Annotated in this window: 75 protein-coding genes and 4 pseudogenes (1 of these 79 running past the window's edge); 40 read left to right on the plus strand and 39 right to left on the minus strand. The window is 71.3% G+C overall.

The features are described 5' to 3' along the window. From uvrB to ACZ6BB_RS17770, 5 genes are all read left to right on the plus strand, one after another. Window positions 1-1,144, plus strand: the 3' portion of a protein-coding gene (gene uvrB / locus ACZ6BB_RS17750; protein ID WP_471616086.1) for an excinuclease ABC subunit UvrB. 986 nt of this gene lie to the left of the window's left edge; only the last 1,144 of its 2,130 coding nucleotides appear in the window; its start codon lies beyond the left edge, outside the window; it ends in the stop codon at window positions 1,142-1,144. Window positions 1,145-1,316: 172 nt separating this feature from the next. Beyond that, on the plus strand, window positions 1,317-1,895 hold the full coding sequence (locus ACZ6BB_RS17755) for a TerD family protein (protein ID WP_471616087.1): 579 nt from the start codon (window positions 1,317-1,319) through the stop codon (window positions 1,893-1,895). A gap of 47 nt (window positions 1,896-1,942) precedes the next feature. Next, window positions 1,943-4,006 (plus strand): TerD family protein, encoded by a 2,064-nt coding sequence (locus tag ACZ6BB_RS17760; protein ID WP_471616088.1) that lies wholly within the window; start codon window positions 1,943-1,945, stop codon window positions 4,004-4,006. Between the two features lie 279 nt (window positions 4,007-4,285). Then, complete coding sequence (locus tag ACZ6BB_RS17765) at window positions 4,286-5,287, plus strand: TerC family protein (RefSeq protein ID WP_471616089.1); 1,002 nt, start codon at window positions 4,286-4,288, stop codon at window positions 5,285-5,287. A 110-nt stretch (window positions 5,288-5,397) separates the two neighbouring features. Next, the gene (locus tag ACZ6BB_RS17770; protein WP_471616090.1) at window positions 5,398-6,498 is read left to right on the plus strand and encodes a calcium:cation antiporter; all 1,101 of its coding nucleotides are present in this window, start codon (window positions 5,398-5,400) and stop codon (window positions 6,496-6,498) included. A 43-nt stretch (window positions 6,499-6,541) separates the two neighbouring features. On the opposite strand, the gene ACZ6BB_RS17775 is transcribed toward ACZ6BB_RS17770, so the two are convergent. Then, window positions 6,542-7,819, minus strand: coding sequence for an MFS transporter (locus ACZ6BB_RS17775; protein ID WP_471616091.1), 1,278 nt, complete (start codon window positions 7,817-7,819; stop codon window positions 6,542-6,544). Between the two features lie 123 nt (window positions 7,820-7,942). Continuing rightward, window positions 7,943-8,989, minus strand: coding sequence for a S66 family peptidase (locus tag ACZ6BB_RS17780; protein WP_471616092.1), 1,047 nt, complete (start codon window positions 8,987-8,989; stop codon window positions 7,943-7,945). Window positions 8,990-9,093: 104 nt separating this feature from the next. Here ACZ6BB_RS17780 and aroQ point away from each other — a divergent pair, with 104 nt between their 5' ends. Continuing rightward, a complete protein-coding gene (gene aroQ, locus ACZ6BB_RS17785; protein WP_471616093.1) occupies window positions 9,094-9,567 on the plus strand; it encodes a type II 3-dehydroquinate dehydratase in 474 nt (157 codons plus the stop codon). An 88-nt stretch (window positions 9,568-9,655) separates the two neighbouring features. Here aroQ and ACZ6BB_RS17790 read toward each other — a convergent pair whose 3' ends face one another. The 5 genes and pseudogenes from ACZ6BB_RS17790 to ACZ6BB_RS17810 all read right to left on the minus strand — a co-directional run bounded on the left by ACZ6BB_RS17790 (window position 9,656) and on the right by ACZ6BB_RS17810 (window position 13,506). Next, the gene (locus ACZ6BB_RS17790) at window positions 9,656-10,438 is read right to left on the minus strand and encodes an amino acid ABC transporter ATP-binding protein (protein WP_471616094.1); all 783 of its coding nucleotides are present in this window, start codon (window positions 10,436-10,438) and stop codon (window positions 9,656-9,658) included. Then, the gene (locus tag ACZ6BB_RS17795; protein ID WP_471616095.1) at window positions 10,435-11,352 is read right to left on the minus strand and encodes an amino acid ABC transporter permease; all 918 of its coding nucleotides are present in this window, start codon (window positions 11,350-11,352) and stop codon (window positions 10,435-10,437) included. The genes ACZ6BB_RS17790 and ACZ6BB_RS17795 overlap by 4 nt, the downstream gene beginning before the upstream one ends. After that, entirely contained in the window at window positions 11,349-12,248 is a 900-nt protein-coding gene (locus ACZ6BB_RS17800; protein WP_471616096.1) for an ABC transporter substrate-binding protein, read from the minus strand. Before ACZ6BB_RS17800 ends, ACZ6BB_RS17795 begins: the two co-directional genes overlap by 4 nt. A 328-nt stretch (window positions 12,249-12,576) precedes the next feature. Continuing rightward, window positions 12,577-12,765, minus strand: a pseudogene (locus ACZ6BB_RS17805) (MBL fold metallo-hydrolase); the annotation flags it as partial. A 117-nt stretch (window positions 12,766-12,882) separates the two neighbouring features. Further along, window positions 12,883-13,506: a TetR/AcrR family transcriptional regulator gene (locus ACZ6BB_RS17810; RefSeq protein ID WP_471616097.1), complete on the minus strand. Its 624-nt coding sequence runs from the start codon at window positions 13,504-13,506 to the stop codon at window positions 12,883-12,885. A gap of 419 nt (window positions 13,507-13,925) precedes the next feature. On the opposite strand from ACZ6BB_RS17810, the gene ACZ6BB_RS17815 reads away from it, so the two are divergent. Both ACZ6BB_RS17815 and ACZ6BB_RS17820 read left to right on the plus strand, forming a co-directional pair. Next, window positions 13,926-14,948: an NAD(P)/FAD-dependent oxidoreductase gene (locus ACZ6BB_RS17815; protein ID WP_471116320.1), complete on the plus strand. Its 1,023-nt coding sequence runs from the start codon at window positions 13,926-13,928 to the stop codon at window positions 14,946-14,948. Between the two features lie 94 nt (window positions 14,949-15,042). Continuing rightward, window positions 15,043-16,674, plus strand: coding sequence for an MFS transporter (locus ACZ6BB_RS17820; RefSeq protein WP_471616098.1), 1,632 nt, complete (start codon window positions 15,043-15,045; stop codon window positions 16,672-16,674). Window positions 16,675-17,007: 333 nt separating this feature from the next. On the opposite strand, the pseudogene ACZ6BB_RS17825 reads toward ACZ6BB_RS17820, so the two are convergent. Together ACZ6BB_RS17825 and ACZ6BB_RS17830 are read right to left on the minus strand one after the other, a co-directional pair. Beyond that, window positions 17,008-17,202 (minus strand): annotated as a pseudogene (locus ACZ6BB_RS17825) (MBL fold metallo-hydrolase); the annotation flags it as partial. A 490-nt stretch (window positions 17,203-17,692) separates the two neighbouring features. Continuing rightward, a complete protein-coding gene (locus ACZ6BB_RS17830) occupies window positions 17,693-18,118 on the minus strand; it encodes a nuclear transport factor 2 family protein (protein ID WP_467348748.1) in 426 nt (141 codons plus the stop codon). Between the two features lie 111 nt (window positions 18,119-18,229). Here ACZ6BB_RS17830 and ACZ6BB_RS17835 point away from each other — a divergent pair, with 111 nt between their 5' ends. Continuing rightward, a complete protein-coding gene (locus ACZ6BB_RS17835; protein WP_471616099.1) occupies window positions 18,230-18,838 on the plus strand; it encodes a TetR/AcrR family transcriptional regulator in 609 nt (202 codons plus the stop codon). Window positions 18,839-19,057: 219 nt separating this feature from the next. Continuing rightward, a pseudogene (locus ACZ6BB_RS17840) lies at window positions 19,058-19,306 on the plus strand (DUF2267 domain-containing protein); the annotation flags it as partial. Window positions 19,307-19,961: 655 nt separating this feature from the next. Here ACZ6BB_RS17840 and ACZ6BB_RS17845 read toward each other — a convergent pair. After that, entirely contained in the window at window positions 19,962-20,738 is a 777-nt protein-coding gene (locus ACZ6BB_RS17845) for a hypothetical protein (protein WP_471616100.1), read from the minus strand. A gap of 25 nt (window positions 20,739-20,763) precedes the next feature. Between ACZ6BB_RS17845 and ACZ6BB_RS17850 the strand changes: the two are divergent. Continuing rightward, window positions 20,764-20,844: pseudogene (locus tag ACZ6BB_RS17850) on the plus strand (NUDIX domain-containing protein); the annotation flags it as partial. Between the two features lie 45 nt (window positions 20,845-20,889). Here the strand turns inward: ACZ6BB_RS17850 and ACZ6BB_RS17855 are convergent. Together ACZ6BB_RS17855 and ACZ6BB_RS17860 are read right to left on the minus strand one after the other, a co-directional pair. Next, the gene (locus ACZ6BB_RS17855) at window positions 20,890-21,540 is read right to left on the minus strand and encodes an MBL fold metallo-hydrolase (RefSeq protein ID WP_471616101.1); all 651 of its coding nucleotides are present in this window, start codon (window positions 21,538-21,540) and stop codon (window positions 20,890-20,892) included. Between the two features lie 9 nt (window positions 21,541-21,549). Beyond that, on the minus strand, window positions 21,550-22,236 hold the full coding sequence (locus ACZ6BB_RS17860; RefSeq protein WP_471616102.1) for a maleylpyruvate isomerase family mycothiol-dependent enzyme: 687 nt from the start codon (window positions 22,234-22,236) through the stop codon (window positions 21,550-21,552). Between the two features lie 225 nt (window positions 22,237-22,461). Between ACZ6BB_RS17860 and uvrA the strand changes: the two genes are divergently transcribed. Next, window positions 22,462-25,521, plus strand: a complete 3,060-nt coding sequence (gene uvrA / locus ACZ6BB_RS17865; protein ID WP_471616103.1) for an excinuclease ABC subunit UvrA — start codon at window positions 22,462-22,464, stop codon at window positions 25,519-25,521. Window positions 25,522-25,718: 197 nt separating this feature from the next. Continuing rightward, a complete protein-coding gene (locus ACZ6BB_RS17870; protein WP_471616104.1) occupies window positions 25,719-26,582 on the plus strand; it encodes a helix-turn-helix domain-containing protein in 864 nt (287 codons plus the stop codon). Window positions 26,583-26,676: 94 nt separating this feature from the next. Here ACZ6BB_RS17870 and ACZ6BB_RS17875 read toward each other — a convergent pair whose 3' ends face one another. The 3 genes from ACZ6BB_RS17875 to ACZ6BB_RS17885 form a co-directional block, all read right to left on the minus strand. Further along, window positions 26,677-27,588, minus strand: a complete 912-nt coding sequence (locus ACZ6BB_RS17875; protein WP_471616105.1) for a carbohydrate kinase family protein — start codon at window positions 27,586-27,588, stop codon at window positions 26,677-26,679. Window positions 27,589-27,690: 102 nt separating this feature from the next. Next, the gene (locus ACZ6BB_RS17880; RefSeq protein WP_471616106.1) at window positions 27,691-28,656 is read right to left on the minus strand and encodes a hypothetical protein; all 966 of its coding nucleotides are present in this window, start codon (window positions 28,654-28,656) and stop codon (window positions 27,691-27,693) included. A gap of 226 nt (window positions 28,657-28,882) precedes the next feature. Further along, a complete protein-coding gene (locus tag ACZ6BB_RS17885) occupies window positions 28,883-29,257 on the minus strand; it encodes a response regulator (RefSeq protein WP_471616107.1) in 375 nt (124 codons plus the stop codon). A gap of 202 nt (window positions 29,258-29,459) precedes the next feature. Here ACZ6BB_RS17885 and ACZ6BB_RS17890 point away from each other — a divergent pair, with 202 nt between their 5' ends. The 15 genes from ACZ6BB_RS17890 (at window position 29,460) to pgi (ending at window position 50,695) form a co-directional block, all read left to right on the plus strand. Continuing rightward, the gene (locus ACZ6BB_RS17890; protein WP_471616108.1) at window positions 29,460-30,854 is read left to right on the plus strand and encodes an ABC transporter substrate-binding protein; all 1,395 of its coding nucleotides are present in this window, start codon (window positions 29,460-29,462) and stop codon (window positions 30,852-30,854) included. Further along, complete coding sequence (locus ACZ6BB_RS17895) at window positions 30,851-32,251, plus strand: ABC transporter substrate-binding protein (protein WP_471616109.1); 1,401 nt, start codon at window positions 30,851-30,853, stop codon at window positions 32,249-32,251. Before ACZ6BB_RS17890 ends, ACZ6BB_RS17895 begins: the two co-directional genes overlap by 4 nt. Before the next feature lie 129 nt (window positions 32,252-32,380). Beyond that, window positions 32,381-35,068, plus strand: coding sequence for a PAS domain S-box protein (locus ACZ6BB_RS17900; protein WP_471616165.1), 2,688 nt, complete (start codon window positions 32,381-32,383; stop codon window positions 35,066-35,068). A 307-nt stretch (window positions 35,069-35,375) separates the two neighbouring features. Then, window positions 35,376-36,047 (plus strand): response regulator transcription factor, encoded by a 672-nt coding sequence (locus tag ACZ6BB_RS17905; protein WP_059079303.1) that lies wholly within the window; start codon window positions 35,376-35,378, stop codon window positions 36,045-36,047. 84 nt (window positions 36,048-36,131) lie between these two features. Beyond that, the gene (gene uvrC, locus ACZ6BB_RS17910; RefSeq protein WP_471616110.1) at window positions 36,132-38,216 is read left to right on the plus strand and encodes an excinuclease ABC subunit UvrC; all 2,085 of its coding nucleotides are present in this window, start codon (window positions 36,132-36,134) and stop codon (window positions 38,214-38,216) included. After that, a complete protein-coding gene (rapZ, locus tag ACZ6BB_RS17915) occupies window positions 38,213-39,283 on the plus strand; it encodes an RNase adapter RapZ (protein WP_471616111.1) in 1,071 nt (356 codons plus the stop codon). Before uvrC ends, rapZ begins: the two co-directional genes overlap by 4 nt. Further along, window positions 39,280-40,359 carry a gluconeogenesis factor YvcK family protein gene (locus ACZ6BB_RS17920; RefSeq protein WP_471616112.1) on the plus strand — a complete coding sequence of 360 codons (1,080 nt, stop codon included), beginning with the start codon at window positions 39,280-39,282 and terminating at the stop codon, window positions 40,357-40,359. The genes rapZ and ACZ6BB_RS17920 overlap by 4 nt, the downstream gene beginning before the upstream one ends. Next, on the plus strand, window positions 40,350-41,339 hold the full coding sequence (whiA, locus tag ACZ6BB_RS17925; protein ID WP_013004513.1) for a DNA-binding protein WhiA: 990 nt from the start codon (window positions 40,350-40,352) through the stop codon (window positions 41,337-41,339). The genes ACZ6BB_RS17920 and whiA overlap by 10 nt, the downstream gene beginning before the upstream one ends. Before the next feature lie 178 nt (window positions 41,340-41,517). Beyond that, the gene (locus ACZ6BB_RS17930) at window positions 41,518-44,472 is read left to right on the plus strand and encodes a M14 family metallopeptidase (RefSeq protein ID WP_471616113.1); all 2,955 of its coding nucleotides are present in this window, start codon (window positions 41,518-41,520) and stop codon (window positions 44,470-44,472) included. 269 nt (window positions 44,473-44,741) lie between these two features. Beyond that, on the plus strand, window positions 44,742-45,752 hold the full coding sequence (gap, locus tag ACZ6BB_RS17935; RefSeq protein ID WP_059079307.1) for a type I glyceraldehyde-3-phosphate dehydrogenase: 1,011 nt from the start codon (window positions 44,742-44,744) through the stop codon (window positions 45,750-45,752). 135 nt (window positions 45,753-45,887) lie between these two features. Then, the gene (locus ACZ6BB_RS17940; RefSeq protein ID WP_471616114.1) at window positions 45,888-47,099 is read left to right on the plus strand and encodes a phosphoglycerate kinase; all 1,212 of its coding nucleotides are present in this window, start codon (window positions 45,888-45,890) and stop codon (window positions 47,097-47,099) included. A 6-nt stretch (window positions 47,100-47,105) separates the two neighbouring features. Next, a complete protein-coding gene (gene tpiA, locus ACZ6BB_RS17945) occupies window positions 47,106-47,882 on the plus strand; it encodes a triose-phosphate isomerase (protein WP_471616115.1) in 777 nt (258 codons plus the stop codon). Window positions 47,883-47,982: 100 nt separating this feature from the next. Then, window positions 47,983-48,213, plus strand: coding sequence for a preprotein translocase subunit SecG (secG, locus tag ACZ6BB_RS17950; protein WP_029181151.1), 231 nt, complete (start codon window positions 47,983-47,985; stop codon window positions 48,211-48,213). A 229-nt stretch (window positions 48,214-48,442) separates the two neighbouring features. Then, on the plus strand, window positions 48,443-48,778 hold the full coding sequence (locus ACZ6BB_RS17955) for an RNA polymerase-binding protein RbpA (RefSeq protein ID WP_010352468.1): 336 nt from the start codon (window positions 48,443-48,445) through the stop codon (window positions 48,776-48,778). Window positions 48,779-49,042: 264 nt separating this feature from the next. Next, entirely contained in the window at window positions 49,043-50,695 is a 1,653-nt protein-coding gene (gene pgi / locus ACZ6BB_RS17960) for a glucose-6-phosphate isomerase (protein ID WP_471616116.1), read from the plus strand. 58 nt (window positions 50,696-50,753) lie between these two features. Here the strand turns inward: pgi and fabG are convergent, their stop codons facing one another. The 14 genes from fabG to ACZ6BB_RS18030 form a co-directional block, all read right to left on the minus strand. Beyond that, window positions 50,754-51,470, minus strand: a complete 717-nt coding sequence (fabG, locus tag ACZ6BB_RS17965) for a 3-oxoacyl-ACP reductase FabG (RefSeq protein ID WP_471616117.1) — start codon at window positions 51,468-51,470, stop codon at window positions 50,754-50,756. After that, on the minus strand, window positions 51,467-53,056 hold the full coding sequence (locus tag ACZ6BB_RS17970) for an MFS transporter (RefSeq protein WP_471616118.1): 1,590 nt from the start codon (window positions 53,054-53,056) through the stop codon (window positions 51,467-51,469). The genes fabG and ACZ6BB_RS17970 overlap by 4 nt, the downstream gene beginning before the upstream one ends. Next, window positions 53,053-54,570 carry a nitrosuccinate lyase gene (locus tag ACZ6BB_RS17975; RefSeq protein WP_471616119.1) on the minus strand — a complete coding sequence of 506 codons (1,518 nt, stop codon included), beginning with the start codon at window positions 54,568-54,570 and terminating at the stop codon, window positions 53,053-53,055. The genes ACZ6BB_RS17970 and ACZ6BB_RS17975 overlap by 4 nt, the downstream gene beginning before the upstream one ends. Beyond that, on the minus strand, window positions 54,567-56,675 hold the full coding sequence (locus tag ACZ6BB_RS17980; RefSeq protein ID WP_471616120.1) for an FAD/NAD(P)-binding protein: 2,109 nt from the start codon (window positions 56,673-56,675) through the stop codon (window positions 54,567-54,569). The genes ACZ6BB_RS17975 and ACZ6BB_RS17980 overlap by 4 nt, the downstream gene beginning before the upstream one ends. Continuing rightward, window positions 56,672-57,592, minus strand: coding sequence for an NAD-dependent epimerase/dehydratase family protein (locus ACZ6BB_RS17985; RefSeq protein WP_471616121.1), 921 nt, complete (start codon window positions 57,590-57,592; stop codon window positions 56,672-56,674). The genes ACZ6BB_RS17980 and ACZ6BB_RS17985 overlap by 4 nt, the downstream gene beginning before the upstream one ends. Before the next feature lie 3 nt (window positions 57,593-57,595). Then, window positions 57,596-58,150 carry a hypothetical protein gene (locus tag ACZ6BB_RS17990; protein WP_471616122.1) on the minus strand — a complete coding sequence of 185 codons (555 nt, stop codon included), beginning with the start codon at window positions 58,148-58,150 and terminating at the stop codon, window positions 57,596-57,598. Then, entirely contained in the window at window positions 58,147-59,868 is a 1,722-nt protein-coding gene (locus ACZ6BB_RS17995) for a class I adenylate-forming enzyme family protein (RefSeq protein WP_471616123.1), read from the minus strand. Before ACZ6BB_RS17995 ends, ACZ6BB_RS17990 begins: the two co-directional genes overlap by 4 nt. Next, window positions 59,855-60,775, minus strand: a complete 921-nt coding sequence (locus ACZ6BB_RS18000) for a hypothetical protein (RefSeq protein ID WP_471616124.1) — start codon at window positions 60,773-60,775, stop codon at window positions 59,855-59,857. Before ACZ6BB_RS18000 ends, ACZ6BB_RS17995 begins: the two co-directional genes overlap by 14 nt. Then, complete coding sequence (locus ACZ6BB_RS18005; protein ID WP_471616125.1) at window positions 60,772-62,025, minus strand: beta-ketoacyl-[acyl-carrier-protein] synthase family protein; 1,254 nt, start codon at window positions 62,023-62,025, stop codon at window positions 60,772-60,774. The genes ACZ6BB_RS18000 and ACZ6BB_RS18005 overlap by 4 nt, the downstream gene beginning before the upstream one ends. Beyond that, a complete protein-coding gene (locus ACZ6BB_RS18010; protein WP_471616126.1) occupies window positions 62,015-62,332 on the minus strand; it encodes an acyl carrier protein in 318 nt (105 codons plus the stop codon). The genes ACZ6BB_RS18005 and ACZ6BB_RS18010 overlap by 11 nt, the downstream gene beginning before the upstream one ends. After that, window positions 62,329-62,613 (minus strand): acyl carrier protein, encoded by a 285-nt coding sequence (locus ACZ6BB_RS18015; protein ID WP_225967402.1) that lies wholly within the window; start codon window positions 62,611-62,613, stop codon window positions 62,329-62,331. The genes ACZ6BB_RS18010 and ACZ6BB_RS18015 overlap by 4 nt, the downstream gene beginning before the upstream one ends. Window positions 62,614-62,691: 78 nt before the next feature. Further along, entirely contained in the window at window positions 62,692-64,107 is a 1,416-nt protein-coding gene (locus ACZ6BB_RS18020) for a class I adenylate-forming enzyme family protein (RefSeq protein WP_471616127.1), read from the minus strand. A 6-nt stretch (window positions 64,108-64,113) separates the two neighbouring features. Beyond that, window positions 64,114-65,352 (minus strand): 3-dehydroquinate synthase II family protein, encoded by a 1,239-nt coding sequence (locus tag ACZ6BB_RS18025; protein WP_471616128.1) that lies wholly within the window; start codon window positions 65,350-65,352, stop codon window positions 64,114-64,116. After that, the gene (locus ACZ6BB_RS18030) at window positions 65,349-66,188 is read right to left on the minus strand and encodes a class I fructose-bisphosphate aldolase family protein (protein WP_471616129.1); all 840 of its coding nucleotides are present in this window, start codon (window positions 66,186-66,188) and stop codon (window positions 65,349-65,351) included. Before ACZ6BB_RS18030 ends, ACZ6BB_RS18025 begins: the two co-directional genes overlap by 4 nt. Window positions 66,189-66,731: 543 nt before the next feature. On the opposite strand from ACZ6BB_RS18030, the gene ACZ6BB_RS18035 reads away from it, so the two are divergent. After that, window positions 66,732-68,144 (plus strand): MFS transporter, encoded by a 1,413-nt coding sequence (locus ACZ6BB_RS18035; protein WP_471616130.1) that lies wholly within the window; start codon window positions 66,732-66,734, stop codon window positions 68,142-68,144. Window positions 68,145-68,264: 120 nt separating this feature from the next. Here ACZ6BB_RS18035 and pgl read toward each other — a convergent pair whose 3' ends face one another. From pgl to tkt, 5 genes are read right to left on the minus strand one after another with little or no spacing between them, the layout of a single operon-like run. Next, window positions 68,265-69,047 carry a 6-phosphogluconolactonase gene (pgl, locus tag ACZ6BB_RS18040; protein WP_471616131.1) on the minus strand — a complete coding sequence of 261 codons (783 nt, stop codon included), beginning with the start codon at window positions 69,045-69,047 and terminating at the stop codon, window positions 68,265-68,267. Then, the gene (gene opcA, locus ACZ6BB_RS18045) at window positions 69,044-70,300 is read right to left on the minus strand and encodes a glucose-6-phosphate dehydrogenase assembly protein OpcA (protein WP_471616132.1); all 1,257 of its coding nucleotides are present in this window, start codon (window positions 70,298-70,300) and stop codon (window positions 69,044-69,046) included. Before opcA ends, pgl begins: the two co-directional genes overlap by 4 nt. Next, window positions 70,297-71,829: a glucose-6-phosphate dehydrogenase gene (gene zwf / locus ACZ6BB_RS18050; RefSeq protein ID WP_471616166.1), complete on the minus strand. Its 1,533-nt coding sequence runs from the start codon at window positions 71,827-71,829 to the stop codon at window positions 70,297-70,299. The genes opcA and zwf overlap by 4 nt, the downstream gene beginning before the upstream one ends. Further along, on the minus strand, window positions 71,826-72,944 hold the full coding sequence (gene tal, locus ACZ6BB_RS18055) for a transaldolase (RefSeq protein WP_471616133.1): 1,119 nt from the start codon (window positions 72,942-72,944) through the stop codon (window positions 71,826-71,828). Before tal ends, zwf begins: the two co-directional genes overlap by 4 nt. A gap of 34 nt (window positions 72,945-72,978) precedes the next feature. Then, window positions 72,979-75,066: a transketolase gene (gene tkt, locus ACZ6BB_RS18060; protein ID WP_471616134.1), complete on the minus strand. Its 2,088-nt coding sequence runs from the start codon at window positions 75,064-75,066 to the stop codon at window positions 72,979-72,981. A 374-nt stretch (window positions 75,067-75,440) separates the two neighbouring features. Here tkt and ACZ6BB_RS18065 point away from each other — a divergent pair, with 374 nt between their 5' ends. From ACZ6BB_RS18065 to ACZ6BB_RS18075, 3 genes are all read left to right on the plus strand, one after another. Further along, complete coding sequence (locus tag ACZ6BB_RS18065) at window positions 75,441-76,397, plus strand: heme o synthase (protein WP_471616135.1); 957 nt, start codon at window positions 75,441-75,443, stop codon at window positions 76,395-76,397. 107 nt (window positions 76,398-76,504) lie between these two features. After that, a complete protein-coding gene (locus tag ACZ6BB_RS18070) occupies window positions 76,505-76,867 on the plus strand; it encodes a hypothetical protein (protein ID WP_471616136.1) in 363 nt (120 codons plus the stop codon). Between the two features lie 55 nt (window positions 76,868-76,922). Then, entirely contained in the window at window positions 76,923-78,029 is a 1,107-nt protein-coding gene (locus tag ACZ6BB_RS18075; protein WP_471616137.1) for an amidohydrolase family protein, read from the plus strand. A 35-nt stretch (window positions 78,030-78,064) separates the two neighbouring features. Here ACZ6BB_RS18075 and ACZ6BB_RS18080 read toward each other — a convergent pair whose 3' ends face one another. The 5 genes from ACZ6BB_RS18080 to ACZ6BB_RS18100 all read right to left on the minus strand — a co-directional run bounded on the left by ACZ6BB_RS18080 (window position 78,065) and on the right by ACZ6BB_RS18100 (window position 82,832). Continuing rightward, entirely contained in the window at window positions 78,065-78,931 is an 867-nt protein-coding gene (locus tag ACZ6BB_RS18080; RefSeq protein ID WP_471616138.1) for an SMP-30/gluconolactonase/LRE family protein, read from the minus strand. A 284-nt stretch (window positions 78,932-79,215) separates the two neighbouring features. Then, window positions 79,216-80,223 (minus strand): COX15/CtaA family protein, encoded by a 1,008-nt coding sequence (locus ACZ6BB_RS18085; protein ID WP_471616139.1) that lies wholly within the window; start codon window positions 80,221-80,223, stop codon window positions 79,216-79,218. A 59-nt stretch (window positions 80,224-80,282) separates the two neighbouring features. Next, window positions 80,283-81,068, minus strand: a complete 786-nt coding sequence (locus tag ACZ6BB_RS18090) for an ABC transporter permease (RefSeq protein ID WP_471616140.1) — start codon at window positions 81,066-81,068, stop codon at window positions 80,283-80,285. Further along, window positions 81,065-81,988 carry an ABC transporter ATP-binding protein gene (locus ACZ6BB_RS18095; protein WP_471616141.1) on the minus strand — a complete coding sequence of 308 codons (924 nt, stop codon included), beginning with the start codon at window positions 81,986-81,988 and terminating at the stop codon, window positions 81,065-81,067. The genes ACZ6BB_RS18090 and ACZ6BB_RS18095 overlap by 4 nt, the downstream gene beginning before the upstream one ends. Window positions 81,989-81,998: 10 nt before the next feature. Continuing rightward, complete coding sequence (locus tag ACZ6BB_RS18100; RefSeq protein ID WP_471616142.1) at window positions 81,999-82,832, minus strand: AAC(3) family N-acetyltransferase; 834 nt, start codon at window positions 82,830-82,832, stop codon at window positions 81,999-82,001. Window positions 82,833-82,992: 160 nt separating this feature from the next. On the opposite strand from ACZ6BB_RS18100, the gene ACZ6BB_RS18105 reads away from it, so the two are divergent. From ACZ6BB_RS18105 to ACZ6BB_RS18140, 8 genes are all read left to right on the plus strand, one after another. Beyond that, the gene (locus ACZ6BB_RS18105) at window positions 82,993-83,727 is read left to right on the plus strand and encodes a helix-turn-helix transcriptional regulator (RefSeq protein WP_471616143.1); all 735 of its coding nucleotides are present in this window, start codon (window positions 82,993-82,995) and stop codon (window positions 83,725-83,727) included. After that, window positions 83,724-85,148: a Fe-S cluster assembly protein SufB gene (gene sufB / locus ACZ6BB_RS18110; RefSeq protein ID WP_275459283.1), complete on the plus strand. Its 1,425-nt coding sequence runs from the start codon at window positions 83,724-83,726 to the stop codon at window positions 85,146-85,148. The genes ACZ6BB_RS18105 and sufB overlap by 4 nt, the downstream gene beginning before the upstream one ends. An 84-nt stretch (window positions 85,149-85,232) precedes the next feature. Further along, window positions 85,233-86,423 carry a Fe-S cluster assembly protein SufD gene (gene sufD / locus ACZ6BB_RS18115; RefSeq protein WP_471616144.1) on the plus strand — a complete coding sequence of 397 codons (1,191 nt, stop codon included), beginning with the start codon at window positions 85,233-85,235 and terminating at the stop codon, window positions 86,421-86,423. Then, window positions 86,420-86,740, plus strand: a complete 321-nt coding sequence (locus ACZ6BB_RS18120) for a non-heme iron oxygenase ferredoxin subunit (protein ID WP_045560919.1) — start codon at window positions 86,420-86,422, stop codon at window positions 86,738-86,740. The genes sufD and ACZ6BB_RS18120 overlap by 4 nt, the downstream gene beginning before the upstream one ends. Window positions 86,741-86,747: 7 nt before the next feature. Further along, on the plus strand, window positions 86,748-87,512 hold the full coding sequence (gene sufC / locus ACZ6BB_RS18125; RefSeq protein WP_471616145.1) for a Fe-S cluster assembly ATPase SufC: 765 nt from the start codon (window positions 86,748-86,750) through the stop codon (window positions 87,510-87,512). Then, window positions 87,509-88,765: a cysteine desulfurase gene (locus ACZ6BB_RS18130; RefSeq protein WP_471616146.1), complete on the plus strand. Its 1,257-nt coding sequence runs from the start codon at window positions 87,509-87,511 to the stop codon at window positions 88,763-88,765. The genes sufC and ACZ6BB_RS18130 overlap by 4 nt, the downstream gene beginning before the upstream one ends. Before the next feature lie 16 nt (window positions 88,766-88,781). Further along, a complete protein-coding gene (gene sufU, locus ACZ6BB_RS18135; protein WP_037728144.1) occupies window positions 88,782-89,252 on the plus strand; it encodes a Fe-S cluster assembly sulfur transfer protein SufU in 471 nt (156 codons plus the stop codon). Further along, window positions 89,249-89,581, plus strand: a complete 333-nt coding sequence (locus ACZ6BB_RS18140; RefSeq protein WP_005477879.1) for a metal-sulfur cluster assembly factor — start codon at window positions 89,249-89,251, stop codon at window positions 89,579-89,581. The genes sufU and ACZ6BB_RS18140 overlap by 4 nt, the downstream gene beginning before the upstream one ends. The last annotated feature ends 118 nt before the right edge of the window (window positions 89,582-89,699 follow it).

The following is an 89,699-nucleotide window of genomic DNA, read 5'->3' on the forward strand; positions in this document are numbered from 1 at the left end:
GCCGAACACCCTGCTGGACTACTTCCCGGACGACTTCCTCCTCGTCATCGACGAGTCCCATGTGACCGTGCCCCAGATCGGCGCGATGTACGAGGGTGACGCCTCCCGCAAGCGCACCCTCGTCGACCACGGCTTCCGGCTGCCCTCCGCCCTCGACAACCGCCCCCTGAAGTGGGAGGAGTTCCAGGAGCGCGTCGGCCAGACGGTCTACCTCTCGGCGACCCCCGGTCAGTACGAGCTGTCCCGCTCCGACGGCCACGTCGAGCAGATCATCCGCCCCACCGGCCTGGTCGACCCCGAGGTCGTCGTCAAGCCCACCGAGGGTCAGATCGACGACCTGGTGCACGAGATCCGGCTGCGCACCGAGAAGGACGAGCGGGTCCTGGTCACCACCCTCACCAAGAAGATGGCCGAGGACCTCACCGACTACTTCCTGGAACTGGGCATCCAGGTCCGCTATCTCCACAGCGATGTCGACACCCTGCGCCGTGTCGAACTGCTGCGCGAGCTGCGGGCCGGTGAGTACGACGTCCTGGTGGGCATCAACCTCCTGCGGGAGGGCCTCGACCTCCCCGAGGTCTCCCTGGTGGCGATCCTCGACGCCGACAAGGAGGGCTTCCTGCGCTCCGGGACCTCACTGATCCAGACCATCGGCCGCGCGGCGCGCAACGTGTCGGGGCAGGTCCACATGTACGCCGACAAGATCACCCCGGCGATGGCCAAGGCCATCGACGAGACCAACCGACGCCGGGAGAAGCAGGTCGCCTACAACAAGGCGAACGGCATCGACCCCCAGCCGCTGCGCAAGAAGATCAACGACATCGTCGCGCGGATCGCCCGCGAGGACGTCGACACCGAGCAGCTCCTCGGCACGGGCTACCGCCAGGGGAAGGACGGCAAGGCCGCCAAGGCCCCCGTCCCCGCCCTCAAGGGCAGGGCGGCCGGGGCGGCCAGGGGCGGAGCGAAGGAGGCCCCTCCGACTGACCGCCCCGCCGCCGAGCTGGCCCAGCAGATCGAGGAGATGACGCAGCGCATGCGTGCGGCCGCCGCCGACCTGCAGTTCGAGATCGCCGCCCGGCTGCGTGACGAGGTGTCCGAGATGAAGAAGGAACTGCGGCAGATGAGGGAGGCGGGGCAGGCCTGACGGCCGGGGCGGACGCCGGGGGAGAGGGCGCACCCCCGGCGCGGACGCGATGTGTTGCAAGACCGACACAAAGTGCCACACAGGCTGCGGCAACGCCCGTGCCGCTGCGTAAGGTGCTGCACATCCGTGGACTCCGCGGAAACAGGGGACAGTTCGAGAGGGGAAACAGCGCGTGACCGTCAACATGACCAAGGGTCAGGCCATCAGTCTGCAGAAGAACGACGGAGGCAGCCTGACCGCGGTACGCATGGGTCTCGGCTGGCAGGCTGCCCCCAGGCGCGGCCTGTTCGGATCCCGCACCCGTGAGATCGACCTCGACGCCTCCGCCGTGCTGTTCGCGGACAAGCAGCCCGTCGACGTCGTCTTCTTCCGCCACCTGGTGAGCGACGACGGCTCCGTCCGTCACACCGGCGACAACCTCGTCGGCGGCGCTGGACAGGGCGGCGACGACGAGGCGATCCTCGTCGACCTGGCCAGGGTGCCGGTCCACATCGACCAGATCGTCTTCACCGTGAACTCGTTCACGGGCCAGACCTTCCACGAGGTGCAGAACGCGTTCTGCCGTCTGGTCGACGAGACCAACGGCCAGGAGCTCGCGCGCTACACCCTCGCGGGCGGCGGCCAGTACACGGCCCAGATCATGGCCAAGGTGCACCGCGCGGGCGCCGGATGGCAGATGACCGCCATCGGCACACCCGCCAACGGGCGCACCTTCCAGGACCTGATGCCGGCGATCCTGCCGGTTCTCTAGGCGAGCACGACGCGGCACGCGGTGAGCGACACAGGGGGACGAAGTCGATGACGGCCGAGCTGGTCCGGGGGCAGAACCATCCGCTGCCCGAGGCCCGACTGGAGATCCGCGTCTCGGCCGGTACGCCGATCGTGGCCGGGGTCACCCTCGGCGACGAGGGCGGCCGGGTGCAGGGCGTGGAGTGGGTCGCCCATCCCGGCGCGCCCACCCTGCCGGGCGTCGAGGTGCCCAGACAGGCGGCGGCCGACCACCGCCTCGCCGTGGATCTCGACGCCCTGACGCCGTCCGTGCACCGGGCGACCGTGCTGCTCGCCCTGCCGTCCGGCAGCGGCGGACCGGCGCGGTTCGGTGCCGTCGCCGCCCCCTTCGTCGCGGTCACCGGCCTCGACGGCACGGAGGTCGTCAGCTACACCATCACCGACCTGGAGTCGGAGTCGGCGGTCATCGCCCTGGAGCTGTACCGCAGACAGGGTGCGTGGAAGGTCCGCGCGGTCGGCCAGGGGTACGCGGGCGGTCTCGCGGAGCTGCTCGCCGACCAGGGTCTGCCGCAGGCCCAGCAGCTCGCCGGCGGCATCCACGAGGCCGTGCTCCAGGGCCTCGCCCGTTCCGTGGCCGCGCCGCCGCCCCGCATCGGGGAGCCGGACCGCCCCCGCCGGACGGCCGCCCCCGCGCAGGGCCCCGACCAGACCCACGGGGGTTCGGCACCCCAGGGCATGCCCGGGACCACCCCGCCGCAGCAAGGACACCCGCCCGCCTCCCCGTACGGGGCCACACCCCCGTACGGCTCCTCGCCCGACGCCACCCTGCCCGACCACGCGTCGCCGCAGCTCGCAGGCCCCGCCCCGGCCGACCCGTCCGCCGGGACCCAGCCCGCCGCGTCCACCACCGGCGGCCCCGTCGACTACAGCCACCCCGGCCGCCAGACCACCGCGCCGCCGCCTCCGCCGCCGACCGCGCCACCGGCCTCGCCGGGACAACCCGCGCGGCCCGTCGCCGGCGACGCGACCGGCTGGTCCATGGAGGAGCGGCTCTACAACCAGGTGTGGGGCATGTTCGAGGACCTCGCCCGCACCACCGCCGCCTATCGCAGCGCCGTCGACTTCGCCGAGTCGCGCATGGAACAGGAGCTGGACAAGGCCCTGTCCGACCCGCGCAGCAGGATCGGCGGCCAGGGCGACGCGGTGCGCGAGGCCGCCCGCGCCAAGCACGCCCAGCTCGTCGACCGGGCCAGGGAGGCCCTCGACCGCGACCTCGCCCAACTCCGGGCCGAGGCCGACGTCGTCGAGCCCGCGCTGCCCCCCGCCTTCGCGAGCTGGGACAACCCGGTCTGGCACGGCTACCGGGTGCCGATGGAGATCCCGATGGCGCTGCGCCTGGGCGACCTCCGTCTCCCGGAGAGCGAGGACGTGCGCATACCGATGCTGGTCCGGCTGCCGCTGGAACGCGGCCTGTGGGTCGACAGCGGCCGCTCGGGCTCCCGCGACTCGCTCGTCGACTCCGACGAGCTGCGCCGCCGGGCGCTGGACACGGCCGTGGCGCTCGCCGCGCGTCTGCTCGCGGTCTACCCGCCCGGCGAGTTCACCGTGCACGTCGTCGACGCGGCCGGAGCCGGTGTGCCCGCGCTGGCACCGCTGGTGGGCGCCGGTGTGCTCGCAGGGCCGCCCGCCGTCGGAGCCGCGGGTGTCTCCGACCTCCTGGGGCGGCTCACCCAGCGCGTCGACCTCGTGCAGATGGCGGTGCGCGGCGGTGCGGCCGATGCCCTGCCCCCCGGCTTCGACACGGCCGAACAACTGCTGATCGTCAACGACTTCCCGCACGGCTTCGACGACCGCGCCGTCACCCAGCTCCGCTATCTCGCGGACGAGGGCCCGGCCTTCGGCGTCCACCTGATGATGGTCGCCGACCGGCAGGAAGCCGCCGCCTACGGGCCGTTGCTGGACCCGCTGTGGCGTTCGCTGATGCGACTGACGCCCACCCCCGACGACCACCTCGCCGACCCCTGGGTCGGGCACGCCTGGACCTACGAGCCGTCGAACATCCCGCCCGGCAGCCGGGTCATGCAGGACGTCCTCGCCCGCGTCGCGGACGCCCGCCGCTCCTGGAACCGGTGAGATCCCCCTGTACCAAGCCCTTGTAAAGCCCGATGACCTGCGGTTTTGATTCTTCCTTTGCCTGACCCTTTACCTGTTCTTGGTGATTGGGGTACTCTTCTTGTGCGGAGGGGAGTACTCCCTACATGCTGCGGCGTACCCGTCAATACGGATCAATCCTGATCCCGGGGCGTCGGCCCGGCGGCACCAGGCGTTGTGGAACGCACTGGAGGACCGGGTGGAAGAGACCTCCGGTAGCGACGACGCTGAAATTTGCCGTTACGTACTGCCGGAGGCGCAGTGGATGTTTCGACGACCCTTTGGGTCCTGACAGTTGTGGGCCTCGCCGCCCTCATCACGGTCGACTTCTTCATCGGCCGCAAGCCCCATGACGTGTCCATCAAGGAAGCCGGTGTCTGGACGATCGTCTGGATCGTCCTGGCCGCCCTCTTCGGACTCGGGCTGCTCGTCTTCTCCGGCGGCCAGCCGGCCGGAGAGTTCTTCGCGGGCTACATCACCGAGAAGTCCCTGAGTGTCGACAACCTCTTCGTCTTCGTCCTGATCATGGCGAAGTTCTCGGTGCCCACGCAGTACCAGCAGCGGGTGCTGCTGGTCGGTGTGCTGATAGCCCTGGTGCTCCGCGCGATATTCATCGCCGCGGGCGCGGCGATCCTCGCCAGCTTCGCCTGGGTCTTCTACATCTTCGGCGCGTTCCTGATCTACACCGCCTGGAAGCTCATCCAGGAGGCCAGGGCCGAGGAGTCGGACGAGGACTGGGAGGAGAACAAGCTCCTCAAGGCGGCCGAGAAGCGCTTCGGTGTCGCCGACCGGTACCACGGCACCAAGCTGTGGATCGAGCAGAACGGCAAGCGCGTCATGACGCCGATGCTGGTCGTGATGCTCGCCATCGGCACCACCGACATCCTCTTCGCGCTGGACTCGATCCCGGCGATCTTCGGCCTGACCCAGGACCCGTACATCGTGTTCACGGCCAACGCGTTCGCGCTCATGGGCCTGCGGCAGCTGTACTTCCTGATCGGCGGACTGCTGAAGAAGCTGGTCCACCTGTCCTACGGTCTGTCGGTCATCCTCGGATTCATCGGGGTGAAGCTGGTGCTGCATGCCCTGCACGAGTCCGGGGTGCACGTGCCGGAGATCTCCATCCCCGTGTCGCTCGGCGTGATCTGCGCGGTCCTGATCGTCACCACGATCACCAGCCTGATCGCCTCCAAGAAGCAGGCGGCGGCCGAGGCGGCACCGGCGAAGGCCGAAGGCACCGAGAAGGACAGCATCGAGGCCTGACGAAGGCCCGTACCGCACAGCAATCTCTGATGGGGCCCCGCACGACGGAGACGCAGTTCCACGGCGTCCACCGGAGTGCGGGGCCCCTTCACGTCTGAAAGGATCACCGTATGCTCGCTCGGCTCCGGTCGCTCACGACACGATGGACCGATGTCGTCCCGGTGGCCGCGGTCGTCCTGCTCGCTCTCACCTGGGGACGTGGTCTACCCGCCGGGGCCGTCGCGCTGGTGACACTGGTGCTGGCGGGAGCCGTACTGGCCGCCGTCCACCACGCCGAGGTCGTCGCACACCGCGTCGGTGAACCGTTCGGCTCCCTCGTCCTCGCCGTCGCCGTCACGATCATCGAGGTCGCCCTGATCGTCACCCTGATGATCGACGGCGGTGACAAGGGCGCGACCCTCGCCCGCGACACCGTCTTCGCCGCCGTGATGATCACCTGCAACGGCATCGTCGGCATCTGTCTGCTGGTCGCCTCACTGCGCCACGGACTCGCGGTCTTCAACCCCGAGGGCACCGGCGCCGCCCTCGCCACGGTCGCGACGCTGGCCACACTCAGCCTGGTGCTCCCCACCTTCACCACCAGCAAACCCGGCCCGGAGTTCTCCACGGCGCAACTCACCTTCGCCGCACTGTCCTCGCTGGCCCTGTACGGGCTGTTCGTGGCGACGCAGACCGTGCGGCACCGGGACTACTTCCTGCCCATCACCCGCATGGGCGAGGTGATCGCCGAGGACGACCACGCCGAGGCACCGTCGGCCCGCACCGCCAAGATCAGCCTCGGCATGCTCGGTCTCGCCCTCGTCGGCGTGGTCGGCCTGGCCAAGGGGGTCTCGCCCACCATCGAGTCCGGCGTGGACGCCGCGGGCATGCCGCAGGCCGTCGTGGGTGTGATCATCGCGCTGCTCGTGCTGCTGCCCGAGACCATCGCCGCCCTGCGCGCGGCCCGCCGCGACCGCGTCCAGACCAGCCTCAACCTCGCCCTCGGCTCCGCGATGGCCAGCATCGGCCTGACCATCCCGGCCGTCGCCCTCGCCTCCGTCTGGCTCTCCGGCCCGCTCGTCCTCGGCCTCGGCGCCACCCACATGGTGCTGCTCGCCCTCACCGTCGTCGTCGCCTCGCTGACCGTCGTCCCCGGACGCGCGACGCCCCTGCAGGGAGGCGTCCATCTGGTGCTGTTCGCGGCGTACCTGGAACTGGCGGTGAACCCCTAGACCGAGGCCCTGGCGCGGGGCCGTGCGCACGGGCGGGAGAGGCTCACGCCGCGGCGGCCTCCGCCTCCGCCTCCGCCGCCGTCGGCACCGGGCGCGTCTCCGGGAGCAGCGCGAAGCAGCCCAGGCTCAGCACCGCGATCCCGCTCAGATACGCGCCCACGCCCCAGGGCACGCGCCCGTCCTGCGCCACGGCCGTGGCCACGATCGGGGTCAGGGCGCCGCCCAGCACCCCGCCGAGGTTGTAGCCGACGGCCGCGCCCGTGCAGCGCACCCGGGGCTCGTACAACTCCGGCAGATAGGCGGCGACGACGGCGAACATCGTGACGAACGCGAGCATCGCCACGAGGAAGCCGAAGAAGATCAGCAGCGGTTGACCGGTCGCCAGCAACGCGACCATCGGGAACATCCACAGCACGGTGACCCCGCAGCCGATCAGGCACATCGGGCGCCGCCCGTAGCGGTCGCCCAGCACCGCCGCCACCGGCGTCAGGGCGCCCTTCACCACCACGGCGCCCATGACGCAGGTCAGCATGACCGTCCGGCTGACACCGAGCCGTTCGGTTCCGTACGCGAGGGACCAGGTCGTCACCGTGTAGAACACCGCGTACCCGATCGCGAGCGCCCCGGCCGTCAGCAGGACGAGCCGCCAGTGGTCGCGTACGACCTCGGCGAACGGGACGCGCGCGGGCTCCTCGATCCGCAGGAACTGCGGGCTCTCCGTGAGCGAGGACCGCAGCCACAGCCCCGCCACGGCCAGGACGCCCGCCGCCCAGAACGGCACCCGCCAGCCCCAGGAGGCGAACTGGGCCTCCGTCAGGGTCGCCGACAGCGCCAGCATCACACCGTTGGCCAGCAGGAACCCCACCGCGGGCCCGACCTGGGGGAAGCTCGACCAGAGCCCGCGCCGGTCGGCCGGCGCGTGCTCCGCCGTCAGCAGCACCGCCCCGCCCCACTCCCCGCCCAGCCCGAGCCCCTGCAGGAAGCGCAGCACGAGAAGGAGGACGGGAGCCGTTACGCCGATGGAGCCGAACGTGGGGACACAGCCGACGGCCACGGTCGCACCCCCGGTCAGCAGCAGCGAGGCGACGAGCACCGGACGCCGCCCGTGCCGGTCCCCGATGTGCCCGAACAGCACCGAGCCCAGCGGCCGCGCCACGAACCCGACCCCGAAGGTGGCGAAGGCCGCGAGCGTCCCGGCCAGGGGCGAGAACGTCGGGAAGAACAGCGGCCCGAGGACGAGCGCAGCCGCTGTCCCGTAGACGAAGAAGTCGTAGAACTCGATGGCCGTGCCGGCGAGCGAGGCGGACGCGAGTCGCAGCATGGACGGCGGGCTCACGGTGCGTGCTGGATACATGCCGCCTCAACTACCCACGGTGACGGGCGGTTACGGGGGCGTGCGGAGGCTCGCGCGAGATCACTGTGCGCCAGGAGGCGGCAACGGCCCTCAGTAGGTCACGGTGATGCGCCGGGCGGGACCGTCCACCCGGATCACGCCGCCGTAGGGGACGACGAACTGCGGATCGGTGTGTCCGAGGTCCACGTCGAAGACGATCGTGGTGTCGGGGGCGTACGTCCGCATGGCGCGCAGGACGGCCTCCCGCTGGCCGGCCGTGTAACGGGCCGCTTCCTCCGGGGTGGTGGGCCGCTCCAGCGACCACGCCTTGGGGCGTCCCATCAGCAGGGCGGAGAACCGGCGGAGCAGACCGCGTTCGCCCATGTTGCGCAGGGTGCGGAAGACCTCCTCACCGCTCGGCAGCTCCTCCGAGGTCTCCAGGAAGAGCACGCCCCCGTCGAACACGGACAGGTCGCGCGGTATCTCGCGGTCGGCCATCAGCAGCCACGCCAGGATCTCCAGACAGCCGCCCCAGCTCCGGCCCTCCACCACGCGGTCGGCGTTCACCCAGGTCCATCCGGTGCCGGGCACGGTCTCCGGCTCCGCGTCGAAGGTCGCCGGGTCGGCCCAGTCACGGTCGACGTCGTTGAAGCGTTCGGCCGGCCGCAGTTCGTAGGGCCCGGAGGTGAACAGGGCGGCGCGCAGGGAGTCGGCGGTCAGCGGGTCCATGGCGACGGACCTGCCGAGCGCGGTCATGACGGTGCCGCCGTGGTAGCCGACGATCCCGGTGGCGTACAGGAACGCCAGCAGGTTGGTGTTGTCGCTCAGTCCGAAGAACGGCTTGGGGTTGGCCCGCAGCAACTCCCGGTCCAGCAGCGGCAGCACGGTGATCTGGTCGTCGCCGCCGATCGACGTCAGCACCGCCTTGACGTCCGGGTCGGCGAAGGCGGCGTGGATGTCGTCGGCCCGCTGCCGCGGGGTGGCGCCCATCTTCCGGGTCGTCGGGTACTCGACCGGTTCGAGGCCGTACTCCTCGCGCAGCCGCCGCAGCCCCAGTTCGAAGGGGCGCGGGAAGAGTCCGGGCAGGCCGGCGCCGGGCGACAGGACGGCGACACGATCTCCGGGAGCGGGCTTCGGCGGATACGAGGGCGTGGTCATGCTGGGGAGGGTACGGCCTCCTGCCGTGCCGTTTCACCGTGATAAACCGGGATCGAGCAGCGGTCTGCGACGGGCCGCGCACTCCCGAAAGGACCGGAGGAACCGTGCCCCGCAGCCTGGCCCACGCCCCGATCATGATTCTCAACGGCCCCAACCTGAACCTCCTGGGACAGCGGCAGCCCGAGATCTACGGCTCGGACACGCTCGCCGACGTCGAGGCGATGTGCGCCGAGGCGGCGGCCGCTCACGGGGGCACGGTGGACTTCCGGCAGTCCAACCACGAGGGCGAACTCGTCGACTGGATCCACGAGGCACGGCTCCACCACAGCGGCATCGTCATCAACCCCGGCGCCTACTCGCACACGTCCGTGGCGATCCTCGACGCGCTCAACACCTGTGACGGGCTGCCCGTGCTGGAGGTGCACATCTCCAACATCCACCGGCGGGAGACCTTCCGGCACCACTCGTACGTCTCCCTGCGCGCCGACGGAGTCATCGCCGGCTGCGGGGTGCAGGGCTATGTGTTCGGTGTGGAGCGGGTGGCCGCGCTGGCGGGGGAGGGGAAGACGCAGGCGTAGCGCCGTCACCGGTAAGTGCGCGCTCGGGCCGGTCCCGGCCCGAGCGCGTGACGCGGAGGGCAGGTCCCGGTCTCCGGGCGGCCGCCCCTCACAGACGGCCCGCCTCCACGATCCGGCGCAGGAACTGCCGCGTGCGTTCCTCGCGCGGGTCGCCGAAGACCTGCTCCGCGGTGCCGTGTTCCAGCACGACGCCTCCGTCCAGGAAACACACCTGGTCGGCGACGTCACGGGCGAAGCCCATCTCGTGGGTCGCCAGCACCATCGTCATGCCGTCGGCCTTCAGGTCACGGACGACGTTCAGGACCTCGCCCACCAGCTCCGGGTCGAGCGCCGCGGTGATCTCGTCGAGCAGCAGCAGCCGGGGGCGTACGGCCAGGGCGCGCACGATCGCCACCCGCTGCTGCTGGCCGCCGCTGAGCCGGTCGGGGTACGCACCCGCCTTGCCGGTCAGCCCCAGCCGGTCCAGGAGGCCATGGGCGTGTTCCTCGGCCTCCGCCCGGCCCACGCCGTGCACCCGGCGCGGAGCGAGGGTGATGTTGTCCAGCACCGTCATGTGCGGGAACAGGTTGTACGACTGGAAGACCACGCCGATGCGGCGGCGTACCGCGTCCTGGTCGACGCGCGGGTCGGTGATCTCCTCGCCGTCCAGCCAGATCGCCCCGTCGTCGATGTCCTCCAGGAGGTTGGCGCAGCGCAGCAGCGTCGACTTGCCGGACCCGGAGGCGCCGATCAGCGCGGTGACGGTGTGCGGGGCGACCTCCAGGTCGACGTCCCGCAGCACGACCGAGCCGCCGAACGTCTTGCGCACGGCCTCCATCCGCAGCACGGGGGAGACCGCGCAGGCGTCCCTCGTCTCCGGGGTGTCGCTCATGTCGTTCCTCCCTGCGCCCGCTGCCGGTCCATCCGGGCCGTGACCCAGTCGGTGAAGCGGGTCATGGGGATGGTCAGGGCGACGAAGACCAGTCCCGCGACGATGTAGGGCGTGTAGTTGAGGCTGCGGCCGACGATGATGTCGGCGGCGCGTACGGCGTCGATCGCGCCGCCGATCGAGACCAGTCCGGTGTCCTTCTGCAGCGACACGAGGTCGTTGAGCAGGGGCGGCACCTGGCGGCGTACCGCCTGGGGGAGCACCACGTGCCGCAGTGCCTGCCGGTTGGTGAGTCCCAGCGAGCGGGCCGCCGCGCGCTGCGAGGGGTGCACCGACTCGATGCCGGCACGGAACACCTCGGCCACGTACGCCGAGTACGTGAGCGTCAGCGCCGTGCCGCCGAGCAGCACCGGGTCGACGGTCACCCCCTGGAGCCGGAGCGCCGGAACGCCCAGCACCACGATCATCAGGTTGATGATCAGCGGCAGACCGCGGAAGAAGTCGGTGTACGCGGCGGCGAGCGCCCGCACGGGGAAGAACACCGGGCCGCGCAGGGTGCGGGCGACGGCGATCAGCATCCCGAGGACGAGGACGGCGACGCCGCAGACCAGCAGCAGCCGGACGTTGAGCCACAGCCCTTCGAGCACCTTCGGCAACGCCTCGCGCGCGTACTCGGCGCTGAAGAACGTCTCCCTGGTGCGCGGCCAGCCGGGGGCGTTGACGACGACCAGATACAGGACGACGGCCGTGGCCAGGGTCGACAGGGCGGCGACACCGGTGGCGCGGCGGGCCCGGTCGCGCCGGTAGCGCTCCCGGTCCAGCCGTCGCCGCGAGGGGACGTAGCCGTCGTCCCCGCCGGACACGTCTGCGTCGCCGCCCGCGTCGTCCTGCCCGGACTCCTGCTTGACGACCGTCACTTGAGCACCGGGGCGTCGACCGCTTCGGAGAGCCACCGCTGCTCGGTCTTCGCCAGCGTGCCGTCCTCGCGCAGCGCGTCCACGGCGGAGGTCACGCAGGACGTGAGGGCACTGCCCTTGTCGAGGACGAGCCCGAACTGCTCGGGCGTGCCGCCCTGGTTCTCGAACTGGCCGACGACCTTCGCGTCCGTCACCTCGGCCGCCGTGATGTAGAAGGCGGTCGGCAGGTCGACCACGATCGCGTCGATCTGGCCGTTCTTCAGCGCGGACTTGGCCTGGTCGTTCTTCGCGTACGCGGCGGCGTCCCGGGACGGCTTCACCACGTCGTCGATGTAGTCCAGGCTGGTGGTGCCGACCTGGGCGCCCAGGTGCAGCTTCCTGAGGTCCGCGATGCTCCCGGCCTTCGCGGCCGCGGAGCCCTTCAGCGCGACGACTGCCTGGCGCACGTCGTAGTAGCCCGAGGAGAAGTCCACGGCCTTCCTGCGCTCGTCGCTGATCGAGACCTGGTTGATGTCGAAGTCGAAGGTCTTCGCGCCCGGCGCGAACGCCTTGTTGAAGGGCACGCTCTGCCAGACGACGTCCTGCTTCGCGTAGCCGAGCCGCTCGGCCACGGCGTAGGCGACGGCCGACTCGAAGCCCTCACCGTTCTTCGGGTCGTCGTTCCTGAACCAGGGCTCGTACGCCGGTTCGTCGGTGGCGACGGTCAGCTTGCCCGGGGTCTTCGTGTCCAACTCGCCCTTGGCGCAGGACGCCCCGGACGCCGAGGCGGAGGCCGAGCCGGAGCCATCCTCCTCCGGCTGCGGGGCGCAGCCCACCGCGACGGCGGCGAGCAGGGCGGCTAGGGCGGCGGAGGCGGCACGGCGCGGGGAGCGCGAGGCTCGCAGGACGGGAAGCATGGCGTGAGATTGACAGCGGGACGTCCCGTTTGTCGAGGTCACCTGGGTAACTGTCCGCATTTTGGGAACGCGTGTTGCATTTCTGTGAACGCGTTCCCGTGCGCGCTGGGCGGGGCCGCCGGCCGAGGGCGGGGATGGGTGGCCGGCGGCCCGTCCGCGCGGGAGCCGTCATCCCGTGCGGACCTGCTTCCAGTGGACTACGCCACGGCGTACGCCGGGAGCGCGCGCGGGATGTCGGCGTGTGTGTTCGATTCACACGGGGCGCGCGGCCGCGGGCTCACGCCCCCGTGCCGGACACCTCACCAACCGCCTTGCAGCTCGGGGGAGTTCACCAGCCTCGTGCGCGCCACTCCGGCAGGTGCGGGCGCTCCGCGCCGAGAGTGGTGTCGTGGCCGTGGCCCGGGTGGACCCATGTCTCGTCCGGCAGGGCGTCGAAGATCTTCGTCTCCACGTCCTGGATGAGACGGGCGAACGCCTCCGGATCCTTGCGGGTGTTGCCCACCCCGCCCGGGAACGCCACAGCATGCGCCAACACACGAGGTCACGGCGGCGCGTAAACCTACGGGCCGCGCCTCCGCGGCGTCGAAGTGGGCCGACCGCATCAGATGTCTGTGCAATGAGGCCAGCCACCTTCTCAGCGGTGACGCGGGCGAGGCAGCAAGGCGAACGCGCTCTCCGCAATCGAAGTCAGGCGGTCAGGGCTGTGGCCGTACGCGCCTACGACATCGGTCCCGCGGATGATGGTCAGCAGAAGGTAGGCAAGGTCGTCGGGATCCGCGTCGGGGTCGATGTCGCCGTTGCGCTGCGCCGCTCGCACACACTCGGCCACCGCCGTCGCGACCACGGAGAAGCAGTCGTTGGCCAGGCGCTTCACCTCGGCGTCGGAGGCGCCGATCTCCAGGGCCATCTTGGCGGCGAAGCAGGCCGCCCCCGCCCGGTCGGACGCGGGGGGTACGTCGGCGGCGAGTGGCACCCCGTGGACGGCGCGGAGCAAGTACCCGTGCAGTCGTTCCAGGGCGCCCTCGTCCGGTCCGGCGAGCATCTTCCGCGGACCCTGCCCCAGCCGGTCGAAGTAGCCGGCCATCGCCTCCAGCAGCACGCCGTGCTTGCCGTCGAACGCGGCATAGAGGCTGCCGCGGCCCAGGCCAGTGGCGGCGCTGATGTCGTCGACGCTCGTGCCGTTGTAGCCCGAGGCGCGGAACTGCCGCTCGGCGGCATGGAGGACGTGGTCGCGGTCGAAGCTTCGTGGTCTCGCCATACACCGAAGGTAAAGCCGACCCGCCGTTATTGACAACCCAGTACAGAACCATCTAGGTTTCTGACTGTTCAGTACACAACCATCCTGAGCTCACCGGACAGGGTGTGTGTACGCCTGGCGCGATGGAGAGCAACCCATGCCTTGGCACTCCTCCGCGCCGCCCGACGTTGCGACGCCTTCCAGGCCGGCAAGGCACGGTCTGATCCTCGCGACCTTGGCGACGGCGAGTTCCGTCGCCGGACTGGATCTGTACATCACGAACGTCGGGCTGTCCTCGGCGCGGGGCACTTCCTGCACCTCGAACAGCCCAAGACGGTCGCCGACCACATCCTCGGCTTCCTGAACAGCTGACCCCCCTCCGACCACCCAGAACTCGAAGGGTTGACCGAACCATGACTGACAAGGAAAGGCAGGAGGCCATGGCTGTGGCGACTCCTCCGTACGCGAGCGACGCACTGGCCGAGGGGACCGTCGACGCGGTGGTGATCGGCGGGGGCGCCGCGGGGCTGAACGGTGCACTGATCCTCGCCCGCTCCCGCCGCTCGGTCGTCGTGATCGACAGCGGCTCCCCGCGCAACGCGCCCGCGGAGGCCGTGCACGGCTTCATCGTCTTTGACGGCACCCCGCCGTCCGAGATCCTTCGACGGGGCCGGGAGCAGGTGCGCCAGTACGGCGGACGCGTCGTGTTCGGCGAGGTGGTCTCGGCCGAGTCCGCCGCCCCGTCGGCGGACGGGGACCTGCGGTTCACCGTCACCCTGGCCGACGGCCGCAGCATCACCGCCCGCCGCATCCTGGTGGCCACCGGTCTCAGGGATGTGCTGCCGGAGGTGCCTGGGCTCGCCGAGCACTGGGGGCACAGTGTGGTGCACTGCCCGTACTGCCACGGCTGGGAGATGCGCGACGAGCCCATCGGCATCCTCGCCACCGGCCCGGCCTCCATCGGCCATGCGTATCTGTTCCGCCAGCTGACCGAGGACCTGACCTACTTCACCCACGGCACCGACCTGGACGAGGACAGCCGCGCCCGCTTCGCCGCCCGCGGCATCCGCATCATCGACGCCCCGGTCACCGAGGTCGTCAACGACGAGGACGGTGCCCTCGCAGGGGTGCGCCTGGCCGACGGCCAGGTCGTGGCCCGCCGCGTCCTCGCGGTCGCCCCGCAGATGCAGGCCCGCACCCAGGGCCTGGAAGGTCTGGGCCTGCCGGTGCAGGACTTGCCGAACAACATGGGCCGCAGTTTCGCCTCTGGCATGGCCGGCACCACCGAAGTGCCGGGTGTGTGGGTGGCCGGCAACGCCACCGATCCGGTCGCCCAGGTCGGGGCATCCGCAGCGGCCGGCGCACTGGCCGGCGACTACATCAACAGGATGCTGGCCACCGCGGACACCGACGCGGCCCTCCAGGGGATCGCCGAGGCAAGCCCACACGGGGCCACAGGATGATCTCGAAGCCCTGAGATCTCAACCCGTCGCCCGCTCCCCTCACGGGCAATTAAGTGATTCCACTCGTCCGCCCCGTCCCACTCAGGAGCTACTGATGCCCTTCCTAGCGAACACCCCCGTGGAGAAAATGACCGGGCCTTACGCGCGGCGCTGGTGGGCGCTGCTCGTGCTGTGCCTGAGCCTGCTGATCACGGTGATGGCGAACACGTCGCTGATCGTCGCCGCCCCCGACATGACCACCGACCTGGGCCTGAGCAGCAGTGATCTGCAGTGGGTCGTCGACTCCTACACCGTTCCGTACGCGGCGCTGATGCTGGTGCTGGGCGCGATCGGCGACAAGTACAGCCGACGCGGCGCGCTGGTGCTGGGTCTGCTGATCTTCGCCGCCGGTTCGGTGATGGGGAGCATGGTCGACGAGACCTCACTGGTCATCGCGGCCCGCGCGATCATGGGTGTCGGTGCCGCGGTCGTGATGCCGGCCACGCTGTCCCTGGTGGTCGCGACCTTCCCCCGGAGCGAGCGGGCCAAGGCCATCACCGCCTGGGCCGCGACCTCCGGGCTGGCGGTAGCCGTCGGCCCGCTCGTCTCCGGCTGGCTGCTCGAGGACCACGCCTGGGGCTCGACCTTCCTGATCAACGTGCCGATCGCCGTCCTCGCCGTGTTCGGCGCGCTCGCCCTGGTACCGCCGTCCAAGGCGGAGGGCATGGGCCGGATCGACTACGTCGGTGGTCTGCTGTCGATCGTCACGGTCGGCTCCCTGATCTACGCCGCCATCGAGGGCCCGCACTCTGGCTGGGGTGTCGGCCCCGTCACCGCCGCCGTGGTCGCCGGTGTCGGTCTGGTCGCCTTCGTCGCCTGGGAGCTGCGGCACCCGCACCCGATGCTGGACGTCCGAAAGTTCGCGCTGCGGCCCTTCAGCGGCTCGATGCTCGCGGTGATGTTCTTCTTCTTCGGCATGTTCGCCGTGATCTACTACGCGACGCAGTTCCTGCAGTTCGTCCTCGGCTACGGCGCCCTGGACACGGGTGTACGGCTGCTGCCGCTGGGCGGTGCGGTCTTCCTCGGGTCCGCGGTGACCGGGGTGCTCGCCCCGAAGCTGGGGGTGAGGGTGATGGCCGTGACCGGCATGGCCGTCGGCACGGCGGGCATGTTCCTGCTCACCCAGATCGACAAGGGGTCGACGTACGGGGACTTCCTGGCGCCGCTGATGATGCTGGGCCTCGCGCTCGGACTGGCCATCTCCCCGGCGACCGACACGATCATGGGCTCCTTCCCCGAGTCCGAGCTGGGCGTCGGCGGCGGTGTCAACGACACCGCGCTCGAGCTGGGCGGGGCGCTGGGCATCGCGGTGCTGGGCTCGCTGCTGGGCACGGCCTATCGAGACGAGCTGACCGACCTGGTGGGCAACCGGCTCCCGGCGGAGGCGATGGAGACCGCCAAGGACTCGGTCGGCGCAGGCCTGGCCGTCGCGGAGCGGGTCGCGCAGGATCCCTCCGCCGGGCCCCAGCAGGCCCAGGCCGCCGTGGACGCCGTCCACCAGGCCTTCGCCCACGGAGTCGCCCAGACCAGCCTCATCGGCGGGATCATCATGGCCGCCGGAACACTGATCGTCCTCGCGGTCCTGCCGGGCCGGCGCGGCTTCGCGAAGCAGAGCGCCGAGCCGGGGGCCGGGACGACGGCGAGCGAGGCGGCGACTGTGCGGGAGCACACCGGGGCCACCCGCTAGATCGCCGGCGGGGCGTCCACCGGATCGCCGGAGCGACGGGCACCGCCTCCGCCGGGTCGCCCGCCAGGTGCGTCGGGCAGGAGCCCGGCGGCGCAAGACGCGCAGGGCGCGGGCGTGGTCCACGGTCCACGGCAACGCTGATCCTCTGCCGGAACACCTCACCGTCCTCGGCCTCCGGGCCGCCCCGGGGCTCTCCTGCGGGGCGGCGCGGAGGCCAAGGGCCGTGAGGTGACAGCGGCGGTCGCAGCCCGCTTGAGCCCGAGCGCGGAACGGGCCTGAATGCGCGACCGCCCCCGCTTCGGTTTCGAAACAGGGGCGCTCGGCGTTGGACGGTTACCAGCCTCGTGCGCGCCACTCCGCGAGGTGGGGCCGCTCCGTGCCGATGGTGGTGTCGTTGCCGTGGCCGGGGTAGATCCACGTCTCGTCGGGCAGAACGTCGAAGAGCTTGGTCTCAAGGCCGCCCATCAGGGAGTTGAACTCTTCCGGACGTGTTGTCCGACCAGGTCCCCCCGGGAACACGCGGTTGCCCGGGAGAGCGCTCCTGACCTTGTTGGCGTGGTGTCGTCAGGGTGAGGCCCTTTCCGGCGAGGCAGCCGTCAATGACGTTGCTGGGGTACCGGCTCTGGCGGAGGCCCTTTCTGATGGTGCGCATCAAGTGGTCCTCACCTTGCTGGTGCAGCAGGTCCTGGCCGAACCGGCCTGGGAGAAAAAGTTGAGCGACGAGGACCGGCGCGGCCTGACCGCGCTGTTCTGGTCCAACGTCAATCCGTAGGGCACCTTCCGCCTGGACATGAGCAAGCGCCTCGACCCGGGGCCGGCGGCTGCCGTGCCCCGCTCCCGCGCAGCGGCGGACATCGCCGAGCGATCGAGTGCGCAGACGCGATGAGCCGTCGCGGGGCCGCCGGCGGCCCGCCCGGGCGGGAAAACGCCGAGGTGGGCAGAGCGTGCGGCGGGCGTCCGCGGACACGCCCACGCCCCGGGGAGCTGCGGCGCTCTCAGGTCCGGCGGTCCGGGTCCGCTACGGGAGGGGGCGCTCTGCCATCTGCTCGATCGCGGTTGCCTGGGACCAGACCGCTTGCCACTGGCCGTCTGCGTTCTCATAGGTGTCGGTGTGCCAGTAGCTCGCGCGGGGCACCCGGTGGTGCTTGAAGATCACCTCCAGCGTGGCCTGGTAGCGGATGACGGCGGCGTTCCCGTGAATGCGGACGTCGATGGGGCCGGGTTCCCATTCCACGTAGTCGATGTCTCCGGTTGCGATCGCCTGGAGGTATGCGTTCTTGGGCAGCACGTGGCCGACGGGGGTGACGAGCTGGAAGTCGGGTGAGTGCAGCTCGGAAGCTGCACGGATGTCGCCTGCGACGAGCGCTCGGAGCCTGGCCCGCTCGACGTCGCGGATCTGCTCGGCGATCGCACCACCGGCCGGGACGGCTGCTGTCTGCGTCATGGGCTTTCACTCCTGATGGGTTGAGAGGCCAGGCACTGAGTGTGGGAACCCGAGATGACCAGCCAATTTGGACTCATTGACGCTGGGAGTCCATTGCGTCAGGATCACAGCATGGCAGACGACCGAACGGAACACATCCTCGATGCCGCACTGACCGCCTTCTGTCAGTACGGCTACGGCAAGACCACCATGCAGGACGTGGCCCGTGCCGCCGGGATGTCCCGGGCTGCCCTGTACCTGCATTTCTCCAGCAAGGAAGATCTCTTCCGGGCAGGGTCCCGCCGGGCGCACTCCCGGGCGCTCGGCGAGGTGGACACGGCTCTCACCCGGCAGGGCGACGTGCTGTCCCGAGTCGATGCCGCGATGGCCGCCTACTTCGGGGGACTCCTGGCACAGATCTCGTCGAGCGTGCACGGTGGGGAAGTCCTCGATGCGAGTCTCGACGTCGCCGGAGACATCGCCGGCGAGGCCCATGCGGCTCTGGTCGTCCGGCTCGCCTCCGCGCTGCATACCGCCGCGGCAGCGGGAGAAGTGCAGTTCTCGACCTCCGACGCGACCGCCGAGGACATCGTGCTTCTCCTCCTCGCGGTCGAGGACGGGCTGAAGAAGACGAGCGCGGACCCGCAGTCGCGGCAGCAACGGAAGGCGTTGTTCCTCCGTCTGGTGCACGCGGGAATCGCACCCCTGCGTCAGCCCCTCACAGAAGGCAACGCCCCGTGATGACGTCCCTGCACTGCCCGCGCCCGCACCCGACACCCCAGGGGCCCGCCATGGCGACCCAGGGTGACCCGACCGTCCCGCCGGGTGGTCGAGATGATCGTGAACACGACGACGGGCCGGGTCCGGAGGGCTCGTGCCCTGGGGGAGCGTGAAGCGATCTCCCATATCGGAGCAGAGCGTCACCCCATGTGATGGACGGGGCAGCCCAGGAGGGGGTGGCCGTCACGCGCTGCTCGCCAGTGGTCCCGGCGGGGCCGGGCCGGCCGCGCAGGGACCGGATGGGCCTTCGTCAAGGACCTCGCCGCCCGCACCGGCGCCTCCCTGGGCACCACCCGCTGGGACACCGGATCCGTCTTCTCCGCCGTCGCCGCCCACGCCGGCCCCGACCTCATCACCCGCATCCTGGGCCGGCTCCCCACCGGCTACGCCCTGCTGTTCGGCCGCGCCGAACTCACACCCGCCGTGTAGTCGGCGACGTGCGGGGCGGACGCGACCCCCACCGCCCATACGTCGGGGCCCTGGGACCATGGCGTGCCCTTCCAGCACAGGTCACCGAACTCCTCTTCCCAGTCCGGCGGGTGACGGGGCCGGACCTCGTCAAGCCTGCGTTCGGCACGCTCGGTGATGGGCGCCCAGCCCGCGCCGCGCGCACTGAACTGACGGTGCCGGACAGGGCCCGTGGCCCGGGCGCGGAGGGCGGCGGTGTACTTCTCGCCGGTGGCCCCGGTCGATCACCTTGGGGCGAGGGCACTGGTGTCGGTGGGCGGCGTACGCGTCTTGCCGGGCGAGAGCGCATCGCGGCGCTGCCGGCGTGGCGCGAGACGTCTTGCAAGGGCCCTCTGCATGTTCCTGGCGGGTGGCTTTCGCTGCCCGAGCGTCGACGTGCCTGAACGCGCGACCGCCCCCGCTTCGGTTCGAAACGGGGGCGGTCGTCGTCGGACGGGTTACCGGCCTCGTGCGCGCCACTCCGCGAGGTGGGGCCGTTCCGTGCCGAGGGTGGTGTCGTAGAAGCGTCCGCTGTATTCACTTCGAAGGAAAAACGAATGCTCTCCAGAGGCCATCTCATTTGGCGAGTCTGCGGTACCAGATGAGGGTGCAGGCGGCGATGTTGTGTCGCACCCGCTCAGCTGGCCGAAGTGTTCTGTGTTGCCTCGCGTGCCTCGGTGAGGGCTCGCTGCCTGAGGTTGCCGCCGAACAACTGAATCGTGGTGGCGGCCAGGATGTCATCCCTGCCGATGGTCCGCCCGTCCCCCCTGCGGGCGGACAGGGCCCGGAGGGAATCCTTGAGGAAGGGAGGTGGGGCCGGTTCGCCCGACATCACCAGGGTGACCGTACCGAAACGTTTGACCCCGCCCTCGCGGACGACCATGGCCGCGTCCCGGGCGAGGTCCGTCAGGAACACGCTCGCGATTCCGTCCAGGTCGCGGACCATCGCCGGGACGGCCGTCGCCCCCTGGCTCCACAGCAGCTTCTTGACCCCGGCCTCGAACCTGTGGGCGCCGACCACAGCACTCGGTTTGCGCGACCTGCTGCGCTTACGAGAAGGCACGATGACACCCTCGGCGTCGTACAGGACACCGGTCAGGCCTTGAAACGTCGGGCTGTGGTCGTACCATTTGTCCCCCACCTCGAGCTCGACGTTCCGGTCGATCGCCGAGAGAAGGTCCCCGGGAATCAGCTTCTTCCGGGCCTCCGCCGCCGCCGCTCTCTTCGCGCCGTCGATGATCTCCGTCAGTACTGTCCGCGTCACCGACGCGGCGGCCCACGCGGCCGACCGAGAGACGTGCATCGAGGTCACGTCCCTGAACACCGCTTTGACGAGAGAAGGCTTGAACGGCGAGACATCCATGACCGAGGCGGTCTCGGGACCGCTGCGCTCGCGTGCGGGCTGTGCGGTCATCGGAAGAAACGCTCCCTAGGGTGAATTGCTGTGGGCGCCACCTGGCGGCAAGGTTGAAGCCGACGAGACTGCGGCCGAGGCAGCTGTCCGAGAGGCGCAGGAAGAGCCCGGCGTCTCCGTGGAGGCGATCAAGTCCCTTGGTGGTCTGCGACTACCAGCCCCGAGCCCACCACTCCTGAATGTGCGGGCGCTCCGCCCCGAGGGTGCTGTCGTTGCCGTGCCCGGGGTAGATCCAGGCCTCATCCGGCAGGCTGAACACCTTCTCCTCGAGCCCGCTCATCAGGCTCTGGAAGTCCTCGGGCCGTGTTGTCCGGCCAGGGCCCCCCGGGAAGAGGCAGTCCCCGGTGAACACGTGCGGGTGCCCGTGCGGGTCGTCGTAGATCAGGGCGATCGAACCCGGGGTGTGGCCCACCAGGTGGCGCGCGGTGAGTTCCACGCGCCCGACCCGGATCGTGTCGCCGTCGCCGACGGGGACGTCGGTGGCCACGGGGATGCCCTCGGCGTCGTCCCGGCCCGCGTAGGTGCGGGCGCCGGTGGCCGCCACGACCTCGGCGAGGGCCTGCCAGTGGTCGCCGTGCCGGTGCGTGGTGACCACGGACGCGATCCCGTCGTCGCCGATCAGGGTGAGCAGGGTGCCGGCGTCGGCGGCGGCGTCGATCAGCAGTTGCTCGTCGGTGGCCCGGCAGCGCAGCAGGTACGCGTTGTTGTCCATCGGGCCGACGGCGACCTTGGAGATCATCAGGTCCGGCAGCTCGTGCACATCCGCAGGACCGCCGACCTTCACCGCTCCGCTGTACGTCATGGGTGCAGCCTATAGCGGGGGCAGCTGCGGAAGAGCCCCTCCTTCGACGCGCAGCGCGGTGCCGTCGCGGCGGCCCGCGAGCCAGCCCAGGAGCGCCGGCGCGGTCCCGGTCACCGTCACCCCGGATCCGGAAGCGGCGCCACCGGTGGTCCACGCGCGCGTACCGTCCGTCACGCGGGTGTGCGGCACGTCGGGATGCCCGGTGAACCGGTCGACGAGGAAGCCGATCTGCCGTTCAGTGAACTCCGGCGGAAGATCCTCCAGCTCGTAGCCGATGCCGAGGTCCACGTGATGGATCTCCACCTCGATCCAGCGCCGGAAGGGCACCCGCGCCGCGGAGTCCGTGACGCCGTTGCGCAGCTCGACCGTGCGGGTCCAGTCCGCGGGGAGCGCGGCGGCGTCCTGGAAGCGGTCCGCGCTGTCGCGCACGTCGGCGAGCTGCTCCTTCAGGGGCCGCGGCGCGTCCCGCTCGATGTCGGTGTCCCGGGCCTGCGCGGAGGCGTACATGGGGCGTCCTTCGAAGACGTTCACCAGCGCGTCCGCGTTGCGGGCGAGGTGGGCGAGGACGTGCCCCCGGGTCCAGCCGGGCAGCCGTGACGCCTCGGTCACAGCGGCGTTGTCCAGTCGGGCGGCTGCGGTGAGGAGCCGGTCCGTCGCTTCTCGTACTGAGGCCAGGTCACGCGCGTGATCCATCATGCCGTCGACCCTAGCCCCGGCCCCACCTTCGGGTGAAGGAGTCCGGCCACGCCCGCAAATCGAATGCACGTGCTATATGGTCGGGTGTGGCGTCGGGCATGCTGGAAGGCCCGGGATTTGTTGTGGAACGGGGAAACAGGACCGGCGCTGTCAGTGGCTCCCCCTAGTCTGTGGAAGACGGGGGCTCTGGCCCCTGTCACTCACTCAAGAAAGGTGCGGACCGGCGTGGCCGACCGTCTCATCGTCCGTGGCGCGCGCGAGCACAACCTGAAGAACGTCTCGCTCGACCTGCCACGCGACTCGCTCATCGTCTTCACGGGCCTGTCGGGGTCGGGCAAGTCCTCGCTGGCCTTCGACACGATCTTCGCCGAGGGGCAGCGCCGGTACGTCGAGTCGCTCTCCTCCTACGCCCGGCAGTTCCTCGGGCAGATGGACAAGCCGGACGTCGACTTCATCGAGGGTCTGTCCCCGGCGGTCTCCATCGACCAGAAGTCGACCTCGCGCAACCCGCGCTCGACGGTCGGCACGATCACCGAGGTCTACGACTACCTGCGGCTGCTCTTCGCGCGCATCGGCAAGCCGCACTGTCCCGAGTGCGGCCGCCCGATCTCCCGCCAGTCGCCGCAGGCCATCGTCGACCGGGTGCTTGAGCTGCCCGAGGGCAGCCGCTTCCAGGTCCTCTCGCCGCTGGTGCGCGAGCGCAAGGGCGAGTTCGTCGACCTCTTCGCGGATCTGCAGACCAAGGGGTACAGCCGCGCGCGGGTGGACGGCGAGACCGTCCAGCTCTCCAGCCCGCCCACCCTGAAGAAGCAGGAGAAGCACACCATCGAGGTGGTCGTCGACCGCCTGACGGTGAAGGACTCCGCCAAGCGCCGCCTCACCGACTCCGTGGAGACGGCCCTCGGCCTCTCCGGCGGCATGGTCGTGCTCGACTTCGTCGACCTCCCCGAGGACGACCCCGAGCGCGAGCGCATGTTCTCGGAGCACCTGTACTGCCCGTACGACGACCTGTCCTTCGAGGAGCTGGAGCCCCGCTCCTTCTCCTTCAACTCGCCCTTCGGCGCCTGCCCCGACTGCTCCGGCATCGGTACGCGCATGGAGGTCGACCCCGAGCTGATCGTCCCGGACGAGGACAAGTCGCTCGACGAGGGAGCCATCCACCCCTGGTCGCACGGCCACACCAAGGACTACTTCGGCCGTCTCATCGGCGCCCTCGCCGAGGCGCTGGGATTCCGCACCGACATCCCCTTCGCCGGACTCCCGCAGCGCGCGCGTAAGGCGCTGCTGTACGGCCACAAGACGCAGATCGAGGTGCGCTACCGCAACCGGTACGGGCGCGAGCGGGTCTACACGACAGCCTTCGAAGGCGCCGTCCCCTTCGTGAAGCGGCGGCACGGCGAGGCCGAGAGCGACGCCAGCCGTGAGCGCTTCGAGGGCTATATGCGCGAGGTGCCCTGCCCCACCTGCGAGGGCACCCGGCTGAAGCCGATCGTCCTCGCGGTCACGGTCATGGAGAAGTCGATCGCCGAGGTCGCCGCCATGTCCATCAGCGACTGCGCCGACTTCCTGGGCAAGCTCAAGCTCAACAGCCGCGACAAGAAGATCGCCGAGCGCGTGCTGAAGGAGGTCAACGAACGGCTGCGGTTCCTGGTCGACGTCGGCCTCGACTACCTCTCGCTGAACCGCGCGGCCGGCACGCTCTCCGGCGGCGAGGCCCAGCGCATCCGTCTGGCCACCCAGATCGGCTCCGGTCTCGTCGGCGTGCTCTACGTCCTCGACGAGCCGTCCATCGGTCTGCACCAGCGCGACAACCACCGGCTCATCGAGACCCTGGTCCGGCTGCGCGACATGGGCAACACGCTCATCGTCGTCGAGCACGACGAGGACACCATCAAGATGGCCGACTGGATCGTCGACATCGGTCCCGGCGCGGGCGAACACGGCGGCAAGGTCGTGCACAGCGGCTCGCTCAAGGAACTGCTGGACAACACCGAGTCGCAGACCGGGCAGTACCTCTCGGGCCGCAAGGCCATCCCGCTGCCCGACATCCGCCGCCCGCTCGACCCGGCCCGGCGGCTCACCGTGCACGGCGCCCGGGAGAACAACCTCCAGGACATCGACGTCTCGTTCCCGCTGGGCGTCTTCACCGCCGTCACCGGTGTGTCCGGCTCCGGCAAGTCCACGCTGGTCAACGACATCCTGTACACGCACCTGGCCCGTGAGCTGAACGGCGCCAGGAACGTGCCCGGCAGGCACACGCGCGTGGACGGCGACGACCTCGTCGACAAGGTCGTGCACGTCGACCAGTCGCCGATCGGCCGTACGCCCCGGTCCAACCCGGCGACGTACACCGGTGTCTTCGACCACGTCCGCAAGCTGTTCGCCGAGACCACCGAGGCGAAGGTCCGCGGCTATCTGCCCGGCCGCTTCTCCTTCAACGTCAAGGGCGGCCGCTGCGAGAACTGCGCGGGCGACGGCACCATCAAGATCGAGATGAACTTCCTCCCGGACGTCTACGTCCCGTGCGAGGTCTGCCACGGCGCCCGGTACAACCGGGAGACCCTGGAGGTCCACTACAAGGGCAAGTCCATCGCCGACGTGCTGAACATGCCGATCGAGGAGGCGACCGACTTCTTCGAGGCCGTCCCCGCGATCGCCCGCCACCTCAGGACGCTCAAGGACGTCGGCCTCGGCTACGTCCGGCTGGGCCAGGCCGCCACCACCCTGTCCGGCGGTGAGGCACAGCGCGTGAAGCTCGCCAGCGAGCTCCAGAAGCGCTCCACCGGACGCACGGTCTACGTCCTGGACGAGCCGACCACCGGTCTGCACTTCGAGGACATCAGCAAGCTCCTCACGGTGCTGTCCGGCCTGGTCGACAAGGGCAACACGGTCATCGTCATCGAGCACAACCTCGACGTGATCAAGACCGCCGACTGGGTCGTGGACATGGGACCCGAGGGCGGGGCCGGAGGTGGCCTCGTCATCGCCGAGGGCACGCCCGAGCAGGTCGCCGGGGTGCCGGCCAGCCACACCGGCAAGTTCCTGCGGGAGATCCTGGGCGCCGACCGGATCAGCGACGCGGCCCAGGTGAAGGCCCCGCGCAAGGCCGCCGCCAAGAGGGCGGTCGCCGCCGGCGCGACGGCGAAGAAGACGGCGACGGCCCGCACGACGGCGGCCGCCGGGAAGACGACCACGGCCAAGAAGGCGGCCACGGCCAAGAAGGCGGCCACGGCCACGAAGAAGGCGACCCCCGCGAAGAGGACCACGCGGGCCCGCGAGGACTGAGGAGTCCGGGGCGCCCCGGGCGCCCCGGGAACCAAGGAGATCCCGGGCGCCCGAGGCGCCCGGACGACCGGTCCGGCGATCTCCCCGAACGTGCGGTGGCCCGCGGGAACACCCCGCCGGCCACCGCACGTCGCAACCCGGTCGAGGCGGTGGCGGAAGAGGCACCTCGGCGGCGGCGCACCCTGTACGTTCGACGGGTGAGCGACAACGAGTTGGCCGCCTTCCTGCGCAGCCGCCGCGAAGCCATGACCCCCGTCGAGGCGGGCCTGCCCGCCGGGCCCCGCCGCCGTGACCCCGGCCTGCGCCGCGCCGAGCTGGCCACGCTCGCCGGGATCAGCGTCGAGCACCTCACCCGCCTCGAACACGGCCGCGACCTCAGCCCCTCCCCCCAGGTGCTCGGCGCCCTCGCCGACGCGCTGTGCCTGCCCGTGCCGGACCGGCTGCTGCTGCGCCGGCTCGCCGAGGAGAGCGGCGACCGCACGACGTGCCGCCCGGCGGCCGCTCCGCCCGCCCGGAACGTACGGCCCACCGTCCGGGCCCTCCTCGACCGGCTGGAACCCACCCCCGCGGTGCTGCTCAACTGGCTCGGCGACATCGTCGCCCACACCTCGGGCTACGAGCGCTTCGCCCGCCCGCTCGGACTGCTCGACGGCGACCCGCCCAACATCACGCGGTATCTGTTCACCGACGAGCGGGCCCGCACGGTGTACCCGGGCTGGGAGCGGCTCGCCGACGAACAGGTCGCCCATCTGCGCCACGAGGCCCCGCCGCACGACCCGTACGTCGCCGCCCTGACCGACGAGTTGACGGTCACCGCGGGTGCCCGGTTCACCCTGCGGCTGAAGGGCGTACCGGCCATGCCGCTGCGCAACGGCACGGATCTCGTCGAGCATCCGCAGGCGGGCCGGCTGCGCCTGGCGTACGAGACGCTCGCCCTGCCGGACGACGGCCGGCGTCTCGTGGTCCACCTCCCGGCCGACGAGGCCACGGCCGTCGCCCTCGCCCGGCTCGACCCCCTGCACGGCCGCGCGCAGGAGGCCCCGAGCACGGTCGGCGGCTGAACAGACGAACACACACGGGGCGCACGGGGCACGCGGGGCCGTACGGGGCCCCGCAACGCCGCCCGGTCAGGCCACCGTCGCACGGGGGGAGCGCCTAGACCTCCCCCACCTCCGCCGCGTACGGCGGCTCCGCGCCCGCCCGGGAGCAGGTGATGGCCGCCGCGCGGGCGGCGAAGCGGAGCAGGCGGACCCAGTCGTCGGCGCCGAGGGCCGCGAGGGCGGTGGCGGAGAGGGCGTCCCGGGCCGACAGACCGTGCAGGAGGGCCGCGTTGACCGTGTCACCGGCGCCGATGGTGTCGACGACGTCGACCGTCTCGCCCGGTACGGAGTGCTCCGCGCCGGCGCGGGTGTGGACGGTCAGGCCGGCGCCGCCCCGGGTGACGACGACCGCGGCGGGTCCGCGGTCCAGCCACGCGCGCGGGGTGCCGCCCAGCCACCGGGCGTCCTCCTCGGAGAGCTTGAGCAGCGACACCGAGGGCAGCCAGCTCCTGAACCGGGCCCGGTAGGCGTCCGCGTCGGGAATCAGCCCCGCCCGGATGTTGGGGTCGAGGGCGGTGAACACCCCCTGGGCGGCGGTGGCGTGCAGCAGCTTCTCGTAGGCGCTCGCACCGGGTTCCAGCACGAGGGAGCAGGTCCCGAAGGAGACGGCACGGGTGCCGAGGGGCAGCCGCTCGGGAGTCTCGAACAGGCGGTCGGCGCTGCCCTCGACGTAGAAGGAGTACCGGGCGGAGCCGTCCTCGCCGATCGAGGCCAGGGCGAGGGTCGTGGGTTCGGGCCCGCGCTGCACGGACGTCACCTCCACGTCGGCGTCGCGCAGGCCGGCCAGCAGGGCCTCGCCGTAGGCGTCCTGGGAGACCCGCGAACAGAAGGCGGTGGGGGAGCCGAGGCGGCCGAGCGCCACGGCCGTGTTGTAGGGCCCGCCGCCGCGCGCCGGCCGCAGATCCACGAGCGTGCCCGCACCTCGCGGGACCAGGTCGATCAGGGCTTCACCGGCGACGACGATCACGAGGCGGATCCTTTCTCGGGGGCTGTCGGCCGGAAAGTATCGCAAAGGGGTGCGCACCACGACGGACGGCGGTCGCCGGCCGGGCCCTGGTCCGCCGGGACGTCACTCCCAGTCCCAGCCGATCCCCACGACCCCCGTCCGCACCCGCGGTTCGACGAGGTGGACCGAGCGGTGCGGGCCGCTCAGCGGGAGGATCTGCCGCCCGCTGCGGGGGGCCGCGGCGGAGTGCTGGCTGAAACGGTGGCAGCGCAGGGGCAGGGCCCGTTCGTCGAAGCGGACCTGGAGGGCGTACTGGCCGCCGGTGGAACGGAAGCCGCGGACGTACTCGGTGCACACGCCGGCCGTGCCGTCGTCGAAGCCGTAACGGAAGAGGTACGTGTCACCGCTGCGCAGCCGGGTGTCGAAGAGGAGCTCGGCGACGAGGACACCGGTCTCCCGGTCCCAGCGCACCCTGCCGCTGCGGCAGTTCTCCAGGGCGCGGAGGGCGATCCGCTCCGGCGCGCAGCCCGGGTCGCCGTGGTGGACGGCCACATAGCGGTCCACGCCGTCCCTGTGGGCGCGCACGATGTGCTGGGACTCGCGGCCGAGCAGTTCCCGGCCCGCGCCGACGCGCACCCGCTCGTGGTGGCCGACGGTGTGCACACCGCCGTCGAGCGGCATGCGCAGCTCGTCGAAGAGGCGCTCCAGGACACCGGACGCCTCCACGACCGAGCGGTACGAGCGGCCGGCGGGGCGCTCCGGGCCGGGGTGCTCGTCGGCCCGGACGAGCAGCCGGATCAGGGACTCGTCCGGGAGCTGGAGGATCTCCTCCAGGGCACGCACGGCCCGCAGCGACTCGGGACGCTGCGGACGCCGGGCGCCCTGCTGCCAGTAGCTGAGGCTGGTGACGCCGACCTTGACCCCGTGGCGCGAGAGGTGGTGCTGCACACGCTGCAGCGGCAGGCCGCGGGCGGCGATCGCGGCGCGCAGCGCGACATGGAAGGGGCCGCCCCGCAGGACCGACTCCAGCTCCCCCGTGGAGACGTCCCGGACCGCCGCGACGTCCGCGTGCTCTGTGGCGTGCCGCATGCAGAGACCTTTCTGTAGAGGAGGGGCGCGACGGGTGACCGGACCACGCGGGCCGAGGGGGCGCCCGGTGGGTCCCCAGGGCTCCGGCCGCCGTCGGCGGCCGTGTGTCCGTCCGTACATCCGCGGGAGAGGGCCCCTTGCCCCGAGTTCCCCCGCATTGAAGCGTGTTGACCAAGTCCCGACAACACCTGACGCGTGACATGGCCGGACACCATCGGCAAGATCCTCAACGCGTCCCGGGCCCCTGGTCGGGCCGCAGCAGGTCGAGCAGCGCCTGCCCCGAGAGCCTGGACTTGTGCAGGAACCCCCGGGCCGGACTGGCGGTGACGAGTTCCTCGATGTCGTCCAGCGGGTGCGTGGAGGTGAGCACGATGACGGACGGGGCGGCGCCCGCGAGCCTCGGCGCGAGCTCCAGACCGCACTCGCCGTCGAGGTCGACGTCCAGAAGGACGAGATCCGGGACCAGCTCCGCGGCCCGTGCCAGCGCCTCCGTGCCCGAGCGGGCCACACCGACGACGCGGATCCCGTCGCGCTCCAGCAGCGTACGGGCAGCCTCCAGGAACCGGGCGCTGTCGTCGACGATGAGACAGCGCGTGGACATGCGCACAGCCTCCCAAGGCGGTCATGGACGCACATTACGGCTAGCGGGAAAGAGTCGGCGCCGCGGGACCACGTCAGCCGGAATGTGCCCATGTCCCGTGCCGTGACGACGGGTTCGCTCTCACCCTGGGAGTCGGCGGCGACACGAGGAGTAGCATGTCGCTGCCCTGGGGCCGAACAGGCCCGTGGAGTGGGGGTGTGCGATGAACAGGCAGCGCCGGGACCTCGGAGAACGTCCCGTACGCCGTGCCCTGATGGCGGGTGCGGCGACCGCCGCGCTGCTCCTCGCCGGGTGCAGCGGCGAGGGCGGCGACGGACGGACGGACGAGGTGGGCAAGGCGGCGGGCGACACCACCTGCGACGGGCGGATCGAGGGCACCGCCCACATCACGATGTGGTTCCACGCGGGCCAGAGCGGTGAACAGAGCACGCTCAAGAGCCAGGTCGGGGAGTTCAACAGGTCCCAGCGGCAGGTACGGGTCGAACTGGTCACCCTGCCCGAGCAGCGCCCGTACAACGAACTCGTCCTGTCCGCGGCGGCCAGCGGCGACCTGCCCGACCTGCTCGACTTCGACGGCCCCAACCTCTACAGCTACGCATGGTCCGGCACCCTCAAGCCGATCGACTCCTGCGTACCCGCCAGGACCCGCGAGGACCTGCTGCCCTCCATCCGCGAACAGGGCACGTACGACGACCGGTTGTGGGGCGTGGGCACGTTCGACTCCGGACTGGGTCTGTACGTGCGGCCGTCCGTGCTCAGGAAGGCGGGCGTGCGCATCCCGAAGGGCGTCGACGACGCCTGGACCGCCGACGAACTGACGCGGATCCTGCGCAGGCTGCGCGCCCAGGGCTACGAGGCGCCGCTCGACCTGAACTTCACCGACTCCCGCGGCGCGGACGAGTGGAACACCTACGCCTTCGCACCGGCGGTGTGGTCGGCGGGCGGTGACCTCATCGACCCCGAGGAGTTCCGTACGGCCGACGGGTTCCTCAACGGCCCGGAGGCCGTCGGGGCGCTCACCACCATGCAGAAGTGGGTGGAGGAGGGCTATGTCGACCGGGACGAGAAGAAGGACAAGAGCGCGTTCGTGAAGGGCCGCAGTCCCATCTCCTGGATGGGGCACTGGAAGTACGGCGAGTTCAGCAAGGCGTACCCGGGCGACGTGGCGATCGTGCCGCTGCCCGACTTCGGCACGGGAACCGTCACCGGCATGGGTTCCTGGCAGTGGGGCATCCCCTCGGGGGGCGCCGACGGCGACGCGGTGTGGCGTTTCCTGGAGTACCTGCTGCGGCCCGAGCAGGTGGCCAGGATGAGCGAGGCCAACGGCGCGATCCCGGCGACGGAAGGGGGTGTGAAGCTGTCCCCGCTGTACGACGAGGACGGCGCGGAGCGGCTGTTCATCGAGCAGCTGCGCAGCGGCGCCGCCCGGCCGAGGCCGCAGACACCGGCGTACCCGGCGGTCACCGTCGCGTTCTCGCACGCGGTCGCCGACATCGTCTTCTCCGGCGCCCCCGTCGAAAGGACGCTGGACAAGGCGGTCGAGACCATCGACCAGGATCTCGCCGCCCACGACGGCTATCCGAAGAGCGGACCGTGACCCGAGCCGCCGGACCCCGGCGCACGCCCCGCCCGGCGGGCCGGCCCGGCACGACGAGGCCGGCCCGCCGGGCCCCGTGGGCGTTCGTGCTCTGCACGGCGCTGCTGCTCGCGGGCTGCGAGACGGGCGGAGGCGGCGGCGAGGACATCCGGCGGGGCTCCGACGCGACCTGCGACGGGCGGATCGACGCCCCCGCGCAGATCACCATGTGGTACCACCGGCCGTCGGCACGCGGCGAACTGGAGGTGCTACGCGCCCAGGTCAGGGCCTTCAACGCCGCCCAGGACGACGTCACCGTCCGCCTCGTCCGCCACCCCGAGGGCGACCACGACGACCTGGTCCGCGAGGCGGCCGCCGACGGTGAACTGCCGGACCTGCTCGACTTCGACGCCCCGAAACTGTTCAGCCATGCCTGGGCCGGCGACCTCCGGCCCATCGACTCCTGCGTCCCGAAGCCCCTGCGCGCGGACCTGCTGCCCTCCGTCGTCGAGCAGGGCACCTACCGGGGCAGGCTGTGGGGCCTCGGCACCTTCGACTCCGGACTCGGCCTGTACGTACGGCCGTCGGTGCTGAAGAAGGCGGGCGTACGCATCCCGCGGGGCATCGGCGACGCCTGGACCGCCGACGAGTTCACCGGCATCCTGAAGAAGCTGCGCGCTCACGGCCACGAGCGGCCGCTGGACCTCCAGCTGCAGTGGGCCGACACGGAGTGGGGGACGTACGGCTTCGCACCGGTGCTGTGGTCGGCCGGCGGCGACCTGATCGACCGCTCCACCTATCGAACGGCCGACGGCGTGCTCAACGGGCCGCGGTCGGCCGAGGCGCTGACCACGCTGCAGGGCTGGGTGAAGGCGGGCTACGTGGACGCGAACAAGGACTTCGAGGCCTTCCAGAAGGGCAGAACCCCGGTGTCCTGGGCCGGCCACTGGTCGTACGGGCGCTACACCGAGGCCCACCCGGCAGACGTGGCGATCGTGCCGCTGCCCGACTTCGGCACGGGCAGCGCCACGGGCATGGGCTCCTGGCAGTGGGGCATCCCCGCGGGCACGGCGGACGGCGACGCCGTGTGGCGGTTCCTGGAGTTCCTGCTGCGCCCCGAGGAGATCCTGCGGATGACCGAGGCCAACGGCGCGATCCCCGCCACCGGAACCGCGATCGCGCGGACCGACGCCTTCGCCGAGGGCGGCCGTGCACGCCTCTACATAGAACAGCTGCGCGCCGGGACCGCGCGTCCCCGGCCGCAGACCCCCGCCTATCCGGCGATCACCGAGGCCTTCTCCCAAGCCTTCGCGAAGATCTTGCGGGGAGGGGCCGTACAGCCCGCGCTGGACGAGGCGGTGCGGGCGGTCGACCAGGACCTGGCGGACCACGGCCACTACCCCCCGACCGGACCGTGAGGCCCGGCCGTGCTCAGCCCGCCGTCCCACGGACGTATCCCCGCCCCACGCCCCGCCGTGACCCGCCGGCCCGTCGCGAACGCGGCCACCGTCCCGTTCCTGGCGCGGCTGCGCGTCGGCCCCAAGCTGATGCTGCTCGTCCTGCTGCCGGTCACCGTCCTGCTGTCGTTCACGGCGTTCACCGCCATGACCCAGTGGCGGGAGGCGCGGACCCTGCGCGACTTCGACACCGCGATCGAGGTCTCGTTCGCGACCAGCGAGGTCGGCGGCGCCGTCGCCCGGGAGCGGATCGCCGCGGTCGAGGCCCGGCTGAGCGCCGGACCGGACACCCTGCGCGGCCGGGCGGAGGCCCAGCGCGTCACCGACGACGCGCTGCGGCACGCCTTCGGCGAGGCCGTCGACCGGGAGGTGGGCTCCGACGTCGCCGGGGTCCTCGACTCCGTACGCCGTCAACTGCACGCGCTGCGGGTCCAGACGGGCACCGGCTCGCTCGACGCCCAGACCCTGACCCGGCGGTACGAGGTCATCCAGAACAAGGTGCTCGACACGGTGGCCGGCCTCGAAGCCGGGCGCCCCACCCGGGCCGCGGGCCGCGCCGCCGACGCCCACATGGCGATGCTGCGGGCCGTCGCCGCCACCGAGAGCGAACGGGCGGAACTCGCCATCCTCTTCCACACCCCCGGCGAGCGGCGCACCACCGCCGCCGCGGGCCGCTGGACCGAACTGGAGAAGTCCCAGCTCAGAAGGTTCCAGCTGACCGCCTCCGACGGACTGAAGGTCGAACTGCACACCGCGATCTTCGAGGCCCCCGGCCGCGAGGTCCGCACGGTCCGCGACCTGCTCGCCGACACCGACCCCCGGCCCGCCGACTGGCCCTCGTACGACAGCTGGCTCGCCGACTCCGAGCGCTATGTCGAGGCCCTGCGCGGCATCCAGGACCGGGCCGCCCGCGAACTCGACGACACCGCCCACCGCGATCTGCGCGCCATACGGGCCCGCGCCCTCACCGAACTCGGCATCTCCCTCGCCGTCCTGGCCTTCGTCACCCTCCTGGCGCTGGCCCTGCGCCGCTCGATCACCCGCCCCCTCGGCCAGGTCTCCGAGGGCGCCCGCGCCCTGTCGGAGGGCGACCTCTCGTACGACATCCGCTACACGGGACGCGACGAACTCGGGGACGTGGCCGACACGTTCCGCGAGCTGCGGGTGACCGGTGAACGGCTGGCCGACGAGATCCGGGCCATGAACACCGCGATCGACGCGGGCCGCCTCGGACACCGGGCCGACGTCGACTCCTTCGACGGGACCTGGGCCCAGCTGCTGGGCGGCATGAACGGCACCATGGCCTCCTTCGCGGCTGCCCACGGCCGGCGCAGACGGGCCGAACAGGAACTGGAGGGCATCTTCAACCTCTCCATGGACCTGCTCTGCATCAGCGGCGTCGACGGCTACTTCAAGCGCGTCAACCCGGCGTTCGAACGCACCCTGGGCTACCCGATGGAGACACTGACCTCCCGGCCCATGCTCGACTTCGTCCACGAGGAGGACCGGGACAAGACCCGCGAGGCCGTCGCGCTGCTGGCGAGCGGCACCGAGGTCGCCGAGTTCGAGAACCGGTACGTCCGCGCCGACGGCACCGAACGCTGGCTGCAGTGGAGCGCCCGGCCGGTCCCCGAGGAGGGCCTCGTCTACGCGGCCGCCCGTGACGTCACCGAGAGCCGCCTGGCCGCGCTCGAACAGAGCGCGCTGCGCCGGGTCGCCACCGCGGTCGCCCGCGGGGTGCCGCCGGCCGACGTGTTCCGGAAGGTCGCCGAGGAGGTGGCGTCCCTGCTGGGCACGGCGGCGGCCGTCCTGCGCTACGAGCCCGACGGCGGCGTCAAGATCCTCGGGATCGCGCACGCGCGCGGGGACGCGGCCGCCGAGATGGTCCGTACGACCCGCCGCGAGGCGGCCCGACGGGCCATCGCCGCGGTGGCCCGCACCCGGCGCTCCGCCCGGTCGGGCACCTGTGTGGGCGCCCCCATCGTCGTCGAGGGCTGTCTGTGGGGGGTCGTCGTGGCGGCCTCGCTCCTCGACCCGCTGCCCGGCGGCACCGAGTCCCGGCTCGCCGACTTCACCGAACTGATCGCCACCGCGATCGCCAACGCCGACAGCCGCGCCCAGCTGGCCGCGTCCCGCGCGCGCGTGGTCGCCGCCGGGGACGCCTCCCGGCGGCGCATCGAACGCGATCTGCACGACGGCGTCCAGCAGCGCCTGGTCTCCCTGCAGCTGGAGCTGCGGATGACCCAGAGCCTCGCGGAGGACCCCTCCTCGGAACTCGCCCGGCAACTGGACCAGCTGGCCAAGGGGCTCGACGACACCTTCCAGGACCTGCTCCAGGTGGCCCGGGGCATCCACCCGTCCATCCTCTCCCGGGGCGGCCTGGGGCCCGCCCTGCGTGCCCTGGCCCGCCGCTGCGCCGTGCCCGTGGAACTCGATCTCGCGTTCGGCAAGGCCCGATTCCCGGAACAGGTCGAGGTGGCCGCCTACTACGTCATCTCCGAAAGCCTCACCAACGCCGTCAAGCACGCGCGCGCGAGCGTGGTGACCGTGGCCGCCCAGGAGCGCTCGGGCGTGCTGGAACTGGTCATCCGTGACGACGGTGCCGGGGGAGCGGAACCCGACAAGGGATCGGGGCTCATCGGGCTCATCGACCGGGTGGAGGCGATCGGCGGCAGGTTGACGATCACCAGCCCGCCCGGCGACGGCACGACGCTGAGCGTGCGGCTGCCGCCGACACCGCCGCAGGAGGACGCGGCGGCCGTCCTGCCGCGTTCATGACCGCCCGAAGCGTACGCGGTGAGGCCCGTTCGAAGGGGGAGTTCGGGACTCGGTACGGGCGTACGTTCCGGGCGGCCGAATCGGACGGCGGAGACGGCCGTCCGGTCCCTGGGCAGGCGGATGTCTCGCCGTCTCCCGATCAGAGGCGCCGGTCCACCCGCGGCCGCACATCTGTGAGCATGACGGACACACGTTCCGGTGTCTTCACGGCCCTCCCCCAACTAGGCTTCCGGCTAGCCGTAAAGACCCGGGTTCGGGCAGGCTGTCGGAACGAACGGACAGGTCGGGCAAGGGGGAGGCCGGGACCATGGAGGCCGATCAGCATCCGGTGCGCGGACGGGTGGTGCTCGCGGACGACGACGTGCTCCTGCGGGAGGGGCTGGCGAGCCTGTGCGAGCGCGTCGGCTACGAGGTGGTGGGGCAGGCCGGCGACGGCGACGGGCTCATGGACCTCGTCGAGAGGGAGCTGCCGGACATCGCGATCGTCGACATCCGCATGCCGCCGACACAGTCCACGGAGGGGCTGAAGGCCGCCGGCACGATCCGGGAGCGGTATCCGGCGGTCGGGATCCTGGTGCTGTCGGCGTTCGTCGAGGTCGAGGACGCGCTGGAGCTGCTGGCCGGCGGCCGCAGCATCGGGTATCTGCTCAAGAGCCGGATCACGGTCGTGGACGAGTTCCTGGAGAGCCTCGACCGCATCCGCCGGGGCGGGTCGGTCGTCGATCCTTCCCTGGTGCAGGAACTCGTGGCGGCGCAGCGCCGTGACGATCCGCTGTCGATGCTCAGCAACCGTGAGCGGGAGGTTCTCGGTCTGATGGCCGAGGGCCGGTCCAACTCCGGCATCGGCCGGCGGCTGTGGGTGACCGAGGGCACCGTCGAGAAACATGTGCGGAGCATCCTCGGGAAACTGCGGCTGCCCGAGGAGCCGGACGACCACCGCAGGGTGCTGGCGGTGCTGACGTTCCTGGAGACGCGCTAGAGCCCTGCGGGCGGCCGCGTGCGGCCCCCGCCTCCCGTCCACCGGGACCCCGGGCTGTCACTCCCCGCCAGTAGGGTGTGGAGCATGGCCGATCCCTCCAGCTACCGCCCCAGCCCGGGGCAGATCCCGGACTCTCCCGGGGTGTACAAGTTCCGTGACGAGCACCGTCGGGTGATCTACGTCGGGAAGGCGAAGAGCCTGCGTCAGCGCCTGGCCAACTACTTCCAGGACCTGACCGGCCTCCACCCGCGCACCCGCACGATGGTCACCACGGCCGCCTCCGTGGAGTGGACCGTCGTGTCCACGGAGGTCGAGGCGCTGCAGCTGGAGTACTCCTGGATCAAGGAGTTCGACCCCCGGTTCAACGTCAAGTACCGCGACGACAAGAGCTATCCGTACCTCGCGGTCACGATGAACGAGCAGTACCCGCGCGTGCAGGTGATGCGCGGGCACAAGAAGAAGGGCGTGCGGTACTTCGGGCCGTACGCGCACGCCTGGGCGATCCGGGACACGGTCGACCTGCTGCTGCGCGTCTTCCCCGTCCGCACCTGCTCGGCCGGGGTGTTCAAGAACGCGGCCCGCACCGGCCGGCCCTGTCTGCTCGGCTACATCGGCAAGTGCTCGGCCCCCTGCGTCGAGCGGATCTCCGCCGAGGAGCACCGCGAACTGGCCGACGAGTTCAGCGACTTCATGGCAGGACGCACCGGCACCTACATCCGCCGTCTGGAGAAGCGGATGACGGACGCGGCCGAGGAGATGGAGTACGAGCGGGCCGCCCGGCTGCGCGACGACATCGAGGCCCTGAAGAAGGCCATGGAGAAGAACGCGGTCGTGCTCGCCGACGCGACCGACGCCGATCTGATCGCCCTCGCCGAGGACGAGCTGGAGGCGGCCGTCCAGATCTTCCACGTACGCGGCGGACGGGTGCGCGGCCAGCGCGGCTGGGTCACCGACAAGGTCGAGGCCGTCACCACCGGTGACCTGGTCGAACACGCCCTCCAGCAGCTGTACGGCGAGGAGACCGGTGACGCCGTGCCCAAGGAGGTCCTCGTCCCGGCGCTGCCCGACCCCGTAGGGCCCGTGCAGGAGTGGCTCACCGAGCGTCGCGGGGCCCAGGTGTCCCTGCGCATCCCGCAGCGCGGCGACAAGAAGGCGCTCATGGAGACCGTCGAGCGCAACGCGCAGCAGTCGCTCGTCCTGCACAAGACCAAGCGGGCCTCCGACCTCACGACCCGCTCCCGCGCGCTGGAGGAGATCGCCGAGGCCCTCGGCCTGGACAGCGCCCCGCTGCGGATCGAGTGCTACGACATCTCCCACCTCCAGGGCGACGACGTGGTGGCCTCCATGGTCGTCTTCGAGGACGGACTGGCCCGCAAGAGCGAGTACCGCCGCTTCCAGATCAAGGGCCGGGTCGGGGACACCCAGGTCTGGCACGGCGAGGGCCAGGACGACGTCCGCTCCATGCACGAGGTCATCGCCCGCCGCTTCCGGCGCTACCTCGCGGAGAAGGAGAAGACCGGCGAGTGGGTCGAGGAGGACGGGAACGCCGGGAACGACCAGAACGCCCTCACCGAGGAGGACGGCCGCCCCAAGCGGTTCGCCTACCCGCCCCAGCTCGTCGTCGTCGACGGCGGGCAGCCGCAGGTCGCCGCCGCCCGGCGGGCGCTCGACGAGCTGGGCATCGACGACATCGCCGTGTGCGGCCTCGCCAAGCGCCTGGAGGAGGTCTGGGTGCCGGGCGACGACGACCCGGTGGTCCTGCCCCGCAGCAGCGAGGGCCTCTACCTCCTCCAGCGGGTCCGCGACGAGGCCCACCGCTTCGCCATCACCTACCAGCGGACCAAACGCGCCAAGCGTTTCCGGGCGAGCCCCTTGGACGACGTGCCCGGCCTCGGAGAGGCTCGCAAGCAGGCCCTGCTGAAGCACTTCGGCTCCCTGAAGAAGCTCCGCTCCGCGACGATCGACCAGATCTGCGAGGTCCCCGGCATAGGCCGCAAGACGGCCGAGACCATCGCCGTGGCCCTCGCCGAGGCGGCTCCGGCCGCACCCGCCGTGAACACGGCCACGGGAGAGATCATGGAGGAAGAGGAGCCCGGTACGACCGCGGACCCCTCTGGGGAGCCCGTGGCCGCGGGCACCCCGGACCGGCGGCGAGGGCAGGAGACATGACCGAGCACGAGCAGCGACCGGATCCCCCGGAGCAGCCAGAACTGCCGGAGCGCGCGGAGCGTCCGGAAGTACAGCACCACGAGCACACAGCGGAGCACGCAGCGGCCCACAGCGCGGTGGGCGACGGTACCCCGCGGCACCCAGCGCCACAGGAAGACGGAGCACACGTGAGTACGGGCATCGAAACAGCCGGGGTCCCCGAGGCGGCCATCCCCGAGCTGGTCATCATCTCCGGCATGTCCGGCGCCGGACGGTCCACGGCCGCCAAGTGTCTGGAGGACCTCGGCTGGTTCGTCGTCGACAACCTGCCGCCCGCGCTGATCCCCACCATGGTGGAGCTCGGCGCCCGCTCCCAGGGGAACGTGGCCCGGATCGCGGTCGTCGTCGACGTCCGCGGCCGCCGCTTCTTCGACAACCTCCGCGACTCCCTCGCCGACCTGGAGACCAAGCACGTCACCCGGCGCATCGTCTTCCTGGAGTCCTCCGACGACGCCCTGGTGCGCCGCTTCGAGTCGGTCCGCCGCCCGCACCCCCTCCAGGGCGACGGCCGCATCACCGACGGCATCGCCGCCGAGCGGGAACTGCTGCGTGAGCTGCGCGGCGACGCCGACCTGGTCATCGACACCTCCAGCCTGAACGTGCACGAGCTGCGCGCCAAGATGGACGCCCAGTTCGCGGGCGAGGAGGAGCCGGAGCTGCGGGCCACCGTCATGTCCTTCGGCTTCAAGTACGGCCTCCCCGTCGACGCCGACCTGGTCGTGGACATGCGCTTCCTGCCGAACCCGCACTGGGTCCCGGAGCTGCGCCCGTTCACCGGACTCAACGAGGAGGTCTCCGCGTACGTCTTCAACCAGCCCGGCGCCAAGGAGTTCCTCGACCGCTACACCGAGCTGCTGCAGATGATCGCCGCCGGCTACCGCCGCGAGGGCAAGCGCTACGTGACCATCGCCGTCGGCTGCACCGGCGGCAAGCACCGCTCGGTCGCCACCTCCGAGAAGCTCGCCGCCCGCCTCGCCTCCCAGGGCGTCGAGACCGTGGTCGTGCACCGGGACATGGGGCGCGAGTGACCGGACCGACCTCGTCGCGGCTGAGCCGGCTGAGCAGACTGCGCCGGGTCGTCCCGGAGAGCCGCACGGAGCGGCCCGCCGAGACCCGCGGGGCCCGGCCCCGCCGCCGGGGCGCCCAGCCCAAGGTCGTCGCGCTCGGCGGCGGCATGGGCCTGTCCGCCTCGCTCGCCGCGCTGCGCCGGATCACCGGCGACCTCACCGCCGTCGTCACCGTGGCCGACGACGGCGGCTCAAGCGGACGCCTCCGGGACGAGCTGGGCGTCCTGCCGCCCGGCGACCTGCGCAAGGCGCTGGCCGCGCTGTGCGGCGACGACGACTGGGGCCAGACCTGGGCCCGCGTCATCCAGCACCGCTTCCAGTCCCAGGGCGAGCTGCACGAGCACGCGGTCGGCAATCTGCTGATCGTCGCCCTGTGGGAGCAGCTCGGCGACCACGTCCAGGCCCTCGACCTGGTCGGCAGGCTGCTGGGCGCCCAGGGCCGGGTGCTGCCCATGTCGGCCGTACCGCTGGAGCTCCAGGCCCTGGTCAAGGGGCATGACCCGGCCCGCCCGGAGGAGGTCGGGACCGTACGGGGCCAGGCGACCGTCGCGCTCACCCCCGGCGAGGTGCAGTCCGTGCACGTCGTCCCGGGCGACCCGCCCGCTGTGCCCGAGGCCGTCGAGGCGGTCCGGGACGCCGACTGGGTGGTTCTCGGCCCCGGCTCCTGGTTCTCCTCCGTGATCCCGCACCTGCTCGTGCCCGAGCTGCTCGACGCGCTCACCGAGACCAAGGCCCGGCTCGTGCTGTCGTTGAACCTCGCACCGCAGCCGGGAGAAACCGATGGCTTCTCCCCGCAGCGTCATTTGGAGGTTTTGGCACGACACGCCCCTAAACTCGCCCTGGACGTGGTGCTGGCCGACGAGGCCGCCGTGCCCGACCGCGACTTGCTCACCGAGGCCGCCGAACGGTTCGGTGCCGTGGTCGAGCTGGCGCCGGTGGCCCGGACCGACGGCTCTCCGCGGCACGACCCGGAGCTGTTGGCCGCCGCGTACGACCGTATTTTTCGGATGCATGGAAGGATCGGCCCATGGCGATGACGGCAGCGGTGAAGGACGAGATCTCCCGGCTACCCGTCACCCGGACCTGCTGCAGAAAGGCGGAGGTCTCGGCGATCCTGCGGTTCGCGGGCGGGCTGCACCTGGTGAGCGGGCGCATCGTGATCGAGGCGGAGCTGGACACCGCGATGGCGGCCCGCAGACTCAAGCGGGACATCCTGGAGATCTTCGGCCACAGCTCCGAACTGATCGTGATGGCACCCGGCGGCCTGCGCAGAGGTTCGCGCTACGTCGTGCGTGTGGTGGCGGGCGGCGACCAGCTGGCCCGGCAGACCGGTCTGGTGGACGGCCGCGGCCGCCCCATCCGGGGCCTTCCCCCGCAGGTCGTCTCCGGGGCCACCTGTGACGCCGAGGCGGCCTGGCGCGGGGCCTTCCTGGCCCACGGCTCGCTGACCGAGCCCGGCCGCTCGTCCTCCCTGGAGGTCACCTGCCCGGGCCCGGAGGCCGCCCTCGCGCTGGTCGGCGCCGCCCGCCGGCTGTCGATCGGGGCGAAGGCGCGCGAGGTGCGGGGCGTGGACCGGGTCGTCGTCCGGGACGGGGACGCCATCGGCGCGCTCCTGACCCGCCTCGGCGCGCACGAGTCGGTGCTGGCGTGGGAGGAGCGGCGGATGCGCCGCGAGGTCCGGGCCACGGCGAACCGGCTCGCCAACTTCGACGACGCCAACCTGCGCCGCTCGGCCCGTGCCGCCGTCGCCGCCGGCGCCCGCGTCGGCCGGGCGCTGGAGATCCTCGCCGACGACGTCCCCGAGCACCTCGCGGCTGCCGGGCGGCTGCGGATGGAGCACAAGCAGGCGTCCCTGGAGGAGCTGGGCGCGCTCGCCGACCCGCCGCTCACCAAGGACGCCGTCGCGGGCCGGATCCGCCGCCTGCTGGCCATGGCCGACAAGCGCGCGTCGGACCTCGGCATCCCGGGGACCGAGTCCAGCATCACCGAGGAGATGGCCGAAAACCTCGTAGGGTGACAGGCCCGCGGGAATTCTCAACTGGCCGGTGCCGAAGCCCACTTGGGCCTGTCGGCACCGGCTTTCTGCTTTCCGCGTGAATTATGTGATTGGCCTGTGTCGCCTCCTTGACTTGGCCCAGATCTGACATGAGCCTGGCGTCTGTTCGCTACTGGGGCGAATCACGCAAGGGGGGCTCATGAGACGAAGAGCGAGATCGATCCTCGCCGCCGGCGCGCTCCTGCTGGGCGGTGGCGCGGGTCTCGCGCCGCTGGCCCAGGCTGCCGAGAACGACGGTTCCGACACCGACGAAGTCAAGGTCTTCCGGGCCGAGGTGACGAAGAAGCAGATACCGCTGCTGCTCGCCGCCGGGCAGGACGGCCACGAACTCAGTGAGCAGGCGCCGGAGAAGGGCACCGCGTCGGTCGAGGTCTACCTCACCGACAAACAGGCGGACGCCCTGGAGGAGCAGGGCGTCAAGCTGAGGGAGCACCAGCTCACGCGTAAGGCGGAGGCGCGTGTGGACGCCGCCGCCGACGGGGTCTACCGCCCCTACAGCGGAGCCGGGAACATCAAGGAGGAGATCCTCCGCACGGGTCAGGAGAACCCCTCACTGACCAAGGTGGTCTCCATCGGCAAGTCCCTCCAGGGCCAGGACATCCTCGCGGTCAAGCTGACCAAGGACGCGAAGAAGACCAAGGACGGCGCCAAGCCGTCCGTGCTGTACATGTCCAACCAGCACGCGCGCGAGTGGATCACTCCGGAGATGACCCGGCGCCTGCTGCACCACTACCTGGACAACTACAAGACGGACAAGCGGATCAAGAAGATCGTCGACTCCACCGAGCTATGGTTCGTGATCTCCGCCAACCCCGACGGATACGACTTCACCCACCGCGACGCCGCCAACCGCCAGTGGCGCAAGAACCTGCGGGACGTCAACGGCGACAACGCCATCACCGTCGGCGACGGTGTCGACCTCAACCGCAACTTCGCCTACAAGTGGGGCTACGACAACGAGGGCTCGTCCCCGTTCCCCACCAGCGAGACCTACCGCGGCGCCGGCCCGGGCTCGGAGCCCGAGACCAAGGCCCTGGACGCCTTCGAGAAGCGCATCGGCTTCGAGTACGGCATCAACTACCACTCGGCCGCCGAACTCATCCTCTACGGGGTCGGCTGGCAGGTGGCCAGCCCCAGCCCGGACGACGTGCTCTACAAGTCGCTGGCGGGCACCCCGGAGAACCCCGCGGTCCCCGGCTACCACCCCCAGCTCTCCTCCGAGCTGTACACCACCAACGGCGAGGCGGACGGCCACGCGGCCAACGTCAACGGCACGGCGATGTTCACCCCCGAGATGTCGACCTGCCAGACGGCGTCGAGCATCGACCCGAACGACGCCTGGAAGCCCGAGGACTGCGCCTCCGTCTTCACGTTCCCGGACGACGAGAAGCTGATCCAGGACGAGTTCGCGAAGAACATCCCGTTCGCGCTCTCCGTCGCCGAGTCCGCCGTCACGCCCGACCGGCCGAAGTCCTCGGTCGGCGTCGACGCCCCCGACTTCACCCCTGCCACGTTCACCACGTCGTACTCGCGCGGCAAGAAGCAGGAGGTCTCCGTCGTCGCCCGCAGGTCCGTCAGCGACAAGGAGCTGAACTACCGGATCAACGGCCGCGGCCGCACCTACGAGGAGAGGCTCAAGCCCTGGAAGGGCGGCGAGACCTACGGCGGTGAGGACAACCTCTGGTTCGACGAGTACCGGGCCCGGGTGCGCGAGGGTGAGCCCGGCGACAAGGTCGAGGTCTGGTTCACCGGCGAGACCAAGGGCGGCAAGCCCACCAGCAGCGAGCGCTTCGCCTACACCGTGGCCGAACGCCCCAAGGGCGACATCCTCGTCGTCGCCGAGGAGGGCGCGGCCGCGACCCAGACGCAGGCCTACGTCGACGCGCTGAAGGCCAACAACAAGAGGGCGCTCGTCTGGGACGTGGCGACCCAGGGCGCTCCCGACGCGCTCGGCGTACTGGAGCACTTCAAGACCGTCGTGCACTACACGGGCGCCGTCCGTCCGGGCGTCGCCACCCAGCTCGCCCTGCGCGCCTACCTCAACGAGGGCGGCAAGCTGATCGAGGCGGGCGAGAGCGCCGGCGGCTCCGTCGACCTCGGCGGGGGCACCCTGTCGAACGACTTCAGTCAGTACTACCTGGGCGCCTACAACCGCACCTCCCTGCCGAACGCCACCGCCTTCGCCGGCCTCGGCAAGCTCGACGGCTTCAGCGGCAAGCTCGGCGACGCGCCCGGGAACCCGCTGAACACCGCCGGTTCGTTCGGGGTCACCTCGGACGCCCTGCCCGTGGAGACGTTCCCGCAGTTCAAGAGCGCCGGCGCGGGTCAGTACCCGGGCACCGTCAACCCGTACGGCCCGTACGAGGGCGCGTCCATGGCGGCCGCCACGCACACCGACTACGCCTGGAACCGCCTCACCCGCACCATCGACCTCACCTCGGTGAGCGCGGCCGACAAGCCCACCCTGCGCACCCAGCTCCTGTGGAACACCGAGGAGGGCTACGACCACGCCCTGCTGGAGGCGCACACGGTCGGGGCGGACGACTGGACGACGCTGCCGGAGGCCGGCGGCGCCACCTCCACCGCCGTGCCCGTCGAGTGCGAGGCCGGGTACTTCATCCAGGGCCACCCGGCGCTGAAGCGGTACCTGACCCTGGGCTCCGGGGGCTGCACGCCCACCGGCACCAGCGGCTCCTGGAACAGCTTCACCGGGGCCTCGGACGGCTGGCAGAAGGTCGAGTTCGACCTGTCCGCCTACGCCGGGAAGAAGGTCGAGGTCTCGCTCAGCTACGTCACCGACCCCGGTTCCGGCGGTCGCGGCGTCCTGGCCGACAACGCCACCGTCGTCATCGGCGGCTCGGCCGGCGCGGTCGAGGGCTTCGAGACGTCGCTCGGCGCCTGGAGCACCCCCGGCCCGCCCGCGGGCAGCCCCGCAGTGGTGAAGGACTGGGGCCTGTCGGGTGAACTGTTCAAGACCTATGGCGCGGTGACCACGGCCGACACCGTGCTGCTGGGCTTCGGTCTGGAGCAGGTCCCCGCGGCGGCCGACCGCAAGGCACTGCTCGGCAAGGCGCTGGCGGCTCTGAAGAACTGACCGCCGACTGCGCCGAACGAGTGGCGAACGCCCTCGTGAGCGGCCCTCCGGGCGTCTGGAATCAGATGATCGGGGGGCCGCTCAAAAGGTAATCACCTTGTAAAACCAGGGCGGTCCGTACCCCTACCGGTGAGTACGGACCGCACCGGCATGTATAGGGCATCTCGATGTCACCCGACGGGCCCCGGGGAGGTAGGGTCGTAGGCGGTCGGGGACATCCCATACAGCTCGCCGGCACTGAGCCGGCGTACCAACGAGGAGATCGGTTCGTGACGATCCGCGTAGGCATCAACGGCTTTGGCCGCATCGGTCGTAACTACTTCCGCGCGCTGCTGGAGCAGGGTGCTGACATCGAGATCGTGGCTGTCAACGACCTGGGTGACACCGCGACCACCGCACACCTCCTGAAGTACGACACCATCCTGGGCCGTCTCAAGGCAGAGGTGTCGCACACCGCCGACACGATCACCGTGGACGGCCACACCATCAAGGTCCTCTCCGAGCGCAACCCCGCTGACATCCCGTGGGGCGAGCTGGGCGTCGACATCGTCATCGAGTCCACCGGCATCTTCACGAAGAAGGCCGACGCCGCGAAGCACCTCGCCGGCGGCGCCAAGAAGGTCCTCATCTCGGCTCCGGCCAAGGACGAGGACATCACCATCGTGATGGGTGTCAACCAGGACAAGTACGACGCGGCCAACCACCACGTCATCTCCAACGCCTCCTGCACCACCAACTGTGTGGCGCCGATGGCCAAGGTCCTCGACGAGAACTTCGGCATCGTCAAGGGTCTGATGACGACGGTCCACGCGTACACCAACGACCAGCGCATCCTGGACTTCCCGCACTCGGACCTGCGCCGCGCCCGCGCCGCCGCCGAGAACATCATCCCGACCACCACGGGTGCCGCGAAGGCCACCGCGCTGGTCCTCCCGCAGCTCAAGGGCAAGCTCGACGGCATCGCGATGCGCGTCCCGGTCCCGACCGGCTCGGCCACCGACCTGGTCGTCACGCTGCAGCGCGAGGTCACCAAGGACGAGGTCAACGCCGCGTTCAAGAAGGCCTCCGAGGACGGCGCACTCAAGGGCTACCTGGCCTACACCGAGGACGAGATCGTGTCCTCGGACATCGTCAGCGACCCGGCCTCCTGCACCTTCGACTCCTCCCTGACCATGGTCCAGGAGGGCAACACGGTGAAGATCCTCGGCTGGTACGACAACGAGTGGGGCTACTCCAACCGCCTCGTCGACCTCACGGTCTTCGTCGGCGAGCAGCTCTGACCGACAGAGCAGGCACCTCCGTGTGAAGGCAGGGCTCGGGCGGCGCAGGGACGCGCCGCCCGGGCCCTGCCTCACGTAAGAAAAGGCCCTCCTACGATCACGAGCACCACCAGTCCTCCCCGGGAGCCCTCCTTCATGAAGACGATCGACGAACTCCTCGCCGAGCCAGTCGCCGGCAAGCGGGTCTTCGTCCGCGCCGACCTCAACGTGCCGCTGGACGGCACCACCATCACCGACGACGGCCGCATCCGCGCCGTGCTGCCCACGGTCCAGGCCCTGGCCGAGGCGGGCGCGCGTGTCGTCGTCGCCTCCCACCTGGGCCGCCCCAAGGGCGCCCCGGACCCCGCCTTCTCCCTCGCCCCGGCCGCCGCCCGCCTCGGTGAACTCCTCGGCGCCGACGTGGCGTTCGCGACGGACACGGTCGGCGACTCCGCCACGGCCACCGTCGCGGCCCTGAGCGACGGCAAGGTCGCCGTCGTCGAGAACCTGCGCTTCAACGCCGGTGAGACGAGCAAGGACGACGCCGAGCGCGGCGCCTTCGCCGATCGGCTGGCCGCCCTCGCCGATGTCTACGTCGGCGACGGGTTCGGCGCCGTCCACCGCAAGCACGCCTCGGTCTTCGACCTCCCGGCCCGCCTGCCGCACTACGCCGGGTACCTCATCGCCACCGAGGTCGGCGTCCTGAAGAAGCTCACGGACGACGTCCAGCGCCCCTATGTGGTCGCGCTCGGCGGCGCCAAGGTCTCCGACAAGCTCGCGGTCATCGACCAGCTGCTCGGCAAGGCCGACCGCATCCTCATCGGTGGCGGCATGGCGTACACCTTCCTCAAGGCCAAGGGGTACGAGGTCGGCGGCTCCCTCCTCCAGGAGGACCAGCTCGGCGCGGTCACCGAGTACCTGGAGCGCGCGGAGCGCACCGGCGTCGAGATCGTCCTGCCCGTGGACGCCGTCGTCGCGCCCGCGTTCCCCGACCTGAAGGCCAAGGCTCCGGCCGGCGCCACCGCGGTCGCCGCGGACGCCATGCCGGCCGGGCAGATGGGCCTGGACATCGGTCCGGAGTCCGGCAGGCTGTACACCTCGAAGATCGCCGACGCCGCCACCGTCTTCTGGAACGGCCCCATGGGCGTCTTCGAGCACCCCGATTTCGCCGAGGGCACCAAGGCGGTCGCCCAGGCACTCCTCGATTCCAAGGCCTTCACGGTCGTCGGCGGCGGCGACTCCGCAGCCGCCGTGCGCATCCTGGGCTTCGACGAGAACGCATTCGGCCACATCTCGACCGGTGGCGGCGCCTCCCTCGAATACCTCGAGGGCAAGACGCTCCCCGGCCTCGCCGCACTGGAGGACTGACCCTCAATGAGCACGCGTACGCCCCTGATGGCGGGCAACTGGAAGATGAACCTCAACCACCTCGAGGCCATCGCGCACGTCCAGAAGCTCGCCTTCGCCCTCGCCGACAAGGACTACGAGGCATGTGAGGTCGCGGTCCTGCCGCCCTTCACCGACCTGCGCTCGGTCCAGACCCTGGTCGACGGCGACAAGCTCAAGATCAAGTACGGCGCCCAGGACGTCTCGGCCCACGACTCCGGCGCCTACACCGGCGAGATCTCCGGGCCGATGCTGGCCAAGCTCAAGTGCACGTTCGTGGCGATCGGCCACTCCGAGCGCCGCCAGTACCACGACGAGACCGACGAGATCGTCAACGCCAAGGTCAAGGCCGCCTACAAGTACGGCCTGACCCCGATCCTGTGCGTCGGCGAGGAGCTGGAGGTCCGCGAGGCGGGCAACCACGTCGCCCACACGCTCGCCCAGGTCGAGGGCGGGCTGAAGGACGTCCCCGCCGAGCACGCCGAGACCGTCGTGGTCGCCTACGAGCCCGTCTGGGCCATCGGCACCGGCAAGGTCTGCGGCGCCGAGGACGCCCAGGAGGTGTGCGCGGCCATCCGTGCCAAGCTCGCCGAGCTGTACGGTCAGGAGCTGGCCGACAAGGTCCGCATCCAGTACGGCGGCTCGGTCAAGGCCGGCAACGTCGCCGAGATCATGGCCCAGGCCGACATCGACGGCGCCCTCGTCGGCGGTGCCTCGCTGGACGCCGACGAGTTCGTCAAGATCGTGCGCTTCCGCGACCAGTGAGTAGGCCCTAGCGGCGTAACGTCGTACTCTTGCGGGGACCGGCCACGCGGCCGGTCCCCGCAGTCCATCAGAATCCGAGGAAGTTGGTCCAGCCGTGGTTATGGGGTTCTCGATCGCCCTGATCGTCTTCAGCCTGCTGATGATGCTGCTGGTGCTGATGCACAAGGGCAAGGGCGGCGGCCTCTCCGACATGTTCGGTGGCGGTATGCAGTCCTCCGTCGGCGGCTCCTCGGTCGCCGAGCGCAACCTCGACCGGATCACCGTCGTGGTCGGTCTGCTGTGGTTCGCGTGCATCGTCGTCCTCGGCATCCTGATGAAGGTCAACAACTGACCGTCAGGCCGAAGCCGGCGAGACAACGCGTCACGGACGCACCAATCCGCACGTAAAGCCCCATGACGGGTACGCGACTTCGAACGCGGCCTATCATGGGGCTTGCGTCTGTGTGCGGGATGTAACTCCAATCACTGGACGCGCGTTGGGCCTTACGTAGACTGAGGCGCTCGCAGCGAAGCGAAACGCCGACTCGCTTCGCCGCACCATCACGCAGGGAGTTACGACCGTGGCAAGTGGCAACGCGATCCGAGGAAGCCGGGTCGGGGCGGGGCCGATGGGCGAAGCCGAGCGCGGCGAGTCCGCACCCCGGCTGCGCATCTCCTTCTGGTGCTCCAACGGACACGAGACCCAGCCGAGCTTCGCCAGCGACGCACAGGTCCCCGACACCTGGGACTGCCCGCGTTGCGGCTTCCCGGCCGGACAGGACCGGGACAACCCCCCGGCCCCACCCCGCACCGAGCCCTACAAGACGCACCTCGCCTATGTGCGGGAGCGCCGCAGCGACGCGGACGGCGAGGCGATCCTCGCCGAGGCGCTCGCCAAACTGCGGGGCGAGATCTAGAAGTCGACACCGGCCGGGCACCCTGGGTGCCCGGCCGGAGGTGTTCCGGGGGCGGTCTCCCGTCGCGGGCCGCCCGGGCGTGTCGGCTCGGCCTTCCCGTTCCGTCCGGTGCCGTGCTGACACGGGCGCCCGGGACGGACGTATCTGTTGTTGCCCCGGACGACCGCGGGACGACAGCTCGTGTTCCGTTGTGATCAATTAGGTTGGGACCGGCAGCGGGGCAAGGTACGCAGGACCAGGTAGGAAAGAAGGCTGAAGTCCGAGATGAACGCAGAAAGCCGTACCAGGCTCGACCAGACGCCCGCGTGGACCGCGCTGGCCGCGCACCGGGAGCAGCAGGGTGAGGTCCAGCTGCGCGAGCTGTTCGCGGCGGACCCCGGGCGCGGCGCCGGGTACACGCTGGAGGTCGGCGATCTGCACGTCGACTACTCCAAGCATCTGGTCACCGACGAGACGCTGCGGCTGCTGCGCGAGCTGGCCGCCGCGACCGACGTGTTCGGGCTGCGGGACGCCATGTTCCGCGGCGAGAAGATCAACACCACCGAGGGCCGCGCCGTCCTGCACACCGCCCTGCGCGCCCCGCGCGACGCGGTGATCGAGGTCGACGGCGAGAACGTGGTGCCGGCGGTGCACGCCGTGCTCGACCGGATGAGCGCCTTCGCCGAGCGCATCCGCTCCGGGGCGTGGACCGGCCACACCGGTCGGCGCATCAAGAACATCGTCAACATCGGCATCGGCGGCTCCGACCTGGGCCCGGCGATGGCGTACGAGGTGCTGCGCTCCTACACCGACCGCGACCTGACGGTCCGCTTCGTGTCGAACGTGGACGGCGCCGACCTGCACGAGGCGGTGCGCGACCTGGACGCGGCGGAGACGCTCTTCGTCATCGCCTCCAAGACGTTCACCACGATCGAGACGATCACCAACGCGACCTCCGCGCGCGAGTGGCTGCTCGCCGAACTGAAGGCCGGTTCCGACGCCGTCGCCAAGCACTTCGTGGCGCTGTCGACGAACGCCGGGAAGGTGTCGGACTTCGGTATCGACACCGCCAACATGTTCGAGTTCTGGGACTGGGTCGGCGGACGCTACTCCTACGACTCGGCGATCGGGCTGTCCCTGATGATCGCCATCGGTCCGGACCGCTTCCGGGAGATGCTCGACGGGTTCCGGATCGTCGACGAGCACTTCCGGACGGCGCCCGCCGAGTCCAACGTGCCGCTGCTCCTCGGGCTGTTGGGCATCTGGTACGGCAACTTCCACGACGCCCAGTCGCACGCGGTGCTGCCGTACAGCCACTACCTGTCCAAGTTCACGGCCTACCTGCAGCAGCTGGACATGGAGTCCAACGGCAAGTACGTGGACCGCGACGGCGAGCCGGTGGCGTGGCAGACCGGGCCGGTGGTGTGGGGCACGCCCGGGACGAACGGGCAGCACGCCTACTACCAGCTGATCCACCAGGGCACGAAGCTGATCCCGGCGGACTTCATCGGCTTCGCCGAGCCGGTCGCCGAGCTGAGCGACACGCTGAAGGCGCAGCACGACCTCCTCATGGCCAACTTCTTCGCCCAGACCCAGGCGCTGGCCTTCGGCAAGACGCCGGACGAGGTCCGCGCGGAGGGCGTGCCGGACGAGCTGGTGCCGCACAAGACCTTCCGCGGCAACCACCCGACGACCACGATCCTGGCGAAGGAGCTGACCCCGTCGGTCCTCGGCCAGCTGATCGCGCTGTACGAGCACAAGGTGTTCGTCCAGGGTGCCGTCTGGAACATCGACTCCTTCGACCAGTGGGGCGTCGAGCTGGGCAAGGTCCTCGCCAAGCGCGTGGAGCCGGCGCTGACGGAGGGTGCGGAGGTGCCGGGCCTGGACGCGTCCACGAAGGCGCTGGTCGCCAAGTACCGGGCGCTGCGCGGACGGTAGCCGTACGGGGTGGGGAAGCGGGCGGCCGCGTGACGTCCACTTCCCCACCCGGTCCGCCTCAGTGCCCCAGTCCGGCGCCCCCGTCGACCGGGACGACCGCGCCGCGTACGTATCCGGCGCCGGCCAGGAAGGCCACCGCGTCGGCGACCTCCTCGGGGGTGCCCAGGCGTCCGGCGGGGGTGGTCCGCAGCAGTGCGTGGCGCTGTTCCGGTGTGAGGGCGCGGCTCATGTCGGTCTCGGTGAGGCCGGGGGCCACGACGTTGCAGGTGATGTCGCGGGGGCCGAGCTCCTGGGTGAGGGCGCGGGCGAAGCCGACCAGACCGGCCTTCGCCGCCGCGTAGTTGGTCTGGCCGGGGGCGCCGCGCAGGGCGGCCGTGGAGGAGACCAGGACGATACGGCCGTGGCCCGCGCGCAGCATGCCCCGCACGGCGCGCTGGGCGAACCGGAAGGCCCCGGTGAGGTTGGTGTCGACGACCGAGGTGAAGTCCGCCTCGGTCATCCGGACCAGCAGACGGTCCTGGGTGGCGCCCGCGTTGGCGACCAGGACGGAGACCGGGCCGTGGGCGGTCTCCGCCTCCTTGAATGCCTGGTCGACCTGGGCACTGTCCGTCACATCGCATCGTACGGCGAGGAAACCCTCGGAGGCGGGGGGTTCGGTGCCCCGATAGGTCACTGCGACCCGGTCCCCGGCCGCCGCGAAACGGCGGGCCACGGCCAGGCCGAGGCCTCTGTTGCCACCGGTGACGAGGACCGAGCGGGGCGTGGGCTGTGTCATCGCGCTGTCCGTTTCTCTCTGTCGGGTTTCGCTCGGTCGCGTACCGAGGGCCGTGTGCGCAGGCCCACGACGGCCACCACGCATCCGATGAGCGCGAGGGCGGCGACCGAGAGCGTGACGGCGTACATGGCGTCGAGGAAGGCGCGGTCGGCCGTGGTGGCCAGCTCGGGCAGGTCCAGGGAGCGGGACAGGGAGCGGGCGGCCTCGGCGGAGGTGCGGGCCTGTTCCTCGGCCGCCGGTGACAGGCCCCGCGCGGCGCCGGGCAGTTCGGCGTCGGCCATCCGGTGCCGGTAGACGCCGGAGAGGATCGAGCCGGCCATGGCCACGCCCAGGGTGCCGCCGACCTGCCGGGTGACGCTGTTGACGGCGGAGCCGGCGCCCGCCAGCTGCGGCGGCACCCCGCGCATCATCACGGCTGTGACCGGTGTGCCGACCAGGCCCATGCCGAAGCCCTGGATCCACAGCAGGACGGCGACGACCCAGAGGGGGGTGCGCCCGTCGAGCCAGGCGTAGGCGACGTAGGTGAGGGCGGTGGCCAGGACGCCGGAGGCGACCGTCCAGCGGGCGGACCACAGGCGGCTCAGTGCCGGGGACGCCTGGCTGCCCAGGACGATGCCGACGGCGGCGGCGATCATCACGGTGCCCGCGTCGGCGGGAGAGAGGCCCCGGGGACCCTGGAGGTAGAACGCCGCGTAGAACAGGTGGCCGGCCAGTGCCATGAAGGCGATCAGCAGCACCATGCTGCCCGCCGTGAAGCCGGGCTGCCGGAACAGCCTCAGGTCCAGACTGGGCGTCGCGGACCTGCGCTGACCGGCGACGAACACCGCCAGGACGACACCGCCCAGCACCAGGGGCAGCAGGACGTGCGGCCCGTACCAGGCGCTGCCGCCACCGAGTTCGATGATGCCGTAGACGACGCCGCCCAGGCCGAGCACCGACAGGGCGAGGCCCGGCAGGTCGAGCACCCGGCGGCGGGAGCCGCCCAGGTCGGGGACGACGGCGAGGACCGCCAGCAGACACAGGGCCACGATCGGCACGTTGACCAGGAACACCGAGCCCCACCAGAAGTGGCTGAGCAGTGCCCCGCCCGCGACGGGACCGACGGCCACGCCGAGGCCGCTCGACGAACTCCAGATCGCGATCGCCCGGGTGCGCTTCTCCTCGGGGGTGCTCTGCACGATGACCGTCAGTGTCGCGGGCATGAGCAGGCCGCTGCCCGCCCCCATGAAGGCCCGCGCCGCGATCAGCCACGCCGGGCTGTCCACGAACGCGCCCGTGCCGGAGGCCACGCCGATCAGCGCGAGCCCGGCGACGAGCGTCCTGCGGGGGCCGAAACGGTCGGCCAGCGCGCCCCCCGCGAACAGGGTGCAGGCGACGACCAGGGTGTAGGCGCTCGCCACCCACTCCAGTTCGCCGGGGGTCGCGCCCAGACCCTCCACCGGGTCGGCGAGGGTGGTGACGGCGACGTTGAGGATCGAGGTGTCCAGCCAGATCAGCATCTGCGCGCAGACCACGACCAGGAGGACGGGCCAGGAGCGGGCGGGTGGGGCGGCCGGTGTCGCGGTCGTCCGGCTCACGGTGCTCACCGTGTGCCTCCGTTCTTCTCGTGACCGCGCGGCGCTCCGTGCGGTTCCCGGCGCTGCTCCCGGTCCGGTTCTCGGAGCCGCTCATCGCCCAGCTCGGCGTGTCTGCGCAGGGCCCGGTCGATCAGGGCCTCGGCCGCGCCCGTGTAGTGGGCCGGATCCAGCAGTTCCGAGAGCCGGTCGGGGGAGAACCGGGCGGACAGTTCCGGGTCGGCGGCCAGTACCGCACGCAGGGGGCGACCGGTGTCGGCGGCCTCGGCCGAGGCGGTGGTCAGGAGCTTCTTCGCGCGGACCTTGCCGAGCACCGGGGCCAGCGCCACGTTCAGGCGTTCGGTGACGATGGCGCCGCCGGTCAGTTCGAGGTTGGCCCGCATGCGCTCCGGGTGGACGATCAGCCCCTCCGCGAGTTCGACGGCGGTGTGCGCGGCCCCGCCCGTCAGCCGCAGCGCCTCCCGCAGCGGCTGCCACTCGGCGTGCCACGCCCCGGCGGGTCTTTCGTCCTCGGCGAGCAGACACTGCGCCAGCACGAGGGCGTGCGCGGGGACCTGCCGGGCGGCCGACGCGATCAGCGTGGCCAGCGCGGGGTTCCGTTTCTGCGGCATCGCCGAGGAGGCGCCCCGCCCGGCCCCGGCCGGCTCCGACAGCTCACCGATCTCCGTGCGGGACAGCGTCTGCACATCGAGCGCGAACTTCCCGAGCGCCCCGGTGACGAGCTGGAGCACGGCCCCGAGTTCGGCGACGGGCGTGCGGACGGTGTGCCAGGGGAGGGTGGGCTCGGCGAGGCCCAGCGCCTCGGCGAACGGCTTGAGCAGCTCCAGCCCGCCCTCACCGGGGCCGCCGTCGCCCGGTCCGTCAGGGCCCCCGCGATCCAGCGCCGCGTACTCCCGGTAGGCGGCCAACGTCCCACCCGCCCCTCCCAACTGGGCCGGAAGCCGCGAGGCCACCGCCCGCACCCGCACCGACGCGTCGGTGACCAGCTCCAGCCATCCCGCCGCCTTCAGCCCGAAGGTCGTCGGTACCGCGTGCTGGGCGAGGGTGCGGCCGGCGAGAACGGTGCGGCGGTGGGTGTCGGCCAGTGCGGCGAGGGCGGCCGTCACGCGCGACAAGTCCGCCGCGATCAGGTCGAGCACCCGGCGGCTGATGAGCATCGCCGCCGAGTCCAGGATGTCCTGGCTGGTGGACCCGCGGTGCACATACTCCGCGGCGACCGGATCCCTCGCGGCGACCACCTCGCTGAAGACGGTCACCAGGGCGACCACCGGGTTGGCGGCCGCCCGGGACGCGTGGGCCAGGGCGACCAGGTCCAGCCGTTCCGCTCGGGCCGCCGCGGCGATCGTCTCCACGGCGGCGGCGGGCGTCAGCCCGACCGCGTGCTGGGCGCGGGCCAGCGCCACCTCCGCGTCCAGCATGGCCTGCAGCCACGCCTCGTCGGTCACCTCGGCGGCGACGGGTGTGCCCGCCCAGGTGGGGGCGAGCAGGCCCGCGTCGGTGCCCACGGACATCGCGTTCACGCTCATCGACTCCTCGTCCCTGATGTCCGAAGTGGGAGCGGACAGGCGGTGACCTCGCGGCTCCCGGCCTCCGAAGCCGGTCCCAGCCCCAGTGCCGCCCGCGCGATCGCGTCCGAGTCCTCCAGCGTCACCGAGCCGACACCGGGCCTGATGCCGACGGCCGTCACCCAGCGCACCCCCTCCACCGGCACCCCGAAGGCGAACCGGCGCGGGTGCGGCCGGCCAGCCGCGTCCACCAGCCGGGGCGGGCCGTCGGTGACCGCCAGCCCGCCGGGCTCGTGACCCGGCTCGCCCGTCAGCCGGTACGGGACGCAGGCGCCGGACGCGAGCAGTCCCCGGAGCAGCGGGTCGGTGCTCCGCCGCAGGTCCACGGCGGGCAGCCGGGCCTCGATCAGGGCGGTGACCCGCACCGGGGGTTCGTCCACCGACTCCGCGTCCACGAGGAAACCGCCCTCGCCGACGCCGGTCGCCGCGTCGGCACCGGACGTCCACGCCCGTACCCGCATTCCGGGACCGAGCACCTGGACGACATCCGCCTCGATCAGCGCGATCAGCTGCTCGATGCGGAAGGCCGGCGGGCCGATCGAGGTGAAGGCGTTCAACGGGGTGTACCAGCCGTCGAGTTCGGCCCGGTACGAGTCGCCGGAGATTCCGCCGTGGTCGACGACGAGCCGGATCTCGTTGCGCAGGTCCCGCAGGGCGTCCAGTGCCGCCTTCAGCGGTCCGCGCACATTGCCCAGACGGGCCTCGGCGAGGTCCCGGCGCAGATACGCCAGCAGCCAGTGCCGGAAGCCGGCGCGGTCGGTGAACCTCCGCCCGCCGTCGGGGTGTTCGATCCGTGCCCAGTCCCAGCGCTCGCCGGGCGGGACCGCGTGACGGTCGAGCAGGGCCGCCTCGCCCCGCCCGTCCGGGTCCGCCAGGCACGACCGTACGAACTCCTCGGCGGCCTCCGGCCCTCGCGCTGCGCGGATCCATGCCTCGTGGTGGACGGTTCGTACCTCGCGGTCGACGAGCGGCCAGAGGTCCCGGCGGAAGCCGAGCGGGTGCCCGTCGGCCACGCGGCGCCGCAGCCCCGCGATGACGTCCGGGGTCAGGAAGCGTGGCTCGTGGCGGCCGAGCGCGCCCTTCTCGTTCTCGCCCCGGGCGTGGTAGGGCACCCCGCGCCGCGAACCGGCGTACAGCACGGGCTCGTTGCCGCTCGGGAGGTACACGAGACCGGACTCGCCCTCCTTGAAGGTGCCGCCGCGGCCCTCGGTGAGCAGGGCCAGGCAGTCGAAGAAGTTCAGGCCCAGTCCTCGCAGGGCCACCGGGGTGCCCGGCGCGACACGGCTCAGGTCGGTGTCGGCCGGGTTGGCCGGGGCCACGTGGACGAGGTGGTGGCGGTCGGCGAAGGCGCGCAGGGCGCGTTCCTCCGGCGACGGCGTCAGAGTGCCGTGGCCGAGGGCGAGCACCACCGCGTCGAGTCCCGCCAGTCGCTCGCCGTTCGCCAGCGTCACCCGCTGCGGCGGGCCGGCGACCTCGTCGCCCTGCCCGACCGCGGCGTCCTCGCTCCGCCCGGTCCCGGCGTCGTCGCTCAGTGCGACGGCCGTCGTCCGGTGGGTGCGGACGGTCACCTGGGCGGGGGCCGTGCGTAACAGGTGCCGGAAGCCCCATTCCAGGTAGTGGCCGTGGAACGCGCGGGTCGGATAGGCGTCGGGGCCGAGCCGTCGGGCCTCCTCCACGGCCCGCGCGGGCAGGGCCTGCGCGAGGTCCCGGCCGAAGCCACGGTCGCAGTCCCGGCCGAAGCCACGTGCGACGTCCTGTCCGGTCGCCTCGCCACGGATCGCGCACGCCCACTCGTAAAGGCTCGGCCCCGGTACCGACGGGCCCGCGCAGTCCACGCTGTCGTCGGTGAACAGGGTCACCTGCGAGGCGACCGTGTTCATCAGCAGCTCGGCCGGCTGGTCCGTGCGCCAGACCGCGCCCGCGCCCGGCGGGTACGGATCGACGAGGTGGACCTCGACCGGCCGCCCGACTCCGCCCGCGTTGGCGCAGATCCGCTCCAGCACGGAGAGGCCGCGCGGACCGGCGCCGATCACACAGACGGTGAGGACGCCTTCGGCACGGGTCATTCCTGGCCCAGCCCGTCGCGCCAGCTCGGTCTGGCCGGCTTCCAGCCCAAGGCCGTACGGGCCCGGTCGTTGGCGGCGCCGTGCGCGGACGTGAGCTGGTGGGCCATGAACCAGCCGAGCAGCCGGGGCGCGAGGGCCGCGGGGACCGTGCGCGGGGAGGGCGCGGCCAGCGTCCGGGCGAGGTGCGGCAGCCACTGCGCGGCCGGGGCGGGGTCGTCGTCCGTCACATGGAACACCCCGGTGGCGTCGGACTCGACGGCCGTCACGGCCGCCCCCACGGCGTCCTCGACGTGCAGGAACGACATGATCCCGGCCCCGCCGCCGGCCAGCGGCAGCCGTCCGGCCAGCACCGCCCGGGCGGTCGCGCCGGTGCGGGCGTACGCGGTGCCGGGGCCGTACAGCGTCCCGTAGCGCAGCACCACCCCCTCCGGGCCCCCGCCCGTCACCCGCCGTTCCAGCTCGGCGACGGCCCGCACGGTCGTGGCCCAGCCGGGGTCGGGGGCGTCCACGTACAGCGGCGCGTCCTCGTCCAGGACCGGATCGCCCGCCGGGGCGGCGGCGAAGGCGATGGACTGGGCGACCAGCCTGCGCACGCCGGCTTCGCGGGCCGCCTCGACCAGATGGGCGGTGCCCTCGGTGCGCAGTCGCGCGGTGAGGGCGAAGGCTCCGGGCGGGTCGTCGCCCAGCAGCCGCAGGGCCGACAGCTGGTGGACGACCGCCTCGGGACGGGCGGCCGACACCGCCGACAGCACGGCGGCACGGTCGAGGGCGTCCGCGACCACCACCTCGTCCGCCTCGGGGGCCCGACCCCGGGAGCCCTGCCGCACCAGCGCGCTCACGTGATGGCCCCGCGCCCGAAGCGCGCCCACCAGCGGATGCCCGACCACTCCGGTGGCCCCGGCGACGAGTACACGCACGCCTCAGCCCTCCGCGGCCGGTGCGAGGGGGGTGGCGATCCGCATGAGCAGACGGCACGCCGGGTCACCGTCCCGCAGACAGCTCTCGGCCCGGTTCTCCGCCAGGGTCGCACCGAGGCCCTCGGACCAGCCCGCGTGGACGGCCGTGCACGGGCAGCGGTAGCCCTCCAGGGAACCGGCCATCCGGACCATCGTGATGGCGAAGTTCCGCTTCAGGGTGAGTACGACGAGGTCGTCGTCCTCGACCTCGGTGGAGGCGTTGCGCAGCTCCGGCGGGAACATCCGGTCCCCGCACTCGTCGTAGCGGCGGCGCAGCTCCTCCAGGTCCTTGCGGCTGTCGCCGGTGTCCGGGAGCGGTCCGCGCAGCCGGGCGACGCGCTGCCCGACGTGCAGGGCGACCTTCCCCATCGCCTCCGCGTTGATCTCGTTGGCGACCTCCTGGCCGTACCGCGCGGCGACCCCCTGGTACCAGTTGGCGTCGTGCTGCCACCAGAGCCGGTACGCCTCACCGGCGCGGGCGCGGTGATTGACGCCCTCGGCGTCGCTGTGCGTGCTCATGCGTGCTGCTCCTCGGCGGTGGTCGCGGCGGCCAGGCGGGCTGCGAACCGGTCCCGCATCACTCGTTTGAGAACCTTGCCGGTGGCGCCCTTGGCCACGTCGTCGGGCCTCATCCGCAGCGCCCGGGTGACCGGCGGGAACCCGGCGGCCGTCAGCACGGCGTTGACGCGCCCGGTCCACACCTCGTCGCTCTCACCGTCGTCGTCGGTCCCCTCGCCGTCCGCGAGCTGGAGCAGCGCGTACGCCTCGGCCTCCCCGTCGCCGTCCCAGTCCGCGCGGACGCCGTCGGGGGCGACCCCGACCACCGTGCAGTCGGCGAGCCGCGGCAGCCCGGCCAGCAGCAGTTCCTCGGTGCGGGTGCTGAAGACGATGCCGGCACGGGTGCGCACGGCGTCCGGGACCCGGTCCAGGTGGTAGAAGTTGCCCTCCTCGTCCTGGTGGGCCAGGTCGCCGGTGAGCCAGTAGCCGCCGAGCCGCATCCGGTTCCAGGTCAGCGAGTCGTTCCAGTAACCGGGCGTGAGCGTGGGCGACTTGAGGCCCAGCCGGCCGATCTGCCCGGGCGGCAGCGGGGTGCCGTCCTCCGCCAGCACCGCGGCCTCGGCGAAGCTGATCGGCTTGCCGACGCGGCGGGAGTAGGCCGAGGTGTCCTTGGTGTGCCGGTTGTGGAAGACGGAGTACCCGGCCTCCGACGAACCGAGACCGTCCACGAAGACCGAGCCCTCGACCCGGACCCGGCTGAGATCGCGCCGGATCTCGGTGTGGCTCCCGTGCTCCACGAGCGCCCGGATGTGCGCCTCGTGCGCCGCGTCCCCGGTGTTGAACCACACCTGCACGCTGGACAGGTCACGTGCCGTCAGGTCCTCCGCCGCCATCTCGCCGAAGGTCCCGGCGAAGGCCAGTACGGTCGTCGGCCGGAACTCCTCGACGGCGTCCAGCACGTCCGGGCCGCGCTGGCTGGAGAGCAGCTTGATGTCCGAGCGCAGCAGCAGGCAGTACAGCAGCGTCGCCACCATCGCGTTGTGCGCGCCGGGCAGTCCCACCAGCGTCCGCTCCATGTCGGCGCCGGTGGAGAAGCGCAGCCGGTGCACCTGGGCGTACATCAGCGTGCGGTGGGTGTGCGGCACCCCCTTGGGCATGCCGGTGGTGCCGGACGAGTGGGAGATGAGCACCGGGTCGCTCGGGTCGTGCCGGTACGGGTAGGACGGCGGGAGCGACGCGCGGTGCTCCGGCCGGATGTCGGCGGCGGTCACCAGGAAACCGAGGCCGCTCCCGCCCGCCGGGCCCTCGGCGCCGAGGGTCAGCACCTCGCGGTGGGCCTCGTCGGTGAAGGCGCCCACCGCGCCCTGGCGGCGGACGTACTCCCGGGCGGTCTCCGGGGCGAGGTTGCCGTTGACGAACGAGGGGACGGCGCCGAGCGAGGTCAGCGCCAGGAAGTTCACCGCGAACTCGGCGGCGGAGAAGGAGTGGACGGCCACCGGGTCACGGGGCCGCACGCCCCGGGCCGCGTACCAGCCCGCGTACGTCTCCACCACCTCGTACAGCTGCCCGAGCGTCAGCACCTCGGGCCGGCTGCCGTCCGGCGCGCGCCAGGTACCGTCGGTCCGCAGCACCGGCTCGTCGAGCGGGCGTGCGTAGGCGCGCAGCCGCCCGAGGACGTTGCCGGCGCCGAGTTCGGTGTCGGAGCAGATCCGCGCCCGCTCCTGCCTACTGATGAGCATGGGTCTCCGTCTCGTTTCTTTCCGGGAGGCTTTCGGCGTCCAGGAGGAACGCGGGCGTCCGGGGTTCGGTGACCAGGACGTGGGTGCCGCCGTCCCGCAGCAGCCGTCGGTGGGCGGCGGCCAGGTCGAACAGGCCCTGGATGCTGCCGGGGTGCGCGAGGGCCGCCGGCGGTTCGCCGTCGTGCGTCGGCGTGGCACGGACGGTCACGGGCGCGCCGGCGCCGGGGCGGCCGAGCAGGACGGCAGCCGCCAGGGCGGCGGCCTCCGGGAGGTCCGGGACCGGGCGGCCGCTGTCCGCGGAGAGCTCCCGGTGCACGGCGGCCGTACGCTCGCCGCCGCCCAGTTCGACGCCGGCCACCAGGACCCGGTCCAGCTCCGGGTCCTCCAGGAGGAGGTCGGCCATGGCCAGCAGTTCGGTCACCGGGTCGTCGAGCGTGGAGAGGCTGAACATCTGCCCGGTGATCTGGAACTCCCGGCTGATGTGCCCCAGCACGGAGTTGGGCGTGGCCTGCATGAACAGCAGCGGGTTGTGGACCCGCCCGGACACCACCCGCCGGCTCGCCAGATCGGCCGTGGTGGTGTCCCCCATGAGGCTCGCCAGCACGACGGCCGTACGGGAGCCTGCCCCACTCTCGGCTTCGTTCGAGCGGGAGGTGCCCCCACCGGCCCACTCGGTCAGACAGCGCGCGGCGACCTCGTACGCCAGCGGACTGAACGCCGACTCCACGAACCCCGGCAGCCGGGGCAGCGGGATGTCGCCGGGCCGTCCGGTGCCGTGCGTCGCGGTGGCGGTGGTGAGAACGCCGAGGGGCGAGCGCAGGGGTCCCTTCCCGGCGGGCACGGTCTCCCCGGTGTCCGTCGGCGTGCTCGCCTGCGCGGCTCTCCCGCCGTGATCCGTCGTCGTCACGGCCGCTCCAGGACGAGTGCGGTGTTGGCGCCGCCGAACGCGGCGTTGATGGTCAGGGCCCGGCGCAGGTCGGCCTGCCGGGGCCGGTTCGGCACGTAGTCGAGGTCGCACTCCGGGTCCGGCCGCGTGAGGCCCGCGGTCGGCGGCAGTACGCCGTCCATGAGGGCCAGCACCGTGATCACGAATTCCACGACACCGGCCGCCTCCAGCAGATGGCCGGTGGTGCTCTTGGTGGAGCTGACCGGGACCGACCCGGCCCGCTCCGCGAGGGCGGCGCGCAGCCCCCGGGTCTCGGCACCGTCGTTGTACCTGGTGCCGGTGCCGTGCGCGTTGACATAGCCGAGGGCCGACCCGTCGGGGTCCCCGGCCAGCCGCAGCGCCTGCCGGGCAGCGCGGGCCAGGCCCACACCCTCCGGGTGCGGCTGGGCGATGTGGTGGGCGTCGGTGGCCGCCCCCCAGCCGACCACGCCCGCCAGCGGCCGGGCACCGCGCCGCCGCGCGTGCTCGGCGGACTCCAGCACGACAGCCGCGACCCCGTCGCCGAGCAGCAGCCCGGTGCGGTCCGCGCTGAACGGCCGCACCATGCCGTCCCGGGACAGCGCCCGCCCCGAGTCGAACTTCCCGAACGTCTCCTCCTCCACGAGGTAGCCGCCGGCGCACACCGCCACGTCGGTCCGGCCGGACGAGATCAGCCGGCAGGCATGGATGATCGCGGCGGCGGAGGCCACACAGGCGTTGGTGAACGTGAGCCGCGGCCCCGTCAGGCCGAGACCCCGGGCCAGCGACTCGGCGAGGTGCGCCGGGACGGCGTCGGCGAGGTGCGCCGCCGTGTCGGCCGGGTCGGCGTGCCCCGATGCGGCCTCGCCCCGTCCGTCGGCCCGGTTCGCGCCGGAGCCGCCGCTCACGTCGGCCTCCGGTCCCGCCGCCGCTTCCCGCCAGTGGCGCGTGATGCTCGTGCAGTCGCCCGCGATACCCAGCAGGACCGCCGCCTCGGTGCCCGGGGGCAGGCCCGCCATGTCGAGCGCCTCCCTTCCGCAGTCCGCGAGGGCGGGGCGCAGGGCCGGGTGCTCGGCCCCGTCGGGGCCGTCGGGGGCGGCGCCGGCCATCGGGGTGCGGTACGGGCCGGTGTCGAAGCGGGTGGTGGGGGCGAAGGAGGGGACGCCGGCGAAGACACCGCGGCGCAGGGCGTCCGCGCCCGCGCCGAAGGCCGTGCGCACACCGAACCCGGTCACCGTCACGTCACCGGTCAACGCGGTCACCCCCCTGTGCCGCATCCGCCGCGGACGCGCTCAGGAACTCCGTGAGCCGCCGGAGCGAGGTCAGGTTCGCGATCTCGTCGTCACCGGGCTCCACCACCAGGCCGTACCGTTCCTCCACCACGTGCAGCAGCCACACCAACCCCAGGGAGTCCAGGACCAGTTCGGAGTCGTCACCGAGGTCGTCGGGTACCCCGGGGAAGATCTTGCGGTCGGACAGCAGCTCCCGGACGGTGTCGAGGGTGATGACGGACGACATGGAGGTGGCCGGGACGGACGGCGCGGAGACCTCCGCGCTCATGCCTTCGCCCCGCGCCGGACGACCTCGGTGACGAGCCCGCCGAGGGTCAGGGAGGCCAGCGGCTCGATGTCGGTGTCCGGGATCTCCACGCCGAACCGCGACTCCAGCCGCAGCGTCAGCTCGATCAGGCTCAGGGAGTCCAGCTCCAGCCCGCCGACGGTCACCGGGCTCTCGTCCGTGATGCCGTCGCGGCTCAGCAGGATGTTCATCTCGTCGATGACCGTGGTCAGGACGAACTCGCGGATCTCGTTGTCCAGGGTGGACGTGCTCATGATCGCCATCTCCATGGGGGAATGTCGTGAGAAGGTCATGCGAAAAGTCGTGCGGGGCGCCCGTTGCGGGGGCCGCCCGTCGGGCCGCTACGCGCCGCTCGCCGCCGCCTGGAGCGTGGCCGCCCGGCGGACCAGCTTCCCGTTCGAGGTGCGGGGCAGGGTGTCCAGCACCCGGATCACGCGGGGCAGCTTGTGGTCGGCCAGCCGCTCCCGGCACCAGCGCAGCAACTCCTCCGCCGACGGGCTCCCGGCCCCGGCGGCGACCGCCACGTACGCCTCGGTCACGTCCTCGTGGACCAGGACCGCCTGGTCGACGGCCGGGTGCGCGCGGAGCACCTGCTCGACCTCGGTGAGGTCGACCTTGAGGCCGCCGACGACGACGAGGGAGTCGGCGCGGCCGCCCACGGTGACCGTCCCGTCGGCGTCCACCGCGGCCCGGTCGCGGGTGTGCAGCCAGCCGTCCTCGTACTGGGTGCCGCCGGAGTCGAAGAGGTACGGCGACGCGTCGAGCGCCACGTCCAGTTCCCCCTTGTGCTCCCGGACCAGCACACCGGGTGCGGGCCGCCCGACGGTGGGTCGGAGCGTGCCGCCGACGTCGATGGCGACGATGCCGGTCTCGGTGGTGCCGTAGGCCTCGCCGACCGTGACGCCGTACCGCTCGGCGAACCGCGCGGCGACCTCGGGGGGCATCAGCTCGCCCCCGGAGACGGCGGTCCGCAGCTCGGGCAGCTCGGGCGGATCGAGGGCGGCGGCGAGCAGCTCGTAGTGCATCGGCACCCCGAACAGATGGGTGACCCGGTGGTCGGCCGCGGTCCGCAGGATCTCGCGGGCGGAGACGCGGGGCGCGAAGACGACACGGACGCCGGCCGCCAGCGCGTGCAGCAGCCCGCCGAGCAGGCCGAAACTGTGCGCCGTGGAGCTGAGCAGCAGCAGCCGGTCGCCCTCGCCCGGCATTCCGGGGACCGCCGCGAACGACTCGATCTCGGCGGCGATCGAGCCGGCGGTCCTGCCGATCACCTTCGGCCGCCCGGTGGAGCCCGAGCTGAACTGGACCAGCCGGTGCCCGCCCGCGGCCGGCCGGCCGCCCCTGCGGCACTCGGTGGCCACCTCGTACTCGGGCCGGAAGCCGAACGCCGCACGGACGTTGGACCCGGCCCGGACCATGAACTGCGGCCGACAGCCGGCGCAGAGCGCGTCCACCTCGGCGGGCTTGAGCCGGAAGTCGAACAGCATCACCTGCGCGCCCAGCCGCCACAGCGCGAGCAGCACCTCGACCTGGGTGAAACTGGGCGGCGTCCGCAGCCCCACCGTGCTGCCGGGGCCGATGTCGTAGCCGGCGAACACGGCGGCCTGCTTGGCCACCCGCTCCCGTAACCCGGCCCGGCCGACGGTCTCCCGCTGGTGCGTCAGATACGGCAGGCCGTCGTCCCGCGCGTCGAACAGCCGCTGGACCAGGACGCCCATCCCGTCCTCACCGGCCGCGGCCGCCACGAGTTCGCCCATGAGGCCTCAGACCTCCTTGCAGAACTCGCCGATGGGCAGGCCGACATGGCGCTTGTCCTGCGCCAGATAGCCGAGCAGCTCGTCCCCGGTCCGCAGTTCGGTGACGTTGAGGACCTTGCCGCCCGGTCCGAGGACCCGTACGTGCCAGTCGTCCTGGACGGTCAGGCTCACCAGGCGCCCGTCCTCCGCGTGCGTGCGGATCTCCAGCAGCGGCCGGGACTCCAGCTTGGCGCGCCCGACCACGACCCGTCGGGTGCGGCCGTCGGCACCGACCGCCAGCAGGGCGCTGCCGGAGCCGACCTCGCTGAGGTAGTTGGTGCGGTTGTCGGGGCCCAGTGTGTACGAGTGCAGGGCACCGGCGTTGACCCGGAACGGCCGGGTCGGCATGTACGGCAGCGGGTGCGTCTCGCTGCAGCAGAGCACGAAACCGGAGGAGTACGAGCCGACGAGGATGCCCTCGTCCTCCTCGAAGTGCGAGCAGGTGTCCACGCAGACCCGGTCGCCGAGCCCGACGTGCCGGATGCTCTCCACCGTCAGCGTCGACAGCTCCAGCTGTGGGGTCGTCGCCTCCAGCAGCCGGGCCAGAGCGAACACGTCGTCCGCGCTCCGGGGGGTGAACAGGATGCCGTCGGAGCCGCGTTCGAGCACGTCGAAGACGATGGCCGCCTCCTCCAGGTCCCCGACGACCGTCACCAGCTGCCCCTCGGCCGACTCGGCCGCCGCGAGCACGATCTCCAGCGGGATCTTCGTCGGGTCGGCGAAATGGATCACCGTGTACGGCAGCGCCATCGCGCCCACGCACGACAGCTGGAGGGTGCGGTCGTCCCGTACGTCGACGAAGCCGGCGACGGGTGTACCGGTGACCGGCGCACCCGAGGCGGGCACTCGGGCGGCGGCGCGGTTCTCCGCGGCGAGCGCGTCCAGCTCGTCCTGCGTGGAGAACTTCCGCAGCAGGACGTCGATCCCGGCGTCCGCGAGGGTCCCGCCCGCGCCGGAGGGCTTGGCGTCACCCGCGCCCTTGGCCTCCTTGCCCCCCTTGTCGGCGGACTTGTCGGCCGGCTTCCTCGCGAGCGCCGCCGCGGGCTCCGCGGACACCAGCACCCGGGTCACGGTCGGCGGCAGCGTCCCCAGCAACTCGGCGTCGGCCGAGACCACTCCGGCCATCCGGGCGTGGACGGCCGCGTCCACCACCGCCTGGAGCTGCGGACGGGGGACTTCACGGAGATCGATCCACGCGAACCTCATGCGACACCTGCCACGATCGTCGAGTAACGGGGAGAGGGGGGAGCGGTCATGCTCATGTCTTCGGTGATGCCTTCGCCGCCGGTCCCGTGCACCACCGCCGCGAGCCGGGAGACCAGGGAGGCGGGGGAGGGGGAGGAGAAGATCCGGCGGCCGACGGCGAGCCCCCGGCAGCCGGCCGCCATCACCGTGGTGCCGTACTCGATGAGGTCGGAGCCGTCCGGTGGACCGCCGGCCGCGAGGACGGGGATGGGGCTGTGGGCCACCACCTCGGCCATCCGCTCCAGCGGCAGGGCGACGGTCGTCTTCACCATGTCGGCGCCCAGATCGGCGGCGACGTTCACGATGTGCGCGAGGAGGGCGGGATCGTGCGGGTTCTCGATCCGGGGGCCGCGCGGATAGACCATCGCGATCAGCGGCATGCCCCAGGTGTCGCATGAACGGGCCACCGCACCCAGGTCGACGAGCTGACGCCCCTCGGTGTCCGAGCCGATGTTCACATGGACGCTGACCGCGTCCGCGCCGAGCGCCACCGCCTCCTCGACATCGCCGACCAGCACCTTGGCGTCCACGTCGGCGGAACAGGCCGTACTCGCGCTCAGGTGCACCACCAGCGCGCAGTTCCCGAGGAGGTCCGGGGCGAGCGTGCGGGCCCGCCCCTTGTGGACGATGATCCCGTCGGCCCCGCCGGCCACCAGTGCCCGAAGGAGGTCTTCCCACTGCCCCGGAGGGGCGACCGGGCCGTCCGAGACGCTGTGGTCGAGAGGGATGAGCAAATGCCGGTCATCACCGGCCTGAGAAAGTCTTCTCCAACGTAATGGCTTGCCAGTTTTCAGCATGGGTAATGCGCCTTCCCGGCTCTGAGGCCGCATTTCAGAAAGTCGAACCGCGGCAACCCGATGCGGTCTCCATGTCCGAAAAACGATGGTCGTAGAACTTTCAAGTTCTGCCAGGACGTCAGCATTCCGTGCGTGATCGCGGCTTGGCAAGGCGTGACCGTCGGCAAATTTTTATGCGTCCGGAGACATGACTATTTGACAGCGACTTGACAGGATCCCCCGGGTTGACGGCGTCCCAGGGTGGTGTTCGTGGCGCATTCTTCAGGTCTGTCCCCACGCATAGCGGGATCACATGGGATCACATGGGACCACTCGGGATCTCGTGCTTTAAATGTCGTTGTCGCGTGTAATCGGCGCCCTGCTGACATTTTCCGTCGAAAGCATTCGACGAGATCTCCGTTCGAGCCATTGGCGAGACTTCCTTGTGGGAATCGAATTTCGCGGCCTAGGGTGACAGGCACACTCCGGTTCGTGTTTCATGCGTGGCCGTCCCCCTCTGCACCCGGACCATTCGTGTCCGGGCGTACCGGAAGTGAGCCCCCCATGCCCGAATCCCCGTCCGAGACCGTCTCCGAGACTGTGGACCCCAGATCGGTCGCGTTACCGTCGTCGGCCTCCCCGACGCAGGCCGCCTCGTCGCCGGCCGAGCCGACCAACGCGCCGAAGGTCGCCGCCGCGAGCCTCATCGGCACCACGATCGAGTACTACGATTTCGCCGTCTACGGCACGGCCTCCGCGCTCGTCCTCGGACCCGCGTTCTTCCCCTCCGGCAACGCGACCGTCTCCACCCTCGCCGCGTTCCTCACCTTCGCCGCGGCCTTCCTGTCCCGCCCCCTCGGCGTCGTCCTCTTCGGCACGATCGGCGACCGGCTGGGCCGCCGCCGTGCCCTGGTCGCGTCCCTGCTGCTCATGGGCCTCGCGACGGTCGGCGTCGGCCTCCTGCCGACCTACGAGACCGCCGGACTCCTCGCCCCCGTCCTCCTGGTGACCCTCCGTCTGCTGCAGGGCGTCAGCATGGGCGGCGAGTGGGGCGGCGCGGTCCTGTTGGCCGCCGAACACGCCCCGCCCGGCCGCCGCGCGCTGTACGCCGCCATACCCAACGTCGGCCCCTCGCTCGGCTTCCTGCTCTCCAGCGCCGTCATCCTCCCCACCCTGAACATCGTGGGCCGCGACGGCTTCACGGACTGGGCCTGGCGCGTTCCGTTCCTGCTCAGCGCGGTGCTCGTCCTGGTCGGGCTGTGGGTACGGACGACGGTGTCGGAGTCGCCGGTGTTCAGGGGCTCGGCCCCGGCGGCGCCCCCGGCGTCCCCGGCCTCTCCCGGACCGGCGGGGTCCCCGGCGTCGCGCTTTCCGCTCGGGACGCTCGTCGCGCGCCACCCGCGCCGGCTGCTGCTCGGCACGGGCGCGGCGATCGGCGGCTCGGCCGTGTACTACCTGACGATCGTCTACAGCCTGTCCTACGGTCCGAAATCGCTCGGCATCCCGCAGAACACGATGCTCACCGCCGCGAGCGTGGGGGCGGCGGCCGGGATCGCGATCACGCTGCCCGTCGCACGGCTCGCCGACCGGATCGGGCGCCGGCCGCTGATGCTGGCGGGCGCGGCCGGCTGCGTGGTGTGGGCCGTTCCCATGTACGCGTCCCTCAGCACGGGCGACGCGTTCGTCATCACCGGCGCGTACACGGTCGGGCTCATGCTGCTCGCCCTGATGTTCTCCCCGGCGGCGGCGTTCCTCGCGGAGCTGTTCCCGGCGAGGTTGCGGTACACGGGGGCGTCGGCGGCGTTCATCCTGGCCAACACGCTGGGCGGCGGCTTCGCTCCGCTCGTCGCGACCTGGCTGAACAGTCAGTGGTCGTCGCCGCTGGTGCTCGGGTTCTACACGGGTGGGTTGTGCCTGGTGAGTCTGCTGTGCGTGTGGGCGCTGCCGGAGACCCGCGGGGAGGACTTCACGTCCTGACAGGCATGGCCCGCCCCTGCGTCCCCCCGGGGTGCGCTGTCGGGTGCGGGCCCGGTGGGGGCGTCTCGCGCGGTTCCCCGCGCTCCTGACGGACCCCACCGGACCCGCACCCGAACGGAGTTACGGCGAGGCGGGCGGATACAGCGACCGGGGCAGCTGAGACGCCGCGGCCGAGTCCAGCAGCCACAGGGTCCGCGACCGCCCGTACGCACCCGCGGCAGGTGCCTGGATCTCGCCGGCGCCGGACAGGGCGATGGCCGCGGCCCGCGCCTTGTCCTCACCCGCGGCGAGGAGCCACACCTCACGCGCCGCCCGAATCGCGGGCAGCGTCAGCGTGACCCGCGTCGGCGGCGGCTTCGGCGCGCCGCTGACCCCCACCACCGTCCGCTCGGTCTCCCGCACGGCCGGCAGCTCGGGGAAGAGCGAGGCCACATGGGTGTCCGGACCGACCCCGAGCATCAACACGTCGAACGTCGGCACCGACCCATGGTTCTCGGGCCCCGCCGCACGCGCCAGCTCCTCCGCGTACGCCGCGGCCGCCGCGCCCACATCGGCACCCCACGGCCCGTCCGACGCGGGCATGGCGTGCACCCGCTTCGGGTCCAGCGGCACCGAGTCCAGCAGTGCCTCGCGGGCCTGGGTGACATTCCGCTCGGCGTCGCCCTCGGGCAGGAACCGTTCGTCGCCCCACCACAGATCCAGCCGCGCCCAGTCGATCGCGTCCCGGGCCGGCGCCGCCGCCAGCGCGGCGAGCAGCCCGTTGCCGTTGCGGCCGCCCGTGAGGACCACCGAGGCGTACCCGCGCGAGGCCTGCGCGTCCACGACCTTGGTGATCAGCCGGGCCGCCGCGGCCTGGGCCATCAGCTCCTTGTCGCGGTGCACGACCAGCTGCGGAGTGCTCATGGCGCTGCTTTCTTCACGGGCGGCATCTGCGCGGGCGTGGGCCGCTCGGAGTCGTCGTCCCCGGCGTCCCCCGTGGACCCGGCCGGAGCTGGGGAGGCGACCGGACGCGACGGAGCGGCCGGCGGCAGTGCGGGCGCGGACGCGGACGCACGGGCCGCGGCGGCGGCCGACGCGACGGCCGAACCCAGCCCGGGGCCGGAGCCGGAGACCGAACCGGCTCCCGTGCCCGGGACCGAAGAGGCCACCGCGGGGCCGCCCGCGGCGGTCGGAGCGGTTGCCGGCGCGGCCGAGGCGGCCGTCGGCGCACTGCCCGCCGTGTTCCCGAAGGCTCCGCCCAGCCGGTCCACCCCGAACCGCAGCGCGGACGCGTATGTGTCGTCGGGGTCGAGCCTGCGCAGCTCCTCCGCCAGCAGCTCGGACGTCTCGCGGCGCTTCAGCGCGACCGCCCGGTCCGGCTGGCCCTCCAGCGTCAGGAGGGCGAGGCCCCCGTTGGGCCGGTACAACCGGATGGGACCGGTGCTGGTCAGCATCCGCACCTCGTTGAGGCCGGGCCCGGCCGACACCCCACGCCGTACATGGACGTGGAGCCGGTCCGCCAGCCACATCGCCAGCAGTTCCACGCTCGGGTTGTACTGCTCGCCCTGCACCTCCGCGGAGATGACCTCGCAGTCCACCTGGTCGAGCGCGGCGGCCAGCATGGAACGCCAGGGGGTGATCCGGGTCCAGGCCAGATCCGTGTCGCCGGGCTCGTAGTTGTCGGCGCGGGTCCGCAGCTCCTCGATGGGCTTCTCGGCGGCGTAGCTGTCGGTCACCCGGCGCTGGCCGAGCGCGCCCAGCGGGTCGCGGGCCGGGTCGAGCGGCGCGTTGACCGGCCACCAGACGACGACCGGCGCGTCCGGCAGCAGCAGCGGAAGCACGACCGACTGGGCGTGGTCCGCGACCTCGCCGTACAGCCGCAGCACGACCGTGTCACCGGTGCCGGCGTCCGCGCCGACCCGTACCTCGGCGTCGAGGCGGGACTTCGTGCGGTCGCGGGGGGAGCGGGAGACGCGCTTGATGACCACGATCGTGCGCGATGGGTGCTCGCGGGAGGCGTCGTTGGCGGACTTGAGCGCGTCGTACGCGTTCTCCTCGTCCGTCACGATGACCAGCGTGAGCACCATGCCGACCGCCGGAGTGCCTATCTCCCGGCGGGCCTTGACCAGTGCCTTGTTGATCTTGCTGGCCGTGGTGTCCGTGAGGTCCGTCTTCATGGCCGGCGCCAGCTCCGTCCGTCTCGCTCCAGCATCTCGTCCGCCTCGACGGGACCCCAGGTGCCCGCCTGGTACTGCGCGGGCCTGCCGCTCTTGTCCCAGTACTCCTCGATCGGGTCGAGGATCTTCCAGGACAGCTCGACCTCCTCGGTGCGCGGGAAGAGGTTCGAGTCGCCGAGCAGGACGTCGAGGATGAGACGCTCGTACGCCTCGGGCGACGACTCGGTGAAGGACTCGCCGTACGCGAAGTCCATCGACACGTCACGGATCTCCATCGACGTGCCGGGCACCTTGGAGCCGAAGCGGACCGTCACGCCCTCGTCGGGCTGGACGCGGATGACGATCGCGTTCTGGCCCAGCTCCTCGGTGGCGGTGGAGTCGAAGGGGGAGTGCGGGGCGCGCTGGAAGACCACCGCGATCTCGGTCACCCGGCGGCCGAGGCGCTTGCCCGTCCGCAGGTAGAAGGGGACGCCCGCCCAGCGGCGGTTGTCGACCTCGACCTTGATCGCCGCGTAGGTGTCGGTCTTCGACCTGCGGTCGATACCGTCCTCCTCCAGGTACCCGATGACCTTCTCGCCGCCCTGCCAGCCGGCCGCGTACTGGGCGAACACGGTGTCCCGGCCCAGATCCTTCGGCAGCCTCACCGCGCCGAGCACCTTGGTCTTCTCGGCGGCGAGCGCGTCCGCGTCGAAGGAGGCGGGCTCCTCCATCGCGGTCAGCGCCATCAGCTGGAGCAGGTGGTTCTGGATGACGTCACGGGCGGCGCCGATACCGTCGTAGTAGCCCGCCCGGCCGCCGATGCCGATGTCCTCGGCCATCGTGATCTGCACGTGGTCGACGAAGGACCGGTTCCAGATCGGCTCGAACATCGTGTTGGCGAAGCGCAGCGCCAGGATGTTCTGGACGGTCTCCTTGCCCAGGTAGTGGTCGATGCGGAAGACCTGGTCCGGGGCGAAGACCTCGTGCACGACCTTGTTGAGGTCCTCGGCCGAGGTCAGGTCGTGCCCGAACGGCTTCTCGATGACCGCGCGCCGCCAGGAGCCGCTGCTCTGGTCGGCAAGGCCGTGCTTCTTCAGCTGCTGGATCACGACCGGGAACGCGGACGGCGGTACGGACAGATAGAAGGCGAAGTTGCCGCCCGTGCCCTGCGCCTTGTCCAGCTCCTCGATGGTGTCGCGCAGCCGCTCGAAGGACTCGTCGTCGTCGAAGGTGCCCTGGACGAACCGCATGCCCTGGATGAGCTGCTGCCAGACCTCCTCGCGGAAGGGCGTGCGGGCGTGCTCCTTGACCGCGTCGTGCACCTCCTGCGCGAAGTCCTCGTTGGCCCACTCCCGGCGCGCGAAGCCGACGAGCGAGAAGCCCGGCGGCAGCAGTCCGCGGTTGGCGAGGTCGTACACGGCAGGCATCAGCTTTTTACGTGACAAATCGCCTGTGACGCCGAAGATGACCAGGCCCGACGGCCCCGCGATACGCGGGAGCCGTCGGTCCGCGGCGTCACGCAGCGGATTGCTGCTCGACAAGGTGTTCAGCCCTCCGAGGGTGCGAGGCGCTGAAGCTCCGCCTCGGTCGACTTGAGCAGGTCGTTCCAGGACGCCTCGAACTTCTCGACGCCCTCGTCCTCCAGCAGCTGCACGACCTCGTCGTACGAGATCCCGAGCTTCTCGACCGCGTCCAGCTCGGCACGCGACTGCTCGTACGTGCCGGCGATCGCGTTGCCGCGGATCTCGCCGCTCTCGGCGGTGGCCTCCAGCGTGGCCTCCGGCATGGTGTTCACCGTGTTGGGCGCGACCAGCTCGTCGACGTACAGCGTGCTCTTGTACGCCGGGTCCTTGACGCCGGTCGAGGCCCACAGCGGACGCTGCTTGTTGGCGCCCGCGCTCTCCAGCACGCTCCAGCGGTCGGTGGAGAAGACCTCCTCGTACGCCTGGTAGGCGAGCCGCGCGTTGGCGACGCCGGCCTTGCCACGGGCGGCCTTGGCCTCGTCGGTGCCGAGCGCGTCGATGCGCTTGTCGATCTCGGTGTCCACGCGGGACACGAAGAAGGACGCCACCGAGTGGATCTTCGACAGGTCCAGGCCCCGCTCCTTCGCCTTCTCCAGACCGGCCAGGTAGGCGTCCATGACCTGGCGGTAGCGCTCCAGCGAGAAGATCAGCGTCACGTTGACGCTGATGCCGAGGCCGATGACCTCGGTGATGGCCGGCAGGCCGCCCATCGTGGCCGGGATCTTGATCAGCGTGTTGGGCCGGTCCACCAGCCACGCCAGCTGCTTGGCCTCGGCGACCGTGGCCTTGGTGTCGTGCGCCAGGCGCGGGTCGACCTCGATGGAGACCCGGCCGTCCTGGCCGCCGGTCGCGTCGAAGACCGGGCGCAGGATGTCGGCGGCGTCGCGGACGTCCGCCGTCGTGATCATGCGGATGGCCTCTTCGACGGTGACCTTGCGGGCGGCGAGGTCGGAGACCTGCTGCTCGTAGCCGTCACCGCTGCTGATCGCCTTCTGGAAGATCGACGGGTTGGTGGTGACGCCCACGACGTGCTGCTGGTCGAGCAGCTCGGCGAGGTTGCCGGACGTGATGCGCTTGCGCGACAGGTCGTCCAGCCAGATCGCGACGCCCTCCTCGGAGAGGCGCTTGAGTGCGTCTGTCATGGAAATTCCATCTCCTACGTGTCGTGTGTGAGCGTCAGCGCTGAGCGGCGGCGAGTGATTCCTGCGCGACCGCGGCCACGTTCTCGGCGGTGAAGCCGAACTCCTGGAAGAGGACCTTGCCGTCGGCCGAAGCGCCGAAGTGCTCCAGCGAGACGATGCGGCCGGCGTCGCCCACGTACTTGTGCCAGGTGAGCCCGATCCCGGCCTCGACCGCGACACGCGCCTTGACGGACGGCGGCAGAACGCTCTCCCGGTACCCCTGGTCCTGCTCCTCGAACCACTCCACGGACGGCATGGACACCACCCGCGTGGGCACGCCCTGCGCCTGCAGCTGCTCGCGCGCCTCCACGGCCACGTGCACCTCGGAACCGGTGGCGATGAGGATCACCTCGGCGTCGCCGCCTTCGGCGTCGAACAGGACGTAACCGCCCTTGGCGGCATCCTCGTTGGCCTCGTACGTCGGCACACCCTGACGGGTCAGCGCCAGACCGTGCGGGGCGCCCTTGCCGAACTCCTTGGTCCAGCGCTTGAGGATCTCGCGCCAGGCGATGGCGGTCTCGTTGGCGTCGGCCGGGCGGACCACGTTCAGACCCGGGATCGCGCGCAGCGCGGCCAGGTGCTCGACCGGCTGGTGCGTCGGGCCGTCCTCGCCGAGGCCGATGGAGTCGTGCGTCCACACGTAGGTCACCGGCAGGTGCATCAGCGCCGACAGGCGGACGGCGTTGCGCATGTAGTCGGAGAACACGAGGAACGTGCCGCCGAAGATGCGGGTGTTGCCGTGCAGGGCGATGCCGTTCATCTCCGCGGCCATGGAGTGCTCGCGGATGCCGAAGTGGATCGTGCGGCCGTAGGGGTTCGCCTCCGGCAGCGGGTTGTCCGCGGGGAGGAACGACGACGTCTTGTCGATCGTGGTGTTGTTCGAGCCGGCGAGGTCGGCGGAGCCGCCCCACAGCTCGGGGACCACCGCGCCCAGCGCCTGCAGCACCTTGCCGGACGCGGCACGCGTCGCGACACCCTTGCCCGTCTCGAACTCGGGCAGGTGCGACTCCCAGCCCTCGGGCAGTTCGCCCGCGCTGATCCGGTCGAACTCGGCGGCGCGCTCGGCGTTGCCGTCACGCCACTCCTGCAGCTGCTTCTCCCACACGGCACGGGCCTCACGGCCGCGCTCGCCCAGGGCACGCGTGTGCGCGATGACCTCGTCGGCGACCTCGAAGTTCTTCTCCGGGTCGAAGCCGAGGACCCGCTTGGTGGCCGCGACCTCGTCCGCGCCGAGCGCCGAGCCGTGCGCGGCCTCGGTGTTCTGCGCGTTCGGGGCCGGCCAGGCGATGATCGAGCGCATCGCGATGAACGACGGCCGGTCGGTGACGGCCTTCGCGGCCTCGATCGCCGCGTACAGCGCCGCCGGGTCGAGGTCGCCGTTCTCCTGCGGCTCCACGCGCTGCACGTGCCAGCCGTACGCCTCGTACCGCTTCACGGTGTCCTCGGACACGGCGGTCTCGGTGTCGCCCTCGATGGAGATGTGGTTGTCGTCCCACAGCAGGACCAGGTTGCCGAGCTTCTGATGCCCGGCCAGCGAGGACGCCTCGGCGGAGATGCCCTCCTGGAGGCAGCCGTCACCGGCGATCACGAAGACATGGTGATCGAACGGGGACTCGCCGGCGGCGGCCTCGGGGTCGAACAGACCGCGCTCGTAGCGGGCGGCCATCGCCATGCCCACCGCGTTGGCGACACCCTGGCCGAGCGGCCCGGTCGTCGTCTCCACGGCCTTGGTGTGCCCGTACTCGGGGTGACCCGGCGTCTTCGAACCCCAGGTGCGGAAGGACTCCAGGTCCTCCAGCTCCAGGCCGAAGCCGCCCAGGTACAGCTGGATGTAGAGGGTCAGGGAGGAGTGGCCGGCGGACAGGACGAACCGGTCACGGCCCACCCAGTCGGGGTCGGCGGGGTCGTGGCGCATCACCTTCTGGAAGAGGGTGTACGCGGCGGGCGCGAGGCTCATCGCCGTACCCGGATGGCCGTTGCCGACCTTCTGGACGGCGTCGGCGGCCAGGATCCGGGCGGTGTCGACGGCCCGCTGGTCCAATTCGTTCCACGCGAGGTCTGTAGTGGTCGGCTTGGTGCTCACCCTGGGTCAGGGCTCCTCTCCACATGTCTCGTGCCGGTGTTCTTCACGGCACCGGCCGTTGTCGAGCCTACCCCCGTAGGAACGCGCATTTTTTCGAGTCATTCCAGACTGCCGGGACTGTGTCCCGTCCGCCTCCCGACCAGTGGTTCGCATGCTGAGACCAGGGGGTTCCGCTGTTCGACATGTGAATACGGAGCCGCTCATCCGACTGCTCAACGCAAGTGTGTCCGGCTCGCCGCCGGGCGTCCGCCAACACGACCCCACCCCCTTGAAAGGCTGGCTCTGGGCAACGTCTACAGTGGCGTGGTACGCGCGAGCCGTTACGGGGAGTTCACAACCGGGGGCTTGCTGAGGAGTCTCTGTCAGGGGTGTGCGTGACGGCCGTCGAATCCCGTCCACCGGGAGTGCTTGGCGCGAGCAGCACGAGCAGCAGCCGGGGTCAGCGGCCGATCGGGGCCCGAGTCAAGGCGTTCGTGGCGCTCACGAAGCCGCGGATCATCGAACTGCTGCTGATCACCACCGTTCCGGTGATGTTCCTCGCGGAGCAGGGGGTCCCGGACCTCTGGCTGGTGCTCGCCACCTGTATCGGCGGCTATCTCTCGGCCGGCGGTGCCAACGCGCTCAACATGTACATCGACCGCGACATCGACGCGCTCATGGAGCGCACGTCGCAGCGGCCGCTGGTCACCGGCATGGTCACCCCGCGTGAGGGCCTGGTCTTCGGCCTCACCCTCGCGGCCGTCTCCACCGCCTGGTTCGGCCTGCTCGTCAACTGGCTGTCCGCGTGGCTGTCGCTCGGGGCGCTCCTCTTCTACGTCGTCGTCTACACGATGATCCTCAAACGGCGTACCTCCCAGAACATCGTCTGGGGTGGCATCGCCGGCTGCATGCCGGTCCTCATCGGCTGGTCCGCCGTCACCAACTCGATGTCGTGGGCCGCCGTCATCCTCTTCCTGGTCATCTTCTTCTGGACCCCGCCGCACTACTGGCCCCTGTCCATGAAGGTGAAGGACGACTACGCCCGCGTCGGCGTCCCGATGCTCCCCGTGGTCGCCTCCAACAAGGTCGTCGCACGGCAGATCGTCCTCTACAGCTGGGTGATGGTCGCCGTCTCCCTGCTGCTGACCCCCCTCGGCTACACGGGCTGGTTCTACACCGCGGTCGCCCTGGTGACGGGCGGCTGGTGGCTCTGGGAGGCACACGCCCTCCAGAACCGCGCGAAGGGCGGAGCGACCGGCGGCAAGCTCAAGGAAATGCGCCTGTTCCACTGGTCGATCACCTACGTCTCGCTGCTCTTCGTGGCGGTGGCGGTGGACCCCTTCCTGCGCTGAGGCCGGGACGCGCCCCGAGGGGCGCGGGGCCGTATCGATACGGCGAGTGGTCAAGCCCACAAACCCCGCCATCGCCGCCCGCCCTACCCATCGGTAGCATCCTGCCCATGGCAGACACCAAGCAGGCAGACGAGGCCAAGGCAACCAAGGCCGCCGCCAAGGCCGAGCGCCGAGCGACCCGGCTGGCCAAGCAGATCGGCGCCTTCGCCAAGGCACACCGCGGTGCCGAGGCCCAGGTCGCCTACATCGGCGAACAGGGCGCCCGTATCGTCCTCGTCGGCGAGGACGGCGGCTGGGGCGACCTGGTGGCACCCTCGTACGCGATCGCCGAGGCGGCCGTCGCCAAGGCCGGCGTCACCGTCCACGAGGACTTCGACGGCGAGTTCGCGGCCAAGGTCACGACCGGCCCGTACGAATGGTCGCGGATGGCCGGAATCCAGGTCGGCGGTCCGAAGAACAGCAACACCTGAGCCCGGCTCACCCGTTAGGCCCCGTGAACGACGGAGTCGGCCTCGGGGAGCCCGGATGATCGAAACGCCGTCCCTCGTGGACCAGTACTGCCACGGCGTACTGCGCACGGAGCTGGGCCTCGGCACCTTCGAGGCCCACCTCGCGCGCAGCGAGGGCCCGCCCGCGCCCGGGACCACTTTCTTCGACACCCAGACGGGTTTCGCCGTACGCCGCTGGTGCCCGCCCCTGCTCGGTCTGGAGCCGCACTGCCCACCGGCCCGCTATCTGGCCCGGCGCCGCGAACTGGGCGTCCTGGAGACCGGCCGCAGACTCCTGCGGGGCAGCGGCATCACGACCTACCTCGTCGACACGGGGTTGCCCGGCGATCTCACCGGTCCGGGCGAGATGGCCTCCACCGCGGACGCCGACGCTCATGAGATCGTCCGCCTCGAACTCCTCGCCGAACAGGTCGCCGACACCTCCGGCACCGTCGAGGCGTTCCTGGCCAATCTCGCCGAGTCGGTGCACGCGGCCGCCGCACACGCCGTCGCCTTCACCTCGGTGGCGGGCGTACGGCACGGCCTGGCGTTCGCGCCCGAGCCGCCCGGGCCGGGGGAGGTGCGGGGCGCGGTGGGGCGCTGGCTCGCGCACCGGCCGGTCGGCGGGGCGCTCACCGACCCCGTTCTCCTGCGCCATCTGCTGTGGATCGCCGTCGCCTCGGGCCGCCCCCTCCAGCTCCACGCGGGCCTCGGCGAACCGGGCCTGCGCCTCGACGCCGCCGACCCCGTCCTGCTGACCGACTTCGCCCGCGCCACGGCCGGCCTCGGCACCGATCTGGTCCTGCTGCACGGCTATCCGTACCACCGCCACGCGGCCCATCTCGCCGGGGCCTTCCCGCACGTCCACGTCGACCTGGGCGCCGAACTCGTCCGCACCGGCGCACGCGCCACCGCCGTGCTCGCCGAGGTCCTGGAACTCGCCCCCTTCGGCAAGATCCTCTTCTCCAGCGGCGCACACGGCCTGCCCGAGCTGCACGTGGTCGGTGCCCGGCTGTTCCGTGAGGCACTGGCCCGGGTGCTGGGGGCCTGGGTGGCGGAGGGCGCCTGGTCACCGGCGGACGCACAGCGCGTGGCGGAACTGGTCGCGGCGGGGAATGCGCGGCGGGTGTACGGGCTGGCGTAGGCGGGTGGCAGGGCTGCCCGCCCGACGGAGGTTGTTCAGGGCACGAGTGCGAGTCCGGTGACAGGGCCGGGGAATTTCGTGACGAGCCGTTTGTTTCCGTCCGCGACAGTGACCTCGTACACGGCACCCGAGAGGTCGGACACATAGACGCTGCCGTTCGTGTGGTCGACGGCCAGTCCGATCGCCTCGTGAAAGTCGTCGGCGATGATCGTGGGCGTGTCGCCTCGCCGTCCGGGCGGCGGTACGGGAGCGCGGTTGAGGGTGTTGCCCAGCGGGCCGACGCCGCGGTCGGTCCAGTAGAGAACCCGGCCGTTCGGGTCGAGTTCGAGGTCGATGGGCTCCGGAAGTCCGGCCCACAGCGTTTCGATGTCGTCGCGGTCGTCGGGCGATGTTCCTGCCGGGAGTTCGAGCCGGGCGCGAAGGATGCGGCCTCTGCCGCCGTCACTGGGACCCTTCTGGGTCCAGTACAGCCAGCCCTGCGCCGTGTCGACCGTGATGCCGACGCATTCCTCCTCGGCGCGTGTCGGCCCGTGCCCGGCGGTCAGGACGAGGGCTGTCAGTCCGGAGCCGTCCCGCTCGGCGCGGTAGACGCCGCGGCCCTCCCGGTCGCACCAGTAGAGCCGTCCGGTCGCCGGGTCCGTGGTGAGCTGCTTGCCGGTGGTGAAGGTGCCACGCGGGACGACGATCTGCGGGGCACCTCCGGAGAGGGGCACGCGCTGGACGGAGCCGTTGCGGTGGGTGAACGGTGGCTCTACGCCGGGCTGGGGCGGTGCGTCCGGCGTTACCATGAGCGTGATGTACGCACAACCCTCGGTCTCGTCCACCACGATGCCGTCCGGCGCCTCCGTGATACCGAGGGCTATGTCCGTCACGGTGCCGTCGTCCGGGTCGATGCGGTGCACGCCGCCCGGGACGACTTCGAGAGCGTAAAGCCGCGATGATCGGGCCGGCCGGCCGCGGACTCTGTCGTCGTCACCTTTGGACCTCTTCTCCGGGGCTTTCCGCTGGTGCGGGACCTGGCATACATACTGAGCGATGTGCGCCGTGCGCCTTCGGCTGAGACACGTGATCAGTCGGCGCCGTCCGCCCGTGCGAGCGTGGAGGCGGTCGAGGACCAGGGAGAACCTGGGGCCCGGGACGTACGCCCTGGTCGGGGCGTACACATGACGTACGCGCGCGGGGACCTCTACGCCCGCGTGGCCAACTTCTCCTCCGACGGGCCCGGTACGTCCGCCGTGGCCTCCGGGCGTTCCCGCAGGGACAGCAGGACGCGGAGCATGGCGATCCACACCAGGCACGAACCCAGCATGTGCGCGCCGACCAGGATCTCGGGGAGGTCGGTGAAGTACTGGACGTAGCCGACGACGCCCTGGGCCAGGAGGACCAGGAACAGGTCACGGGTGCGGTTCAGCGGCTCGCGCAGGGCGTCCACCGCCTTCAGGACGAACCACAGGGCGAAGGTGAGCGTCACCACGATCCAGGCCAGCACCGCGTGCAGCTTGGTGACGTTCTCCCAGTTCAGCGGGATGCGGTGGACCTCGCTGGAGTCACCGGCGTGCGGGCCGGCGCCCGTGACGACCGTGCCCACCGCGATCAGCAGCAGGGTGACGCCCACCAGGATCGCCACCAGCTGCCGCACCGCCTGGCCGACCAGCGCCCGCGGGGCGGTGTCGCCCTCGCCGGTGCGGTGCCACATCACGGCGGCGACGGCGATGAGCGCGGTGGAGAGCAGGAAGTGCGCGGCCACCGTGTACGGGTTGAGGCCGACCAGGACGACGATGCCGCCGAGCACCGCGTTGCTCATGACGACCCAGAACTGCGCCCAGCCCAGCCGGGTCAGGCTGCGCCGGTACGGCTTCTGCGAGCGCGCGGCGACGATCGCCCAGCCGACCGCCGCGCACAGCACGTACGTCAGCAGCCGGTTGCCGAACTCGATGTAGCCGTGGACGCCCATCTCACGGGTCGCGGTGAGCGAGTCGTCGGTGCACTTGGGCCAGGTCGGGCAGCCGAGGCCCGACCCGGTGAGCCGCACGGCACCGCCGGTCACCACGATCACCACCGCCATGACGAGGGCGGCGAGGGCCGCCCGCCGGACCGTTCTGGGGTCCGGGGTCCAGCGGCCGGCGATGAAGGCGAGAGGGTTGCGCGCTGCGGAGACGAGGTCGTCGCGGGTCGGTTTCGGCACGCGCACCATGGTAGGCCCGTCGCTTGTGCACGCGTTCACGAGGGTACGGCCGGGGTGGTGACCTGCGCTTATTCCCAGCGGAAGTACCGGGCGGCCGCGCCCAGCCCGAGCACCGCCCACACGGCGAGGATCCCGAGGTCGCCCCACGGCACGCCCGCGCCGTGCTGGAGGACGTCCCGCAGCCCGTCCGACAGCGCCGAGATCGGCAGCAGTGCGAGCACGCTCTGCGCCGCGTCCGGGAACTTGTCCAGCGGGACGACGACACCGCCTCCCACGAGCAGCAGCAGGAAGACCAGGTTCGCCGCCGCGAGCGTCGCCTCAGCCTTCAGCGTGCCCGCCATCAGCAGGCCGAGGCCCGAGAAGGCGGCCGTCCCGAGGACGAGAAGGAGCACCACGGCGAAGGGGTTGCCGTGCGGGTCCCAGCCCATCGCGAAGGCGATCACCGTGAGCAGGACGACCTGGAGGACCTCGGTGACCAGCACGGACAGGGTCTTCGCGGTCATCAGACCCCAGCGCGGGAGCGGCGAGACCGCCAGCCGCTTCAGCACGCCGTAGCGGCGCTCGAAGCCGGTGGCGATCGCCTGGCCGGTGAACGCCGTCGACATCACGGCGAGTGCCAGGACGCCCGGCGCCAGGAAGTCGACCGCCTCGCCGTCGCCCGTGTCCACGATGTCCACCGAGCCGAACAGCACCAGCAGCAGGGCCGGGATGACCACGGTGAGGAGCAGCTGCTCGCCGTTGCGCAGCAGCATCCGTGTCTCCAGGGCCGCCTGGGCCGTGATCATACGGGTCAGGGGGGCGGCGCCCGGCATCGGCGCGTACGTGCCCGCGTCCCTGTCGGTCCTCGCGCTCATGAACGCAGCTCCTTGCCGGTCAGTTCCAGGAAGACGTCCTCCAGGGTGTGCCGTTCCACCGAGATGCGGTCCGGCATCACCCCGTGCTGGGCGCACCAGGAGGTGACGGTCGCGAGGAGCTGCGGGTCGATCTTGCCGGTCACCCGGTAGACACCGGGCGTCAGCTCGACGGCGGCGGAGTCCGCCGGGAGGGCCTTGAGCAGGGAGCCGACGTCGAGGGCGGGGCGGCCGGTGAAGCGCAGGGTGTTCTCGGCGCCGCCCCGGCACAGTTCCTCGGGCGAGCCCTGGGCGACGACCCGGCCGCCGTCGATGATCGCGACGTCGTCCGCGAGCTGCTCGGCCTCGTCCATGTGGTGCGTGGTGAGGATGACCGCGACGCCGTCCGCGCGCAGGTCCCGGACCAGCTCCCAGGTGGCCCGGCGGGCCTGCGGGTCGAGGCCGGCGGTGGGCTCGTCGAGGAAGACCAGCTCGGGGCGGCCGACCACGGCCATCGCGAGGGCGAGCCGCTGCTGCTGGCCGCCGGAGAGCCGGCGGTAGGCCGTACGGCCGCAGCCGCCGAGCCCCAGACGCTCGATCAGGGCGTCGACGTCGAGCGGGTGGGCGTGCAGCCGGGCCACGTGCCGGAGCATCTCCTCGGCGCGGGCGCCGGAGTAGACGCCGCCGGACTGGAGCATCACGCCTATCCGGGGGCGCAGCGCGGCGGCCTCGCGGACCGGGTCGAGACCGAGAACGGACACCGAGCCGGAGTCCGGGCTCCGGTAGCCCTCACAGGTCTCGATCGTCGTCGTCTTCCCCGCGCCGTTGGGCCCGAGCACGGCGGTGACGCCCGCTTCGGCCGTCAGGTCCAGGCCGTCCACCGCGGTCTTGTCGCCGTACCGTTTCACCAGGGACCGGACCTGGACCACGGGGTCACTTCGCATGAGCCCGAGTCTAGGGACGCGGCCGGGCGACGAGGCGGCCGGGTCCGGAGATCTCCTCCTCACGGGGACGGTGCAACGGGAGCCAGCGCTCGGCGTACGCCACCGCCTCGGCCACCGGGAACAGACGTACGTCCGCCGCGCCCACCCTGGTCCGGCGGATCCCCCGGTCGCGTTCGAAGTCGTGGCCCAGCTCGTCGAACCGGTCCGAGTCGATCGACACCTCGGTCACCACCTCCCAGCCCTGCGGACCAGGCCGGCCCACCTCGACCAGCGGTGCGGGCGTGCGGTACTCGGCCAGGTGGAAACTGGTGCAGGTGTCGTAGCCCGCGCCGAGCAGCAGCACCCGGGCGCCCGCCCGCTCCAGCCGGGCCAGCGGGCTGCGTTCGCCGAGGCGGCAGTCGGGGGCGTGGTCGGCGAGGAGCGCGGCCGCGGCCGGACCGATCGCCGCGAAGGACGTCTGGGGGTGCGCGCTGCGCAGGGCGCCCGGCCAGGTCCGTACCGTCTCGGGGATCACACCGACCCCGCGGGAGGGCGTGATCGCGGGGTCGTAGCAGGGCATGGCCACCCGTATGGGCTCCCACCACTCCTCGGGTACCGGCGGACGGGCCCAGAGCGCGGGATCCGAGAGGTCGCCGGTCTGGGTGGGGACGACCAGGGTGCCGTCCGGACCGAGCGCGTCGAGCAGCGCCCGGACCACCGTGACGGCGCCTCCGCAGACCCAGCCGAGCGCGCTGAGCGAGGAGTGCACGAGGAGGGTCTCGCCGGGTTCGACACCGGCGGCACGCAGGTCCGCCGCCAGGCCGGCGCGAGTGACGAGCGGGCCGGTGGGAGGGGTTGTCGACATGGTGTGGCAGTCTTCCGGAGCGGCTCGCGCGACGCCACCGACTTGATCGAGCAGTGATCGTTCTCCCAGGTCAGCTTAGGTTTGCCTAAGTGATGCACGGCACCGCCCGCCGTCCGGACGCGGCTTGCCCCTCTCTGAGGAATTACGCAACAATGGCGTTGTGAAAAACGTCGGCGAGGCTCCGCAGGAGGAACTCGCGACCGGTGAGCGGTCCACCCGCAACCGCGTCGCGCGGTCCATCCTGTCCCACGGCCCGTCCACGGTCGCCGACCTCGCCGGGCGCCTCGGGCTCACCCAGGCCGCCGTCCGCCGGCACCTCGACGCACTGGTCGGCGACGACGTCGTGCAGCCCCGCGAGCAGCGCGTCTACGGCGCGCGTACGCGCGGGCGCCCCGCCAAGGTGTTCGCCCTGACGGACTGCGGACGGGACGCCTTCGACCAGTCCTACGACAAGCTCGCGGTGGACGCGCTCCACTGGATCGCGGACCGCGAGGGCGGGGAGCAGGCCGTCGCCGCCTTCGCCCGCGCCCGGGTCGCCGCCGAGGCCGGCGCCTACCGGCGGGCCGTCGAGGCCGCGGACCCCGAAGAGAAGACCGAAGCCCTGGCCAAGGCCCTGAGCGCCGACGGGTACGCTGCTACGGCGCGCAGCGCGCCCCACCCCCACCAGGGGGAGCAGCTCTGCCAGCACCACTGCCCGGTAGCGCATGTCGCCGAGCGGTTCCCGCAGCTCTGCGAGGCCGAGACCGAGCTGTTCGCCGAACTGCTCGGCACCCACGTCCAGCGGCTGGCCACCATCGCCCACGGCGACGGCGTCTGCACGACGTTCATCCCCAGAATTTCCAAGACAGCCAACGACACCGCATCTGCACGTACCGCCGGGAGGAACCCCGCATGACGCTCCCCATCGAGGAGACCGCCCACCCCGAGCTCGAGGGGCTGGGCAACTACGAATACGGCTGGGCCGACTCCGACGTGGCCGGTGCCTCTGCCAAGCGCGGTATCAACGAGGACGTCGTCCGAGACATCTCCGCCAAGAAGAACGAGCCGGAGTGGATGACCAAGCTCCGCCTCAAGGGCCTGCGCCTGTTCGAGAAGAAGCCCATGCCGAACTGGGGCTCGGACCTGTCCGGCATCGACTTCGACAACATCAAGTACTTCGTGCGCTCCACGGAGAAGCAGGCGGAGTCCTGGGAGGACCTGCCCGAGGACATCAAGAACACGTACGACAAGCTCGGCATCCCCGAGGCGGAGAAGCAGCGCCTCGTCGCGGGCGTCGCGGCCCAGTACGAGTCCGAGGTCGTCTACCACCAGATCCGTGAGGACCTGGAGGAGCAGGGCGTCATCTTCCTGGACACCGACACCGCCCTGAGGGAGCACCCGGAGCTCTTCAAGGAGTACTTCGGCACGGTCATCCCGGTCGGCGACAACAAGTTCGCGTCGCTGAACACCGCGGTGTGGTCCGGCGGCTCCTTCATCTACGTGCCGAAGGGCGTGCACGTGGAGATCCCGCTCCAGGCCTACTTCCGTATCAACACGGAGAACATGGGCCAGTTCGAGCGGACGCTGATCATCGTCGACGAGGACGCCTACGTCCACTACGTCGAGGGCTGTACGGCCCCGATCTACAAGTCGGACTCCCTGCACAGCGCGGTCGTCGAGATCATCGTCAAGAAGGGCGCCCGCTGCCGCTACACGACCATCCAGAACTGGTCGAACAACGTCTACAACCTGGTCACCAAGCGCGCCGTGGCGTACGAGGGCGCGACCATGGAGTGGATCGACGGCAACATCGGCTCCAAGGTCACCATGAAGTACCCGGCCGTCTACCTGATGGGCGAGCACGCCAAGGGCGAGACGCTCTCCATCGCCTTCGCGGGCGAGGGCCAGCACCAGGACGCCGGCTCCAAGATGGTGCACATGGCGCCGAACACCTCCTCCAACATCGTCTCCAAGTCGGTGGCGCGCGGTGGCGGCCGTACCTCCTACCGCGGCCTGGTCGAGATCGGCGAGGGCGCGCCCGGCTCCAAGTCGAACGTGCTGTGCGACGCGCTGCTCGTCGACACCATCTCCCGCTCGGACACCTACCCGTACGTCGACGTCCGCGAGGACGACGTGTCCATGGGCCACGAGGCGACCGTCTCCAAGGTCTCCGAGGACCAGCTCTTCTACCTGATGAGCCGTGGCCTGAGCGAGTTCGAGGCGATGGCGATGATCGTGCGCGGCTTCGTCGAGCCCATCGCGAAGGAGCTGCCCATGGAGTACGCGCTGGAGCTCAACCGGCTGATCGAGCTGCAGATGGAAGGCGCGGTCGGCTGACGCGCCACCGGATCAGCAGCTAGCGGCCCGCCTCCCCGGGCGGGCCGAGGTTCGAGAACGTAGGAAGAGAGCAGACCGACAGCCATGGCTGAGGCTCAGAACATCCCGGTGGGGTCCACCACCGCCGGCGCGGTGGCCGTTGCCGCCGAGTCGACCGTCGCCACACGCATGAGCGCGCCCCCGTCCTTCGACGTGGCGGACTTCCCGGTCCCGCACGGCCGTGAGGAGGAGTGGCGGTTCACCCCGCTGGAGCGGCTGCGCGGGCTGCACGACGGCACCGCCGTCGCGAGCGGCGGCCTGAAGGTCGACGTGCAGGCGCCCGAGGGCGTCACCGTCGAGGGCGTCGGCCGCGACGACGCGCGCCTCGGCAGGGCGGGCACCCCCGTGGACCGCATCGCCGCCCAGGCCTACTCGTCGTTCGAGAAGGCCGGCGTGATCACCGTCCCCAAGGAGACGGTCCTCGCCGAGCCGATCCGGATCGCCGTGCACGGCGAGGGCGGCACCGCCTTCGCCCACCAGGTGATCGAACTGGGCGCCTTCGCCGAGGCCGTCGTCGTCATCGACCACACCGGTGACGCCGTCCTCGCGGCCAACGTCGAGTACGTCCTCGGTGACGGCGCCAAGCTGACCGTCGTCTCCGTCCAGGACTGGGACGACAAGGCCGTGCACGTGGCCCAGCACAACGCCCTCGTCGGCCGGGACGCGAGCCTCAAGTCGGTCGTGGTCACCTTCGGCGGCGACGTCGTCCGCCTCCACCCGCGCGTGTCCTACTCCGGCACCGGCGGCGAGGCCGAGCTGTTCGGGCTGTACTTCACGGACGCCGGCCAGCACCAGGAGCACCGCCTCCTGGTCGACCACAACGTCCCGCACTGCAAGTCGAACGTCGTCTACAAGGGCGCGCTCCAGGGCGAGGGCGCCCACGCCGTCTGGATCGGCGACGTGCTCATCGAGGCCAAGGCCGAGGGCACCGACACCTACGAGATGAACCGGAACCTGGTCCTCACGGACGGCGCCCGGGTCGACTCGGTGCCGAACCTGGAGATCGAGACCGGCGAGATCGTCGGCGCCGGCCACGCCTCCGCGACCGGCCGCTTCGACGACGAGCAGCTCTTCTACCTGATGGCCCGCGGTATCCCGGCCGACGAGGCCCGACGCCTCGTCGTCCGCGGCTTCTTCGCCGAGCTGGTCCAGCAGATCGGCGTCGACGACATCCAGGAACGCCTCCTCGCGAAGATCGACGAGGAGCTGGAGACTGTGACTGGATCCGGCCGATGACCACCTACGTACGCGCCTGCGGGCTGAGCGAGCTGGAGGAGGACACCCCGAAGCGGGTGGAACTCGACGGCACGCCGGTCTCGGTCGTACAGACCGAGGGCGAGGTGTTCGCCATCCACGACATCTGCTCCCACGCGAACGTCTCGCTCTCCGAGGGAGAGGTGGAGGACTGCCAGATCGAGTGCTGGCTGCACGGCTCCGCGTTCGACCTCAGAACCGGTAAGCCGTCCGGCCTTCCCGCGACGCGCCCCGTTCCCGTATACCCCGTAAAGATCGAAGGGGACGACGTGCTCGTCTCCCTCACCCAGGAGTCCTGAGGCACCCATGGCAACGCTTGAAATCCGAGACCTGCACGTCACCGTCGAGGCCGACAACGCCACGAAGGAGATCCTCAAGGGCGTCGACCTCACCGTGAAGCAGGGCGAGACGCACGCCATCATGGGCCCCAACGGCTCCGGCAAGTCGACCCTCGCCTACTCCCTCGCGGGTCACCCGAAGTACACGATCACCAGCGGCACCGTGCTGCTCGACGGCGAGGACGTCCTGGAGATGTCCGTCGACGAGCGCGCCCGCGCGGGCCTGTTCCTGGCGATGCAGTACCCGGTCGAGATCCCCGGCGTCTCGGTCTCCAACTTCCTGCGCACCTCCGCCACCGCCATCCGCGGCGAGGCCCCCAAGCTCCGCACCTGGGTCAAGGAGGTCAAGGAGACCATGCAGCGCCTGAACATGGACCCCGCCTTCGCCGAGCGCAACGTCAACGAGGGCTTCTCCGGCGGTGAGAAGAAGCGCCACGAGATCCTCCAGCTGGAGCTGCTCAAGCCGAAGGTCGCGATCCTCGACGAGACGGACTCCGGTCTGGACGTCGACGCGCTGCGCATCGTCTCCGAGGGCGTCAACCGCGTCCGCGAGACCGGCGAGGTCGGCACCCTGCTGATCACCCACTACACGCGCATCCTGCGCTACATCAAGCCCGACTTCGTCCACGTCTTCTCCGGCGGGCGCATCGTCGAGTCCGGCGGCGCCGAGCTCGCCGACAAGCTGGAGAACGAGGGCTACGAGGTATACACGAAGGGTGGCGCATCCGCGTGACACAGCTGCCGGGCCTCCTCGACACCGAGGCGATCCGCAAGGACTTCCCCATCCTGGACCGCCAGGTCCACGACGGTAAGAAGCTCGTGTACCTGGACAACGCGGCGACCTCGCAGAAGCCGCGCCAGGTGCTGGACGCCCTGAGCGAGTACTACGAGCGCTACAACGCCAACGTCCACCGCGGTGTGCATGTGCTCGCCGAGGAGGCCACGGCGCTGTACGAGGGAGCGCGCGACAAGGTCGCCGCCTTCATCAACGCGCCCTCGCGCGACGAGGTGATCTTCACCAAGAACGCCTCCGAGTCGCTGAACCTCGTGGCGAACATGCTCGGCTGGGCCGACGAGCCCTACCGGGTGGACGCCGAGACCGAGATCGTCATCACGGAGATGGAGCACCACTCCAACATCGTGCCGTGGCAGCTGCTCTCGCAGCGCACGGGCGCGAAGCTGAAGTGGTTCGGGCTGACCGACGACGGCCGGCTCGACCTGTCCAACATCGACGAGATCATCACGGAGAAGACGAAGATCGTCTCCTTCGTGCTGGTGTCCAACATCCTCGGCACGGTCAACCCCGTCGAGGCGATAGTGCGCCGGGCGCAGGAGGTCGGCGCCCTGGTCTGCATCGACGCCTCGCAGGCCGCGCCGCACATGCCGCTGGACGTGCAGGCCCTTCAGGCCGACTTCGTGGCCTTCACCGGCCACAAGATGTGCGGTCCGACGGGCATCGGTGTGCTCTGGGGCCGCCAGGAGCTGCTGGAGGACCTGCCTCCGTTCCTCGGCGGCGGCGAGATGATCGAGACGGTGTCGATGCACTCGTCGACGTACGCCCCCGCCCCGCACAAGTTCGAGGCGGGCACCCCGCCGATCGCCCAGGCGGTCGGCCTCGGTGCGGCGATCGACTACCTGAACTCCATCGGCATGGACAAGATCCTCGCCCATGAGCACGCGATCACCGAGTACGCGGTGAAGCGGCTGACGGAGGTCCCTGACCTGCGGATCATCGGCCCGGCCACGGCCGAGGAGCGGGGCGCGGCGATCTCCTTCACGCTCGGCGACATCCACCCGCACGACGTGGGCCAGGTTCTCGACGAGCAGGGCATCGCGGTCCGGGTCGGCCACCACTGCGCCCGCCCCGTCTGCCTGCGCTACGGAATTCCCGCGACCACCCGAGCGTCGTTCTATCTGTACTCCACCCCGGCCGAGATCGATGCCCTGGTCGACGGCCTGGAGCACGTACGGAACTTCTTCGGCTGAGGGGACGAGCGATCGCATGAAGCTGGACTCGATGTACCAGGAAGTCATCCTGGACCACTACAAGCACCCGCACGGCCGGGGCTTGCGGGACGGTGACGCCGAGGTGCACCACGTGAACCCGACGTGCGGCGACGAGATCACCCTGCGAGTGAAGTACGACGGCACGACCGTCGAGGACGTGTCGTACGAGGGCCAGGGCTGTTCGATCAGCCAGGCCTCGGCCTCCGTGCTGAACGACCTCCTCGTCGGCAAGGACCTCGCCGACGCGCGGAAGATCCAGGAGACCTTCCTGGAGCTGATGCAGTCCAAGGGGAAGATCGAGCCGGACGACGCGATGGAGGAGGTGCTGGAGGACGCGGTCGCGTTCGCCGGTGTCTCCAAGTACCCCGCCCGGGTCAAGTGCGCCCTCCTCAGCTGGATGGCGTGGAAGGACGCGACGGCCCAGGCGCTGGGCGCCGACGCCGACGTCGAAAGGAAGACGGCATGAGCGAGACCCTGGAGATGAAGCCGGCCTCCGAGGAGGAGGTCCGCGAGGCCCTGTACGACGTGGTCGACCCCGAGCTGGGCATCGATGTCGTCAACCTCGGCCTCATCTACGGCATCCACATCGACGACGCGAACATCGCGACGATCGACATGACCCTGACCTCGGCGGCCTGTCCGCTGACGGACGTCATCGAGGACCAGGCCAAGTCCGCGACGGACGGCATCGTCAACGAGTTGCGCATCAACTGGGTCTGGATGCCCCCGTGGGGCCCCGACAAGATCACCGACGACGGCCGCGAGCAGCTGAGGGCGCTCGGGTTCAACGTCTGAGATCCGTGACAGGGGTGTGGGGGGCGGACGAAAGGAAGACGAAAGCAGGGAAACGCCACCACCCCCCCCTCCCGCCGCCGCCCCCGTCCACGACCCTCCCCCCCACACAAAAAACCCC

Source organism: Streptomyces sp. NPDC041108 (assembly GCF_055592645.1).

Excerpts from the sequence above, each read along its gene's own strand:
- ACZ6BB_RS17930 (WP_471616113.1), top strand. The coding sequence starts at position 41,518 with ATGAGACGAAGAGCGAGATCGATCCTCGCCGCCGGCGCGCTCCTGCTG.
- ACZ6BB_RS17995 (WP_471616123.1), bottom strand. The coding sequence starts at position 59,868 with ATGCTCATCAGTAGGCAGGAGCGGGCGCGGATCTGCTCCGACACCGAA.
- ACZ6BB_RS17975 (WP_471616119.1), bottom strand. The coding sequence starts at position 54,570 with ATGAGCGTGAACGCGATGTCCGTGGGCACCGACGCGGGCCTGCTCGCC.
- sufU (WP_037728144.1), top strand. The coding sequence starts at position 88,782 with ATGAAGCTGGACTCGATGTACCAGGAAGTCATCCTGGACCACTACAAG.
- ACZ6BB_RS18030 (WP_471616129.1), bottom strand. The coding sequence starts at position 66,188 with ATGCTGAAAACTGGCAAGCCATTACGTTGGAGAAGACTTTCTCAGGCC.
- pgl (WP_471616131.1), bottom strand. The coding sequence starts at position 69,047 with ATGAGCACTCCGCAGCTGGTCGTGCACCGCGACAAGGAGCTGATGGCC.
- ACZ6BB_RS18095 (WP_471616141.1), bottom strand. The coding sequence starts at position 81,988 with ATGCGAAGTGACCCCGTGGTCCAGGTCCGGTCCCTGGTGAAACGGTAC.
- whiA (WP_013004513.1), top strand. The coding sequence starts at position 40,350 with ATGGCGATGACGGCAGCGGTGAAGGACGAGATCTCCCGGCTACCCGTC.
- ACZ6BB_RS17830 (WP_467348748.1), bottom strand. The coding sequence starts at position 18,118 with ATGACGCAGACAGCAGCCGTCCCGGCCGGTGGTGCGATCGCCGAGCAG.
- ACZ6BB_RS18140 (WP_005477879.1), top strand. The coding sequence starts at position 89,249 with ATGAGCGAGACCCTGGAGATGAAGCCGGCCTCCGAGGAGGAGGTCCGC.
- opcA (WP_471616132.1), bottom strand. The coding sequence starts at position 70,300 with ATGAAGACGGACCTCACGGACACCACGGCCAGCAAGATCAACAAGGCA.
- ACZ6BB_RS17940 (WP_471616114.1), top strand. The coding sequence starts at position 45,888 with ATGAAGACGATCGACGAACTCCTCGCCGAGCCAGTCGCCGGCAAGCGG.
- ACZ6BB_RS18085 (WP_471616139.1), bottom strand. The coding sequence starts at position 80,223 with ATGGTGCGCGTGCCGAAACCGACCCGCGACGACCTCGTCTCCGCAGCG.
- ACZ6BB_RS17890 (WP_471616108.1), top strand. The coding sequence starts at position 29,460 with ATGAACAGGCAGCGCCGGGACCTCGGAGAACGTCCCGTACGCCGTGCC.
- sufC (WP_471616145.1), top strand. The coding sequence starts at position 86,748 with ATGGCAACGCTTGAAATCCGAGACCTGCACGTCACCGTCGAGGCCGAC.
- ACZ6BB_RS18090 (WP_471616140.1), bottom strand. The coding sequence starts at position 81,068 with ATGAGCGCGAGGACCGACAGGGACGCGGGCACGTACGCGCCGATGCCG.
- ACZ6BB_RS17820 (WP_471616098.1), top strand. The coding sequence starts at position 15,043 with ATGCCCTTCCTAGCGAACACCCCCGTGGAGAAAATGACCGGGCCTTAC.
- ACZ6BB_RS17880 (WP_471616106.1), bottom strand. The coding sequence starts at position 28,656 with ATGCGGCACGCCACAGAGCACGCGGACGTCGCGGCGGTCCGGGACGTC.
- ACZ6BB_RS17845 (WP_471616100.1), bottom strand. The coding sequence starts at position 20,738 with ATGACCGCACAGCCCGCACGCGAGCGCAGCGGTCCCGAGACCGCCTCG.
- ACZ6BB_RS17775 (WP_471616091.1), bottom strand. The coding sequence starts at position 7,819 with ATGCTGCGACTCGCGTCCGCCTCGCTCGCCGGCACGGCCATCGAGTTC.
- ACZ6BB_RS17815 (WP_471116320.1), top strand. The coding sequence starts at position 13,926 with ATGGCTGTGGCGACTCCTCCGTACGCGAGCGACGCACTGGCCGAGGGG.
- ACZ6BB_RS17855 (WP_471616101.1), bottom strand. The coding sequence starts at position 21,540 with ATGACGTACAGCGGAGCGGTGAAGGTCGGCGGTCCTGCGGATGTGCAC.
- ACZ6BB_RS18100 (WP_471616142.1), bottom strand. The coding sequence starts at position 82,832 with ATGTCGACAACCCCTCCCACCGGCCCGCTCGTCACTCGCGCCGGCCTG.
- sufD (WP_471616144.1), top strand. The coding sequence starts at position 85,233 with ATGGCTGAGGCTCAGAACATCCCGGTGGGGTCCACCACCGCCGGCGCG.
- ACZ6BB_RS18015 (WP_225967402.1), bottom strand. The coding sequence starts at position 62,613 with ATGGCGATCATGAGCACGTCCACCCTGGACAACGAGATCCGCGAGTTC.
- uvrC (WP_471616110.1), top strand. The coding sequence starts at position 36,132 with ATGGCCGATCCCTCCAGCTACCGCCCCAGCCCGGGGCAGATCCCGGAC.
- ACZ6BB_RS17790 (WP_471616094.1), bottom strand. The coding sequence starts at position 10,438 with ATGAGCGACACCCCGGAGACGAGGGACGCCTGCGCGGTCTCCCCCGTG.
- ACZ6BB_RS17835 (WP_471616099.1), top strand. The coding sequence starts at position 18,230 with ATGGCAGACGACCGAACGGAACACATCCTCGATGCCGCACTGACCGCC.
- ACZ6BB_RS17900 (WP_471616165.1), top strand. The coding sequence starts at position 32,381 with ATGCTGCTCGTCCTGCTGCCGGTCACCGTCCTGCTGTCGTTCACGGCG.
- ACZ6BB_RS18120 (WP_045560919.1), top strand. The coding sequence starts at position 86,420 with ATGACCACCTACGTACGCGCCTGCGGGCTGAGCGAGCTGGAGGAGGAC.
- ACZ6BB_RS18075 (WP_471616137.1), top strand. The coding sequence starts at position 76,923 with ATGATCGAAACGCCGTCCCTCGTGGACCAGTACTGCCACGGCGTACTG.
- fabG (WP_471616117.1), bottom strand. The coding sequence starts at position 51,470 with ATGACACAGCCCACGCCCCGCTCGGTCCTCGTCACCGGTGGCAACAGA.
- pgi (WP_471616116.1), top strand. The coding sequence starts at position 49,043 with ATGAACGCAGAAAGCCGTACCAGGCTCGACCAGACGCCCGCGTGGACC.
- ACZ6BB_RS17780 (WP_471616092.1), bottom strand. The coding sequence starts at position 8,989 with ATGACCACGCCCTCGTATCCGCCGAAGCCCGCTCCCGGAGATCGTGTC.
- rapZ (WP_471616111.1), top strand. The coding sequence starts at position 38,213 with ATGACCGAGCACGAGCAGCGACCGGATCCCCCGGAGCAGCCAGAACTG.
- sufB (WP_275459283.1), top strand. The coding sequence starts at position 83,724 with ATGACGCTCCCCATCGAGGAGACCGCCCACCCCGAGCTCGAGGGGCTG.
- ACZ6BB_RS17990 (WP_471616122.1), bottom strand. The coding sequence starts at position 58,150 with ATGAGCACGCACAGCGACGCCGAGGGCGTCAATCACCGCGCCCGCGCC.
- ACZ6BB_RS17760 (WP_471616088.1), top strand. The coding sequence starts at position 1,943 with ATGACGGCCGAGCTGGTCCGGGGGCAGAACCATCCGCTGCCCGAGGCC.
- ACZ6BB_RS17810 (WP_471616097.1), bottom strand. The coding sequence starts at position 13,506 with ATGGCGAGACCACGAAGCTTCGACCGCGACCACGTCCTCCATGCCGCC.
- tal (WP_471616133.1), bottom strand. The coding sequence starts at position 72,944 with ATGACAGACGCACTCAAGCGCCTCTCCGAGGAGGGCGTCGCGATCTGG.
- ACZ6BB_RS18025 (WP_471616128.1), bottom strand. The coding sequence starts at position 65,352 with ATGAGGTTCGCGTGGATCGATCTCCGTGAAGTCCCCCGTCCGCAGCTC.
- ACZ6BB_RS18020 (WP_471616127.1), bottom strand. The coding sequence starts at position 64,107 with ATGGGCGAACTCGTGGCGGCCGCGGCCGGTGAGGACGGGATGGGCGTC.
- ACZ6BB_RS17905 (WP_059079303.1), top strand. The coding sequence starts at position 35,376 with ATGGAGGCCGATCAGCATCCGGTGCGCGGACGGGTGGTGCTCGCGGAC.
- ACZ6BB_RS17860 (WP_471616102.1), bottom strand. The coding sequence starts at position 22,236 with ATGATGGATCACGCGCGTGACCTGGCCTCAGTACGAGAAGCGACGGAC.
- ACZ6BB_RS18010 (WP_471616126.1), bottom strand. The coding sequence starts at position 62,332 with ATGAGCGCGGAGGTCTCCGCGCCGTCCGTCCCGGCCACCTCCATGTCG.
- ACZ6BB_RS17885 (WP_471616107.1), bottom strand. The coding sequence starts at position 29,257 with ATGTCCACGCGCTGTCTCATCGTCGACGACAGCGCCCGGTTCCTGGAG.
- secG (WP_029181151.1), top strand. The coding sequence starts at position 47,983 with ATGGGGTTCTCGATCGCCCTGATCGTCTTCAGCCTGCTGATGATGCTG.
- ACZ6BB_RS17770 (WP_471616090.1), top strand. The coding sequence starts at position 5,398 with ATGCTCGCTCGGCTCCGGTCGCTCACGACACGATGGACCGATGTCGTC.
- ACZ6BB_RS18035 (WP_471616130.1), top strand. The coding sequence starts at position 66,732 with ATGCCCGAATCCCCGTCCGAGACCGTCTCCGAGACTGTGGACCCCAGA.
- ACZ6BB_RS17980 (WP_471616120.1), bottom strand. The coding sequence starts at position 56,675 with ATGACCCGTGCCGAAGGCGTCCTCACCGTCTGTGTGATCGGCGCCGGT.
- ACZ6BB_RS17800 (WP_471616096.1), bottom strand. The coding sequence starts at position 12,248 with ATGCTTCCCGTCCTGCGAGCCTCGCGCTCCCCGCGCCGTGCCGCCTCC.
- tpiA (WP_471616115.1), top strand. The coding sequence starts at position 47,106 with ATGAGCACGCGTACGCCCCTGATGGCGGGCAACTGGAAGATGAACCTC.
- ACZ6BB_RS18070 (WP_471616136.1), top strand. The coding sequence starts at position 76,505 with ATGGCAGACACCAAGCAGGCAGACGAGGCCAAGGCAACCAAGGCCGCC.